97 protein-coding genes, 5 pseudogenes and 1 riboswitch (1 of these 103 cut by a window edge) are annotated in these 114,115 nt (G+C 72.8%); of the genes and pseudogenes, 59 read left to right on the top strand and 43 right to left on the bottom strand.

All coding sequences use genetic code 11. The features are described from left to right. From HCJ93_RS11185 to sucD, 4 genes are all read left to right on the top strand, one after another. Positions 1-875, top strand: the 3' portion of a protein-coding gene (locus HCJ93_RS11185) for a vWA domain-containing protein (RefSeq protein WP_167993697.1). Its footprint begins 292 nt before the window's first position; 875 of the gene's 1,167 nt are visible here — the last part of the coding sequence; the start codon falls outside the window, past its left edge; it ends in the stop codon at positions 873-875. Between the two features lie 132 nt (positions 876-1,007). Then, a complete protein-coding gene (locus tag HCJ93_RS11180; protein ID WP_167993695.1) occupies positions 1,008-2,165 on the top strand; it encodes a hypothetical protein in 1,158 nt (385 codons plus the stop codon). Positions 2,166-2,913: 748 nt separating this feature from the next. Further along, the gene (gene sucC, locus HCJ93_RS11175) at positions 2,914-4,095 is read left to right on the top strand and encodes an ADP-forming succinate--CoA ligase subunit beta (protein ID WP_167993693.1); all 1,182 of its coding nucleotides are present in this window, start codon (positions 2,914-2,916) and stop codon (positions 4,093-4,095) included. A 21-nt stretch (positions 4,096-4,116) separates the two neighbouring features. Continuing rightward, complete coding sequence (gene sucD, locus HCJ93_RS11170; protein WP_167993691.1) at positions 4,117-5,001, top strand: succinate--CoA ligase subunit alpha; 885 nt, start codon at positions 4,117-4,119, stop codon at positions 4,999-5,001. 157 nt (positions 5,002-5,158) lie between these two features. Here sucD and HCJ93_RS11165 read toward each other — a convergent pair whose 3' ends face one another. After that, on the bottom strand, positions 5,159-6,328 hold the full coding sequence (locus HCJ93_RS11165) for a helix-turn-helix domain-containing protein (RefSeq protein ID WP_167993689.1): 1,170 nt from the start codon (positions 6,326-6,328) through the stop codon (positions 5,159-5,161). 105 nt (positions 6,329-6,433) lie between these two features. Here HCJ93_RS11165 and HCJ93_RS11160 point away from each other — a divergent pair, with 105 nt between their 5' ends. Continuing rightward, the gene (locus HCJ93_RS11160) at positions 6,434-8,380 is read left to right on the top strand and encodes a cell division protein PerM (RefSeq protein ID WP_167993687.1); all 1,947 of its coding nucleotides are present in this window, start codon (positions 6,434-6,436) and stop codon (positions 8,378-8,380) included. A gap of 34 nt (positions 8,381-8,414) precedes the next feature. Here HCJ93_RS11160 and HCJ93_RS11155 read toward each other — a convergent pair whose 3' ends face one another. Then, positions 8,415-9,185: a hypothetical protein gene (locus HCJ93_RS11155; protein ID WP_167993685.1), complete on the bottom strand. Its 771-nt coding sequence runs from the start codon at positions 9,183-9,185 to the stop codon at positions 8,415-8,417. A gap of 324 nt (positions 9,186-9,509) precedes the next feature. On the opposite strand from HCJ93_RS11155, the gene purN reads away from it, so the two are divergent. Further along, positions 9,510-10,124 (top strand): phosphoribosylglycinamide formyltransferase, encoded by a 615-nt coding sequence (purN, locus tag HCJ93_RS11150; RefSeq protein ID WP_167993683.1) that lies wholly within the window; start codon positions 9,510-9,512, stop codon positions 10,122-10,124. Beyond that, positions 10,121-11,683: a bifunctional phosphoribosylaminoimidazolecarboxamide formyltransferase/IMP cyclohydrolase gene (gene purH, locus HCJ93_RS11145; protein WP_167993681.1), complete on the top strand. Its 1,563-nt coding sequence runs from the start codon at positions 10,121-10,123 to the stop codon at positions 11,681-11,683. The genes purN and purH overlap by 4 nt, the downstream gene beginning before the upstream one ends. Positions 11,684-11,736: 53 nt before the next feature. Here the strand turns inward: purH and HCJ93_RS11140 are convergent. The 5 genes and pseudogenes from HCJ93_RS11140 to HCJ93_RS11120 all read right to left on the bottom strand — a co-directional run. Further along, positions 11,737-12,045 (bottom strand): annotated as a pseudogene (locus tag HCJ93_RS11140) (lysozyme family protein); the annotation flags it as partial. 373 nt (positions 12,046-12,418) lie between these two features. Then, complete coding sequence (locus HCJ93_RS11135) at positions 12,419-13,408, bottom strand: malate dehydrogenase (RefSeq protein ID WP_167993679.1); 990 nt, start codon at positions 13,406-13,408, stop codon at positions 12,419-12,421. Positions 13,409-13,769: 361 nt separating this feature from the next. Then, on the bottom strand, positions 13,770-14,801 hold the full coding sequence (locus tag HCJ93_RS11130) for a helix-turn-helix domain-containing protein (protein ID WP_444875654.1): 1,032 nt from the start codon (positions 14,799-14,801) through the stop codon (positions 13,770-13,772). A 615-nt stretch (positions 14,802-15,416) separates the two neighbouring features. Next, a complete protein-coding gene (locus HCJ93_RS11125; protein WP_167993842.1) occupies positions 15,417-15,857 on the bottom strand; it encodes a DUF3017 domain-containing protein in 441 nt (146 codons plus the stop codon). Positions 15,858-16,224: 367 nt separating this feature from the next. Further along, on the bottom strand, positions 16,225-17,079 hold the full coding sequence (locus HCJ93_RS11120; protein WP_167993675.1) for a bifunctional methylenetetrahydrofolate dehydrogenase/methenyltetrahydrofolate cyclohydrolase: 855 nt from the start codon (positions 17,077-17,079) through the stop codon (positions 16,225-16,227). Positions 17,080-17,369: 290 nt separating this feature from the next. Here HCJ93_RS11120 and HCJ93_RS11115 point away from each other — a divergent pair, with 290 nt between their 5' ends. From HCJ93_RS11115 to HCJ93_RS11075, 9 genes are all read left to right on the top strand, one after another. Continuing rightward, positions 17,370-17,936, top strand: coding sequence for a hypothetical protein (locus HCJ93_RS11115; RefSeq protein ID WP_167993673.1), 567 nt, complete (start codon positions 17,370-17,372; stop codon positions 17,934-17,936). A gap of 294 nt (positions 17,937-18,230) precedes the next feature. After that, positions 18,231-20,051 carry an AbeC-like domain-containing protein gene (locus tag HCJ93_RS11110; protein WP_167993671.1) on the top strand — a complete coding sequence of 607 codons (1,821 nt, stop codon included), beginning with the start codon at positions 18,231-18,233 and terminating at the stop codon, positions 20,049-20,051. Continuing rightward, a complete protein-coding gene (locus tag HCJ93_RS11105) occupies positions 20,041-20,406 on the top strand; it encodes a hypothetical protein (RefSeq protein ID WP_167993669.1) in 366 nt (121 codons plus the stop codon). Before HCJ93_RS11110 ends, HCJ93_RS11105 begins: the two co-directional genes overlap by 11 nt. A gap of 44 nt (positions 20,407-20,450) precedes the next feature. Further along, positions 20,451-21,770, top strand: a complete 1,320-nt coding sequence (locus HCJ93_RS29405; RefSeq protein WP_167993667.1) for a serine/threonine kinase C-terminal domain-containing protein — start codon at positions 20,451-20,453, stop codon at positions 21,768-21,770. A gap of 222 nt (positions 21,771-21,992) precedes the next feature. Next, positions 21,993-23,513 (top strand): aldehyde dehydrogenase family protein, encoded by a 1,521-nt coding sequence (locus HCJ93_RS11095; RefSeq protein ID WP_167993666.1) that lies wholly within the window; start codon positions 21,993-21,995, stop codon positions 23,511-23,513. Between the two features lie 571 nt (positions 23,514-24,084). Then, a complete protein-coding gene (locus tag HCJ93_RS11090; protein ID WP_167993664.1) occupies positions 24,085-25,614 on the top strand; it encodes a GMC family oxidoreductase in 1,530 nt (509 codons plus the stop codon). Next, positions 25,614-26,777: a quaternary amine ABC transporter ATP-binding protein gene (locus HCJ93_RS11085; protein WP_240967548.1), complete on the top strand. Its 1,164-nt coding sequence runs from the start codon at positions 25,614-25,616 to the stop codon at positions 26,775-26,777. Before HCJ93_RS11090 ends, HCJ93_RS11085 begins: the two co-directional genes overlap by 1 nt. Next, on the top strand, positions 26,777-28,726 hold the full coding sequence (locus HCJ93_RS11080; RefSeq protein WP_167993662.1) for an ABC transporter permease: 1,950 nt from the start codon (positions 26,777-26,779) through the stop codon (positions 28,724-28,726). The genes HCJ93_RS11085 and HCJ93_RS11080 overlap by 1 nt, the downstream gene beginning before the upstream one ends. Before the next feature lie 172 nt (positions 28,727-28,898). Beyond that, complete coding sequence (locus HCJ93_RS11075) at positions 28,899-29,780, top strand: ABC transporter substrate-binding protein (protein WP_240967555.1); 882 nt, start codon at positions 28,899-28,901, stop codon at positions 29,778-29,780. A gap of 19 nt (positions 29,781-29,799) precedes the next feature. Here HCJ93_RS11075 and HCJ93_RS11070 read toward each other — a convergent pair whose 3' ends face one another. The 3 genes from HCJ93_RS11070 to HCJ93_RS11060 are packed head-to-tail and all read right to left on the bottom strand — an operon-like array spanning position 29,800 to position 31,597. Continuing rightward, positions 29,800-30,552 carry an isocitrate lyase/PEP mutase family protein gene (locus HCJ93_RS11070; protein WP_167993660.1) on the bottom strand — a complete coding sequence of 251 codons (753 nt, stop codon included), beginning with the start codon at positions 30,550-30,552 and terminating at the stop codon, positions 29,800-29,802. A 20-nt stretch (positions 30,553-30,572) separates the two neighbouring features. Then, a complete protein-coding gene (locus tag HCJ93_RS11065) occupies positions 30,573-31,085 on the bottom strand; it encodes a carboxymuconolactone decarboxylase family protein (RefSeq protein ID WP_167993658.1) in 513 nt (170 codons plus the stop codon). Then, entirely contained in the window at positions 31,082-31,597 is a 516-nt protein-coding gene (locus HCJ93_RS11060; RefSeq protein ID WP_167993656.1) for a carboxymuconolactone decarboxylase family protein, read from the bottom strand. Before HCJ93_RS11060 ends, HCJ93_RS11065 begins: the two co-directional genes overlap by 4 nt. Positions 31,598-31,644: 47 nt before the next feature. On the opposite strand from HCJ93_RS11060, the gene pdxR reads away from it, so the two are divergent. Next, a complete protein-coding gene (gene pdxR / locus HCJ93_RS11055; protein WP_167993654.1) occupies positions 31,645-33,030 on the top strand; it encodes a MocR-like pyridoxine biosynthesis transcription factor PdxR in 1,386 nt (461 codons plus the stop codon). Positions 33,031-33,172: 142 nt separating this feature from the next. Here pdxR and HCJ93_RS11050 read toward each other — a convergent pair whose 3' ends face one another. After that, positions 33,173-34,027 (bottom strand): DMT family transporter, encoded by an 855-nt coding sequence (locus tag HCJ93_RS11050; RefSeq protein ID WP_167993652.1) that lies wholly within the window; start codon positions 34,025-34,027, stop codon positions 33,173-33,175. A gap of 142 nt (positions 34,028-34,169) precedes the next feature. Here HCJ93_RS11050 and HCJ93_RS11045 point away from each other — a divergent pair, with 142 nt between their 5' ends. From HCJ93_RS11045 to HCJ93_RS11035, 3 genes are all read left to right on the top strand, one after another. Next, the gene (locus HCJ93_RS11045; RefSeq protein ID WP_167993650.1) at positions 34,170-34,520 is read left to right on the top strand and encodes a hypothetical protein; all 351 of its coding nucleotides are present in this window, start codon (positions 34,170-34,172) and stop codon (positions 34,518-34,520) included. Positions 34,521-34,580: 60 nt separating this feature from the next. Then, entirely contained in the window at positions 34,581-35,765 is a 1,185-nt protein-coding gene (locus HCJ93_RS11040) for a glutathionylspermidine synthase family protein (protein WP_167993648.1), read from the top strand. Positions 35,766-35,880: 115 nt separating this feature from the next. Then, positions 35,881-35,970: riboswitch (ZMP/ZTP riboswitch) on the top strand. A 32-nt stretch (positions 35,971-36,002) separates the two neighbouring features. Continuing rightward, positions 36,003-37,457 (top strand): glycine hydroxymethyltransferase, encoded by a 1,455-nt coding sequence (locus HCJ93_RS11035; protein WP_167993646.1) that lies wholly within the window; start codon positions 36,003-36,005, stop codon positions 37,455-37,457. 61 nt (positions 37,458-37,518) lie between these two features. On the opposite strand, the gene HCJ93_RS11030 is transcribed toward HCJ93_RS11035, so the two are convergent. The 3 genes from HCJ93_RS11030 to HCJ93_RS11020 form a co-directional block, all read right to left on the bottom strand. Beyond that, entirely contained in the window at positions 37,519-38,262 is a 744-nt protein-coding gene (locus tag HCJ93_RS11030) for a hypothetical protein (RefSeq protein ID WP_309141375.1), read from the bottom strand. Between the two features lie 216 nt (positions 38,263-38,478). Beyond that, entirely contained in the window at positions 38,479-39,399 is a 921-nt protein-coding gene (locus HCJ93_RS11025) for a hypothetical protein (RefSeq protein ID WP_167993644.1), read from the bottom strand. Further along, positions 39,392-39,964, bottom strand: coding sequence for an RNA polymerase sigma factor (locus HCJ93_RS11020; protein WP_167993642.1), 573 nt, complete (start codon positions 39,962-39,964; stop codon positions 39,392-39,394). The genes HCJ93_RS11025 and HCJ93_RS11020 overlap by 8 nt, the downstream gene beginning before the upstream one ends. Positions 39,965-40,160: 196 nt before the next feature. On the opposite strand from HCJ93_RS11020, the gene trpS reads away from it, so the two are divergent. Continuing rightward, a complete protein-coding gene (gene trpS, locus HCJ93_RS11015) occupies positions 40,161-41,171 on the top strand; it encodes a tryptophan--tRNA ligase (protein WP_167993640.1) in 1,011 nt (336 codons plus the stop codon). 104 nt (positions 41,172-41,275) lie between these two features. Further along, positions 41,276-41,854 carry a 2'-5' RNA ligase family protein gene (locus tag HCJ93_RS11010; protein ID WP_167993638.1) on the top strand — a complete coding sequence of 193 codons (579 nt, stop codon included), beginning with the start codon at positions 41,276-41,278 and terminating at the stop codon, positions 41,852-41,854. 45 nt (positions 41,855-41,899) lie between these two features. On the opposite strand, the gene dprE2 is transcribed toward HCJ93_RS11010, so the two are convergent. Continuing rightward, positions 41,900-42,655, bottom strand: a complete 756-nt coding sequence (gene dprE2 / locus HCJ93_RS11005; protein WP_167993636.1) for a decaprenylphospho-beta-D-erythro-pentofuranosid-2-ulose 2-reductase — start codon at positions 42,653-42,655, stop codon at positions 41,900-41,902. 23 nt (positions 42,656-42,678) lie between these two features. Continuing rightward, positions 42,679-44,028, bottom strand: coding sequence for a decaprenylphosphoryl-beta-D-ribose oxidase (gene dprE1, locus HCJ93_RS11000; RefSeq protein ID WP_167993627.1), 1,350 nt, complete (start codon positions 44,026-44,028; stop codon positions 42,679-42,681). Between the two features lie 133 nt (positions 44,029-44,161). On the opposite strand from dprE1, the gene HCJ93_RS10995 reads away from it, so the two are divergent. From HCJ93_RS10995 to HCJ93_RS10985, 3 genes and pseudogenes are all read left to right on the top strand, one after another. After that, the gene (locus HCJ93_RS10995) at positions 44,162-44,698 is read left to right on the top strand and encodes a phosphatase PAP2 family protein (RefSeq protein WP_167993625.1); all 537 of its coding nucleotides are present in this window, start codon (positions 44,162-44,164) and stop codon (positions 44,696-44,698) included. Between the two features lie 10 nt (positions 44,699-44,708). Next, positions 44,709-45,637, top strand: a pseudogene (locus HCJ93_RS10990) (decaprenyl-phosphate phosphoribosyltransferase); the annotation flags it as partial. A gap of 178 nt (positions 45,638-45,815) precedes the next feature. Next, on the top strand, positions 45,816-46,793 hold the full coding sequence (locus HCJ93_RS10985) for a YihY/virulence factor BrkB family protein (protein ID WP_167993615.1): 978 nt from the start codon (positions 45,816-45,818) through the stop codon (positions 46,791-46,793). Here HCJ93_RS10985 and HCJ93_RS10980 read toward each other — a convergent pair. Beyond that, complete coding sequence (locus HCJ93_RS10980) at positions 46,741-48,012, bottom strand: D-alanyl-D-alanine carboxypeptidase family protein (RefSeq protein ID WP_309141374.1); 1,272 nt, start codon at positions 48,010-48,012, stop codon at positions 46,741-46,743. The genes HCJ93_RS10985 and HCJ93_RS10980 overlap by 53 nt on opposite strands. Positions 48,013-48,184: 172 nt before the next feature. Here HCJ93_RS10980 and HCJ93_RS29400 point away from each other — a divergent pair, with 172 nt between their 5' ends. Both HCJ93_RS29400 and HCJ93_RS10975 read left to right on the top strand, forming a co-directional pair. Then, on the top strand, positions 48,185-48,433 hold the full coding sequence (locus HCJ93_RS29400) for an SCO4848 family membrane protein (protein WP_309141373.1): 249 nt from the start codon (positions 48,185-48,187) through the stop codon (positions 48,431-48,433). Between the two features lie 24 nt (positions 48,434-48,457). Further along, complete coding sequence (locus tag HCJ93_RS10975) at positions 48,458-49,774, top strand: metallophosphoesterase (RefSeq protein ID WP_167993613.1); 1,317 nt, start codon at positions 48,458-48,460, stop codon at positions 49,772-49,774. 171 nt (positions 49,775-49,945) lie between these two features. On the opposite strand, the gene HCJ93_RS10970 is transcribed toward HCJ93_RS10975, so the two are convergent. The 5 genes from HCJ93_RS10970 to HCJ93_RS10950 form a co-directional block, all read right to left on the bottom strand. After that, complete coding sequence (locus tag HCJ93_RS10970; RefSeq protein WP_167993611.1) at positions 49,946-50,722, bottom strand: succinate dehydrogenase iron-sulfur subunit; 777 nt, start codon at positions 50,720-50,722, stop codon at positions 49,946-49,948. After that, the gene (gene sdhA / locus HCJ93_RS10965; RefSeq protein WP_167993609.1) at positions 50,722-52,476 is read right to left on the bottom strand and encodes a succinate dehydrogenase flavoprotein subunit; all 1,755 of its coding nucleotides are present in this window, start codon (positions 52,474-52,476) and stop codon (positions 50,722-50,724) included. Before sdhA ends, HCJ93_RS10970 begins: the two co-directional genes overlap by 1 nt. A gap of 19 nt (positions 52,477-52,495) precedes the next feature. Next, entirely contained in the window at positions 52,496-52,978 is a 483-nt protein-coding gene (locus tag HCJ93_RS10960) for a succinate dehydrogenase hydrophobic membrane anchor subunit (protein ID WP_167993607.1), read from the bottom strand. 5 nt (positions 52,979-52,983) lie between these two features. Beyond that, positions 52,984-53,364, bottom strand: coding sequence for a succinate dehydrogenase, cytochrome b556 subunit (gene sdhC / locus HCJ93_RS10955; RefSeq protein ID WP_167993605.1), 381 nt, complete (start codon positions 53,362-53,364; stop codon positions 52,984-52,986). 210 nt (positions 53,365-53,574) lie between these two features. Further along, positions 53,575-54,078, bottom strand: a complete 504-nt coding sequence (locus HCJ93_RS10950; protein WP_309141378.1) for a 2-oxo-4-hydroxy-4-carboxy-5-ureidoimidazoline decarboxylase — start codon at positions 54,076-54,078, stop codon at positions 53,575-53,577. 196 nt (positions 54,079-54,274) lie between these two features. Here HCJ93_RS10950 and HCJ93_RS10945 point away from each other — a divergent pair, with 196 nt between their 5' ends. The 8 genes and pseudogenes from HCJ93_RS10945 (at position 54,275) to HCJ93_RS10910 (ending at position 61,979) form a co-directional block, all read left to right on the top strand. Further along, complete coding sequence (locus HCJ93_RS10945; protein WP_167993603.1) at positions 54,275-55,987, top strand: beta-N-acetylhexosaminidase; 1,713 nt, start codon at positions 54,275-54,277, stop codon at positions 55,985-55,987. A gap of 140 nt (positions 55,988-56,127) precedes the next feature. Then, a pseudogene (locus HCJ93_RS10940) lies at positions 56,128-56,634 on the top strand (hypothetical protein). Positions 56,635-56,740: 106 nt separating this feature from the next. Next, positions 56,741-57,301: a hypothetical protein gene (locus HCJ93_RS10935; RefSeq protein WP_167993601.1), complete on the top strand. Its 561-nt coding sequence runs from the start codon at positions 56,741-56,743 to the stop codon at positions 57,299-57,301. A gap of 156 nt (positions 57,302-57,457) precedes the next feature. Beyond that, positions 57,458-57,874, top strand: coding sequence for a hypothetical protein (locus HCJ93_RS10930; protein WP_167993599.1), 417 nt, complete (start codon positions 57,458-57,460; stop codon positions 57,872-57,874). A 242-nt stretch (positions 57,875-58,116) separates the two neighbouring features. Further along, entirely contained in the window at positions 58,117-58,734 is a 618-nt protein-coding gene (locus tag HCJ93_RS10925) for an RNA polymerase sigma factor (RefSeq protein ID WP_167993597.1), read from the top strand. A 144-nt stretch (positions 58,735-58,878) separates the two neighbouring features. Beyond that, positions 58,879-59,775 (top strand): hypothetical protein, encoded by an 897-nt coding sequence (locus HCJ93_RS10920; protein WP_167993595.1) that lies wholly within the window; start codon positions 58,879-58,881, stop codon positions 59,773-59,775. 417 nt (positions 59,776-60,192) lie between these two features. Further along, complete coding sequence (locus tag HCJ93_RS10915) at positions 60,193-60,867, top strand: RNA polymerase sigma factor (protein ID WP_167993593.1); 675 nt, start codon at positions 60,193-60,195, stop codon at positions 60,865-60,867. Then, positions 60,867-61,979 carry a hypothetical protein gene (locus HCJ93_RS10910; RefSeq protein WP_167993591.1) on the top strand — a complete coding sequence of 371 codons (1,113 nt, stop codon included), beginning with the start codon at positions 60,867-60,869 and terminating at the stop codon, positions 61,977-61,979. The genes HCJ93_RS10915 and HCJ93_RS10910 overlap by 1 nt, the downstream gene beginning before the upstream one ends. A 465-nt stretch (positions 61,980-62,444) precedes the next feature. Here HCJ93_RS10910 and HCJ93_RS10905 read toward each other — a convergent pair whose 3' ends face one another. Further along, positions 62,445-63,359, bottom strand: coding sequence for a L,D-transpeptidase family protein (locus HCJ93_RS10905; protein ID WP_167993589.1), 915 nt, complete (start codon positions 63,357-63,359; stop codon positions 62,445-62,447). Between the two features lie 169 nt (positions 63,360-63,528). Between HCJ93_RS10905 and HCJ93_RS10900 the strand changes: the two genes are divergently transcribed. Further along, complete coding sequence (locus tag HCJ93_RS10900; RefSeq protein ID WP_167993588.1) at positions 63,529-65,109, top strand: acyl-CoA mutase large subunit family protein; 1,581 nt, start codon at positions 63,529-63,531, stop codon at positions 65,107-65,109. Positions 65,110-65,255: 146 nt separating this feature from the next. Next, on the top strand, positions 65,256-65,912 hold the full coding sequence (gene leuE / locus HCJ93_RS10895; protein ID WP_167993586.1) for a leucine efflux protein LeuE: 657 nt from the start codon (positions 65,256-65,258) through the stop codon (positions 65,910-65,912). A gap of 89 nt (positions 65,913-66,001) precedes the next feature. On the opposite strand, the gene HCJ93_RS10890 is transcribed toward leuE, so the two are convergent. Then, complete coding sequence (locus HCJ93_RS10890) at positions 66,002-67,447, bottom strand: FAD-dependent monooxygenase (RefSeq protein ID WP_167993584.1); 1,446 nt, start codon at positions 67,445-67,447, stop codon at positions 66,002-66,004. Between the two features lie 72 nt (positions 67,448-67,519). On the opposite strand from HCJ93_RS10890, the gene HCJ93_RS10885 reads away from it, so the two are divergent. Continuing rightward, entirely contained in the window at positions 67,520-68,176 is a 657-nt protein-coding gene (locus HCJ93_RS10885) for a TetR/AcrR family transcriptional regulator C-terminal domain-containing protein (RefSeq protein ID WP_167993582.1), read from the top strand. A gap of 45 nt (positions 68,177-68,221) precedes the next feature. On the opposite strand, the gene HCJ93_RS10880 is transcribed toward HCJ93_RS10885, so the two are convergent. Further along, the gene (locus tag HCJ93_RS10880; protein WP_240967545.1) at positions 68,222-69,655 is read right to left on the bottom strand and encodes a polysialyltransferase family glycosyltransferase; all 1,434 of its coding nucleotides are present in this window, start codon (positions 69,653-69,655) and stop codon (positions 68,222-68,224) included. Further along, positions 69,652-70,632 carry a glycosyltransferase family 2 protein gene (locus tag HCJ93_RS10875; protein ID WP_167993580.1) on the bottom strand — a complete coding sequence of 327 codons (981 nt, stop codon included), beginning with the start codon at positions 70,630-70,632 and terminating at the stop codon, positions 69,652-69,654. Before HCJ93_RS10875 ends, HCJ93_RS10880 begins: the two co-directional genes overlap by 4 nt. Before the next feature lie 220 nt (positions 70,633-70,852). Between HCJ93_RS10875 and HCJ93_RS10870 the strand changes: the two genes are divergently transcribed. From HCJ93_RS10870 to HCJ93_RS10860, 4 genes are all read left to right on the top strand, one after another. Continuing rightward, the gene (locus HCJ93_RS10870; protein ID WP_167993578.1) at positions 70,853-72,172 is read left to right on the top strand and encodes a DUF6716 putative glycosyltransferase; all 1,320 of its coding nucleotides are present in this window, start codon (positions 70,853-70,855) and stop codon (positions 72,170-72,172) included. A 146-nt stretch (positions 72,173-72,318) separates the two neighbouring features. Beyond that, a complete protein-coding gene (locus HCJ93_RS29155; RefSeq protein ID WP_206317234.1) occupies positions 72,319-73,620 on the top strand; it encodes an acylneuraminate cytidylyltransferase in 1,302 nt (433 codons plus the stop codon). Positions 73,621-73,719: 99 nt separating this feature from the next. After that, positions 73,720-74,655 (top strand): N-acetylneuraminate synthase family protein, encoded by a 936-nt coding sequence (locus HCJ93_RS29150; protein WP_206317233.1) that lies wholly within the window; start codon positions 73,720-73,722, stop codon positions 74,653-74,655. An 8-nt stretch (positions 74,656-74,663) separates the two neighbouring features. Continuing rightward, the gene (locus HCJ93_RS10860; RefSeq protein WP_309141372.1) at positions 74,664-75,803 is read left to right on the top strand and encodes a hypothetical protein; all 1,140 of its coding nucleotides are present in this window, start codon (positions 74,664-74,666) and stop codon (positions 75,801-75,803) included. Here HCJ93_RS10860 and HCJ93_RS10855 read toward each other — a convergent pair. Beyond that, a pseudogene (locus HCJ93_RS10855) lies at positions 75,742-76,404 on the bottom strand (class I SAM-dependent methyltransferase); the annotation flags it as partial. The gene HCJ93_RS10860 and the pseudogene HCJ93_RS10855 overlap by 62 nt on opposite strands. 330 nt (positions 76,405-76,734) lie before the next feature. On the opposite strand from HCJ93_RS10855, the gene HCJ93_RS10850 reads away from it, so the two are divergent. From HCJ93_RS10850 to HCJ93_RS10820, 8 genes are all read left to right on the top strand, one after another. Further along, the gene (locus HCJ93_RS10850) at positions 76,735-77,964 is read left to right on the top strand and encodes a M20 family metallopeptidase (RefSeq protein WP_167993830.1); all 1,230 of its coding nucleotides are present in this window, start codon (positions 76,735-76,737) and stop codon (positions 77,962-77,964) included. Between the two features lie 296 nt (positions 77,965-78,260). Further along, positions 78,261-79,313, top strand: a complete 1,053-nt coding sequence (locus HCJ93_RS10845; RefSeq protein WP_167993574.1) for a BMP family lipoprotein — start codon at positions 78,261-78,263, stop codon at positions 79,311-79,313. A gap of 759 nt (positions 79,314-80,072) precedes the next feature. Continuing rightward, positions 80,073-81,119 carry a BMP family lipoprotein gene (locus tag HCJ93_RS10840; protein WP_167993565.1) on the top strand — a complete coding sequence of 349 codons (1,047 nt, stop codon included), beginning with the start codon at positions 80,073-80,075 and terminating at the stop codon, positions 81,117-81,119. Positions 81,120-81,314: 195 nt separating this feature from the next. Beyond that, entirely contained in the window at positions 81,315-82,892 is a 1,578-nt protein-coding gene (locus HCJ93_RS10835; RefSeq protein WP_167993563.1) for an ABC transporter ATP-binding protein, read from the top strand. Further along, positions 82,892-84,016: an ABC transporter permease gene (locus HCJ93_RS10830; RefSeq protein WP_167993561.1), complete on the top strand. Its 1,125-nt coding sequence runs from the start codon at positions 82,892-82,894 to the stop codon at positions 84,014-84,016. Before HCJ93_RS10835 ends, HCJ93_RS10830 begins: the two co-directional genes overlap by 1 nt. Then, positions 84,013-85,287: an ABC transporter permease gene (locus HCJ93_RS29395; protein ID WP_240967544.1), complete on the top strand. Its 1,275-nt coding sequence runs from the start codon at positions 84,013-84,015 to the stop codon at positions 85,285-85,287. The genes HCJ93_RS10830 and HCJ93_RS29395 overlap by 4 nt, the downstream gene beginning before the upstream one ends. Beyond that, complete coding sequence (locus HCJ93_RS29390; RefSeq protein ID WP_309141371.1) at positions 85,284-85,694, top strand: cytidine deaminase; 411 nt, start codon at positions 85,284-85,286, stop codon at positions 85,692-85,694. Before HCJ93_RS29395 ends, HCJ93_RS29390 begins: the two co-directional genes overlap by 4 nt. A gap of 79 nt (positions 85,695-85,773) precedes the next feature. Further along, positions 85,774-87,051, top strand: a complete 1,278-nt coding sequence (locus HCJ93_RS10820) for a thymidine phosphorylase (protein WP_206317248.1) — start codon at positions 85,774-85,776, stop codon at positions 87,049-87,051. A gap of 1,206 nt (positions 87,052-88,257) precedes the next feature. On the opposite strand, the gene HCJ93_RS10815 is transcribed toward HCJ93_RS10820, so the two are convergent. Then, positions 88,258-89,178 carry an AEC family transporter gene (locus tag HCJ93_RS10815; protein ID WP_167993557.1) on the bottom strand — a complete coding sequence of 307 codons (921 nt, stop codon included), beginning with the start codon at positions 89,176-89,178 and terminating at the stop codon, positions 88,258-88,260. Between the two features lie 202 nt (positions 89,179-89,380). On the opposite strand from HCJ93_RS10815, the gene HCJ93_RS10810 reads away from it, so the two are divergent. Further along, positions 89,381-89,767 carry an STAS domain-containing protein gene (locus HCJ93_RS10810; protein ID WP_167993555.1) on the top strand — a complete coding sequence of 129 codons (387 nt, stop codon included), beginning with the start codon at positions 89,381-89,383 and terminating at the stop codon, positions 89,765-89,767. On the opposite strand, the gene HCJ93_RS10805 is transcribed toward HCJ93_RS10810, so the two are convergent. Further along, on the bottom strand, positions 89,651-90,664 hold the full coding sequence (locus tag HCJ93_RS10805) for a sigma-70 family RNA polymerase sigma factor (protein ID WP_167993553.1): 1,014 nt from the start codon (positions 90,662-90,664) through the stop codon (positions 89,651-89,653). The genes HCJ93_RS10810 and HCJ93_RS10805 overlap by 117 nt on opposite strands. A 261-nt stretch (positions 90,665-90,925) precedes the next feature. After that, the gene (locus tag HCJ93_RS10800) at positions 90,926-92,269 is read right to left on the bottom strand and encodes an MFS transporter (RefSeq protein ID WP_167993551.1); all 1,344 of its coding nucleotides are present in this window, start codon (positions 92,267-92,269) and stop codon (positions 90,926-90,928) included. 63 nt (positions 92,270-92,332) lie between these two features. On the opposite strand from HCJ93_RS10800, the gene HCJ93_RS10795 reads away from it, so the two are divergent. After that, positions 92,333-93,301: a LysR family transcriptional regulator gene (locus HCJ93_RS10795; RefSeq protein ID WP_167993549.1), complete on the top strand. Its 969-nt coding sequence runs from the start codon at positions 92,333-92,335 to the stop codon at positions 93,299-93,301. 36 nt (positions 93,302-93,337) lie between these two features. Here the strand turns inward: HCJ93_RS10795 and HCJ93_RS10790 are convergent, their stop codons facing one another. Continuing rightward, positions 93,338-94,093: an alpha/beta hydrolase gene (locus HCJ93_RS10790; protein WP_167993539.1), complete on the bottom strand. Its 756-nt coding sequence runs from the start codon at positions 94,091-94,093 to the stop codon at positions 93,338-93,340. 154 nt (positions 94,094-94,247) lie between these two features. On the opposite strand from HCJ93_RS10790, the gene HCJ93_RS10785 reads away from it, so the two are divergent. Together HCJ93_RS10785 and HCJ93_RS10780 are read left to right on the top strand one after the other, a co-directional pair. Next, complete coding sequence (locus tag HCJ93_RS10785) at positions 94,248-95,405, top strand: adenosine deaminase (RefSeq protein ID WP_167993537.1); 1,158 nt, start codon at positions 94,248-94,250, stop codon at positions 95,403-95,405. A gap of 138 nt (positions 95,406-95,543) precedes the next feature. Continuing rightward, complete coding sequence (locus tag HCJ93_RS10780; RefSeq protein WP_167993535.1) at positions 95,544-95,897, top strand: ATP-binding protein; 354 nt, start codon at positions 95,544-95,546, stop codon at positions 95,895-95,897. Between the two features lie 137 nt (positions 95,898-96,034). Here HCJ93_RS10780 and HCJ93_RS10775 read toward each other — a convergent pair whose 3' ends face one another. From HCJ93_RS10775 to afsQ1, 5 genes and pseudogenes are all read right to left on the bottom strand, one after another. Continuing rightward, positions 96,035-96,241: a PspC domain-containing protein gene (locus HCJ93_RS10775; protein ID WP_167993533.1), complete on the bottom strand. Its 207-nt coding sequence runs from the start codon at positions 96,239-96,241 to the stop codon at positions 96,035-96,037. Positions 96,242-96,301: 60 nt separating this feature from the next. After that, positions 96,302-96,883 carry a VanZ family protein gene (locus tag HCJ93_RS10770; protein WP_167993531.1) on the bottom strand — a complete coding sequence of 194 codons (582 nt, stop codon included), beginning with the start codon at positions 96,881-96,883 and terminating at the stop codon, positions 96,302-96,304. A gap of 148 nt (positions 96,884-97,031) precedes the next feature. Next, the gene (locus HCJ93_RS10765; protein WP_240967543.1) at positions 97,032-97,682 is read right to left on the bottom strand and encodes a hypothetical protein; all 651 of its coding nucleotides are present in this window, start codon (positions 97,680-97,682) and stop codon (positions 97,032-97,034) included. A gap of 373 nt (positions 97,683-98,055) precedes the next feature. Further along, positions 98,056-99,709, bottom strand: a pseudogene (locus HCJ93_RS10760) (sensor histidine kinase); the annotation flags it as partial. Next, a complete protein-coding gene (gene afsQ1 / locus HCJ93_RS10755) occupies positions 99,706-100,383 on the bottom strand; it encodes a two-component system response regulator AfsQ1 (protein ID WP_309141370.1) in 678 nt (225 codons plus the stop codon). The gene afsQ1 and the pseudogene HCJ93_RS10760, both read right to left, overlap by 4 nt. Before the next feature lie 242 nt (positions 100,384-100,625). Between afsQ1 and HCJ93_RS10750 the strand changes: the two genes are divergently transcribed. Beyond that, positions 100,626-101,363 carry a SigE family RNA polymerase sigma factor gene (locus HCJ93_RS10750; protein ID WP_167993527.1) on the top strand — a complete coding sequence of 246 codons (738 nt, stop codon included), beginning with the start codon at positions 100,626-100,628 and terminating at the stop codon, positions 101,361-101,363. A 399-nt stretch (positions 101,364-101,762) separates the two neighbouring features. Here the strand turns inward: HCJ93_RS10750 and HCJ93_RS10745 are convergent, their stop codons facing one another. After that, on the bottom strand, positions 101,763-102,410 hold the full coding sequence (locus HCJ93_RS10745) for a uridine kinase family protein (protein ID WP_309141369.1): 648 nt from the start codon (positions 102,408-102,410) through the stop codon (positions 101,763-101,765). Positions 102,411-102,538: 128 nt separating this feature from the next. Between HCJ93_RS10745 and HCJ93_RS10740 the strand changes: the two genes are divergently transcribed. Then, entirely contained in the window at positions 102,539-102,946 is a 408-nt protein-coding gene (locus tag HCJ93_RS10740) for a hypothetical protein (RefSeq protein WP_167993523.1), read from the top strand. Positions 102,947-103,030: 84 nt separating this feature from the next. Here the strand turns inward: HCJ93_RS10740 and HCJ93_RS10735 are convergent, their stop codons facing one another. The 3 genes from HCJ93_RS10735 to deoC are packed head-to-tail and all read right to left on the bottom strand — an operon-like array spanning position 103,031 to position 106,333. Continuing rightward, a complete protein-coding gene (locus tag HCJ93_RS10735) occupies positions 103,031-103,924 on the bottom strand; it encodes an aldehyde dehydrogenase family protein (RefSeq protein WP_167993521.1) in 894 nt (297 codons plus the stop codon). Continuing rightward, positions 103,917-105,377 (bottom strand): aldehyde dehydrogenase family protein, encoded by a 1,461-nt coding sequence (locus HCJ93_RS10730; RefSeq protein ID WP_167993519.1) that lies wholly within the window; start codon positions 105,375-105,377, stop codon positions 103,917-103,919. Before HCJ93_RS10730 ends, HCJ93_RS10735 begins: the two co-directional genes overlap by 8 nt. A 5-nt stretch (positions 105,378-105,382) precedes the next feature. Beyond that, on the bottom strand, positions 105,383-106,333 hold the full coding sequence (gene deoC / locus HCJ93_RS10725; protein WP_167993517.1) for a deoxyribose-phosphate aldolase: 951 nt from the start codon (positions 106,331-106,333) through the stop codon (positions 105,383-105,385). A gap of 104 nt (positions 106,334-106,437) precedes the next feature. Here deoC and HCJ93_RS10720 point away from each other — a divergent pair, with 104 nt between their 5' ends. After that, a complete protein-coding gene (locus HCJ93_RS10720) occupies positions 106,438-107,202 on the top strand; it encodes a PH domain-containing protein (protein ID WP_167993515.1) in 765 nt (254 codons plus the stop codon). Between the two features lie 134 nt (positions 107,203-107,336). On the opposite strand, the gene HCJ93_RS10715 is transcribed toward HCJ93_RS10720, so the two are convergent. The 3 genes from HCJ93_RS10715 to HCJ93_RS10705 form a co-directional block, all read right to left on the bottom strand. After that, the gene (locus HCJ93_RS10715) at positions 107,337-108,968 is read right to left on the bottom strand and encodes a phospho-sugar mutase (RefSeq protein ID WP_167993513.1); all 1,632 of its coding nucleotides are present in this window, start codon (positions 108,966-108,968) and stop codon (positions 107,337-107,339) included. Positions 108,969-109,560: 592 nt separating this feature from the next. Further along, entirely contained in the window at positions 109,561-110,385 is an 825-nt protein-coding gene (locus HCJ93_RS10710) for a purine-nucleoside phosphorylase (RefSeq protein ID WP_167993512.1), read from the bottom strand. Between the two features lie 103 nt (positions 110,386-110,488). After that, the gene (locus HCJ93_RS10705) at positions 110,489-110,926 is read right to left on the bottom strand and encodes a gamma-glutamylcyclotransferase family protein (protein WP_167993510.1); all 438 of its coding nucleotides are present in this window, start codon (positions 110,924-110,926) and stop codon (positions 110,489-110,491) included. A gap of 99 nt (positions 110,927-111,025) precedes the next feature. Here HCJ93_RS10705 and HCJ93_RS10700 point away from each other — a divergent pair, with 99 nt between their 5' ends. After that, entirely contained in the window at positions 111,026-112,474 is a 1,449-nt protein-coding gene (locus HCJ93_RS10700; protein ID WP_167993508.1) for an NAD(P)H-quinone dehydrogenase, read from the top strand. A 101-nt stretch (positions 112,475-112,575) separates the two neighbouring features. Next, positions 112,576-113,523 (top strand): DeoR/GlpR family DNA-binding transcription regulator, encoded by a 948-nt coding sequence (locus HCJ93_RS10695; protein ID WP_167993506.1) that lies wholly within the window; start codon positions 112,576-112,578, stop codon positions 113,521-113,523. The last annotated feature ends 592 nt before the right edge of the window (positions 113,524-114,115 follow it).

Below are 114,115 nucleotides of genomic sequence, written 5' to 3'. Positions count from 1 at the left end.
TCGGGCTCGACACCCTGCTGCTGGAGCCGGAGATGCTGGAGGCGGTGGAGGCCGACGTCCACCTCGTGGGCACCCTGCTGTCGCTCCACAAGGCCATGCCGGAGACGACGAAGGAGACCGCACGGGCGGTGGTGCGCAAGGTCGTCGAGGAGCTGGAGCAGCGGCTGGCCACCCGCACCCGGGCCACGCTCACCGGCGCCCTGGACCGCAGCGCCCGCGTCAGCCGGCCCCGCCATCACGACATCGACTGGAACCGCACCATCGCCGCCAACCTCAAGCACTACCTGCCCGAGTACGGGACGGTCGTGCCGGAGCGGCTGGTCGGCTACGGGCGGGCCTCCCGTTCGGTGAGGAAGGAGGTGGTGCTCTGCATCGACCAGTCGGGGTCGATGGCGGCATCGGTCGTCTACGCCTCGGTGTTCGGGGCGGTGCTCGCGTCCATGCGGTCGATCAGCACGCGGCTCGTCGTGTTCGACACGGCGGTCGTCGATCTCACCGACCAGCTCGACGACCCGGTGGACGTGCTGTTCGGCACCCAGCTCGGCGGTGGCACGGACATCAACCGGGCCCTGGCGTACTGCCAGTCGCAGATCAGCCGCCCGGCGGAGACCGTGGTCGTGCTGATCAGCGACCTCTACGAGGGCGGCATACGGGACGAGATGCTCAAGCGGGTGGCGGCGATGAAGGCGTCGGGGGTGCAGTTCGTGACGCTGCTCGCGCTGTCCGACGAGGGCGCGCCCGCCTACGACCGCGACCACGCGGCGGCGCTGGCCGCGCTGGGTTCCCCGGCCTTCGCCTGCACACCGGACCATTTCCCCGAGGTGATGGCGGCGGCGATCGAGAAGCGCCCGCTGCCGGTACCGGACACGGCGTGACCCCGGCACGAACCGGGCCCGGTCAAAGGGGACATGACCAGCCATCGGGAACAGGGGGCTTGCGCGGCCTCCCGGCCCGCATGCGAGGATCGGCGCCGTTCGAACGGAAATCGGACGCGTGAGGTGTCCCCCTTGACCTGGCCGGCCGTGGTGCGCGGGGCCGCGATGCGCGCGACGCGCGTGGCGGCACGGTCGCGTGCGCCGCACTGGGCCTGGCGGGTCGTGCTGCTGGCGGGCACGGTGTTCGTCCTGGGCGTGCTGTGCGGGGAGCGTGCGCGCGCCGCCGAGCCCGTGCCCGTGCCGGAGAACTCACGTGCGGCCGGGGTCGTCTCCGACGCCGGGTCGGTTCTCACGGGGCCGAGCGGCACGGAGGGTGTGCGAGCGGACTCCCGCGATCAGAGTGCGGGACCGGTGCGGGCCGTGGTCGAGCGGACCGTCGAGCCGGTCGCGGAGCCGGTGCGGGACGCCGTCGGCCCGGTACGGGGTGCCGTAGGCGGTGTGACGCGGACGGTCGTCGGTGCGGCTGAGCACGCGGCAGCCGGGCGGGCGGCCGGCCACAGGGGCGGCGCGTCCGTCGGTGACCTTGCCGGCAAGGCAGTCGGCGGACTGACGGGGAAGTCCACGGGCAAGGCATCCGGCGCCGGCCGGAACGTGCCCGCGCTGCCGGAGGTGCAGCCGCTGCCCGGGCTGCCGAAGCTGCCGGGACTTCCGTCGCTTCCGGTGCTGTCCGGCCTGACCGGCCCCGCACCGCTGCCCGAGATCCCGGGCACCCTGGAGGCTGCGCAGCGCACTCTTCCCGCACCGCTCGCCCCCGGGACCGGACATGAGCCTGCGCCCGAGTCGGGGCGGGACCCGGAGCCGGGCAGTGGCTCCGCAGGTGCGGCCGCCGGAGACCGGTCCACCCCAGGTGACCGGACCGGGAAGCAGGCGGCGGTCATGTCCGCCGCCGCCGTCCACGGCCCGAGGCCTGCCCTCGCCGACCCCACCGCCGGGCGCGGAAGCGGCTCCGGCTCCGCCCTCGTGCCGGCTGACGGCAGCGAGGCCGTCATGACGGACGGCACGGGTGACGTCGCCCCGGCGCCGTTCCCGGGCCTGCCCGGTGACCGGCCGGACGGATCGCAGGGTGGCCGTTCGGCCGCCGACCACGGCCCGTCGCGTTCCGGCGACCTGTATGCGGTCGCCGCCCACCTCTGCAGACCCCAGCCCGTCCTCGCGCCCGGTGCCAGGGCGGACACCGGGGCGTCCGAGACGCGCGACCGGTACGAGGACGTTCCCGTCCCGCCCGCGTAGTTCCCGCGGGCGGCAGCTCTCCCCTGCCGGGGAACCGGCGGTGACCGAGGGGGCCGACGGAAACCGGCGGAGTCCGCCGGCCCGCCGGAGCCCGCAGGGAACCCACCGGAACCCACCGGCATCCGCGGAGGTGGGCCTGCCGCCCGAGGAAGCCGGGCGGGTCCTGCGCCGCCTCGCCGAGCCGGTCCGGTACGGCCCGGTGACGGCCGGCTCCGACGTCTGATGCCTGCCTCCTGACTCCTGGCTGCTGACTCCGGGGCCGGAAGGAGCCGCCGCCCCCTGCACATCGACCTGACTCACGGGTAAGAAGATCTTCCACGGGGCATGAGACCTCGGACGGCCGAAAGCCATCGGCGCGTCCGGTCGTCATCCCCGTGGACCCGGGGGCCGGTCCCCATTGGGGTGGGGACCGGGCTCCCGCACCCCGGAGAACAGGGCCCGCGTGCCCGCTCCGGGTGCTCCACGGGCCTCACCGGGTCAACCCCAGCCCGGTGAGGCCCCTGCCCTCCCCCCTAACCTTGAAGGCACGGCGTGTCGGTGATTGCGGCATCATGTGACAGGTATCACCGCTCACGTGTGACCCGCGATTTAGAGGTGCCCGCCGAGCGGGGATAACCTGCGAGACGGACATGCCGCGCGCTCGGACACCGTGTGCGCCTCCCTTGTGACAGAGCGGACGTCACGTTGCCCTTCGCGGCACGCCCACGCATCCAACGAACCGCGAGATCACTGATAGGGACGGAAGCGCGTGGACCTGTTCGAGTACCAGGCGAGGGACCTCTTCGCCAAGCACGATGTACCGGTGCTGGCCGGTGAAGTCATCGACACGCCTGAGGCGGCCCGCGCAGCCACTGAGCGCCTGGGTGGCAAGTCCGTCGTCAAGGCCCAGGTGAAGGTCGGCGGCCGTGGCAAGGCCGGCGGTGTGAAGCTCGCCGCCACCCCCGACGAGGCGGTCGAGCACGCCACCAACATCCTCGGCATGGACATCAAGGGCCACACGGTCCACAAGGTGATGATCGCCGAGACGGCACCCGAGATCGTCGAGGAGTACTACGTCTCCTTCCTCCTCGACCGTGCGAACCGCACCTTCCTCTCCATCGCCTCCGTCGAGGGCGGCATGGAGATCGAGGAGGTGGCCGCCTCCCGCCCGGAGGCCGTCGCCAAGATCGCGATCGACGCCATCGACGGTGTGGACCGCGCCAAGGCCCAGGAGATCGTCGCCGCGGCGAAGTTCCCGGCCGACGTGGCCGACAAGGTGGCTGACGTCCTCGTCAAGCTGTGGGACGTCTTCATCAAGGAGGACGCCCTCCTCGTCGAGGTCAACCCGCTGGCCAAGGTCGCCTCCGGCGATGTGATCGCCCTGGACGGCAAGGTCTCCCTGGACGACAACGCCGAGTTCCGCCACCCCGAGTTCGAGGAGCTCCGGGACAAGGCTGCGGCCAACCCGCTCGAGGCCGCAGCCAAGGAGAAGAACCTCAACTACGTCAAGCTGGACGGCGAGGTCGGCATCATCGGCAACGGCGCGGGGCTCGTGATGAGCACCCTGGACGTCGTCGCCTACGCCGGTGAGGCCCACAACGGCGTCAAGCCGGCCAACTTCCTCGACATCGGTGGCGGTGCCTCCGCGGAGGTCATGGCGAACGGCCTGGAGATCATCCTGGGCGACCCGGACGTCAAGTCCGTCTTCGTCAACGTCTTCGGCGGCATCACCGCCTGCGACGCCGTCGCCAACGGCATCGTGCAGGCCCTGGAGCTCCTCGAGAGCAGGGGCGAAGAGGTCACCAAGCCGCTGGTCGTGCGCCTCGACGGCAACAACGCCGAGCTTGGCCGGAAGATCCTCGACGACCGCAACCACCCGCTGGTTCAGCGCGTGGACACCATGGACGGCGCGGCCGACAAGGCCGCCGAGCTGGCTGCTGCCGCGAAGTAAGGGACGAGGTCACAGAACACCATGGCTATCTTCCTCACCAAGGAATCCAAGGTCATCGTCCAGGGCATGACCGGCTCCGAGGGCCAGAAGCACACCAAGCGCATGCTGGCGTCCGGCACCAACATCGTCGGCGGCGTCAACCCGCGCAAGGCGGGCACCTCGGTCGACTTCGACGGCACCGAGATCCCGGTCTTCGGGTCCGTCAAGGAGGCCATCGAGAAGACCGGTGCCGACGTCACGGTCATCTTCGTCCCGGAGAAGTTCACCAAGGACGCGGTCGTCGAGGCCATCGACGCCGAGATCCCGCTCGCGGTCGTCATCACCGAGGGCATCGCGGTGCACGACACCGCCGCCTTCTGGGCCTACGCCGGCAAGAAGGGCAACAAGACCCGCATCATCGGCCCGAACTGCCCCGGTCTGATCACCCCCGGTCAGTCGAACGCCGGCATCATCCCGGCCGACATCACCAAGCCGGGCCGCATCGGCCTGGTGTCGAAGTCCGGCACGCTGACGTACCAGATGATGTACGAGCTGCGTGACATCGGCTTCTCCACCTGCGTCGGCATCGGCGGTGACCCGATCATCGGCACCACCCACATCGACGCGCTGAAGGCCTTCCAGGACGACCCCGACACCGACCTGATCGTCATGATCGGTGAGATCGGCGGCGACGCCGAGGAGCGGGCCGCGGCCTTCATCAAGGAGAACGTGACCAAGCCGGTCGTCGGCTACGTCGCGGGCTTCACCGCGCCCGAGGGCAAGACCATGGGCCACGCCGGCGCCATCGTCTCCGGCTCCTCCGGCACCGCCCAGGCGAAGAAGGAGGCCCTCGAGGCCGCCGGCGTCAAGGTCGGCAAGACGCCGACCGAGACCGCCAAGCTGGCGCGCGAGATCCTCGCCGGCTGAGCCAGGCCGACCCTTCGTCGGACAGACGGCAGGGCCCGCCCCTCCCGGGGCGGGCCCTCCGCTTTTGCGGCCCCCTGCCTTACGGCCCCCTGCCTTACGGTCCCCTGCGCAGGGACCTACGACTCGAGCAGCCCTTCTGCTCGCACGGGCCCGGCGTTCACTCGGCTCGCGGCGCCAGCCGCTCCGGCCCGTGCAGCAGCTCCTTGCGCAGCTTGGCGCGGAGTTTGCGCTCCTTCTCCGACAGCGGCCCCGGGGCCACCCGCGGCGGCACGCCGCGGACCTTCTCGCCGGACGGCACCGGCGGCTCGTAGTGCGTGGGTGCGGTGTGCAGGGTGAGAGCCGTGGTGCCGATCAGGGCGACCGTGAACGCGATGGCGGACCGGGTCCAGAAGCGGGCGCGGCGCTCGCTGCCCGCGCGTACCTCGTCCGGCTTGGCGGCCCGCAGCCGCTCGGCCGAGGCCACCTCGGCGAGCCGTTCGTGCAGCAGTCCGGGATCGGACAGCTCCGGCAGCCGGGCGGCGACGGCCGCGCGCGCGTGCATCAGCCGGTGCGCCGCGGCGGGCGTGCTCGCCTCCGTCTCCGCGGCCGTCTCGGGCAGGTCGAGACCGACGCCGTCGTAGAGCAGCAGGGTGCGCCGCTGGGGCGGGGGCAGGCGCAGCACGGTGTCCAGCAGGATGCGGTCGGACTCGTTCGCGGGCGGGGGTTCGGGCTTGCGGTAACGGGGGCGGAAGCGGTGCCAGGGCGACAGCGCCCACTCGTGGGCCGCCGCCCGCACCCAGCCGGACGGTTCCGGGTCGCGGGCCACTTCGGGCCAGCGGTCCCAGGCCAGTTGGAAGGCCCGCTCCACCGACTCCCGGGCCAGTTCGCGACGTCCCGTCAGCAGATAGGTCTGCCGGACGAGTGCGGGCGCGCAGAAGGCGTAGAGCGCATCGAAGGCCTGAGCGGCAGTCAGATAGGGGCGGTCCGCGGCGCCGGGAGGCGTGGGCGGGGCCTGGGTGAACCCGGCGGGTTCGGGGGAGACCGTTCCCCGCCTCGTTCCGGCGTCGTGCGCCCCCGCGCCCAGACGCACCGTCACCGGTGCTGCCTGCTCGGCCTGCAGAGGCCCCTTCAGGGGGTCGCCGTCCTGCTGCTTCAGCGAGGCCAGGAGCTTCGCGTACGCCTCCCGCTTCCGGCCGCGCGGTGCCTTGCGGCCGGACTCCCAGGCGCGCATCGTCTCCTCGCGGACGCCCAGCCGGCCGGCGAGCTGAGCCTGGGTCAGCGAGGCCGCCTCGCGCAGGCGTCGGCGTTCCTTCGGTCCGGGGAGGGGGGTGTCCGGGCTCCGCTTCACCGGCCTCACCGGGTGCCCCTACGCGCGAAAATGTACATAAACGTATATTGAGCGACACTACGGCGCTTCCGCTGTTACGACGGAAAAGCGCGTGTCGTTGGGAGCATGGCGGGCGTGATCCATGCGACCGCTCGCCGCTCGACGCGTACCGCCCTGCGTGCCCGGTCGGCCGGGCACGGCTCCGACCTGCTCACCCGGCTGCGCGACCGCCGCCCCGGACTGGCCGCCGGCCTGCTCGGCGGCGCCCTCGCCGCGGTGCTGGGACTGGCCGCCCTCGCCGTACCGGTGATGCTGCTGTGGATCAGCTCGCCCTACCCCGACAGCGGTCCCGACGGCGCCCTGCACATCGCGGCCGCACTGTGGCTGCTCGCGCACGGCGCGGACCTCGTGCGCACCGACACCCTCGTCGGCCCGCCCGCTCCGATGGGCGTCCCGCCGCTGCTGCTGCTCGCCCTGCCGGCGTGGCTGCTGCACCGTGCGGCCCGCGACGCCACCGAGGGCGGAGCGGGTGCCGCCGAGGACGCGCCGCTGGTCCCCGGACGCATCGCGGGCGCCGGCGTCGTCCTCGGCTATCTGGCCGTCGCCGCCCCGGCCGCGCTGTTCGCGGCGGACGGCATGCTCCGGCCGGACTGGGTGTCCACCGCGGTGTGCGTGCCGCTGGTCGCCGTGGCGGCCACGGGCGCGGGCGTGTGGACGGCGTACGGCCGGCCGAGCGGGCCGCTGGAGCAGGCGGTGGCGCTGGTGCTGCCGAGGGACGTACGGCATCTGGTGCTGAGCGCCGAGGGGCGGCCTGGCGTGTCCGCACGGGCCGCCGCGACCGCTGCCGCACTGCTGCTGTGCGGCGGGGGGCTGCTGCTCGTGGGCTCGCTGATCTGGCACGGCGGGCAGACCCAGGGGGCTCTGCTGGGGCTGACGGAGGGCTGGTCGGGGCGGTTCGCGGTGCTGCTGCTGGCCGTGGCGCTGCTGCCGAACGCCCTGGTGTGGGCGGCGGCCTACGCCCTCGGGCCCGGCTTCCTCCTCGGCACCGGGGCACAGGTGACCCCGCTGTCCGCCGCGCCGGCGCCGCTGCTGCCGCCGTTCCCGCTGCTGGCGGCGGTCCCGGAGGCGGGGGCCGGGTCGCCGTTGACCTGGGCGGTGGCGGCGGTGCCGCTGGTGGCCGGGGTGGCGGCCGGGCGGATCGTGGGGCGGGCGGCGGTGGAGGCCGCCCTGGACTGGCCGGGACTGCCCGCCGCGATGGCCGCCTGGACGCGCGGCCGGACCACCGGTGCCGCCGCGCTGGCGGCACTGCTGTGCGCGTCCGTGCTGGCCGGGCTCGCCGCGCTGGCAGGCGGCCCACTGGGGCCGGGGGCGCTGTCCGGCTTCGGCCCGGTGTGGTGGCAGGCGGGCACGGCGGCGCTGGCCTGGATCGGCCTGACCTCCACCGCGACGGCCCACCTGGTGCGCAGGCGGGGCATCCGCGCCCTGGACGCCGAGCGGACGCGGGTCAGGAGGGCGAGGGCCGAGGCACAGGGACGCACACCGCGGACCACGGCATCGCGGATCGGTGCACCCCGCGAGGAGGCACCCCGGTCCACGGAGCCGGGGACGGGCGAGAACAGCGGTCCCGCGGAGGACGGAAGCGGTCCCCGGCGCCGCTGGTTCTCCCGGAAGCGGGACAGGGCCGCGGGTGACCGCGCCGGCCGGAGCGACGAGGCGTCGTACGCCTCCCGGATCTTCCGCCCGGACGGGGCGGGCGACCTCTACCTGCCGCTCGGGCAGGCCGCCGGTCCCGCCGCACCGTTCGACCCGGCGGCCGACGCCGCCTCACCGTCCGACCGGGCCGGCCTCCCCGCGGTGCCCGCGGAGCGTGCCCCGGCCGACGACAGCGACGGCCATGACGACCACGGCGACCGCTACGACGCCCTGCGCTCCACCGCCGCCGAGACACTGGTACCGGCGCCGCCCGCCGAGGAACCCGCCCCCGCCGACTCCGTTCCGGGGCCGGAGTCCGGGAGTCCACCGGGCACTCCCTCGGCGCATCCCCGGGACGACGACCCGTGGAGCAGCCCCTAGAGCACCCCTGCCGGGCCGGTGCCCTGGTGTTCCCTCAGCCGTTCTCCCCGAGCACCCCGCGCAGTTCCTCCGGCAGCAGGTCCCGGCAGGACTCCTTGGCCGACTGGGTCAGCGCATCGTTGGTGCAGGTGTAGTAGTCGCTGTAGATCAGCTGGGCCGCGAAGGTCGTGGCCACCAGGGCGAGCGCGAGGGACCCGGTGACCAGGCCGCTCACCGCCGCCGTGGTCTGCGGGCGCCCGGTCTGCTCGGGGGCCTGGCTGTCCGGGCCGGTGCGCGGCTTGGCGCGCAGCGAGCTGATGCCCCAGTACAGGGCGAACGCGCCCAGCAGCAGCGCGATGTACGGCCAGCTGAACAGGGCGAAGAAGAAGCCCCACATGCCGGCCAGCAGGGCGAAGCGGGCCCGGCGCTGGGCCGGGTCCGTCGGGTCCCAGCGCGGGCCCGGCCGCTGCGGGCCGCCCTCCGGGCGGGGACGCTCGCCGAAGCCGCCGGGGGAGCGGCCGGGCTGCCGGTCGCTCCAGTTGCGGCCCCAGGGGGAACGGCCCCCGTCGCCGCGTGAGCCCTCGTCCTGGCCGGACGGATGGCGCGGCTGCCACGGGCGGTCGGGCGTGCCCTCCGGGGGCGGAGCGAACGGGTTGTCCTCCTGGCTGCCGCTGCTCTGTCCCGCGCCGCTTCCGCGGTCCGGGGAGGCGTCGGGCGCGTCGGGCGGCGAGGTGGGGCGCTCCCGCAGCAGCACGAGGCTGCGCTCTCCTCCTCGCACCGACTGCTGAGGGAGCGTGAGCAGTCGCAGGCTGCGGTCCGGCTTCAAGTGAGCGTCTTCCCCTTGGTGAATCGTCGGTGGATCGATCGGCGGCACGTGACGTGCGGGTACGACTGGTGAACGAGCGGCTCACGAGCGGCGTTCCCGGACCCCTCGCCGGTCCGTTCCCCGGTCCGGTGCCCCTCCGCCGTCAGCCGGTTCCCGGCCGTCCCGCTCTGACGCTACCTGGCGGTGATGCCCCCGTCCCGTGGGGGATGCCCGGTGTGCCGGTATCGTTGCTGACGGTCGGCCGCTTCGTAGGCTTCCCCGTATCCGAGGGTCCGAAGCATTCGTACGACCCTACAAAGACGCTTTCCGAGAAAGGGCTCCACCGTGGCCAAGCGCCTCGTCGTGCTGGTCTCCGGCTCCGGCACCAACCTCCAGGCGCTCCTCGACGAGATCGCCGCCACTGGCGCCGAGACGTACGGGGCCAGGATCGTGGCCGTCGGCGCGGACCGCGAGGGCATCGAAGGGCTGGCCCGTGCCGAGCGGGCCGGGCTGCCGACCTTCGTGTGCAAGGTGAAGGACTATCCGTCCCGCGAGGAGTGGGACGCCGCGCTCACCGAGGCTGTCGCCGCGTACGAGCCCGACCTGGTGGTCTCCGCCGGGTTCATGAAGATCGTGGGCAAGGAGTTCCTGGCACGCTTCGGCGGGCGGTTCATCAACACCCACCCCGCCCTCCTGCCCAGTTTTCCCGGCGCCCACGGTGTCCGCGACGCGCTCGCGTACGGCGCCAAGGTCACCGGCTGCACCGTCCACTTCGTCGACGACGGCGTCGACACCGGGCCGATCATCGCGCAGGGCGTGGTGGAGGTCAGGGACGAGGACGACGAGAGCGCTCTGCACGAGCGCATCAAGGAAGTCGAGCGCAGGCTGCTCGTCGAGGTCGTGGGGCGGCTCGCCCGCAACGGCTATCGCATTGAGGGACGAAAGGTAGTTATCCAGTGACCGCCGAGAGCAACAAGCGGGCCATCCGACGGGCGCTCGTCAGCGTCTACGACAAGACGGGCCTGGAGGACCTCGCCCGCGGCCTGCACGAGGCCGGCGTCGAGCTGGTCTCCACCGGCTCCACGGCCGCGAAGATCGCCGCCGCCGGTGTCCCGGTCACCAAGGTCGAGGAGCTGACCGGCTTCCCCGAGTGCCTGGACGGCCGCGTCAAGACGCTGCACCCCAAGGTCCACGCGGGCATCCTCGCCGACCTGCGCCTCGCCGACCACCAGCAGCAGCTGAAGGACCTCGGTGTCGAGCCGTTCGACCTGGTCGTCGTCAACCTCTACCCGTTCCGGGAGACCGTCGCCTCCGGCGCCACGCCCGACGAGTGCGTGGAGCAGATCGACATCGGCGGCCCCTCGATGGTGCGCGCCGCCGCCAAGAACCATCCCTCGGTCGCCGTCGTCACCAGCCCCGCCCGCTACGCCGACGTGCTCACCGCGGTCCGCGAGGGCGGCTTCGACCTGGCCACCCGCAAGCGGCTCGCCGCCGAGGCCTTCCAGCACACCGCCGCCTACGACGTGGCCGTCGCGAGCTGGTTCGCCTCCGACTACGCCCCGGCCGACGACTCGCGGTTCCCCGACTTCCTCGGCGCCACCTGGGAGCGCAAGAACACCCTGCGCTACGGCGAGAACCCGCACCAGCCCGCCGCACTGTACGTCTCCGGCAGCGGCGGCCTCGCCGAGGCGGAGCAGCTGCACGGCAAGGAGATGTCCTACAACAACTACACGGACACCGACGCCGCGCTGCGCGCCGCCTACGACCACGCCGAACCGGCCGTCGCCATCATCAAGCACGCCAACCCGTGCGGCATCGCCATCGGCGCGGACGTCGCCGAGGCGCATCGCAAGGCGCACGCCTGCGACCCGCTGTCCGCGTTCGGCGGGGTGATCGCGGTCAACCGCCCGGTGACCAAGGAGATGGCCGAGCAGGTCGCGGAGATCTTCACCGAGGTCATCGCCGCCCCCGGCTACGAGGACGGCGCCCTGGAGGCGCTCACCAAGAAGAAGAACATCCGCGTGCTGCGCATCGCCGGCGCCCCCTCCTCCCCGGTCGAGCTGAAGCTGATCGACGGCGGCGCGCTGCTCCAGGTCACCGACCGGCTCCAGGCCGAGGGCGACGACCCGGCCAACTGGACGCTGGCGACCGGCGAGGCGCTGAACGAGGCGGAGCTGGCCGAGCTGGCCTTCGCCTGGAAGGCCTGCCGTGCGGTGAAGTCCAACGCCATCCTGCTCGCCAAGGACGGCGCCTCGGTCGGCGTCGGAATGGGCCAGGTCAACCGCGTCGACTCCGCGAGGCTGGCGGTGGAGCGGGCCGGCGCCGAGCGCGCCCGGGGCTCCTACGCCGCGTCCGACGCGTTCTTCCCCTTCCCGGACGGCCTGGAGATCCTCACCGCGGCCGGTGTGAAGGCCGTGGTCCAGCCCGGCGGTTCGGTGCGCGACGAGCTGGTGGTCGAGGCCGCGAAGAAGGCGGGCGTGACCATGTACTTCACCGGCACCCGCCACTTCTTCCACTGAGCCGGTCCGCCGGCCGGTGCCACCGTTCCGGTGCCCCGGCCGGTGACCGGGCCTCAGGAACGCCCCGGCGGTGTGTACTCCTTCAGGTAGTACGCGATGCGCTCGGCGTAGTCGCGGTACTTGGGCGGCACACCGCCGGCCTCGTTCACCTTGCGGTAGGAGGTGCGGTAGGCGGCGGCCAGCAGCACCCGCTTGTCGCCGGGCAGGCCGGTGTCCAGCCGGGGCGCGATCCAGCACAGGTAGCGGCCCATCGCCGGAATGGACTCGGCGGGCGGGAACGGCGGTTCGGGGACGGTCGCACCGGGCGTGCCGTCCGCGTTCATCCACCAGCGCAGCACCCTCGGCGTCCAGCGGGCGATGCCGGAACCTCCCAGACGCCGATCCGGTACCCCTTGGGCACCGGCACGGCGAAGGTCTCCGTCACTCTGCGTCCCCCGCGGTCGGCGGGGCCACGACGACGATGCAGAACAAGGTGCGTCTCCCCGTTCCTGACGACTACCCGGATCCAGATTAGGGCGAGGCACCGGGGCCGGGCCCGCCACGAGAGGGTGAGACACCGGCTCGTGACCGGATTGGCGAGAAACGCTCACGTTCCGGCGGGCCGTGGGGAGTTTGCTGCCGGACGGCGACGCGTCGCGGCGCACGACACGCGACGGGCCCCGTACCGGCCAAGCCGGTACGGGGCCCGTTCCGCAAGCGCGGAGTGCGCGGAGTGCGCGTGGGATCAGATCCGGATCAGATGAGGCCCAGGCTGCGGACCGCCTCGCGCTCCTCCTCGAGCTCCTTGACGGAGGCGTCGATGCGGGCGCGCGAGAAGTCGTTGATCTCCAGGCCCTGGACGATCTCGTACTTGCCGTCCTTGCAGGTGACCGGGAAGGAGGAGATCAGGCCCTCCGGGACGCCGTAGGAGCCGTCCGACGGGATGCCCATGGACACCCAGTCACCCTCGGGCGTGCCGTTGACCCAGGAGTAGATGTGGTCGATGGCGGCGTTGGCCGCGGAGGCGGCGGAGGACGCGCCCCGGGCCTCGATGATCGCGGCGCCGCGCTTGGCGACGGTCGGGATGAAGTCCTCGGCCAGCCACTTCTCGTCGTTGACGACCTCGGCGGCGTTCTTGCCGGCGACCGTGGCGTGGAAGATGTCCGGGTACTGGGTGGCGGAGTGGTTGCCCCAGATCGTCAGCTTCTTGATCTCGGAGACCGGGACGCCGGTCTTCTTCGACAGCTGGGTCAGGGCGCGGTTGTGGTCGAGGCGGGTCATCGCGGTGAACCGCTCGGCCGGTACGTCCGGCGCGGCGGCCTGGGCGATCAGGGCGTTGGTGTTGGCCGGGTTGCCGACCACCAGGACGCGGACGTCGTCCGCGGCGTGGTCGTTGATGGCCTTGCCCTGCGGCTTGAAGATGCCGCCGTTGGCCTCGAGGAGGTCGCCGCGCTCCATGCCCTTGGTGCGCGGGCGGGCGCCGACCAGCAGGGCCACGTTGGCACCGTCGAAGGCGACGTTCGGGTCGTCGGTGATGTCGATGCCCTGGAGCAGCGGGAACGCGCAGTCGTCCAGCTCCATGGCCGTGCCCTCGGCCGCCTTCAGGGCCGGGGTGATCTCCAGCAGACGCAGCTTGACCGGCACGTCCGCGCCGAGCAGCTGGCCGGAGGCGATGCGGAAGAGCAGGGCGTAACCGATCTGGCCGGCCGCGCCGGTGACGGTGACGTTCACGGGAGTGCGGGTCATGGCGTTCTCCGTATGACAGCTGGCGGTGGGGCGTCCCTGCCCCGCTACGTTTGATCGATCTCTTGGTATCAAGAGATCCATCCAGCGGTCAGGCTATCGCGCATCCGGGACGGCGGATGTCCGGGCTCCCTGTGGCCCGCCCCACAGAGTGACGCGGCGCTACCCGGCCGGGCGCACGAAGAGGCGGCCGCCCGTCCGGGAGAGGGGGACAGTGGCGGTCGCCGTCGGGGACCGACCGAGCCGGACTCCCGTGGGGGTACTGTTCGCGTGCCCGTCCTGCGGACGGCCATTCCTGTCCTCACCGATTCCGTACGGATCCGCCGGCACGTGTTCCGCCGGTACGCGTTCCGGCCGGCGGCCCTCACTGCCCGTCCGTGCAGCCCTCCTCGCCGGAGGCGAGCACCGCGCACGCCTTGGCCTCGGCCTCGCTCTTCACCGCCACCATCGGGGTGTACGTCACCGTGTCACCGGCCTCGGTGATGGTGTCGCTCTGCTTGGTCCCGCCCGCGGTGATCTCGACCGTGTCGCCGGTCGTGGCCTGGGTGATGCGGCCCCAGGCGGCGCCGCAGGTCTCGCTGTAGCGGACCTCGACCGTGGTGGTGCCGACGGTCGCCGTCTGCGCGGTGGTCACCAGGTCGCCGCTGCAGCCCATGGCCTCGGCGTCCTTGCCGGCGCAGCTGTCGCCGCTGCACTTCACGCCGGCCGGCAGGTTGGCCTCGGTGGTGGCGGTGGGCGACGGGGTCGGGTCGCCGCCGGCGTTCTTCTCCTCGCCGGTCTCGGTCACGTAGAAGGCGGCGGCGATCACCACGAGGACGCCCACGGCGCCGGCCAGGAAGGTCCCGGTGCGCCGCTTGCCCTGGCCGCCGGAGCGGCTCTGCCCGCCCGAGCGGGGCGGCACGGCGGGCCCGCGGCCGTCGGGCCGCTGCGGGCCGCCGGCGCCCGGGTGACCGCCGGAGACGCCCCAGGCGTTGCCGGCGTCCGTGGTGCCGGGCTGCGCCACGCCGGCCGGTCCTGCGACGCCCGCACGGGAACCGGAGTCCTTGCGCGACTTGCCCCCGCTCGGCGGCGGGGCCAGCTCGCTGAGCGCGGCACGCGCCTGCGAGATCCGGATCGCCTCCATGGTCATGTCGTGGCGCATCTCCGAGCGGCTCCAGGCGCGCTCGGCGAGTTCCCACATGGTCGTCAGATGCACCGGGTTCGTCCCGGTGACCTCGGCCAGAGCCACGATCGCGCCCTTCGGTGCGAGCAGCCGTCCGTTGAGATACCGCTCCCAGGACGTCTTGCTGTAGCCCGTGCGGTCCGACACGGACGCGATGCTCAGGCCGCTGCGGTCCACCACCCGCCTGAGCTGGCTCGTGAACTCTCTGATCTGCGGATCGAGATCATCCGGCAAGGCCTTCCAACGAGGCATTGCTTCCCCCCTCTTCCCCCCGGTTCGTGCTGTTTCGTTCCTCGCGCATGGTGCCCTTGGCCGAGTCCTCGTTCTGGTCACCCACAGGGATGCCGCCCGTAAGGATCTCAGTTCCCGGGGTGGGGGCGCACGGGAGCGTCAGGGCTGCGGGCGCGCACCGTCGCGCGTCCTCTCGCGTGGACACCAGTGTCCCACCGCTCTCCCCTTCCGCCGAACGCTGCCCGGCGCATCTGCGTGGGACGTCCCGGACCATCCCGAATGTCCACGCTAGCTCCGCCGTCGGACGGCTTCGGGGCAAATTCGCGAACTTGTCAATACATCGACACACGGCAACCACATGTACGAACACGTAAGAACACGGTCGTCCCACTCATCCCGCGTGACGAAGATCTTGGGTCTGTCCGCGGATTCCGGGGGACGTACCGGAACGGTCACTTCCGTGCCACAGCCGCCGGACAGCCGTTGAACAGGCACTTCGCCGCGCGGGAGGGTTGTTGTCGGCGGCGGCCCGTCCTTTCACGGGGGTGAGGACGGGTCGCCGTCCCGTCCGCCGGCGGTCCGGTCCCGTCGACGGGACCGGACGGCCCGGGGGCCGGGTCAGTTGCTGACCGTGAAGTGCAGCATGTCCTTCAGGAACGGCAGCTCCAGCCGCGGGTTCGGCTGCATCATCAGGGCGAGCAGCACGATCGCCGTCCCCAGCACGCCGTACGTGAGGATGTCGGTGAAGCGGGAGCGCACGGCGAGCATCCCCACGTCCGGCACCAGCCAGCGCAGCACCGCACCGGCCACCAGGGCGGCGCCGACCAGCAGCGTGCCCCAGCGGAACGCGTCCAGCGCGGTCAGCAGCAGGCCGAGCCCCACCGTGAGCAGCACCGCGAGGATCGGCCACTGCCGGGCGGGCGCCGGCGCGTCACCGGGCGCCGCACGGCCGCCGCCCTCGGGGCGGGCGGTGTCCCGGGTGAACAGCGGGAAACGGCGCGTGGTGCGCCGCGGCGTGACCTCGGCGTCGGGCGCACTCACGGGGTCGCGGACGGTGATGTCGTCCTCCTCGGGACGCGTCTCGTCCTCGGGACCCTTTCCGCCGGGGCCCTCGGGTCGGTTTCCGCCGGGACCCTCGGGTCCCTTTCCGCCGGCTCCGGTGCGGGGCTCGTCCCCGGACGACGGCCCGTCGCCCCCGGTGCGGCCCCCGTCCCCGGACCGCTCGCCGTCGGCGACGCGGCCCCGGTCACCCTCGGCCCGGGACGCGCTGTCGGTCCGGGGCTCGCCCCCGGTGCGGGCCTCGTCCGCGGGCCGCGTCACGCCGCCATGGGTGCGGGCCTCGTCCCCGCGCCGCCTCTCGCCGCCCTCGGCACGGGGGGCGTCCTCGGTGCGTGTGGGGGTCTCCCCGGTGCGCGGGGTCTCCTGCTCAGCCGGCACTGCGCTCCGCCGCCTCGACCACGTTGACGAGCAGCTGGGCCCGGGTCATCGGGCCGACACCGCCCGGGTTGGGGGAGATCCAGCCGGCCACCTCGGCCACGTCGGGGTGGACGTCGCCGACGATCTTGCCGTCGGCGCTGCGCGAGACGCCGACATCCAGCACGGCCGCGCCGGGCTTGACGTCCTCGGGGCGGATCAGGTGGGCGCTGCCCGCGGCCGCGATGATGATGTCCGCGCGCCTCAGGTGGGCGGACAGATCGCGGGTGCCGGTGTGGCACTGGGTCACGGTGGCGTTCTCGCTGCGCCGGGTCAGCAGCAGCGGCATCGGGCGGCCGATGGTCACCCCGCGGCCGACGACCACGACCTCGGCGCCCTTGATCTCGATGCCGTAGCGGCGCAGCAGGGTCAGCACGCCGTTCGGGGTGCAGGGCAGGGGGGCGGGCTCGTTGAGCACCAGCCGGCCCAGGTTCATGGGGTGCAGCCCGTCGGCGTCCTTGTCCGGGTCCATCAGCTCCAGGATCCGGTTCTCGTCGATGCCCCTGGGCAGCGGCAGCTGGACGATGTAACCGGTGCAGGCGGGGTCCTCGTTGAGCTCCCGCACGACCGCCTCGATCTCCTCCTGCGTGGCCGTGGCGGGCAGCTCGCGCTGGATGGAGGCGATGCCGACCTGGGCGCAGTCGCGGTGCTTTCCGGCGACGTACTTCTGGCTGCCGGGGTCGTCGCCGACGAGGATCGTGCCGAGGCCGGGCGTGACGCCCTTCTCCTTCAGCGCCGCCACGCGGGCGGTCAGATCGGACTTGATCGCGGCTGCGGTGGCCTTGCCATCGAGAATCTGGGCGGTCATGGCCCCATCCTCGCGGATGACCGGTGCCCGGTTCCAATCAGCCCGCGTCAGGAGGGGCCGTGATGTCCGCGACTGCGGCGGCGATCACGTTCCGCCCGTATCCGACCAAGATCAGTGATGTTGCACTTGCACAACACATGCGGAATGCGACTGGACAAGCGAGAGACCGGTCAAGAACGATGATGCGCGCAGTGCCGCGGGCAGCACGGGGGGACGTACCGCATCTGTAGCTTCCTCCGAGCCGTGGCTCGCGCCGTCCCCGCACCTAGCGCAACGGAGGAACATCCGCCATGAGTTTCGGCGACCCGAACAACCCCTACGGGCAGCCGCCGCAGCAGCCCGGTCAGCCCGTACAGCCCGGCCAGCCCGGTTACGGCTACCCCGCCGCTCCGCCGGTGCAGCAGCCGTACGGCGGGGGGTACGTCCCCACGCAGATGCCGGGCATCACGCGCGCCGCGCGGATCATGCTCGCGATCGTGGCCGCGGCCCACCTCCTCATCGCGGTGCTCTACGGCTACCAGCTGTCCAAGTGGGACGAGACGATGGCCGAGGCCGGCATATCGGGCGACTCCGACCTGCAGCAGTTCGCCGACGTCGGCAAGGGCGTCGTGGTGTTCCTGACGGGTCTGGCGGCGGTCTTCGCGGTGCTCGGCCTGGTGCTGCTCCTGCAGTACGCCAAGGGTGGCAACGGCGTCCGCGTCTGCTCGATCGTCTACGGCTCGTTCGCGATCGTCACCGGCATCTTCACCCTGGCCGCCTTCGGTCTCGGGCTGATCATCTTGGTGGTGGCGATCCTGCTGATCGTCTTCGCCTCGAAGCGCGCGAGCGCCGAGTGGTTCAGGCGGCCGCGCTACTGAGCCGCCGCGCCGAAGCGCAGTTCTGAAGGGGCCCCGCAGCCGCACCAGCCGGCCGGGGCCCCTTCAGTCGCTCCCGGTCGTTCTCCCAGTGCTTCTTCTCCCAGTGCTTCTTCTCCGGTCGTTCCGCGTAGGCGGGCGGCAGCCGGTGCCGCACGACCTATGGCCAAAGATTGACGCACCTCACATAGGTGAAGCCTTGACATTATGCGTCCCGGCGCTCTCACGGCTCCTCTATGCTGATGCCCCTTCAGACCGTCCGTCGCCTACGACACTTGCGCATCGGGGGACTCGGAGTTGAGCACCGGATTCGTTCCGCAGCAACCGCACCATGCCGACAGCCCCCACTCCGCGGGCGCCCCGCAGCCTTCCGAACTGCCGCCCGACCCACCGCACGCCAGCGAGGCGACCCGGCTGCTGTGCGCGGGGACGTATCTCGACCCCGCCTACCGCGACCGGGTGATCGACGAGCTGTATGTGAACCAGCAGCGCTTCGTGGCGCCCTCGCTGGGCTTCGATGCCGCCCGTGTCCTGGCGCACGCCCTGCGCGCCCGCCACCTCGAGCTGCTGTGGGCCGCCGCGATCCTCGGGTTATGGGTGGTCGGCCTGCCGCTGAGCGGCTGGCTGCTGGTCGGTCTGCTCTGGCCCAGCCTGCTCATCGCCCTGGTGCCCTGGATCCGCGACCGCGGCCCCGGCCCGCAGGTGTTCCGGACGGCCTGCGCGTTCCTCGCCCGCTGGTGCGGCCGCCTGCTGTTCGCCTTCGGCCTGTACCTCATCGCGAACGTGGCCGCCGGGCAGGACCTCCAGAGCGACTCCGACGACCCGGCCGACTCGGGCGAGCCCGGCTCGCCGTACGCCTCGTACGACCCGTACGCCTCTTCCGGCTCCGGGGAGTCCGACGACTCCGGGCTCTCCGGCGCGGGAGACGCCCTGGGCTCGTTCGCCGGGCTGGGCGGCGACGAGGTGGAGACCTGGCACGGCTGGCTCGCCCTCGCCGTCTTCGCGCTCATCGCGCTCTGCGAGGCGGCACGGCGCGGCCAGTTCGCCCGGGTCCTCTCCGCTGAACTCTCCCCGCAGCGGTTCCCCGACGTGGCGAACGACCCCGCCGAGCACGGCGAAGGCGCGCGCTTCCGGCGGCTGCGGGACCTCATCCGGCGGGAGCAGCACGCCCCGCTGATCATGTACGACGAGGCCGCTCCGTTCCGTGGGGCGGGGGAGCCGTACGACACCTGGGTGCTCACGGTCGAACTCCGGCCGGACGCGGCGAAGAAACAGCAGCCGATCAACAACCGGGCGATCCTGGAGCGGATCCGGCCCATGCTCGAACAGCTGCGCGTCCCCGCTCCGCACGCGGGCACGTCCGTGCGCGACCGGCTGCGGCGGCTGGAGATCGACGAGTGCGTCTTCCTGCCGGTCGAGGGACTGACCTCGCGCGACCAGGCGCCCTACGACCCCGGCAGTTTCGAGCAGCACCGGCAGCGGTCGGTGGAGGAGGGCGGCGAGAAGCGGCGCCACTTCCTGCGGGTGCGGGTCGGCGGCTGGGAGGAGGAGCTGGTCGTCACCGTCCACGTCCGCATCCACACCCAGGGACGGATGCTGGTCCTCGAGGTCGCCCCGCACGTCCTGACGCCGGTGGACCCGGAGTTCAAGAACGCGGACCGGATCGCGCACCGGTTCCGCACCAGCAGCGGTCTCGGCAAGGCCGTCGCCGCGCTGCTGCTGGTGCCCGGGTCGGCCGGGCGGGCACTGGTCACGCTCGCCCGGGGCGCCGGTCACGCCTGGCGGCTGCTGATGGGCGATCAGGCCCGGGCGCTGCCGGAGGGTCCCGCCCTCTCCGTGCGGGAGGTGGCCGCGGTCCAGACGGGGTCCACGTTCCAGGAGATGGACGTGGCCCGGTATCTGCGCGGTGTGCAGGAGCGCATCGGGCGAGGGGTGCGGCTCGCCCTGGCCGAGGCCGGCTACGAGACCGGCGAGTTCGTGCAGAAGATCGTCAATGTCAGCAACGGCGCCGTGCACATCGACCGGGTCGAGGGGTCCACCTTCGCCATCGGCGAGCACGCCAGCGCCACCAGTGGCGGCCCCGGGCCGCAGAAGGGAACCGTGAGCCATGGCACATGAGGAGCCGGCCGTCCGGATCGGGGACGTCTCGGGCAGCACCTTCGCCATCGGCAGCCACGCCCGCGCGGTCAGCCACCAGCAGGGCGGCGGGGCGGCACCGCGCGACGAGGCCGCCGAGGAACTGCTGCGGGCGGTGCGCGAACTGCGGGCGGATCTGGCCGGCGGCCGGATGCTGCAGACCGATCAGACCGCGGAACTCGACGCGGCGCTCGCCGAGACGGAGGATGAGATCAACCGCACGGGGTCGGCCGGGCCGAGCCGGCTGCAGAGACTCCGGGACCTCCTCGCGGACGCCCAGGCCCTCACCGCGCTGCTCGCCTCCGCGGGAACCGTGGCGGGCCTGCTCGGCATGTGAGGTGGGGGAGACCACCGTGAGGTGAGCGAGGCAAGGGGGGACGCATGGGCACGGGCACCGGACCGCTCTACTGGAACGAGGAGAACCAGCGCTGGGAGGACGCCGGGGGCGCAACGGCCGGGACCGGCGCGGACACCGGTGCGGAGGGCCCGACGCCCCAGGACCCGGCACCGGCTGCCGAGGACCGTTCCGCGGGCGCCGGTGCCGCCGGTCCGGTGCAGTGGCCCCCGGCCGCGGGGGAACCGGCGTCGGCGGACGACGGCGGTGGCACGGCCGGCGCCGGTGAGGGCGGAGACCCGGCCGCATCCGGAGCCGAAGCCGAATCCGGTTCCGGTTCCGGTGGTGACCCGGCAGGCTCCGGCGGCGTGGGCTCGGCGAGGTCACGGGACGAGCAGCCGTCCGCGGGCACCGCTCCCGCGCCTTCGGCGCCCCCCGGCCCCGCCCCGGCCGGGCTCCCCGACCCCGCGCACTACGCGCCCACGCTCACCGGGATCCAGAGACCGGGTGCCGCCGCGGCACCGCCTCCGCCCCCGGCTCCCACGCCGCCGCCCTGGCAGGTATCCGGGGTGTCCCTCGGGACCGGTCAGGTACCCGGCGTGCCCGAGCCGGTGCGCCCCGGGCGGAACACCGGGCGGATCTGGGGGGTCGTGGGAGGTGCCGCAGCGGTCGGGGTGATCGTGGGGCTGGTCGTCACGCTGGTCGTGAAGAACGGCGACGGGACCAAGGACGGTGCCGGCGGCGGCCACGCCTCGGTCGCCGCGACCGCTTCCCGGACGCCGGGCGCGGCCGGTGAGGGCGGGCAGCAGGACTCCGGCGGGGAGCAGCCGCCCCCCGGTTCGCCGTCCGCGTCGTCCTCCGTCCTGGACAGCGGGGAGCGTGACAGGGAGCTTCCCACCGGATACGAGTCCTACGCCGATCCCGAGGGCTTCACCATCGCCCGCCCCACGGGCTGGACCCGCACCACGGTGCCCTCCAAGCACGGCTTCGACGTGGTGAACTACCGCAGCCCGGGCGGCGACCGCCGCATCCAGGTCTTCGAGGTGCTGGAGCCGTCGCCGCAGTCCTCGCACGAGGAGTTCCTCTCCGCACGGGTGGCCAAGGCGCCCGGGTTCACCGAGCTGTCCCGGGAGGATCTGAACGACGGGGACGTCACCGGATCGCGCCTCGAGTACCTGGCCGACTCGTTCAAGGGCGAGCCGGACGTCGGCACCTGGCACGTCGTCGACCAGCGCTTCGAGGCCGCCGACGGGAAGGTGTACGCCGTCGCGGTCTACGGTGCCGACGCCGACGGCCGGGAGGACGAGCGGGAGCTGCTGCGGACGGCGCTGAGCGCGTTCTGCCCGCCGTACACCACCTGCGGCTGAGCCGGACGGAAGGCAGGGCAGAGGGATCGCCGCACGCTTCGTCACCGCCCGCTTACAGCGCGGGTGTTTGAGTGGGCGATGTCCGAATCGTCCGTGACGCTGCGCACGTTCGGCGCCGATGACGCATGCATTGCGGGCCGGGGGGCAGAAGCACCCGGTCCCGTAGGCGAACACCGGTGTGTTCCGCGGGCGCTGAACAGGAACGGAAGGCAGTAACCGATCATGGCGGACAGTACCCAACTCCAGGCGCGCGACACCATCCACGCGGGGGGCGAGTGGCGAGCGGCCGTCTCGGGGGCCACCCGCGAGATCCTCGACCCCGCGGACGCGCAGCCGTTCGCCGTGGTCGCGGAGGGCGACGAGAAGGACACCGATGTGGCGGTGGCCGCCGCGCGGCGCGCCTTCGACGAGGGGCCGTGGCCGCACACGCCCGCCGCCGAACGGGCCGCGCTGCTGCGCCGCGTCGCGGATCTCCTGGTGCGGGACCGGGAGGAGCTGGGCCTGCTGGAGAGCAGGGACGCCGGCAAGACCGTCGAAGAAGGGCGCATCGACATCGACTGTGTCGCCGAAGCCTTCCGCTACTTCGCCGACCTGATCGCGGCGGAGGCGCCCGGCCGGGTCGTCGACGCGGGGTCGGACGACATCCACAGCGTCGTCGTCCACGAGCCGGTCGGCGTCTGCGCGATGATCACGCCCTGGAACTACCCGCTGCTCCAGGCCAGCTGGAAGATCGCTCCGGCGCTCGCCGCGGGCAACACCTTCGTCATCAAGCCCAGTGAGATCACCCCGCTGACCACCGTCGCGCTCATCGGCCTGCTGGTCGAGGCCGGACTGCCGGCCGGGGTGGCCAACATCGTCACCGGGCCCGGCCACACCGTCGGCGCGCGGCTCGCCGAGCACCCCGACGTCGACCTGGTCTCCTTCACCGGCGGGCTGGTCAGCGGCGTCAAGGTCGCCCAGGCCGCCGCGCCGACCGTGAAGAAGGTCGCCCTCGAACTGGGCGGCAAGAACCCCAACGTCGTGTTCGCCGACGCCTGCGCCACCGAGGAGGGCTTCGACACCGCCGTCGACCAGGCCCTCAACGCCGCGTTCATCCACAGCGGCCAGGTGTGCTCGGCGGGCTCGCGGCTGATCGTCGAGGAGTCGGTGCGCGAGCGGTTCGTCGCCGAACTCGCCCGCCGGGCCGAGCGGATCAGGCTCGGCCGCGGCACCGAGGAGGGTGTCGAGTGCGGGCCGCTGGTCTCCGAGCAGCAGCGCGCGAAGGTGGAGGACTACGTGGCCTCGGCGCTCGCCGAGGGCGCGGTGCTGCGCACCGGCGGCAGGCGCCCCGAGCCGTCCGCCGAACGGCCCGCGAGCGGGTACTTCTACGAGCCGACCGTGCTCGACCGCTGCCACCGTGAGATGCGGGTGGTGCGGGAGGAGGTCTTCGGGCCGGTCCTCACCGTCGAGACCTTCCGCACCGAGGACGAGGCGGTCGCGCTCGCCAACGACACCGAGTACGGGCTGGCCGGCGCGGTGTGGACCAGCGACCCGGGCCGCGCCCGGCGGGTGGCCGCACGGCTGCGGCACGGCACGGTCTGGATCAACGACTTCCACCCCTACCTCCCGCAGGCGGAGTGGGGCGGCTTCGGCAAGAGCGGCGTGGGCCGCGAGCTGGGCCCGGCCGGGCTCGCCGAGTACCGCGAGACCAAGCATGTGTACCAGAACCTGGCTCCCAAGCCGGTGCGCTGGTTCGCGGGCTGAGCGGCGAGGGCCGGGGCAGGGAGCGCCGGGAGAGTGCCGGACGTGCGGTGCCCGGAACGCGCGGCGCGGGACCACGCGTCCCGTCCCGCCGGCGAAGTGATCTCGTGTCAGGAGTGCCCGAGTCCGGCGAGCGCGCGTCTGGTGCCGGTGAGTCCGCGGCGGACGCCGGCCGATCCGGGCCGGCGCCGCCCCCGGCGCGGACGGCGCGCGGAGACCGCCCCCCGCCGGGACGGCCCCGGGCGGCGGGCCCTTTCCGCGGCGGGCGCCGTGCCGCGGTACCGCGTCGCGGACCGGTGGCCGTGACGAACGCCGCGCCGCGCCATCCTTCGCCTCGCGAGCCGGCGCAGACAGGACGTGCGTCCGGTGAGACCCCGGCCGCGGGCCGGCCGTCGAAGGATTGCCGGCGCCGTTCCGCCGCGGCAGCACATGCGCCGCCGGTGCCGGTCGCCGCGCCGCCCGCCCTCCTCCCGCGCGTCACTCGCGCGACACAGCCCCGAGAACGCCCGAACAGCCAGCCCCGTCAGATTCATCCATCCATCCGGATTTCCACATCCCCGAAGGAGAACCGTTCATGCCCGAGCACACGCGGGAGTTCGACTACGTCGTCGTCGGCGGCGGCACCGCAGGTTCGGTGATCGCCTCCCGGCTCACCGAGAACCCGGACGTCACGGTCGCCGTCATCGAGGGCGGGCCCAGCGACGTCGGCCGGGACGACGTGCTGACGCTGCGCCGGTGGATGGGCCTGCTCGGTGGCGAGCTGGACTACGACTACCCGACCACCGAGCAGCCGCGCGGCAACTCGCACATCCGGCACAGCCGCGCCCGCGTCCTCGGCGGCTGCTCCTCGCACAACACGCTCATCGCGTTCAAGCCGCTGCCGTCCGACTGGGACGAGTGGGAGCAGGCCGGTGCGCAGGGCTGGGGCGCGGTGCAGATGGAGGCCTACTACGCCCGCCTGAAGAACAACATCGTCCCGGTCGACGAGAAGGACCGGAACGCCATCGCCCGTGACTTCGTGGACGCCGCGCAGGCCGCGCTCGGCGTGCCGCGCATCGAGGGCTTCAACAAGAAGCCGTTCAACGAGGGCGTCGGCTTCTTCGACCTGGCCTACCACCCGGAGAACAACAAGCGTTCCTCGGCCTCGGTGGCGTATCTGCACCCGGTCATGGACGAGCGGGCCAACCTCACGATCATGCTGGAGACCTGGGCGTACAAGCTCCAGCTGAACGGCACCCGCGCCGAGGGCGTCCATGTGCGCACCAAGGACGGCGAGGAGATCCTGGTGCGCGCCCGCAACGAGGTCGTGGTGTGCGCCGGCGCCGTCGACTCGCCCCGGCTGCTGCTGCACTCGGGCATCGGGCCCCGCAAGGACCTGGAGGAGCTCGGCATCCCCGTGGTGCACGACCTGCCCGGCGTCGGTGAGAACCTGCTCGACCACCCCGAGTCGGTGATCGTCTGGGAGACGCACGGGCCCATTCCGGAGAACTCCGCGATGGACTCCGACGCCGGTCTGTTCGTGCGCCGCGACCCCGAGCACGCGGGCCCGGACCTGATGTTCCACTTCTACCAGATCCCGTTCACCGACAACCCGGAGCGACTGGGCTACCAGCGGCCCGAGTTCGGCGTCTCCATGACCCCGAACATCCCCAAGCCGAAGAGCCGCGGCCGTCTCTACCTGACCAGCGCCGACCCCGAGGTCAAGCCGGCCCTGGACTTCCGGTACTTCACCGACGAGGACGACTACGACGGCCGCACCCTGGTCGACGGCATCCGCATCGCCCGGGAGATCGCCAAGACCGAGCCGCTGGCCGGCTGGCTGAAGCGCGAGGTGGCGCCCGGCCCGCACATCACCGGTGACGAGGAGCTCAGCGAGTACGCCCGCAAGGTCGCCCACACCGTCTACCACCCGGCGGGCACCTGCAAGATGGGCGCCGCCACCGACGAACTCGCCGTCGTCGATCCCGAGCTGCGCATCCGCGGCCTCGAGGGCATCCGCATCGCCGACGCCTCCGTCTTCCCGACCATGACCGCCGTGAACCCGATGATCGGCGTGCTGATGGTCGGCGAGCGCGCCGCCGATCTGATCGGCGGTGACGCCTGATGGGTACCGCCGCACCGACCGCGGACAACGGTCCGAAGAACGCCGGCACCGACACCGGGAACGCGGACGGCACGGGCGGCGCCGGGGCCGCCGTCCCCGTGTTCTCCGTCGAAGGGCTGTGGAAGGTCTTCGGGCCGAAGGCCGACCGGATACCCGGCGACGCCGAGCTGACCGCGCTCGACCAGGCCGAGCTGCGCCGGCGCACCGGCTGCACGGCCGCCGTCCGGGACGTCTCCTTCGACGTCCGCAAGGGCGAGGTCTTCGTCGTCATGGGCCTGTCCGGCTCCGGCAAGTCCACCCTGGTCCGCTGCCTGACCCGGCTCATCGAGCCGACCGCGGGGACCATCGCCATCGACGGCGAGGACGTACGCGCCATGGACGGGGCCCGGCTGCGCGAGCTGCGCCGGCACCGCGCCGCCATGGTCTTCCAGCACTTCGGGCTGCTGCCGCACCGCACCGTTCTGGACAACGTGGCCTACGGCCTGGAGATCCAGGGCGTCGGGAAGACCGAGCGGCGCGCCAGAGCCGCCGAGGTCGTCGCCAAGGTCGGCCTGGAAGGCATGGAGCAGCGCAGACCCGCCCAGCTGTCCGGCGGCCAGCGCCAGCGCGTCGGCCTGGCCCGCGCCCTCGCCGTCGACCCCGAGGTCCTGCTGTTCGACGAGCCGTTCAGCGCGCTGGACCCGCTGATCCGGCGGGACATGCAGGAGGAGGTGATCCGGCTGCACCGCGACGAGGGCCGCACCATGGTCTTCATCACCCACGACCTCCAGGAGGCCCTGAAGCTGGGCGACCGCATCGCCCTGATGCGGGACGGCCGGGTCGTGCAGCTCGGCACGCCCGAGGAGATCGTGGCCTCGCCCGCCGACGACTACGTCCGCGAGTTCGTCCGCGACGTCCCGCGCGAGCAGGTCATCACCGTCCGCACCGCCATGCGCCCCGCCGGGTCGGCCGAGGAGGCGGCGAACGGGCCGGCGGTGCGCCCGGACGCCACCGTGGCCGAGGCCATCGAGGCCGTGGCCCGTGCGGGCGGGCCGGCCCGGGTGATGGACCAGGGCCGCTGCCTGGGCGTGGTCGACGCGCCCGCGCTGCTGGCCGTGGTGGCCGGTACGGCGGGCGCGGCGGACGGCCCCGCCGCCGGTGCCGTGAACGAGGAGCCGGTGTGATGGCGACGATCACCGCGACCGCACAGAAGAGCTCCCCGCCGGGCATCCTGGCCGGCGCCGCCGTGCGCAAGCTGCTCGTGCTGGCCCTCCTCGCCGCCGTCCTGGTGCCGTTCGCGGTGACCCGCTGGTCGAGCGGCGCCTGGCCGGAGGCGCTCACCGTGGACGTCTCCGGACCGCTCGCCGACGTCAGCGACTGGATCATCGACAACCGGGACTCCCACCCCCTCTTCCTCTACTTCCTCGGCCACGTCAGCAACGTCGTCGTCATCGCCGTACGCGCCGTCTACCTCGCCCTCCTCGCCGTCGGCTGGGCGGGGGTGACGGCGGTGGCCGCACTGGTCGCCTGGCGGGTCGCCGGCGTCCGGCTGGCCCTGGGCACGGCGGTGGCGTTCCTCGTCTGCGGCCTGCTCGGCATGTGGGTGCCGACGATGCAGACGCTCGCGCTGATGGTCGTCGCGGTGGCCGCGTCGGTCCTGGTCGGCGCGCTGCTCGGCCTGGCCGCGGGGCTGTCCGACCGGATGGAGCGGCTGCTGCGCCCGGTCCTGGACACCATGCAGGTGCTGCCGGCCTTCGCCTATCTGCTCCCCGTGGTGCTGGTCTTCGGCATCGGCGTCCCGGCCGCCGTCCTCGCCACCGTCATCTACGCCGCGCCGCCCATGGCCCGGCTGACCTCGCTCGGGCTGCGCGGCGCCGACAAGGAGGTGCTGGAGGCGGTCGAGTCGCTCGGCTCCACCGCACGCCAGCGCCTGCTGACCGCCCGCATCCCGCTCGCCCGCAAGGAACTCCTGCTCGGGATCAATCAGACGATCATGATGGCCCTCTCGATGGCCGTGATCGCCTCCGTCATCGGCGCCGGCGGCCTCGGCGACCGCGTCTACCAGGCGCTCGCCTCGGTCGACGTGGGCGCCGCGCTCGCGGCCGGAGTGCCGATCGTGCTGCTCGCCGTGGTCCTCGACCGGGTGACCGGCGCGGCCGGCGCACGCCTCGGGCAGGCGCCCGCCCCCAACTCCCGCGCGCTGTGGTCGGCGGCGCTGGCCGCCGCGGCCGTGGTCGCCGTCGCCGGACGGCTCGCGGGCCGGCTGGAGTGGCCCGTGAACTGGGTCGTCGGCATCGCCGATCCGGTCAACCGGGCGGTCGACTGGATGACCGCCCACCTGTACACGGGCGTGCCCGTGGTCGGCGGCACCGCCGACTGGGCGGGCCGCTTCACCACCTGGGTGCTGGATCCGCTGCGCGACGGACTGCAGTGGCTGCCGTGGTGGTCGGTGCTGCTCACCGTCGCGGCGCTGGCCTGGCTCATCGGCACCTGGCGCACCGCGCTGACCGCCGTGCTCGCCATGGCCGCCATCGGGGTGCTCGGCGTGTGGGACCAGTCCCTCGACACGCTCTCCCAGGTCCTCGCCGCCGTCGCCGTCACGCTGGTGATCGGCTTCGCCACCGGCATCGCCGCGGCCCGCAGCGACCGCGTCGAGCGGCTGCTGCGTCCGGTCCTGGACGTGTTCCAGACGATGCCGCAGTTCGTGTACTTGATCCCGGTCGTCGCCCTCTTCGGGGTGGGGCGCGCCCCTGCGGTCGCCGCCGCCATCGTCTACGCGCTGCCCGCCGTGGTGCGCATCACCGCCCAGGGGCTGCGCCGGGTCGACCCGGCCGCCCTGGAGTCGGCCCGCTCGCTCGGTGCGACCAGCGCCCAGCAACTGCGTCAGGTCCAGCTGCCGCTGGCCCGCCGGGCGCTGCTGCTCGCCGTGAACCAGGGCGTGGTGCTGGTCCTCGCCGTCGTCATCATCGGCGGCCTGGTGGGCGGCGGAGCGCTCGGCTACGACGTCGTCTTCGGGCTCGCCCAGGGCGACCTGGCGACCGGCCTGGTGGCCGGGGCCGCGATCGTCTGCCTGGGCCTGATGCTCGACCGGGTGACCCAGCCCACCGAACGCCGCGCCAAGAAGGGAGCGTGACATGCGGATGTCCCGTGTCTCCCGGGTGTCCCGGATGCTCCGGGCCGGTACCACCGGCCCGCACCGGACACGCCCGCCCCGTACCCGCACGGGCCGGACGCGTCCGAAGCGCGCGGCGGCCGGTGCCGGTGCGCTGCTCCTTCTGACGCTGACCGGCTGCGGCGCCGCCGACATGACCAAGCAGGCGTCGCCGTTCGCCAACGCCCAGGGCGCCCGGACGGTCACCCTGTCCGTGCAGTCCTGGGTCGGCGCGCAGGCCAATGTCGCCGTCGCCCAGTACCTGCTGGAGCACGAACTCGGCTACCGCGTCGACACCGTGCAGGTCGACGAGGTGCCCGCCTGGGACGCGCTCAGCCAGGGCCGGGTCGACGCCATCCTGGAGGACTGGGGCCACCCCGACCAGGAGCAGCGCTACGTCGAGGACAAGAAGACCATCGCCCGCGGCGGCGACCTCGGCGTCACCGGGCACATCGGCTGGTTCGTCCCCACGTACTTCGCCGAGCAGCACCCGGACGTCACCGACTGGAAGAACCTCAACAAGTACGCCGACCAGTTCCGCACCCCGGAGAGCGGCGGCAAGGGCCAGCTCCTGGACGGCTCACCGTCCTATGTCACCAACGACAAGGCGCTGGTGAAGAACCTGAAGCTGGACTACAAGGTGGTCTTCGCCGGCTCCGAGGCGGCGCAGATCACCCAGATCAAGCAGTTCGCCAAGCAGAAGAAGCCCTTCCTGACCTACTGGTACACCCCCCAGTGGCTCACCGAGCAGGTGCCCATGACGGAGGTGAAGCTGCCGCCGTACAAGGAGGGCTGCGACGCCGACCCGGCCAAGGTCGCCTGCGCCTATCCGCACACCCCGCTGCAGAAGTACCTGAACGCGGACTTCGCCGAGAAGGGCGGGAAGGCGGCGGACTTCCTGAAGAAGTTCAAGTGGACGACCGAGGACCAGAACGAGGTCGCCCTGATGATCGCCGACCAGAAGCTGACCCCGCGTCAGGCGGCGAAGAAGTGGGTGGACAGCCACGAGTCCACCTGGCGCTCCTGGCTGCCCTGACCCCTGGGGCGTCCGGGCTTCAGGCGCTCGGGGCCTTCAGCTGAGCGGCGATGCCGCGCAGAGCCTCGGCGGCACGCCGCTGCAGGCCCGGCCCGAAGGTGACGCGCGTGGCCCCGAGTTCACCGAGTTCGGTGGGCGAGGGGCCCGCGCCCACCAGGGCGTGCACATTCAGCGGCCCATGGATGCCGGACCGCAGCAGCGGCAGCACGGAGACGGGGGCGCCGATCGGATAGACACAGTCGGCGCCCGCCGCCCCGTACAACGCCGCCCGCTCGATGGCCTGTTCGGACAGCTGCTCGACGGGAGTCCCGGCGTCGCCGGTGCCGTGCAGGAAGATGTCGATGCGGGCGTAGACGAACAGCGCCTCGCCCGCCGCGGCCCGCACCTCGGCCAGCCAGTCGGCGTGCGCCTGCGGGTCCTTGAGCACCCCGTGCTCGGAGTCCTCCAGGTTGCAGCCCACCGCGCCCGCTTCCAGCAGCCGCTCCACCAGCTCCTTCGGCTCCAGCCCGTACCCGCCCTCGACATCCGCCGACACGGGGACGTCCACGGCCCGCGCGATCCGCGCCACCGCGGCGAACATCTCCTCCGCCGGGGTCTGCCCGTCCCGGTAGCCGAGCGAGGCGGCCACGCCCGCGCTGGGCGTGGCGAGCGCCGGGAACCCCGCCTCGGCGAACACCCGGGCGGCGGCCGCGTCCCAGGGGCCGGGCAGCACCAGCGGGTCGCCGGGCGCCCGGTGGTGATGCAGCGCCCGGAAGGCACGGGCTCTGCTCATGACCTCGTTCCCCACCGCGCTCACCACCGGGTGCTCCCCGGCGGGATCCGGCGGCTGACCATCAGCCGGTTCCAGCTGTTGATCACGGTGATCAGGGCGACGAGGTGGGCCAGTTGCGCGGCGTCGAAGTGCCGGGCGGCGCGCTGGTGGACCTCGTCGGGCACGAAGCCGTCGGTGAGGACGGTGACCGCCTCGGTCAGCGCCAGTGCCGCCCGCTCCCGCTCGTCGAAGACGCCGTCACCGGCCTCCTCCCAGGCGTCCAGCAGATCCAGCTGCCGCTCGCTCACGCCGTGTTCGCGGGCGATGCCGAGGTGCATGTCCAGGCAGAACGCGCAGCGGTTGAGCTGGGAGGCGCGCAGCTGGACGAGCTCGGCGAGGGCCGGATCACCGAGGCCCTTCTTGGCGGCGGCACCGAGCGCTCGCATGGCGGCGCGGACGTCGTCGTCCAGCAGGGTCGTCCGCGCAGGGGCGGGTGCCGGCCCGGGTGCGGTCGTGCTCGCAGGCGGGTGTGCGGTCGTGGTGCTCGAGGTCATGCGTGCTGCCCCGGCTGGTAGTGGCCCGGCGTGCGGCGGCAGGTCACCCCGAAGCGGTTCCAGGCGTTGATCACCGTGATCGCGGCGATCAGCTGCGCCAGCTCGGCCTCCTCGAAGTGCTTCGCGGTGCGCTCGTAGACCTCGTCCGGGACGAAGCCGTCGGTGAGGACGGTGACCGCCTCGGTCAGCTCCAGGGCCGCCAGCTCCCGCTCCGTGTAGAAGTGCGGGGACTCCCGCCAGGCGCTCAGCTGGATGATCCGTTCCACGCTCTCGCCGGCCGCCAGGGCGTCCTTGCTGTGCATGTCCAGGCAGATGGCGCACTGGTTGATCTGCGAGGCGCGGATCTTCACCAGCTCCAGCAGCCGCGGGTCGAGGCCCTTGCGGGCCGCCGCGTCCAGCCGGACCATCGCCTTGAAGACGTCGGGGGCGAGGGCGGCCCAGTCGAGACGCGGGGGCTGCTCGGGGGCGTAGCCGTCGGTGGTGTTCGTTTCCGTGGTGGTCGTGGTCGTCATGGCATCGACCCTAGGAGCGAAGCAGCCCAGGAGTATGGTCCATTTCCATGGCAGATTCCTGGGCCACTTCCGGTATCGACCTGCATCTGGAGCCCACCGGGCCAGGGCTGCGCCGGGGCCTGACCGACGCGCTGCGCGAGGCCATCCGCACCGGCCGGCTCGCTCCCGGCACCCGGCTGCCCTCCTCCCGCGCCCTCGCCGCCGACCTGGGCATCGCCCGGAACACCGTCGCCGACGCCTACGCCGACCTGGTCGCCGAGGGCCGGCTCACCGCACGGCAGGGCTCCGGCACCCGGGTCGCCGAACACCCGGTGCCGCAGCCGCCCGCCCGTCCGGCCGCGCCCCGGCGCTCCCCCGGCCGGCTGCCGTACGACCTCATGCCGGGCAGCCCCGACCTGGCGTCCTTCCCGCGCACCGAATGGCTCAAGGCCACCCGCCGCGCCCTGACCGCCGCCCCCAGCGAAACCCTCGGCTACGGCGATCCGCGCGGCAGGCCGGAGCTGCGCGCCGCCCTCACGGAGTACCTGGCCCGCGTCCGGGGCGTGCGCGCGGACCCCGAACGCCTGGTCGTCTGCTCCGGATTCGCCGAGGGCCTGCGACTGATCGCCGAGGCGCTGCACGCCCGCGGCGGCCGCACCCTCGCCGTGGAGCCCTACGGCCTGGACGTCCACTGGGACCTGGTGGAACGCACCGGCCTGCGCACCACCCCGCTCTCCTACGACGACCTGGGCACCCGCACCGACACCCTCGGGGACGAGGACGCCGTCCTGCTCAACCCCGCCCACCAGTTCCCGCTCGGCGGGGCCCTGCGGCCCGAGCGCCGGGCCGCGGTGATCGACTGGGCCGGCCGCACCGGCGGTTTCGTCCTGGAGGACGACTACGACGGGGAGTTCCGCTACGACCGCCAGCCGGTCGGCGCGCTCCAGGACCTCGACCCCGACCGCGTGGTCTACCTGGGCACCGCCAGCAAGGCCCTGGCGCCCGGCCTGCGCCTGGGCTGGATGGTGGTCCCGCCCGCTCTGCTGCCGGACGTCCTCGACCACGGCGGGGCACGCTCGGTGAGTGTGGTGGAGCAGCTCACCCTGGCGGAGTTCCTCACCTCCGGCGCCTACGACCGGCACGTCCGCTCCGCCCGCCTGCGCTACCGGCGCCGCCGCGACGCCCTGGTGGAGGCGCTCGCCGTCCGCGCCCCCGACGTCCGGGTCACCGGCATCGCGGCCGGCCTGCACGCGGTGCTCCGGTTGCCGCCCGGCACCGAGCAGTCCGTGGTGCAGGCGGCGACCTGGCAGGGCCTGACCGTGCACGGCCTCAGCCGCTACCGGCACCCCGCCGCCGAGGTCACCTCCCCGGACGCCCTGGTCGTCGGCTACGCCACCCCACCCGACCACGCGTGGTCGGCCACGCTGGAGGCGTTGTGCAAGGCGTTGCCCTGACATGGGAGGCGTGCATCCGCGGGGTGTGCCCTCGTCTGCGGGCGTGCCCCTCATCCGCGGGCCGTGCCCACGTCTGCGGGGGCGGGCCCTCATCCGCGGGCCGTGCCCGGAGAACGGCACCGCGCAGTCCCCTGACGCCCGCTCAGTCCGCGCTGTGGGCTGCCTCGGTGGCATCCGGCGTACTCGGGGCCTCGCCGAAGCGGCTCAGGGCGAGGGCGCCCGCCACCGCCACCGCGAAGCCGAGGAAGGCCAGCCAGGTCAGGCCGGGACGGGTGCGGTCCCCGAGCCAGACGACACCGGCGAGAGCGGGGCCGATCGTCTCGCCGAGGACCAGGCCCGCCGTGGCCGCGGTGACCGAGCCGCGCTGCAGAGCCGAGGTGAGCAGGAGGAACGCGGCGCCGCCGCCGAGCAGCAGGGCGTAGACCGCCGGGTCGGTGAGCAGGGCCGCCGGGGAGGAGAACTCGTCGACCAGGCGGACCGACACCTCCACCACGCCGAAACCGAAACCGGCGCCCAGACCGAGGGTGCCGGCCCGTGCCCGCTCCGGCAGCCGCCCGCCCACCGCGCTCAGCAGCAGCACCGCGCCCGCCGTGCCGAGCATCAGCCAGTCCAGCCAGCCGGGGTCCGGCTCCGTGCCCTCCGCCCCCGACGCCAGGCCCAGCATCGCCAGACCGGCGCACACCACCGCCACCGCCGTCCACTCCACCCGGCTCAGCCGGATGCCCAGCAGCCACGCCGCGACCACCGCCGTCACCGCGAGGCTCGCCGCCAGCGCCGCGCCCACCGCGTAGATCGGGACCAGCTCCAGCGCGACGATCTGCAGTCCGAAGCCCAGACCGTCCAGCGCCAGCCCGAGCAGATAGCGCCAGTGACGCAGCGCCCGCAGCAGCAGCACCACATCACCGCTCGGACGGGTGGCCGCCGCCGCGCGGGCGGCCATCGCCTGGAGCACCGTCGCCGTGCCGTAGCAGAGCGCCGAACCAAGCGCGCACACCATGCCAAAGATCACATAAGGACAGTAGAACGAGGGGCCGGTCAGGGGGCCTCTCGCCACCCCGTCGGGCCCATCTCTACGCTGTCCGGGGCGAGTCGGCGTACGGACGGCCGACCGCTCTGCAGTACACGGGGGAGTGAAGAACATGGCAGACACACCGAGGCGGCTGCGCTCCAGCACGGTGGTGCTGGGCGGCATGGGTGTCCTCGCGGCGGCCCTGTCCGCCTGCGGCTCGGACCCGGACCGCCGCTGCGTGGACCGCGACAGCTACGACTTCATCAACGGCTACAAGATCGTCGCCGACAGGCACTGCAAGTCCACCGGCTCGTCCTCCTACGGCAAGAGCCGCAAGTCCGGCGGCAAACGCATGGACGCCGACTGGTACTACGACGCCGACGTCAGCAACGGCTACGCCGACAACGGCACCTTCAGCCGCAGCGAGGCCGTCGACCGCGGCGGCTTCGGCTGCTCCGGCTCCGGCAGCGGCGGCGGCTGAGCGACGGCCGGCCCGCCGGCCCGCCGCCCCCTGCCCGCCGACGCCGACCGAAGGCCACCCATGGAACGCCGCACCATCGACCCCCGCCCCGGTTGGCAGCAGACCGTCGAGGAACAGGGGCTGATCTACCCGCTCACCCGCTACCCGGACGGCTCCCTGCGCCCCTACTGGGACGAGAGCGCCTACTACGTCTTCAGCCTCGAGGAGGTGGAGGCGCTGGAGGAGACGGTCGAGGAACTGCACCGCATGTGCCTCGCCGCCGCCGAGCACATCGTCACCGCGGGACGCTTCGCCGACCTCGGCATCACCGACCCGAGGGTGGCCGCCGCGGTCGCCGAGTCCTGGCGGCGGCGCGCCGAACTGCCCTCCGTATACGGCCGCTTCGACCTGCGCTACGACGGCACCGGACCGGCCAAGCTGCTCGAGTACAACGCCGACACGCCCACCTCGCTGGTGGAGGCGGCGTCCCCGCAGTGGTTCTGGATGGAGGAGCGCTTCCCCGGCGCCGACCAGTGGAACTCCCTGCACGAACGCCTCGTCGGCGCCTGGAAGAAGCAGTCCGCCCTGCTCCCGCCGGGCAGCGTGCTGTACTTCGCCAACTCCGAGGCCGACGAGCTGGGCGAGGACCTGATGACGGTCGCCTACTTGAAGGAGACCGCGGAGCAGGCGGGGCTCGACACGCAGTGGATCTCCATGGAGGAGATCGGCTGGGACCGGCTCTCCGGACGTTTCGTGGACACCCGGCTGCGCTTCATCCGCAGCATCTTCAAGCTCTACCCCTGGGAATGGCTCACCACCGACCGCTTCGCCGCTCATGTCCTGGACACCCTGGACAACGGCGGCGGCACCGGCAGCACCCTGTGGATAGAACCGGCCTGGAAGATGCTGCTCAGCAACAAGGCCCTGCTCGCCGTCCTCTGGGAGCTCTACCCCGGCCACCCCAACCTCCTCCCGGCCTACCTCGACGGCCCGCGCGACCTGGCCCGCACCGCCGGCTATGTCGCCAAGCCGCTCCTCGGCCGGGAGGGCGCCGGCGTCACCGTCCACGAGCCCGGCGCCGACCCGGTGATCCGCGACGAACCCTGCTGCTACCAGCAGCTGGCGCCGCTGCCCGCCTTCGACGGCAACCATGTGGTGCTGGGCGCCTGGGTGGTGGAGAACGAGGCCGCCGGACTCGGCATCCGCGAGTCCTCGGGTCTGGTGACCGACGAATACGCCCGCTTCCTGCCCCACGTGATCCTCTGAGCCCTCGGCCGGGCTCGGTCCGCTCGGCCCGCGGGCCCGCCCGTGCCGTGCACGGGGACAGCCCGCCCGCATGGCGGACGCTCTCCTTGGGGCGCGGCGTGCACCCGGTAGGCTGACCGAGGGCCGTGACTGGCGCGCTGGGATGGGACCGACCATCGGGGAGCGGCCCGTACGGGAATGTGTGCCGTGCGCCTGGGCCGAACCGTGTACGCCGAACGCCCACGTCCGGAGGTCCTGATGTCCGACCCGTCCGCGCCCCTGTCCCGCGAGTCCGCCGCCTACCGCGCGGCCCTCGACGTCATCCGCGCCGTGGAGCCGCGCGTCGCCGACGCCATCGGCCAGGAGGTCGCCGACCAGCGCGAGATGCTCAAGCTGATCGCCTCCGAGAACTACGCCTCCCCGGCCACCCTGCTGGCGATGGGCAACTGGTTCAGCGACAAGTACGCCGAGGGCACCATCGGCCGCCGCTTCTACGCCGGCTGCCGCAACGTGGACACCGTGGAGGCGCTGGCCGCCGAGCACGCCCGTGAGCTGTTCGGCGCCCGCCACGCCTACGTGCAGCCGCACTCCGGCATCGACGCCAACCTCGTCGCCTTCTGGGCCGTCCTCGCCGACCGCGTCGAGGCGCCGTTCCTGGAGAAGGCCGGCGTCCGCCAGATCAACGACCTCTCCGAGGCCGACTGGGCCGAGCTGCGCCAGGCCTTCGGCAACCAGCGGATGCTCGGCATGTCCCTGGACGCCGGCGGCCACCTCACCCACGGCTTCCGCCCGAACATCTCCGGCAAGATGTTCGACCAGCGCTCCTACGGCACCGACCCGGCCACCGGCCTGATCGACTACGAGGCGCTGCGCGCCCAGGCCCGTGAGTTCAAGCCGCTGATCATCGTCGCCGGCTACTCCGCCTACCCCCGCCTGGTGAACTTCCGGATCATGCGGGAGATCGCCGACGAGGTCGGCGCCACGCTCATGGTCGACATGGCCCACTTCGCGGGCCTGGTCGCGGGCAAGGTCCTCACCGGCGACTTCGACCCGGTACCGCACGCCCAGATCGTCACCACCACCACTCACAAGTCCCTGCGCGGCCCGCGCGGCGGCATGGTGCTGTGCGACGACTCCCTGAAGGACCAGGTCGACCGCGGCTGCCCGATGGTCCTCGGCGGCCCGCTCCCGCACGTCATGGCGGCCAAGGCGGTCGCCCTCGCCGAGGCGCGGCAGCCCTCCTTCCAGGACTACGCCCAGCGCATCGTCGACAACTCGCGCGCCCTCGCCGAGGGCCTGATGCGCCGCGGCGCCACCCTGGTCACCGGCGGTACCGACAACCACCTCAACCTGATCGACGTCGCCACCTCCTACGGCCTCACCGGCCGCCAGGCGGAGGCCGCCCTGCTCGACTCGGGCATCGTCACCAACCGCAATGCCATCCCCGCCGACCCCAACGGCGCCTGGTACACCTCCGGCATCCGCATCGGCACCCCCGCGCTGACCACGCGTGGCCTGGGCACCGCCGAGATGGACGAGGTGGCCGGACTCATCGACCGCGTGCTCACCGCCACCGAGCCCGGCACCACCAAGTCCGGCGCCCCGTCCAAGGCCTCCCACATCCTCGACCCGAAGATCGCCGACGAGGTCTCCCGCCGCGCCACCGACCTGGTGGCAGGCTTCCCGCTGTACCCGGAGATCGACCTCGGCTGACGCCGCCGCGGCTCGCCGTGCGGCGGTCCGGCCCCGTGCCCGGCCGACGCGCGGCGACGCCTCACAGATCCAGCAGCTCCTGCCGCGGCTCCGGCGGCTCCCGGCGTCGGCGGAGCAACGGCAGCCGGCTGACCTGGGGCCGCAGCACCAGGCCGAGGGCCACCCCGGCCACCGTGCCCGGTATCGCCCACCACCAGCCGGTGTCACCCGGGGGCCGGGTGGCGGTGACCGCCGCCTTCTCCCGGTCCTGATCCGGAGCCTCCTGCGCGGGGGCGGACGCCGCCTCCCTCTCCCAGGGCGCCGGGTAGACCGCGGCCCCGGACCCTGCGCTCGACTTCTCGCCCATCAGGCGCAGGCTCTTCAGCAGTCCCCGCAGCTCGGACGGCTCCTCGGCGCGATGCCAGGCCCCGGTGGGCGCCCCCGTGAGCCTTCCCGCGGTGTGGACCCACACGGCCTTGCCCTCGGCCATCAGATAGACCCGGTCGATCCGCCAGGGGTCCACGTCGTGCACCATCCAGCTGACATTGATCAGCCGCGAGGACACCAGGTCCGCCTCCGGCGGCTTGTCGCGCGTGCCCCGGCCGAGCGGGCCCAGCAGCCGCTCCAGCGCGGCGTACTCCTTGTCGCTGTGGTACAGCGAGGCGGTCTGCCCGCTCTCGGGGGAGACCAGCAGCACGCTCGTCGGCCCGCCGGCCGCGGCGGGCGCCGCTCCCCACACCATCAGGGCCACCGCGGCGAGCAGCGCCGCCGCGCCCGCCGCCAGCCGTCGTACCCTGTCCTTCCACCAGCGCATCCGAACCCCCACTCGGCCGGTCGCTCCTCGTGCGGCACGCTCCGCGGGCCGCCTGTCACTTCTGGTACACCGCCCGCCACGCCGAGGTTCCACTCCCGGGGCGACTTCTTTGCGACGGGGCGGCTTCTTCTCGACAGGGCGGCTTCTTCCGACGGGGCACTTCCCGACGGGCAACCTCCTCCGCCGTACCTCCTCCGCCGTGCCTCCGGCGACGGCCCGGCGGCCGGCTCACCGCCCCGCCGACTCCACCGACCTCGCGATCTCCAGCGCCCGCCCCTGCGAGGCCACGCCCTCCAACCGCAGCGTCACGGCCTCGGGACCGGCGGCGCCGGGGGCGAACGCCCCGCCCGCGTGGGTCCACAGCAGGGTCGGGCCCGCCGTGCGCTCCTCGCGGGTGAAGCGGCGGCCCTCCCGGTCCACCAGCCAGAACTCCAGCGCGTGCGGCCGCGCGAACCACAGTGCGGGGCGGAACTCACCGTCGTCGCCGTCGTCCGGGCCGTCCCCGTCCAGCGACAGCCACACCGGCTGCTCGCGCACCGTCTTGGCGAAGGTGAGGTCCAGCTGCGCCGGGAACTCGTCCAGCCGGACCGTGCGCCCCCGCTCGCTCCAGCACAGGCTCACCAGGAACCGCCCGTGGGGCAGCCGGCTCACCGTGACCCCGTCCGGGGAGCCCAGCTCCTCGGGCACCAGGGGCTCGAATCCGGCGCGTCGCCGCGCCTCCCCGAGCGAGACCGCGGGCGAACCGCACCCGGGCACCGGGGCCTGCGAGGGCGGCGCCGCCGACGGGTCGTGGCGCACCTCGACCCCGCCGAAGCCGAACCAGTCCGCCACCGCCGCCCGCACCGGGGGTGTCAGCGCGAGCACCGTCAGCAGCCCGCACAGCGCGGCGACCAGCCGCCGCCGGTGCAGCCGGGACCAGCGGCGCACGGCACGCAGCCGGTCTCGCGCCCGCTCCCGGCCGCTCGGCTCCCCGGCGATCTGCAGGTTCTCGGCCAGTATCCGGCCCAGCACCTGCTCGACCATCGTCTCGGCCCCGGCAGCCGGATCGGGGCCGTCCAGCGACCGTCCGAGGGCCCGCAGCTCCTCCCGCAGCCGGGCCGCCTCCGCCCGCCGCCGCTCCTCCGAGCCGCCGTCGTGAGGCTCAGTCACGCTCCTCACCCCCCTCCCGTGCGTGCTCCCGGGGACGGAAGTCCGGTAGCAGGCGCTCCAGCTTGCGCAGGGCACGGTTCAGCCGGGACTTCACCGTGCCCCGGGCCCAGCCGAGGGCCTGGGCGGTCTCCTTCTCGTCCATCTCCAGCAGATAGCGGTAGGTGACCACCAGCCGGTGCTCCTCGCTCAGCTTCTCCAGGGCGGCCACCAGCGCGCGGCGCCGCTCCGTCTCGAGCGTCGCCACCGCCGGATCCGCCGACTCCGGTATCGCCGGCCCGGCCGCCGCGAACGCCGCCTCACGGTCGGCGAGCGTGTGTCTGCGCGCGGCCGCGCGCACCGTGTTCCTGGTCTCGTTGGCCACGATCGACAGCAGCCACGGCCGGAACGCCATGCCGTCCCGGAACCGGCCCAGCGCGCAGTACGCCTTGACGAACGCCTGCTGCACCACGTCCTCCGCGTCCGCGCCCGCTCCCAGCGCGGCGGCCGCCCTGAGCGCGATGCCCGTGTGCGCGCGCACCAGCTCCGCGTACGCCTCCGGCTCCCCGGCGCGTACGCGAGCGATCACCGCGGCCTCATCGACGATGCGGCCCCCCTCCCGCGTCCTCACGCTCTTGTTACACCGCCGGGCCCGGATCGGTTCCCACTCGGAGCAGAGCTGTTTCCGGTCGGTTCCGGAGCGCTGTGCGGGACCTGCGAGAATGGGGGGCATGGCCTCTGATCGCCCGCCCGTCTCCCACAACCCCCAGGGGAATGGCTCCGCCATGCAGCAACGTCCTCGCGTGCTCTCCGGAATCCAGCCCACCGCAGGCTCGTTCCACCTCGGCAACTACCTCGGCGCCGTCCGCCAGTGGGTGGCGCTGCAGGAGACCCACGACGCGTTCTACATGGTCGTCGACCTGCACGCGATCACCCTGCCGCAGGACCCCGGGGAACTGCGCGCCAACACCCGCCTGGCCGCCGCCCAGCTGCTGGCCGCGGGACTCGACCCCGAGCGCTGCACGCTGTTCGTCCAGAGCCACGTCCCCGAGCACGCCCAGCTCGCCTGGGTCATGAACTGCCTCACCGGCTTCGGCGAGGCCTCCCGCATGACCCAGTTCAAGGACAAGTCCGCCAAGCAGGGCGCCGACCGGGCCAGCGTCGGCCTGTTCACCTACCCGATCCTGCAGGTCGCCGACATCCTGCTGTACCAGGCGAACGAGGTGCCGGTCGGCGAGGACCAGCGCCAGCACATCGAGCTCACCCGTGACCTCGCCGAGCGGTTCAACGGGCGCTTCGGCCAGACCTTCACGGTCCCGAAGCCGTACATCCTCAAGGAGACGGCGAAGATCTACGACCTGCAGGACCCGACGATCAAGATGAGCAAGTCGGCGTCCACGCCGAAGGGCCTCATCAACCTGCTGGACGAGCCGAAGACCACCGCGAAGAAGATCAGGAGCGCGGTCACCGACACCGACACGGTGATCCGCTACGACACCGAGAACAAGCCCGGTGTGAGCAATCTCCTCACCATCTATTCGACCCTCACGGGTACGGGTATCGCGGAACTGGAGGAGAAGTACGCCGGCAAGGGCTACGGTGCGCTCAAGACGGACCTCGCCGAGGTCATGGTCGAGTTCGTGACCCCGTTCAAGGAGCGCACCCAGCAGTACCTCGACGACCCCGAGACGCTCGACTCGATCCTGGCCAAGGGCGCGGAGAAGGCCCGTGCCGTCGCCGCGGAGACCCTCGCCCAGGCGTACGACCGGGTGGGATTCCTGCCCGCCAAGCACTGAGCGGGCGCTCACGAGCCGCATATCACGTCGGCTGCGCCTGCCCGCGCAGCCGGCGTGGCCGTACAGTCGATAACCGGGTGTCCGACAAAACGACAGGAGACGACGTGGGGACCGTAACGATCGGTGTGTCGATCGCGGTCCCGGAGCCTCACGGCAGCCAGCTCCAGCAGCTGCGCGCGGGCTTCGGCGACGCCGCGGCTCACGGCATCCCCACGCATGTCACGCTGCTCCCGCCGACGGGAGTGGAGACCGAGGACCTGCCCGCCATCGAGGCGCATCTGAGCGAGGTCGCCGCGAACGGCCGCCCGTTCCCCATGCGGCTGCGCGGCACCGGCACCTTCCGCCCCCTGTCGCCCGTGGTGTTCGTGCAGGTCGTCGAGGGCGCCGAGGCGTGCACCTGGCTGCAGAAGCAGGTCCGGGACGCCTCCGGCCCCGTCGCCCGCGAGCTGCCCTTCCCGTACCACCCGCATGTCACGGTGGCGCACGGCATCGAGGAGGCGGCGATGGACCGCGCCTTCGAGGAGCTCGCCGACTACGAGGCCGAGTGGCCCTGCACCGGCTTCGCGCTCTACGAGCAGGGTGCGGACGGGGTGTGGCGGAAGCTGCGCGAGTTCACCTTCGGGTCGCCGGTCGTCCCGCCGCAGTGCGGCCCCGCCGACCGCGGCTCGGTCTCCGCGCGCTGAGGTCCGCCTCCCCCGGGCGTTCCCCGGGTCCGCGCGCCGCCGGGGCTACACCGGCAGCCGTCGGAACACCCCCCGCGGCAGATGCCGCAGCACCGTCATCACCGCGCGCAGCGCCCCGGGCACCCATACGGTCTCCGAGCGGCGGCGCAGGCCCAGTTCGATGGCCGTGGCGACCGCCTCCGGGGTGGTCGCCAGCGGTGCCTCCGGCAGCCGCGCGGTCGTCCGGGTACGGACGAAGCCGGGCCGTACGACCATCACATGGACGCCCGTGCCGTACAGGGCGTCGCCGAGCCCCTGGGTGAAGGTGTCCAGACCGGCCTTGCTGGAGCCGTAGATGAAGTTGGCGCGCCGGGCGCGTTCGGCGGCGACGGAGGAGAGCACCACCAGCGAGCCGTGGCCCTGGTTCTGCAGGGCGGCGGCGCACACCAGGCCCGCCGAGACCGCACCGGTGTAGTTGGTCTGCGCCACCCGCACCGCGGCCTGCGGATCGCGCTCGTCGGTGGCCTGGTCGCCGAGGGTGCCGAAGGCCAGCAGCACCATGTCGATGTCGCCCTCCGCGAAGACCTTGCCCAGTGTCTCCTCGTGCGAGGCGGGGTCCAGCGCGTCGAAGGGGACCGTGTGCACCTGCGCGCCCAGACCGCGCAGATGGCCGGCGGCCCGGTCGAGCGCGGGGGAGGGGCGGCCCGCCAGCCAGACGGTGCGGGTGCGGCGGGCGATCAGCCGGCGGGCGGTGGCCAGGGCGATCTCCGAGGTACCGCCGAGGACGAGCAGGGACTGGGGGAGGCCGAAGGCGTCCTTCACGTGCAGCTCCAGGGGTCGCTTCTCTACAGGTCGAGGCGGCGGGCCAGGTCGGACATGAACACCCCGCGCGGGTCCAGCTCCGCGCGCAGGGCACGGAAGTCGTCGAGCCGCGGATACATGGCCGCGAGCAGGTCGGGCCGCAGCCGGGCGTCCTTGGCGAGGCAGACGCGGCCCCCGGCGGCGGCTACCTCTTCGTCCAGCTCGTCCAGGAAGGGGCCGAGACCCGGCAGCGACGCCGGGATGTCCACGGCCAGCGTCCAGCCGGGCGCGGGGAAGGACAGCCAGCCGGGATCGGCGGGACCGAAGCGCTTGAGGACGGCCAGGAAGGACGGGCAGCGGCGGTCGGAGAGCCGCCGCACGATCCGGCGCAGCGTCTCCTCCCGGCCCTCGCCCACCACGAACTGGTACCGCACGAAGCCGCCGCGGCCGTAGACGCGGTTCCAGTGCGGCACCCCGTCCAGGGGGTGGAAGAACGCGGTCAGGTGCTGGAGCCGGATGCTGCGGGTGCGGGATGCCCTGCGGTACCAGAGCTCGTTGAACAGGCCCACGGTGGTGCGGCCGATCAGCCCTTCGGGCAGGAAGGCGGGGGCGGCCGGCAGGCGGGAGGTGCGCAGGGCCAGGGGCGCCCGGCGGGCGCGGCCGGGCAGCGCGTCCAGCGGGGCGTGGTCGCCCCGGGTGAGGACCGCGCGGCCGGTGGCGGCGCCCCTGGCCAGCAGGTCGATCCAGGCGACGGAGTAGCGGTAGTGGTGGTCCGTCGCGGTCAGGCGGGCCATCAGGTCGTCGAGGTCGGCCGCTCGCTCGGTGGCGACCCGCATCAGGGCCGTCTCGACCGGCTGCAGGCGCAGCGTCGCGGTCAGCACGATGCCGGTCAGGCCCATCCCGCCGGTGGTCGCGTCGAACAGCGGCGTGCCCGGCGCGACCGTTCGGACCGTGCCGTCGGCGGTGAGCAGTTCGAAGGACAGCACATGGCGGGAGAAGGCCCCGGCGACAGGGTGGTTCCTGCCGTGGATGTCGGCGCCGATCGCGCCGCCGACGGTCACCTGGCGGGTGCCGGGCGTCACCGGCACGAACCAGCCCAGCGGCAGCAGCACCTCCATCAGCCGGTGCAGCGACACGCCCGCGTCGCACAGCACCGTGCCGCCGGAGGCGTCGATCGCGTGGATGCGGTTCAGGCCGGTCATGTCCAGCACGGCACCGCCCGCGTTCTGCGCCGCGTCCCCGTAGGCCCGTCCCAGGCCCCGGGCGATGCCCCCGCGGGGCCCGCAGCTCCGGACGGCCGTCGCGGCCTCCTCGTACGTCCGCGGTCGGATCAGCCGGGCGGCGGTGGGCGCGGTGCGGCCCCACCCCTGCACGGAAACGGTCTCGGCGAGCATGGCGGTGACCGTATCGCCCTTGTTTGAGCGATTGTGCGTGAAACGTCAGTCACCTCGTCGAAATGGGTGATTAATGGGATGTCGTTCAAGAGGGACGGTGCCCGGGCGGGAGCGGTGTGGACAGTGAGTCCCCATGGACGACCACCACGACCCGAGGCTCCCGCCCGGCCCCCGCTCCCTCGACCACCGGATCGTCACCGCCCTGCGGGCGCGCGGCGCCGACCCGCGCGTGGCCGGTGCCGTGCGCGCCCTCTCCCGGGCGGGGGAGCACGGAGCGCTCTGGTTCGCGGCGGGGCTCACCGCCGCCGCCGTGGACCGCCGACGGCGCCGCGCCTGGCTGCGCGGCACCGCGCTCACCGCGGGCGCCCACGCCGCCAGTTCGGGTCTGAAACGGGTCGTGCGCCGCCCGCGCCCCAGCCACGTCGAACCGCTCGTCGGCACCCGGTGCCGGCACTCCTTCCCCAGCTCGCACGCCGCCTCCTCGGCCGCCGCCGCGCTCGCCTTCGGGGCGCTGGGCGCCCGCGTCGCGGTCCCGGTGGCCGCGGCCGTCTGTCTGTCCCGGGTGGTGGCCGGCGTCCACTATCCGTCCGACGTGGCGGGGGGCGCCGCCATCGGCGCGCTCACCGCGGGGCTCGGCCTCCGCTGGATCAGGGAGGGCGCCCAGGACTGACACCGTCGTCCTGCGCCGGGGCGAGCGGCGCGAGCGCCCCCCGCGGGGCACCCGCGAGCTGCTCGCCGGGCTGCTGATCACCGCACGCCCCACGCAGTGGGTCAAGAACGTCCTGGTGATCGCCGCCCCGGCCGCCGGGCAGCTCGCCACCTGGCAGGTGCTGACCGAACTCGCCCTGGTCCACGCCCTGGTCACGGCCGCCCCCGCCGCCGTCCGCCTGCTCAACGACGCCCGCGACGCCGAGGCCGACCGCGCCCATCACGTCAGGGCCCATCCCGTCAAGCGCCACCGCCCGGTCGCCGCCGGTCGGGTGCCCGTTGCGGCCGCCTGCGCCACGGGCGCCGCCCTCGCCGTGCCCGCCCCGTTCACCGCCGCCCGGCTGAGCACCCCGCAGGTGACCGCGCCGCCGGCCGCGTACCTCTGCATGCGTCTGGGTACTGCTACAGCCTCAAGCACCTCCTGGTCGTGGACCTCGTCGTGGTCACCACCGGGTTCCTGATGCGGGGGCGAGCGGCGGACTGGCCCTCGGGCATCCCGCTGTCGCGCTGGTTCCTGATCACCTCCGGCTTCGGCGCGCTGTTCCTGGTGGCCGCCAAGCGCTGCTCCGAGGCCGTGCAGCCGGGCGGCGGGTCCGGCGCCCCCCGCGCGCTGCCCAGCGAGTACTCCACCGGCTGCCTCCGCTTCGTCGGGCAGCTCGCCGCCGGGGTCGCCGTGCTCGGCCACTGCCTGGGGGCCCTCGAGGTGGGCGGGGTGCCGCACACCGGCGTGCTGCCCTGGCGTCAGCTCTCCGTGGTGCCGTTCGTCCTCGCGGTGCTGCGCTACGCGGTCTTCGCCGACCGGGGCACCGCCGGCGAACCGGAGGACGTGGTGCTGCGCGACCCGGCGCTCGCCCTGATCGGTGCGGTGCGGGCGGGGAGGTACGCGGCGGCGGTGGCCGACGGGTGGCCGGCCCGCGGACCTTGGGCGGGCGACGGCGAGTTCGGTGCGGCCGGGCGGCGGGAAGGCCGGTGCGGCCGACACGCCGGGACCGGGGCCGCCCTCACGCGATGACGGGGCATCAGAACATGTTTCGTGCACCGAGCACATCGCACCGCCACCGCACGGGCAAGGACGGATCATGGACTGGCTGAAGAGACTTCCGGTCGTCGGGCCGTGGTTCGCCCGGCTGATGCTCACCCACGCGTGGCGGACCTACGAGCGGCTGGACCGCGTGCACTGGACGCGGCTGGCCGCCGCGATGACCTTCACCAGCTTCGTGGCGCTCTTCCCGCTGCTCACCGTGGCCGCCGCGATCGCCGCCGCCACGCTCAGCCAGAAGCAGCAGGACACCCTCCAGGACAGGATCGCCGACCAGATCCCCGGCATCGCCGACCGGCTGAACATCGAGGGTCTGGTGGAGAACGCCGGCACGGTCGGTCTGATCGCCGGTGTGCTGCTGCTGTTCACCGGCGTCAGCTGGGCCGGGTCCACCCGGGAGTGCCTGCGCGCGGTGTGGGAGCTGCCCGACGAGGAGGAGAACCCGCTGCTGCGCAAGGTCAAGGACCTGGGCATCCTGCTGGGGCTCGGCGGCGCGGTGCTGATCACCCTGGCGGCCTCCACCGTCGCCACCGCGCTGGTCGGCCGGATCAGCGACGCCATCGGGCTGGAGGAGGGCGGCTGGGGCGGTGTGCTGCTGCGGATCGCCGCCCTCGCGGTCGCCGTGGGCGCCGACTTCCTGCTGCTGCTCTACGTGCTGACCCTGCTGCCCGGTGTGGAGCCGTCCCGGCGCCGCCTGGTGGTGGCGGCGCTGACCGGAGCGGTCGGCTTCGAGCTGCTGAAGCTGCTGCTCAGCGGCTATCTGCAGGGCGTGGCGGCGAAGAGCATGTACGGCGCGTTCGGCGTCCCGGTGGCTCTGCTGCTGTGGATCAACCTCACCTCGAAACTGGTGCTGTTCTGCGCCGCCTGGACGGCGACCCCGAGCAAGGAGGCCGGGGCCGCCGCCGCGGCGGACGAGGGCCCGGCCCCGCACCAGGAGGGCGCCGTCCCGCGCACGGACCGCCCGGTCAGTCGCGAGGGCGGCGGCGCACCAGGTCGGGCAGCGGCCAGCGACGGTTGACCAGGTAGGCCGCCCCCGCCAGCAGCGCCAGCACACCACCGGTGAGGGACAGCGCCACGCCGATCCCGCTGGAGCCGCCCGCAGGGGCGCTCGCCACCGGCTTCTCGCCGCCGCCCGCACCCTGCGCCGAGCCGCCCGCCTGACCGGGGGAGGCACTGGGCCCGCCGGCCTGGGCGCCCTTCGGCGGCACCAGTTCACCCACCGGCTCGACCTTCCCGGCCGCCTCGAACCCCCAGTCGAACAGCTTCGCGGTCTCCTTGTAGACCTCGTTGTGGCCGTCCTTCTCCGGGTTCATCACGGTGACCAGCAGCACCCGGCCGTCGCGCTCGGCGACCCCGGTGAAGGTGGCGCCGGCGTTGGTGGTGTTGCCGTTCTTCACCCCGGCGATGCCCTTGTAGACCGGCAGGCCGGCGTCTCCGGTCAGCAGCCGGTTGGTGTTCTGGATCTCGAAGGACTCCCGGACCTTCTTGCCCTTCTTGTTCTTCTTCGTCTCGCCCGGGAACTTCGCGCGGACCGTGGAGGCGTACTCGCGGAAGTCCTTCTTCTGCATCCCGGAACGGGCGATCAGGGTCAGGTCGTACGCGGAGGACACCTGCTTGGGCGCGTCGTAGCCGTCCGGGCTGACCACATGCGTGTCGAGGGCCTGCAGTTCCTCGGCATGCTTGTTCATCTCGGCGACCGTCGGCTCCACGCCGCCGTTCATGGCGGACAGCACGTGCACGGCGTCGTTGCCGGAGCGCAGGAACACGCCCAGCCACAGGTCGTGGACGGTGTAGGTCTCGTCCTCCTTGATGCCGACCATGCTGGAACCTGGGCCCACCCCGGCCAGGTCGGAGAGCTTCACCTTGTGCTTGGCGGTCTTCGGCCACTTCGGCAGCAGGGTGTCCGCGAACAGCATCTTCAGGGTGCTCGCCGGGGCCAGCCGCCAGTGCGCGTTGTGCGCGGCGAGCACCTCGCCCGACTCGGCGTCGGCGACGATCCAGGACCGCGCCGATATCCCCTTCGGCAGCACCGGCACACCCGGGGCCGGATTGACCTGGGTGCCGGGCTCGGCGAGCCGGGCACCGCCCACGGCCGACATCTTCGCCGGGGGCTTCGCCGACGGGCTGGTGCCGGGGCTCGGACTGGCAGCGGCGGCGGGCGCGGTCAGCGCGGCGGACACGAGAAGGGCGGAGGCGACCACCAGCGATCGCCGCAAGGTTGTCTTGGGTGCGGGCACGACCGGAAACGTACCTGCCGCCCCCGCCGCCGTCCCCACCCGGGCCCCACCCCGGGCGAGGAACCCGGCCCGCCCCGGCGATACTGGACGCATGCTGTGCACATCCGGGGGACACCCTCCGGACCCCCGGGCGACCGAGGGTGCCCGGCGCTGTGACGAAAGGTCTTCTCTGGTGAAACTCAGCCGCCCCGTGTCCTGGTTCCTGCTCGCCTTCGGGGTGTGGAGCTGGGTCATCTGGATCACTTTCGTCAGAAACCTGGTCAAGGACAGCAGCGGTCTGGCCTTCGACGGCGGCGAGCCCACGGCGTACTTCTGGGTGCACCTGCTGCTGGCCGTCGTCTCCTTCGTATTGGGGACGGTGATCGGGGTCATCGGGTTGCGCGGACTGCGCGCACTGAGCCGGACGTCACCGACGTCCTGACCGGAAACAGGGGAACTGGACGCCATGGCCGTCGTGTTCGTGCTCATCGTGCTGCTCGTGCTGGCCGTCCTGGTGACGGGCAACTGGTACGTGTGGCGCCGCCTGTTCCGGGACACCACCAGCGGTCCGGGTGCGGTGCGCCGCGCGGGCGCGGTGGCGATCGCCGGCGGCTGGGCCCTGACCGTCGGCGCGCTGGTCGCCGAGCGGGCCGGGGCCCCGTTCCGGCTCCAGCAGACCCTGGCCTGGCCCGGCTTCCTGTGGCTGGCCCTCTCCCTGTACCTGCTCCTCGCCGTCCTGGCGGGCGAACTCGTACGGCCCGTGCTGCGCAGGGTGCTGGAGCGCCGGGCGCGTCGGCGGGCGGCCGTACCGGCGCCCGCGCCGGAGCCCGCCTCGATACCGGCAGGCACCGCCCCGGCCCCCGCGGGGGAGGCCGACGACCCGGACGCCCCGGACAGCGCGGCCGGCTCCGGCGACTCCGCCGAAGCGGGCACCGCGGCCTCCGGCACCCCCGCCGGCCCGTCCCGCCGCCTGTTCGTCTCCCGGGTCGTCGGCGGGGCCGCCGCTGCCGCCGCCGTGGCCACCGTCGGCTACGGCACGTACGGCGTTCTGCGCGGCCCGAAGGTGAAGCGGATCACCGTGCCGCTCGCCAAACTGCCCCGCGCCGCCCACGGTTACCGGATCGCTGTGGTCAGCGACATCCATCTGGGACCGCTGCTCGGGCGCGGCTTCGCGCAGAAGGTCGTCGACACCATCAACGCCACCCAGCCCGACCTGATCGCCGTCGTCGGTGACCTGGTGGACGGCAGCGTGAAGGACCTCGGCCCGGCCGCCGCACCCCTCGCCCGGCTCAGGGCACGCCACGGCGCCTTCTTCGTCACCGGCAACCACGAGTACTTCTCCGGCGCCGAGCAGTGGGTCGAGGAGGTCCGCAGGCTCGGCCTGCGCCCGCTGGAGAACGCCCGCACGGAACTGCCGCACTTCGACCTCGCAGGCGTCAACGACGTGGCCGGCGAGGACGAGGGCCAGGGCCCCGACTTCGCCCGCGCCCTCGGCGACCGGGACCGCGGGCGTGCCTGCGTGCTGCTCGCCCATCAGCCGGTGCAGATCCACGAGGCCGTCGACCACGGCGTCGACCTCCAGCTCTCCGGCCACACCCACGGCGGCCAGCTGTGGCCCGGCAACCTCGTCGCCTCCGGCGCCAACCCCACCCTGGCCGGACTGGAGCGCTACGGCGACACCCAGCTGTACGTCACCCGGGGCGCCGGTGCCTGGGGGCCGCCCACCCGCGTGGGCGCCCCCTCCGACATCACGGTCGTCGAACTGGCCTCCCGCCGGGCCTGACAGCACGGGGGAAGCAACGGCAGGCACACGGACTCGCGGCGGTCCGAGCGGCAGCGGCCCGGCCGTCGCCGGTACCGGTTCCGCTCGGTCCCGGCCCTCGGTGCGCCTGTGCGAAAGGGCCCCGTCTCCCGAAGAAGGACGGGGCCCTTTCGGAGCCATGGTGCCGTCGGCTCAGTAGCGGCGGGTGATCAGGGCTCGCTTGACCTCGGCGATGGCCTTGGTGACCTCGATACCGCGCGGGCAGGCGTCCGTGCAGTTGAAGGTCGTGCGGCAGCGCCACACGCCGTCGCGGTCGTTGAGGATCTCCAGGCGCTGCTCGCCCGCCTCGTCACGCGAGTCGAAGATGAAGCGGTGCGCGTTGACGATGGCGGCCGGGCCGAAGTACTGGCCGTCGTTCCAGAACACCGGGCAGGAGGTGGTGCAGGCCGCGCACAGGATGCACTTGGTCGTGTCGTCGAAGCGCTCGCGGTCCTCGGCGGACTGCAGACGCTCGCGCGTCGGCTCGTTGGTGTCCTTCGTGATCAGGAAGGGCATCACGTCCCGGTACGCCTGGAAGAACGGTTCCATGTCCACGACCAGGTCCTTCAGGACCGTCAGGCCCTTGATGGGCTCGATCGTGATCGGCTTCTCCGGGTTGATGTCCTTGATCAGCGTCTTGCACGCCAGACGGTTCTTGCCGTTGATCCGCATGGCGTCGGAGCCGCAGATGCCGTGGGCGCAGGAGCGGCGGAAGGTCAGCGTGCCGTCCAGATCCCACTTGATCTTGTGCAGACCGTCGAGGACCCGCTCCTTGGGGTCGATCTCGAACTGGAAGTCCTCCCAGGTCGCCTCCGCCGAGACCTCCGGGTTGAACCGGCGGACCCGGAAGGTGACCGTGATGTACGGGGACTCGGCGGAAGAGGGCCCGGGCGCGCCGGCCGCGTCCTTGTCCAGAACAGGGGTAGCCATCAGTACTTACGCTCCATCGGCTGGTAGCGGGTCTGGACGACCGGCTTGTAGTCCAGACGGACGGTCTCGGTGCCGTCGGCGCCGACCTCGCGGTACGCCATGGTGTGGCGCATGAAGTTGACGTCGTCGCGGTTCGGGTAGTCCTCGCGGTAGTGACCGCCGCGCGACTCCTTGCGGGCGAGGGCGGACACCGCCATGACCTCGGCGAGGTCCAGCAGGTTGCCCAGCTCGATCGCTTCCAGCAGGTCCGTGTTGAACCGCTTGCCCTTGTCCTGGATGGCGACGTTCTTGTAGCGCTCGCGCAGCTCGGCGATCTTCTCGACCGCCGTCTTGATGGTCTGCTCGGTGCGGAACACCATCACATTGGCGTCCATGGTCTCCTGCAGCTCCCGGCGGAGCTGGGCGACCCGCTCGTTGCCGGTGGAGGTGCGCAGCCGCTCGATCTGCTCGGCGACGAAGGACTCCGGGTTCTCCGGCAGCTCCACGAAGTCGGCGCTCTGCGCGTACTCGGCCGCCGCGATACCGGCCCGCTTGCCGAACACGTTGATGTCCAGCAGCGAGTTGGTGCCCAGGCGGTTGGCGCCGTGCACGGAGACGCAGGCGACCTCACCGGCCGCGTACAGGCCGGGGACGACGGTGGTGTTGTCCGCCAGCACCTCGCCCTGGACGTTGGTCGGGATGCCGCCCATGGCGTAGTGCGCGGTCGGCTGGATCGGGATCGGGTCCGTGTAGGGCTCGATGCCGAGGTAGGTGCGCGCGAACTCGGTGATGTCCGGCAGCTTGGCGTCCAGCTGCTCCGGCGGCAGGTGGGTGAGGTCCAGGTAGACGTGGTCGCCCTCGGGACCGCAGCCGCGGCCCTCGCGGATCTCCGTGTAGATGGAGCGGGAGACGACGTCGCGGGAGGCGAGGTCCTTCATGACCGGCGCGTACTTCTCCATGAAGCGCTCGCCGTCCTTGTTGCGGAGGATGCCGCCCTCACCGCGGGCGCCCTCCGTGAGCAGGATGCCCATGCGCCAGATGCCGGTCGGGTGGAACTGGAAGAACTCCATGTCCTCCAGCGGGATGCCCCGCCGGTACACGGCCGCCTGGCCGTCACCGGTCAGGGTGTGCGCGTTGGAGGTCACCTTGAAGAACTTGCCGCAGCCGCCGGAGGCGTAGATCACGGACTTCGCCTGGAAGATGTGGATCTCGCCGGTGGCCAGCTCGTAGGCCACCACGCCGGCGGACCGCTTGATGCCGTCCGTCTCGGTGATCAGCTGGTCCAGGACGTAGAACTCGTTGAAGAACTCCACGCCCTCCTTGACGCAGTTCTGGTACAGCGTCTGGAGGATCATGTGGCCGGTGCGGTCGGCCGCGTAGCAGGAGCGGCGGACCGGGGCCTCGCCGTGGTTGCGGCTGTGACCGCCGAAGCGACGCTGGTCGATGGTGCCGTTCGGGGTGCGGTTGAACGGCAGGCCCATCTTCTCCAGGTCGAGGACGGAGTCGATGGCCTCCTTCGCCAGGATCTCGGCGGCGTCCTGGTCGACCAGGTAGTCACCGCCCTTGACCGTGTCGAAGGTGTGCCACTCCCAGTTGTCCTCCTCCACGTTGGCCAGCGCGGCGGCCATGCCGCCCTGCGCGGCGCCGGTGTGGGAGCGGGTGGGGTAGAGCTTGGTCAGGACAGCGGTGCGGCTGCGCTTGGTCGCCTCGATGGCGGCACGCATACCGGCGCCACCGGCGCCGACGATGACGGTGTCGTACTTGTGGATCTTCATGATTCTCGCAGCCCCGTGCCTAGCGGATGTTCGGGTCGAAGGTGAAGATCACCAGCGTGCCCAGCAGGATGGTGAACACCGTGGCGGTGTAGAGCAGGCCCTTGAGCCACAGCCGGGTGTTCGGCCGCTCGGCGTAGTCGTTGATGACCGTGCGCAGGCCGTTGGCGCCGTGCAGCATCGCGAGCCACAGCATCAGCAGGTCCCAGACCTGCCAGAACGGCGAGGCCCAGCGGCCCGCCACGAAGGCGAAGCCGATCTTGGACACGCCGCCGTCCAGCACCAGCTGGATCAGCAGGTGGCCGATGACCAGGACGACCAGCACCACACCGGACAGGCGCATGAAGAGCCAGGCGGCCATCTCGAAGTTGCCGCGGGTGGTCTTCGGGGTCTTCTTCGTCCGCTTGCGCGGGGGCTCGATGACCGGCGCCGGGTTGTCGACGGAGTAGAGGGACTCGCCCTCGACGGGGCCGATGCCGGAGGCGGAGGTTTCAGTCGTGGACATTGGCGTCAGCTCCCGAACAGTTCACGAGCGGCGTGGCCGAGGACGGGGTAGATCGCCCCCAGCATCAGCACGACCCACACGGCGACGACGGTCCAGAGCATCTGCTTCTGGTACCGGGCCCCCTTGATCCAGAAGTCGACGGCGATCACACGCAGGCCGTTGAGCGCGTGGAAGAGGATGGCGGCGACGAGGCCGTACTCCAGCAGCGCGACGATCGGCGTCTTGTACGTGGCCACGACCTTGTCGTAGGCCTCCGGGGACACCCGCACGAGAGCGGTGTCCAGCACGTGAACGAACAGGAAGAAGAAAATGAGGACGCCGGTGACTCGGTGAGCCACCCAGGACCACATTCCTTCCCGGCCGCGGTACAGCGTTCCAGCCGGCACGGAAGTTTCCTCCGGGAGCGGGGATTGGGGCCGCGCCGGCTTGTCTGTCGGTCGGGCCCGGCCGGGTACGGTCCACCGGCCCCCAGCATCGTAGCCATCCGTCGGCGCGGCGCTCAGCGGGGGTCGGCGGGTGTGATCAAAGTGGCACGCTTCTGGGCTAGGGGAGCGGCTTGCGGGACGGTATGGACGGATTTGCGCCGGGCGTGGGCGTCAGCGGCTGGTCGCGCAGTCCCCGGCGCCCTTGAGGCAGCGGCGCAGACGGCCCCGGGCCAGGCGGCGTAGCTGCTCCGCGGCCACCAGGCGCTCCTCCTCGGGATCGTTGGCCAATCGTGACCGGATGTCGGCGAGGACCCGGTCCAGGCGCTCCTCGGCGGGTACCTCGTCCAGACAGATGACGAACGCATGTCCGAATCGTGCCTCGTAGGCCGCCTGTGCGGCGTTCAGGGCCGTGTGGGCGGCCGAGTAGGTGTCCTCCGGGAGGTCCGGCAGGGACTCGGCGGCCAGTGCCTCGGCGAGGTCGGCCGCGCCCAGGTCGTAGGCGGCCTCGTCGGCGGCGGCCAGCAGGGCGTCCGCGTCCGGGTAGGGGCGGTGGCCGGCGACGAGGCGGGCCCAGGTGCGGCTGTGCAGGCAGGCCAGAAGGGTGCGTTCCGCGATCTCGGGCGGGGCCGTGTTGAACAGGGTCAGCGGCGACGCGCCGCGGGACTGACCGGGTATGGCGACACGGCCGGGGAGGTCTGGGAGACGGTGCGCAGGCAGCGTGAGTCCTCGTGGGTGTCGCGTGTGGATCCGGTGGATGGTGTGAGGGTTGTGACATCACGTTATCGAGTGAGTCCACGAGGTGTCCGACCGATGCCCGAAATTCACTCGCACGGGAGAGTTTCAGAACAGCTCGGCGACGCCTGTCACCCGGATGGGCCTTAGGTTGGGCGGTGTGAGTCAGCACAGGCAGCAGGGGCAGCACCGGCGACGGACCACCGTGCAGCGGATCAAGCAGCGACGGGTGGCGGTGGTGGCGCTGACCGCCGCCGCGCTGGTCGCCGGTACCGGCGTCGGCCTCGGACTGTGGGCCTCCTCCGGTGACGACGGCGCCGCCGAGGGACCGGCCTCCGCCTCCGCCGGCGAGCGCCCCGAGGACTCCGGCGAGGCCGCGGGGACCACGCCCGGCGACCGCCCCAGCCCGAGCCCCACCCGCTCCTACCCGCTGTCCAAGGCGCCCCGCACCATACCCGCGGTCCGCGAGCACACCGCCGAACGCGGCCCCGGCTGGCGCCCGGCGCGCGGACACCGGGTGGTCGTGGACGACCCGGCCCTCGCCGACGAGGGCCGGCTGATAGCCGGCGAGCTGGGCCTGACCTACGCGGGGGAGAAGGACGACGAGAAGACCGGCGACGTGCGCCTGGTGCTCAACCGCGACGCCGGGGCGAACCCCGAGTCCTACACCATGACCGTGCGCGGCGGCCGGGTGACGGTCAGCGGCCCCGGCGAGGCCGGCGTCTTCTACGGCACCCGCACCCTCAAGCAGGCCGTCAAGGGCGCCGGCACCGCCCCCGAGGGCGTCGTGCGCGACGCACCCGCCAAGCCGCGGCGCGGGCTGTCGCTGGACATCGCCCGCAAGCACTACACCGCCGACTGGATCGAGGACCGGATACGCGAGCTCGGCGACCTGAAGTTCAACGAGCTGGGGCTGCACTTCTCCGACGACCAGGGCTTCCGCATCGAGTCCGACTCGCACCCCGAGGTGGTGTCCCGGGAGCACCTCACCAAGGCGCAGGTGAAGCGGATCGTCGACCTCGCCAGGAGCCGGCACATCACCGTGGTGCCCGAGATCGACTCGCCCGGACACCTGGGCGCGGTCATCGCGGCCCACCCGGACCTGCAGCTGCGCAACGCCGGCGGCGGTGCCGTGCGCGGGGCCATCGACATCTCGAAGGAGAAGTCCGCACGGATCGTCGACGAGCTGCTCGAGGAGTACGCCGGGCTGTTCCCCGGCAGCCAGTGGCACCTCGGCGGCGACGAGTACCAGGCCCTGGTGGTCTCCGACCCCGAGGCGTCCTTCCCGGGCCTGGCCGCCGCCGCGCGCGAGCGGTACGGCCCCGGCGCCACCGTCGAGGACCTGACCACCGGCTGGCTCAACGACCGCGCCGCCACCGTCCGCGCCAAGGGCCGCACCCCGCGCGCCTGGAACGACGGCTTCTTCCGCGGCGGCTCGGTGAAGGCCGCCAAGGACATCCAGGTCGCCTACTGGACCGGCAAGGAGATCGGCGCCCGGCAGCCCGTGGAGTACCTCGCCGAGGGCCGCAAGGTCGTCAACTACAACGACGAGTTCCTCTACTACGTCCTCGGCGAGCCGCTGACCTTCACCTACCCGACCGGGCAGCGCATCTACGAGCAGTGGACGCCGCGGGTGCTGCGCGGCACCACCGCCGTCCCCGAGCGCTACGACGCCCAGATACTCGGCGGCTCCTTCGCCATCTGGGGCGACCTGCCCCGCGCCCAGACCCAGGAGCAGGTCGCGGCCGGCATCCGGCTGCCGCTGCGGGCCACCGTCCAGAAGCTGTGGGACCCCGGCCGGCCGGAGCTGTCCTGGAACGAGTTCCGCGAGCTGGCCGGCCAGGTCGGCTGACCCCCGGGGTCCGCGGGCCCGCCGGTCCCGCACCCCCGCACCCCGTACGGGCGGATTGCCGCATCCGCCTGCGAACTGCCGTACGACTGTGGTGGTGTTCTGCTGAGCCGGAACCGAAACACCAGGGGGAACACCGACACATGGGCTTTTGGGGGTATTTCGTCGTGGGCCGCGCGGAGCGGCCGCTCGCCGGACTGGACGCGCTGTCCGGTGCCGCCCAGGGCATGACCCTGCGCACCTCGGCACCGGGCGGCTGGCAGGTGTGGGAGTACCCGAGCTCCGGAGCCGACATCGGGAACATGAACGACCTCGCCCGGGAGACCGGCGCGCCCGCGCTGTTCGGCTACGTCATGGACAGCGACTGCGTGGTGGTGGAGGCCGCCGCCCCCTAGAGCGGCGCCTGGACCACCTGCCTCGCCCGCTCCGCCATGGCCCGCCGCATCGCCGGCGGCGAGGAGGAACTCACCGTCGACGACTACTTCCTGGAACCCCGCGACGCCGCGGCGCGGGCCGTCGACTGGGCCGCCGAGGCGGGCCACACGGTGTCCGCCGACGACCTGGTGGAAGTGCTGTCCGCCGACCCCGACCCGGTGGCCGAAAACCTCTTCTTCCGGCTGCTCGACCGGCTCGGCGTGGTGCCCGAGTGACACTACTGGGCCGTCGCACGCAGTAAGGGGAAATGCGGGCTCCGTGAGGAAGACGGCCCGCCGGGGCCTCGCCAGGGGTCCGGGAAACCCGCTGAGGGAGGCGTGGATGAGCCTGGTGGAACGGATCGCACAGGCCGACGAGCTCGGGCTGGCCGTGAGTGGGTTGGCTTGTTTGGATCGGTGCGTACCCCTGCTGGGCGGTGACGACGAGGTGCTGCGCCCGCTCTGGGCGGGCCTCTCCGTGGACGCCGACCCGGGTGACTGGCCGGAGCAGCTGGCCAGGGTGCGCGACACGTTCGACCAGTGCGGCGGCGACGAGGCCGTCACCCTCGCCCACCGCATGCTGGAGGCCGCCCCGGCCGAGCGCTCGGCCGGGGACCTGCGGCCCTGGGCCGACGCAAGCTCCGTCGCCGCCCTGCGCATCCACCGCCTCCTCGACGGCGCCGACCCCGCCGAGGACCCCGCCGACGCCGTCGACGCGCCCCGCGAGGGCCGCACCGACGGCATGTCGCCGCTCGTCGCCGCCGAACTGCGCCGCCAGGTCACCGTCCTGGAGGTCCTCTCCGTGCACGGCCCGGCCGGGCTGCGCCGCGCCCTGGAGGTCACCACCGAGGGTCGCCGCGTCCTGCGCGCCGCCCTCTCCCGCCGCAGCCGCCGCGACGGTTAGACGCCTTGCTTCCGGAGCCGTGCGAACGTCCCTCCCGCGGCCGTCTGTGACAGCCGTGCGGCGAAGCTGGGGCGGACCTGCGCCGATCCGGCGCCGGTTGCGGGAACACGCCCGAAAACCGGTGACGGAACACGCTGCCGCCGCGCTCTTGCTCATGTGACGACTGCGACGAACACGACGACCCAGCAGCACACCGCCCGGCCCGGCGCCGCCGCCAGACCCGTCCGGTGGGCGGCCGACGCGGTGGCCGCGATGCGCGAGGGAGCACGGCTGCGGCTCGACTACTCGGCCCGCAGCCTGTGGAGCGTCGACCGGATGATCGAGGGCATACGCCGCGAGTCCGCCCCGTACGCCGCCGTGGAGACGGTGCTGCGCGGCTTCGGGGCCTACGCCGGTGAGGTGATCGTCCGTCAGACCGGCGGCGAGTGGTGGGCCTCGGGTGGCGACCACTGGGTGCGCACCCCGGACGGCCGCCTGTGGGACCCCATCGATGAGGCCCGCCGCTGCTACACCGGCGACGGCTCCCTGCGCCTGCTCTGCCGCGACGCCACCCGCGGGGCCCCGAGGCGCTGAGCGCGGCGCGCACCTCGGGCGGCATGGCCCCCGAGACCTCCGGAATCTCCGGAACCTTCGGAGGCTACGGAACCTCCGGAACTTCCGGAGCCTCGCGGCCGGGACCGCCCGCCCGGCCCCGTCACGGCTCCGCTGTGACACTTGCCGGCGGCCCGGCGCTGTTGACCGTGGAGGACGCACGCGAGAACGACCGTGCCGAACGGTGCGGAGTCGCTACGAACCGGTACGGACGAGGACAGTTCTTGGGCCAGGCAGGCGAACCCCGCCGCGTGCAGGCGCACGACGGGGAACTGGGCGCGGCCGTCGCGCGGGCCCAGGAGGGTGACGAGGCCGCCTTCGCGGTCGCCTACCGCCTCGTACAGCCGGGACTCCTCGGCTACCTGCGCGGACTGGTCGGCGAGGACGCCGAGGACGTCGCCTCCGACGCCTGGCTGGAGATAGCCCGGGACCTCGGCCGCTTCCGGGGCGACGGGGCCGGCTTCCGCGGCTGGACGGCGACCATCGCCCGGCACCGTGCCCTCGACCACCTGCGGCGGCAGCGCGTACGGCCCCAGGGCACCGCGCTGGACCAGGACCTGCTGGACCTGCCCGGCCCGCACAGCACCCACGACCAGGTGCTGGAGTCGCTGTCCACCGAGCACGCCCTGCGGCTGATCCGCTCCCTGCCCCGCGACCAGGCCGAGGCGGTGCTGCTGCGGGTCGTCGTCGGCCTCGACGGCAACGCCGCGGCCCGCGTCCTCGGCAAGCGGCCCGGCGCGGTGCGCACCGCCGCCCACCGGGGCCTGAAGCGCCTGGCGAAGGAACTCGGCGCGACGGGTGTGGCGGAGGACGGGCGCCGCACGCTGGGGGAGTCGAAGTGAGAGGGCCCGGTCCCGGCGCCGCCGGGACGGCGCGGCGGATGAGACGGCCGGGACCGAGGAGCCGTACGTACGGGCGCGGACCCGCGGCCGGGACACAGGACACGTCGGACCGGTCGCGCAACCGGACGGGAACGGACAGCGGACATGGGTGAACGGCACAGCGGCCAGACGTTTTCGGGCCGTCGGCACGCCGACGGCCGCACCGGCGTCTTCGACGAGGCCGCCCCCGAGTGCGACGAGGCCGCCCTCGAGCAGCACCTGGCCGCCGCCGTCCGCCGGTCCGCCCCGTCGGACCCCGCCGAGGCCGAGCAGCGCGCCCTCGCCGCCTTCCGCGCCGCCCGCGACAGCGGAGCACACCGGGCGCGCACCCGGCGCCGCGACGACTGGCGCCCACGCCGGCGGCGGCTCGGCGGCCACTCGGTGAAGGCCCTGCTCGGCGTTGTGCTCGGCGGCCTCACTCTCAGCGGTGTCGCCGTCGCGGGCATAGGCGCCCCCGGATCCGGTCAGGACGCCCCGGCCGGCCGCGACCGGGCCACCATCCCCTCCTCGCCCCGCTCGTCCGCCCCGCCCACCGGCCGCCCGGCACCCGGAGCCGCGGCCGGCGGGACGTCCGACACCTCCCGCCCCGCCCCCGCCCGGGACACCGAGGCCCACTGCCGCGCCCACGAGAGGATCCGGGACCGGGGCGAGGTACTGAAGTCCCCCGCCTGGCAGCGCCTGTTGACCGCGACGCACGGCACGGACAACGCCGACGCCCCCTGCGCCGGGCTGACCGGGAAGCGGGCCGCCGGGCCCTCCGGGGACGCGAAGTCCTCCGAGAGCGCGGGATCCTCCGAGGGCGCCGGAGGCGCGGACATCCCGGACGCCGCGGGTCCCGCGGAAGAGGTGAGCACTCCGCAGATCCCGGAGAAGCGGCCCACACGTCCCGCCGGGGACGCGACCGGCACCGGGAACCTGCCCGCCCCCGGCCGGGGCGGCGGAAGCGAGGACGAGAGCGACGACCGGGGCGGTCCCGTCCGGCAGGCCGGTGGGACCCCGTAACCTACACACCCGTAACCTGAGCGGGTCACCAGGCGGAACGGCCGTGCGGCGCCGGGCGTGTCCGTGTGGCGGCGGTGTGCCATGGCCAGTGCAACGGCCGGGGCCGCCACCCCCCACAGGAGAGGCCCCGGCCGTCGCGCGGCACGGACCGCGCGGCGGCCCGTACTTCCTACAGCGCCGGGGGTGCGTTTTCTGTCACACCCCGCTGTGTCACGGGTCAGTTGCATCCTGGACAGACATGGACGGCGAGTGGTTTCAGGTCGTAACGTGCCTTTCGCGCCATCGTGGCGGGTGCAGGACCACCGCGACCACCTGCGGTTCTGACGCCGCGACGACCGCACGACCAGATGAGGAAAGACAACGGCGAGCGACCCGGTCCGCGTAAGCGGCGCCGGTTGGGGCGCAGAAGGGCCTGCGGTGCTGGGGGACGACGCGGAGCTGACCGCCGCGGTGCGTGCGGCACAGGACGGGGACGAGACCGCGTTCCGGACTGTGTACCGCGCCGTGCATCCGCGGCTGCTGGGATACGTGAGGACCCTCGTCGGCGAACCCGACGCCGAGGACGTGACCTCCGAGGCCTGGCTGCAGATAGCCCGCGACCTGGACCGGTTCAGCGGTGACGCGGACCGCTTCCGCGGCTGGGCCGCCCGGATCGCCCGCAACCGCGCCCTCGACCACATACGCATGCGCGGCCGGCGCCCCGCCATCGGCGGCGACGAGACCGAGCTGGCCGGGCGGGCCGCCGAGTCGGACACCGCGGGCGAGGCCATCGAGGCCCTGGCCACCGACGGGACCTTCTCCCTGATCTCCCGGCTGCCGCAGGACCAGGCCGAGGCGGTGGTGCTGCGCGTGGTCGTGGGCCTCGACGCGAAGACCGCCGCAGAGACGCTCGGCAAGCGGCCCGGCGCCGTCCGCACCGCCGCCCACCGGGGCCTGAAACGGCTGGCGGACATGATCGGCGACGACCCGGAGACGCATCCGGAATCCGCCGGGGTGCTCGACGCCCTGCCGCCGCAGCGAGAACCGCAGCGGCGTGCGGTGACGTCCGCGAGTGTGACGCATATGCGAGCGCGGACGCAGAAGGACATGTGATGGCCGACGAGCAGCACAGGTGGCTGGACCGCGACACGGCGGAGCGCTTGCTGAGCGGTCTGCCGCCCGAAGCCGCCGATCCGGCTGCCCGGGAGCAGGCCGAACGGCTCGCCCGGACCCTCGGTGCGCTCGCTCCGCCCCCGCTGACCTGCGAAGAACTTCCCGGCGAGGCCGCGGCCCTGGCCGCCTTCCGCAAGGCGCGCGAGGAGCGGGAGGCCCGGTTCGAGACGGCCGGCGCCGGACGCGCCGCCGGCACCCGCACCCTGGAGGCGGGGCTGGTCCGGCTCGGCGGTTCGCGCCCCGATGCAACCGCAACCGTTCGCCGGCCGCGCTGGACCCGCCCGGTGCGCCTGGCGCTGGCCGCCGCGATGGCCACAGGCATGGTCGGCGGGGCCGCGGCCCTGGCCGGAACCGGAGCCTTCCCCGGCCCGGTGGGCGACCCCGGCTCCGATCCGGCCGCCTCCGTGACGGCAAGCGCCACCCCGGGTGAACGCCCGTTGGTGACGCCCCCGCCGGAGAAGGGCACGGGCGGCGGAGCCACCCTGGACGAGGACCGCGGGAAGCCCTCCGCCGGAGCCGGCCCGGCACGCCCCGGCGGACCCGCCGCCTCCGACGACAAGCACCCGCACAAGGGTGCCCCACCGGCGCCCGGCCAGGGTCCGAAGGGCCCGGGGTCGCATGCGGGCCGGGGCTGGAAGGAGATCGTCGCCGCCTGCCGCGCGCTGCGCGACGACCGTCCCCTCGGCGGCGAGCGGCGCCGCCTGCTGGAGAACGCGGCCGGTGACTCGGCCCGTGTCAGCCCTTACTGCAAGGGTGTGCTGGCCGCGGCGGGTTATGCCGCCAAGCTCCGCGACGGCGACCAGGACTCCCGCGAGCACGCGGACTCCCGCGACCGCACGGACGACGGCGGCGACCCGGACAAGGAGGGCGACAAGCGCGGCAGCCACGCCGGACCCGGCGACGAGAAGCACCGGCACGTCGGCAAGCAGCGCCCCGACCGTCACACCCGCGTCGGCGACGCAGCGTCCGGCATTCGCCGCACCGCCCGCACCGGCCTCACCGTCCAGGCCGCCGGCACCGGAGTGACGGGCACGGTCTCACTGACCGTTTGACCCGCGGCACTGCCCGATCAGCCGCGGGCACGGCCGGGTTCCGCGTCCGGCCCGGCCCGGGAGCTTGCCCGCCCCCGACCTCCCGCCCGGCCCGGGAGCCTGCCCGCCCCGACCTCCCGCCCGGCCCGCCCGGTGCCCGCCCGCCCCGGCGCCGGCCGGCCCCGGTGTCACCCGGTTCCTCGCTCCGCCCTCCGGTCCGCCGCCCCTCTGACCTGGGATTTTGTCAACGGCCAAAATTTTTTCGTTGAGGGTGTGACGTTTCTGGAGGCCGCGGCGCAGTAATGAGTGAGCCGACTGGTCATCGGCCGTCGCACAGAGCCGGGGTTCCCCCCGTACCTGCGGCTCGTGCATCGGCGCGGGCGGGACACGTTCCCCCGGTCCCGCCCGCGCCCCGAATCCCTCTCCGTCTTCCCGGACGCTTTTCCGGTCGTCCTCCCGGACGCCGCTCCGCCGCCGTGCCCGGTCTCACCGGTGCACGACGACCTTGTCACCCTTGCGCACCTGCCCGAACAGCCGGGCGATGGCCGCCTCGTCCCGTACGTTGACGCAGCCGTGCGAGGCACCGGCGTAGCCGCGGGCGGCGAAGTCGGCCGAGTAGTGCACCGCCTGGCCGCCGCTGAAGAACATCGCGTACGGCATCGGTGAGTCGTAGATCGTGGAGACGTGGTGCCGGGACTTCCAGTAGACGCGGAAGACTCCCTCGCGGGTCGGGGTGCCCCGGGAGCCGAAGCGCACCGGGAGGGTCATGAGGGTGCGCCCGTCGATCATCCAGCGCAGTGTCCGGCTCGACTTGCTGATGCACAGCACCCGCCCGGTCCGGCAGCGCGGGTCGGGCGCGTCGGCCGGCTGTCCGCCCATCAGATACAGCTCCCACTTGCCCGGCTCACGCGTCATCCGCTCCAGCCGCTGCCAGGTCGCCGTGTCGACGGACCCGGTGCGGGGCAGCCCTCGCTTGCCCTGGAAGCCCCGTACGGCCTTCTCCGTCGGCGCGTCGTAGCGGCCGGTCGGCCCGTGGAACAGCCAGGCCGCCTGGCGCAGCCGGGCCTGGAGCTCACGGACGTCGCGCCCGGTGTCACCGCGGGACCACAGCACCGTCGAGCGCGCGGCCCGCGGGGGCGCGGGCTTGTCCGGCGGGGATTTCTCCGGCGCGGACCGCGGCGGTGCGTGCCGGGGCGCCGCGGGCCGCTGCGACGGGCTCGCCCGTCCGCCGGCCGGCTTCTCCGTCCGGGGCTGCCCGGCCGCGGACGGCGTCCGGCTCGGCCAGTAGATCCGGATGGGGGCCTGCCCGCCTTCCTCGCCGGGCTGCACCGTGCACCCGACCGCCGCACAGAGCGACACCGCCGCAAGCGCCGAGACGGTGGCGCTCGTTCTCTTCCTCATGCCCGTCCTACGCACCGAAGCCCCTCGCCGTCTCACCGGGACATCACCTGGCCCTCGTCTGACAGATGTCTCCCCTGGCGTGAAGGGTTCCGAACAACGGGGCATGGTGGTGAGTGACCGAACGACATCCTTGCACCCATCAGCCACCGACCGGCGGGAGGCTCACACCATGGCGCGCGAGTCGGAGTCCGGACTGCCCATCGAGCCGGTGTACGGGCCGGGGGCGCTGGAGGGCTGGGATCCGGGGGAGAAGCTGGGTGAGCCGGGGTCGTACCCGTTCACCCGTGGGGTGTACCCGACGATGTACACCGCTCGGCCGTGGACGATGCGGCAGTACGCGGGGTTCGGCACGGCGGCGGAGTCGAACGCCCGGTACCGGGAGCTGATCGCGCACGGCACCACCGGGTTGTCGGTGGCGTTCGATCTGCCCACCCAGATGGGCCATGACTCGGATGCGCCGATCGCGCACGGCGAGGTCGGCAAGGTGGGGGTGGCGATCGACTCGGTCGAGGACATGCGGGTGCTGTTCTCCGGCATCCCGCTGGAGCGGGTCTCGACATCGATGACGATCAATGCGCCGGCCGCTGTCCTGCTGCTGCTGTATCAGCTGGTGGCCGAGGAGCAGGGGGCCGCTGCGGACCGGCTGACCGGCACCATTCAGAACGATGTGCTCAAGGAGTACATCGCGCGGGGGACGTACATCTTCCCGCCGAAGCCGTCGCTGCGGCTGACGGCGGACATCTTCCAGTACTGCCGGGCGGAGATGCCGCGCTGGAACACGATCTCGATCTCGGGCTATCACATGGCCGAGGCGGGGGCGTCGCCGGCGCAGGAGATCGCGTTCACGCTGGCGGACGGGATCGAGTATGTGCGTACGGCGGTGGCGGCGGGGATGGCGGTGGACGATTTCGCGCCGCGGCTGTCGTTCTTCTTCGTGGCGCGCACCACGCTGCTGGAGGAGGTGGCGAAGTTCCGTGCGGCGCGCCGGATCTGGGCGCGGGTGATGCGTGAGGAGTTCGGGGCGAGCGATCCGAAGTCGATGATGCTGCGGTTCCACACGCAGACGGCGGGGGTGCAGCTGACGGCGCAGCAGCCGGAGGTGAACCTGGTGCGGGTCGCGGTCCAGGGGCTGGCGGCGGTGCTGGGGGGCACGCAGTCGCTGCACACCAACGCGTTCGACGAGGCGATCGCGCTGCCGACGGAGAAGTCCGCGCGGCTGGCGCTGCGTACCCAGCAGGTGCTGGCGTACGAGACGGATGTGACCGCGACGGTCGATCCGTTCGCTGGCTCGTACGTGGTGGAGTCGATGACGGACGAGCTGGAGGCGGCGATCGTGGAGCTGATGGGGAAGGTGGAGGAGCTCGGCGGTGCCGTGAACGCGATCGAGCGCGGTTTCCAGAAGGGTGAGATCGAGCGCAACGCCTACCGGATCGCGCAGCAGACCGACAGCGGGGAGCGGGTCGTGGTCGGCGTCAACCGCTTCCAGCTCGACGAGGAGGAACCCTACGAGCCCCTGCGCGTAGACCCCGCCATCGAGGCCCGGCAAGCCGAACGCCTCGCCCGGCTGCGCGCCGAACGCGACCAGCGGGCGGTGGACGGCGCCCTGACCGCGCTGCAGAAGGCGGCGGAGGGCGAGGACAACGTGCTGTACCCGATGAAGGAGGCCCTCGCCGCCCGCGCCACCGTCGGCGAGGTGTGCAACGCCCTGCGCGAGATCTGGGGCACGTACGAGCCGAGCGACGTCTTCTGAGCCGGCCGTGGGCCCGTCGGCCTGAACACGGCCGGTCCGTCGGCCCGAGGCGGCTGCCGGTCCGTCGGCCCGGGGGCTCACACGGGGTGTCTCACCTGGCGAAAAGCCCGGGGTGACAGTCGTGTCTCCGTGCGACACTCCTGTCCATGTTCGGTGTGCACGATCTTCCCACCTACCTCGCAGGTCTCGTCCTGATCGTCCTGCTCCCCGGCCCCAACTCGCTGTACGTGCTCTCCGTGGCCGCCCGCAGGGGCGTGCGCACCGGCTATGCGGCGGCGGCCGGGGTCTTCACCGGGGACGCGGTCCTGATGACGCTGGCGGCCCTCGGCGCCGCCTCCGTGCTCAGTACGACCCCGCTGCTCTTCCTGGTGGTGAAGTACGCCGGTGCCGCCTACCTCGCCTGGATGGCGTACGGGATGCTGCGCTCGGCGTGGGCCATGTGGAAGGAGCGGGGCACCCCCGCCCAGCCGGCGGAGTCCCCCGCCGCCACGCCCGCCACCGACGAGCACCCCTACCGGCGCGCCCTGATCGTGTCGCTGCTCAACCCGAAGGCGATCCTCTTCCTGATCTCCTTCTTCGTGCAGTTCGTCGACCCCGGCTACCCCTACCCCGTGCTCTCCTTCGTGGTGCTCGGCGCGCTGCTCCAGACGGCGAGCTTCCTCTACCTCTCGCTGCTGATCTTCAGCGGCACCCGGCTGGCCGAGGCGTTCCGCCGCAGGCGGCGGCTGGCGGCGGGGGCCACCTCGGCCGCGGGCGCGCTGTTCCTCGGATTCGCGGCGAAGCTCTCCCTGGCGAGCGCGTAGCCGCTGCCGCTGAGAGGCGGTCAGCGGCGCGAGCTCCCCTCGGTGCTGCTTGCCGGTGCGGTGCCGGCAGCCGCTTCGGTGACGTCCGGTCAGCTCCGCGTCCGGGCCATGGGAGCCCGGAGCCCGATGGCCGCGAAGTACGCGTCCAGTCCGTCGGCCGTGTCCCCGGCCCAGCCGACATAGCCGTCCGGGCGGACCAGGAAGACGCCGGGGCCGTACGCCTCCGGGGCCGCGGGCAGGGTGCGCACCCACTCCGGTGCGCCGTCCGCCGGGCCGGCGCCCAGCAGCGTCCAGTGCGGCCCGCGGAACGCGTCGAAGAGGCGGACGCCGTCCACCGTGCCGTCGGGTGCGCGGTCTCCGGCGCGCACCGGGCCGGCGGTCGTGCGGGTCTCCCGGCTGAGCGACGAGTCCCGGTAGCCGAGCGCCAGTTGCCGGGTGGCCGCGCCCCGGCGCACCTCGCCGCGGTGGACGCCGGTGGTCAGGCGCAGCATGTCCGCCGCGATCCGGCGCCGCTCCTCCTCGTAGGTGTCGAGGAGGGCGGGGTCCGCCTCGCCCCGCAGCACGGCGCCGAGCTTCCAGCCCAGGTTGTAGGCGTCCTGGACGCTGGTGTTGAGGCCCTGCCCGCCGGCGGGGGAGTGCACATGGGCCGCGTCACCGGCGAGGAACACCCCGCCCGCGCGGAAGCGGTCGGCGAGCGCGGCGCGCGGACGGAAGTCGGACGCCCAGCGGACCTCGGTGACGTCCGAGGGGGAGAGGTGGGTGCGCTCGGCGACCACCCGCCGCACCCCCTCCGGTGAGAGGTCGACCAGGGTCCCCTCGGGGAAGCGGGCGACCAGCTGGAAGTCCTCCCCGGGCAGCGGGCACAGGGTGAGGAAGTCGCCGCTGTCCCCGTGCGGGGGGAAGATGTGCCAGTTGTCCCGGTCCAGGCCGGTCAGCCGCACGTCGGCGACCAGCATCGGGCTCGGCTCGATCTCCTCCCCGGTCATGCCGATGCCGAGTGCGCGGCGCACCGTCGACTGGCCCCCGTCGGCGGCGACCACGTACCGCGCGTGCACCTCCTCGCCGGAGGCGAAGCGCACCGTCACCCCGGACTCCGCGGCACCGCCGTCGCCGTCGCCGTCCAGCCGTACGCCCGTGACCTCACGCCCGAAGGCGACCCTGCCGCCCAGCTCCTCCAGGCGGGCCAGCAGGATCTCCTGCGTCCGCCACTGCGGCAGCATGCAGGGCTCCAGGTAGGGCGAGTCGCTCTCGCCGTCCTCCACCGGGTCGAACATGCGGTGCTCGCCCAGCCGCTCGCCGTCCCGCCAGATCATCCCGACGGGGTAGCCGCTGCCGGCCGCGCGGATCGCCTCCACGACCCCGAGGTCGTCGAAGACCTCCATGGTGCGCGGCTGGAAGCCCTTGCCGCGCGAGCCCGGGAACAGCCCCTGCCCCCGCTCCACCACCAGTGCGTCCACCCCGCGCCTGGCCAGGTCGATGCCGAGGGTGAGCCCGGTGGGGCCCGCACCCACGATCAGGACATCGGTGTCGTTCATGATCCCGCCTCCTTAACGGCGTTAAGTGACCTCCCCGCCGAGGATTGCCTTAACGGTGTTAAATTGTCAAGCGTGAGCACCGAACGACGCGCGCCCCTCGACCGCCGCAAGGTCGCCGACACGGCACTGAAACTGCTGAACGAGGTCGGCCTGAACGGCCTGACCCTGCGCGCCATCGCCAAGGAACTGGACGTCAAGGCACCGGCGCTGTACTGGCACTTCAAGGACAAGCAGGCCCTGCTGGACGAGATGGCCACGGAGATGTACCGCCGGATGATGGCCGGGGCCTCACTGGCCCCCGGCGACACCTGGCAGGAGCGGCTGCTCAAGGCCAACCGCGGACTGCGCGCCGCGCTGCTCGGCTACCGCGACGGCGCCAAGGTCTTCAGCGGCTCACGCTTCACCGCCCTGGTCCACGCCGAGGCGCAGGAGGACAATCTGCGCCTGCTCACCGGCGCCGGACTCACCCTCGCCCAGGCGGTCCGCGCGCTCACCACGACCTTCGTCTACACGCTGGGTTTCGTCACCGAGGAGCAGGGCGTCCAGCCACTGCCCGGCGAGCGCCGGGAGGGCTACGACCTGGAGGAACGCGCCCGCATGATGGCTGACTTCCCGCTGGCGGCCCAGGCCGGCGCGGAGCTGTTCGCCGACTTCGACCGGCACTTCGAGGAGGGGCTGGCACTGATCCTCGCGGGCATCGAGGCCAGCTACCGCCCGAAGCCCGCCTGACCCGCCACGCCGGCAGCAGCGTCGACGCGACCGCCGGCGCGAACGTCACCTTCGACGGCAGACACAGCCCCCGGTGCGGGGCGCCGGGTGATCAGGCTGGTCATGTACGGCTCCCCGCGGCCGTGAGCGGGCAGCCGCGCCCCGCCGGCGCCGCACCCTCCGCCGCAGCCGGCGCAGTCGTCGTGCCGCCCGCCGCACCGCAGGGCTGCGGCCCAGGAAGGCGAGCCGGGCCGGCACCCCGCCGGGCAGGCCCAGGGAGGCCAGCCGCTTCCGTCCGAAGTAGCGCCGCGTGCGGTCGTCGAGCCGTGTCGACAGATACCGCTCGGCGTCCTGCCGGAGCTGCGGCAGGATCCTCGGCTGCATGGCGAAGCCGACCGCCCGCACCAGCTGGCCGAGGTCCTCGGTGTCCAGGCCCCGGCGGCCCTCGGTCACCGCGGCACGGTCCGACAGCTCGGGCAGCAGGGCGTCGACGATGGTGACCGGCACCCGGTTTGAGTTCTCGAACGGCGTCAGCCGGTCCAGGAGCAGCTCGGTCCCGGCCCGCGCCACCGGCAGCCCGTACAGCTCGGAGGCGGTGATCAGGGCCGTGGAGAAGCAGCCGGTGACCAGTGCCGGACGCATCCGCTGGTACAGCACCTCGGCGAGCACGGGGGCGTCCAGCACCGTCAGTTCCGCGCCCAGCCGCTCCGCCTCCTCCTCGAGGAGCCGGCTGAACCGGGCCGGTGCGGTGGGATGCGGCTTGAACACCACCCGGCGGTGACCGAGCCGGACCACGCCCCTCAGCATCTCCGCGTGCAGCCGCTCCTCCTCCTCGGCGGAGAGGATGCCGAGCGCCGACAGGTACTGGCCGAGCAGCAGCGCGGGCCGCTCGGCCTCCGGCAACCGCACGTCGGTGCCGGCCAGTTCGGCCAGCACCTTGGTGAAGGCGGGCGCCGGCACCAGCTGCGCCGGGACGCCGAACTCGGTCAGCAGCAGCGGGCGCAGCCCCGGTACCAGGTCCAGATGCAGCAGCCGTTCCACCCGCGTGCCGACGAGCGGGTCCAGCTTGTTGCGGGTCGGCCCGTAGCTCATCAGGCCGTCCGCGTAGACCGTCAGGGGCGCGTCGGTGAAGATCCGCGCCAGTCCCAGCGCCGGGTTGACCTGGATCGACTCGACGGCCAGCGACACCTCGTCGTCGCCGAGGTCCCACGCCAGGCGCAGGAAGCGTTCCCACAGCGGGGCGTCCTCCGGGCGCGGCGACCAGCCGCCGGGATGGAACGGGAAGATCGTCCCGTTCCACGACACCACCTCGTCGAAGCGGCCGCGCAGCCGCTCGAACCCGGGCAGCTCGTCCACCGCCGGTGCCGTCTCCGGGACCGCCGCGTTGCTGGACACCAGCAGCAGCCGCCGTCCGGCCGGGGCGAAGCACCCGGCGTCCAGGGCGGCCGCCAGCGTGGCCGCGCCGTACAGCGTCGACGCCAGGAAGATCTGCGTGGTCATGCCGCCGCCCTCCCCGCCAGGGCCGGGCGACGCCGCAGCCGGCGCAGCCGGGCCGCCCGCTCCCGGTCCATCGACGCCAGCGCCTCGTCGAGCACGTCCTGCGGCATGCGGCGCAGCGCCGCCGCGCTCATCGCCTTCAGCTTCCGGGCCACGGGCGTCTCGAACTTCCCGATGGAAGCCAGATGATGGGCGATGATCGCGCAATAGGTGCGCACGGCCTTCGGCAGCAGCGCCGCCGCCTCCGCGTCCGCCGCGGTCTCGGCGATCACCTGGTCGAAGGCGCGGATGAAGTCCAGCTGCCGGGCGTCGCCGATCTGCGTCAGCGAGGAGGACACCCCGCGCCGGTAGAACACCCCGAGCAGGCCGGTCACCGCGAACGACTCCGCCTCGCGGTGCAGCCGCCAGATCCACGGCCGGTCCTCGGCGGTGCGCAGCCCGTCGGTGAAGTGCAGCAGCCCCCGGTCGGCCAGACGGCGGTGGTAGATGCCCGCCCAGGCGTAGGCGTAGTCCACCGAGGTGCTGCGGTGCGTGGGCAGGATGGCCGCGCGCGGCGAGAGCACCGCATTGCGGCGACCGTGCGGCACCCGCTGCACCGAGCGGGCCCGCGCCGTGCACCGCACATGGTCGGTGCGAACGAAGTCGCAGCCCAGCCTCTCGATCGCGGCGAGCAGCCGCGCGTAATAGCCGGGCGCCAGCCAGTCGTCGCCGTCCAGGAACGTCAGATACTCCCCGCGCGCCCGGTCGATTCCGGTATTCCGGGCCGCCGCGAGACCGCCGTTTCTCTCGTGCCGGACCAGTACCGCGCCCGGCAGTTCGCGTTCGCCGCGCGCGAGAAGGTCCGTGGTCCCGTCCGTGGAACAGTCGTCGACCAGAATGAATTCGAAGTCCTCGCGCGCGTTCCGGCGAAGACTGTGCAGGGCATCGGGGACGTATGGCCGCACGTTGTAGAACGGCACGATGACAGAGAGCTTCGGCACCCCGCAGACGTTAAGCGGCACTCCGGCATCCGTCCTGACCTGCACCTTGAACCGGGGTGAACGACGCATGGCGAAGTGGTGAACCGGTCGCTTCCGCGGCGGTGAGAATCCCCCGGCGGCTTTCCGGGCCGGGCGGATTCGCCATTCGGCGGCGCGCTGTTCACCCTTTGTTGGATTCCGGTTGGGCGGCTCCTCGGAATCCGCTCCTAGCGTCGCCGACGTGCCAGCAAGAGCAACCAGAGCCCTGCGGGTCGCGGTCCTCGCGGATTCCGACACCCGATGGAAATGGGGCGCCCTCACCGCGCAACGCCTCGCGCAGGGCGGCGGCGACCGGCCGGCCCCGCGCCTCGACGGATTCCTGCTGCGCGGCCGGGCCACCCCGACCGCCCGTCAGCTGACCGAGGCCGGCGTCCGTGCCGACTCGGTCGGCGAGGTGACCGCGCCCGAGTTCCTGCGCATCATGCGCGACACCGATCACGACGTCCTGGTGCTCGCCCTGGTCGGCGGCGGCGTCCAGGCCCTGCTGCACGGCCTGCGGCACCTCTGGCGGGACCGGCCGCACCGGCCCGTGGTCGTCACCGGATACGTCGGGATCGTCTACGAGAAGCTCGCCGACGGCCTGCTGCTGCGGCACGGCGCCGACCTGGTCCTCGCCAACTCCCGCCAGGACGCGGAACGTTTCCGCGCGGTCTACGAGGGCGTGGGCGCCGACGCCGGCGCGGTCACCGAGGTCGCGCTGCCGTTCCTCGGCGGGGCGCCCTACGCCGGCCCCCGCGAGCCGTACACGGTGGTGTTCGCCGCCCAGCCGTCCGTCCCGGAGAGCCGCAAGGACCGTACGTACGTGCTGGAACGGCTGATACGGCACGCCCGCACCCACCCCGAGCGCGAGGTGCTGCTCAAGCTCCGCTCCCGGCCCGGCGAACACACCACCCACATCGAGGAACTCCCGTACCAGAAGCTGGCTCAGCGGCTCGACCCGCCACCCAATCTGCGCCTGGTGTACGGGCACATGGGCGAGGTGCTCGACCGCGCCGACCTGCTGGTCACGGTCAGCTCCACGGCCGCCCTCGAGTCCCTGCACCGGCGCATCCCCACGGCGATCCTCACCGACCTGGGCGTGCGCGAGTCCCTCGGCAACCACCACTTCATCGGCTCCGGCTGCCTCGCCTCCTTCGACCAGCTCGACGCCGGCCACCGGCCGGAGCCGAACCCGGAGTGGACCGCCCGTCAGGGCGTGGCCGCGGACGGAACGTACGAGCCGGCCTTCGACGCGGCCCGCGAGCGCCTGCTCGAGCTGCTCTCCGCACCCGGACTGCCGCCACTGACCCCCTACTACACACCGGACACCGCGCCCGGCTACCTCCCCGGCATCCTCGCCCGCCACCACCTCGCGCCCGACGGCAGCCCCCTGCCCGGAGCGCCGGCGGCCCACCGGCGGCCCGGCCCGCTGCGCCGGATCGTGCGGCGGGCCGCCCGCGGCGCCTACCGCCACGGGGTGCAGCGCGTGGCGCCCGTCGTCCGGCGGATGGGAGAGCTGTGAACGCCGTCCGGCGGACGGGGGGAGCTGCGCACTCCCCCGCCCGCGCCGGCGATGCGCCGCCCACCGGACCGGCGAACGAGGACCCCGCCCCGCCGGTGAACCGCCCCTCCGCCTCACCCGCCCCCTCGCCCCCAGGAGTGCACGCCATGCCCGAATCGCCGGCCGCCACCGCGCGGTCCACCGCACCACGGCGCCGGGTGCTCGCCGTCATCCCCGCGCGCGGCGGCTCCAAGGGCGTGCCCGCGAAGAACCTCGCCCCGGTCGGCGGCGTCCCGCTGGTGGTCCGTGCGGTGCGCGAGTGCCGGGGCGCCCGGCGGGTCACCGACGTGGTGGTGTCCACCGACGACCAGGCGATCGCCGCCGCCGCACGCCAGGCCGGCGCCGAGGTGGTGACCCGGCCCGCCGCCCTCGCCGGGGACACCGCCACCTCCGAGACCGCCGTCCTGCACGCCCTGGACGCCCACGAGGCGCTGCACGACGTTCGCGTGGACGCCGTGCTGCTGGTCCAGTGCACCAGCCCGTTCCTGCTCGCCGAGGACCTCGACCGGGCCGCCGCCGCGGTCACCGAGCGGGGCGCCGACACGGCGGTGACCGTGGCCCCGTTCCACGGCTTCCTGTGGCGCGAGGGCGGCGACGCCTCCGGCGGCACGGACGGCTCGGCGGGCACGGGCGGGACGAGCGGAGGGGGTGAGACGGCCGCACCCGCCGGAGCCCACGGCGTCAACCACGACAAGACCTTCCGCCCCCGCCGCCAGGACCGTCCCGAGGACCTGCTGGAGACCGGTGCCGCCTATGCCATGGACGCGCACGGCTTCCGCACCCACCGGCACCGCTTCTTCGGCCGCACCGCCCTGGTGCGCACCGACCCCGCCCGGGTCCTGGAGATCGACGACCCGCACGACCTCGCCCGCGCCCGGGCCCTCGCACCGCTCCTGGACGCGCACCGGCCCGGCGCCCTGCCGACCGCCGCCGACATCGACGCGGTCGTCCTCGACTTCGACGGCACCCAGACCGACGACCGGGTGCTGATCGACGCCGACGGGCGGGAGCTGGTCGCCGTGCACCGCGGCGACGGTCTGGGCGTCGCCGCGCTGCGCCGCAGCGGACTGCGGCTGCTGATCCTCTCCACGGAGCAGAACCCGGTCGTCGCCGCCCGCGCCCGCAAGCTGCGCGTCCCCGTGCTGCACGGCGTCGACCGCAAGGACCTCGCACTCAAGCAGTGGTGCGAGGAGCAGGGCATCGCGCCGAAGCGCGTGCTCTACGTCGGCAACGACGTCAACGACCTGCCGTGCTTCGCCCTGGCCGGCTGGCCCGTGGCCGTCGCCAGTGCCCATGACGCGGTGCGCGGCGCCGCCCGCGCGGTCACCACCGCGCCCGGCGGTGCGGGCGCCGTCAGGGAGATCGCCGGCTGGCTCCTCGGCCCGTCCCTCGACTCCCTGCCCGGCTGACCCCCTGGCCACAGATCCCCGGGTCACCCCCGAACCACGGCAACCCGGGTCACCCCGACCCCGAGCCATCCGAGCAACTTCAGTGAGGAAGTCCCACCCATGAGCAACTCCCGTATCCGCACCCTCGGTTCCCGCGAGGTCGGCCCGGGCCGGCCCGTCTACATCACCGGCGAGATCGGCATCAACCACAACGGCGACCTCGGCAACGCACTCCGGCTGATCGACGCCGCCGCCGACGCCGGCTGCGACGCGGTCAAGTTCCAGAAGCGCACCCCCGAGATCTGCACCCCACGCGACCAGTGGGACCTCGAACGCGACACCCCCTGGGGCCGGATGACCTACATCGACTACCGGCACCGGGTGGAGTTCGGCGAGGACGAGTACCGGCAGATCGACGCGTACTGCAGGCAGAAGGGGATCGCCTGGTTCGCCTCCCCGTGGGACATCGAGTCCGTCGCCTTCCTGGAGAAGTTCGACGTGCCCGCCCACAAGGTCGCCTCGGCCTCGCTCACCGACGACGAGCTGCTGCGCACCCTGCGCTCCACCGGCCGCACGATCATCCTGTCCACGGGCATGTCCACCCCGAAGCAGATCCGCCACGCCGTGGAGGTCCTCGGCAGCGACAACATCGTCCTCTGCCACGCCACGTCCACCTACCCGGCGAAGGCCGAGGAGCTGAACCTCCGCGTCATCGACACCCTGCGCCAGGAGTACCCGAACGTGCCGATCGGCTACTCCGGCCATGAGACCGGACTGCAGACCACCCTCGCCGCGGTCGCCCTCGGCGCGTGCTTCGTCGAGCGTCACATCACCCTCGACCGCGCCATGTGGGGCTCCGACCAGGCCGCCTCGGTCGAACCGCAGGGCCTGCAGCGGCTGGTCCGCGACATCCGCACCATCGAGGCCTCCCTCGGCGACGGCGTGAAGAAGGTCTACGAGTCGGAGCTCGCCCCGATGCGCAAACTGCGCCGCGTGCCCGGCGTGATCGCCGAGGCGGAGATCGCCGCCGCCGCGGGCGAGCCGCTGACCGTCTGAGCGGGCCGGTGATCCCCCGCGCCGGGAAGGCCGGCCCCCACACCCTCGCCTTCGTCGAGAGCCCGGTACAGCTGCTGAACGTGCTGGAGTGGGCGCACCTGCACGCCCCCGGCGCGGGGATCACCCTGGTGGTGCCGGCCCCCGTCGACCCGATGACCCGCGGCCAGCTGCGCCGCATGGCCGGACTGGCCCGCGAGGAGGGCCACACCGTCCGCTGGGAGGAGGCGCGCCGCGGCCCCACCGCCCCGCTGCGGACCGCGGGCGGCCTGGCCGGCCTGCTGCGCCGCGCCCACCGGGTCGTCCTCGGCGACCCGTTCTCCCGCTACGTCCAGCTGCTGCTGACCATCACGCGTGCCCGCGAGGTGGTGGTCGTCGACGACGGCACGGCCACCATGGAGTTCGTCGGCCAGCTCGCCCGCGGCGAGCGGCTGGTCCGCTGGCACCGCACGGGCGGCAGGGCCGGCCCCCGCGATCTCCTCCTCGCCCCCGTCTCCGCCGCCGCCCGGCGCCGCCTCACCCCGCACGGCGAGCGCCGCGTCGAGGTCTTCTCCTCCATGCCGGTGGCCGGCAGCCCGCCCGGCGTCACGGTCACCGCCAACGCCTTCGCCTGGACCCGCGCCCGCTTCGGCCCGCCCCGCATCACCGAGGGCACCGATCTGGTGGGGACCTCCCTGGTGGAGACCGGCGTGGTCGACGACGCCGCCTACCTGGAGGCCGTCCGCGCCCTGGCCGCCGCGCACGGCGCGACCCGCTACTTCGCCCACCGCAGGGAGAGCGCGGACAAGCTCCACCGGCTCGCCGTGCGGACCGGCCTGCAGATCGTCCGCCCGGAACTCCCGCTGGAGCTCATAGCCCGCCGGGGCCCGATCGGCTGCACCGTCCTCAGCTTCCCGTCCACGGTCGTCCACACCCTGCCCCTGGCGCTCGCCGGCACCGGCGTCCGCGTGGCGGTCTGCGACATCGACCCCGCCTGGCTCACCGGCCACGCCTCCCCCCGCGCCCACGGCTTCCTCACCACCGTGACCGCCACGGCCCGCGACGCCCACCGCCTGGCCGCGGCGGCCTGCCCGTGCCCTGGTCCTCATCGGGCCGGCGGGCCAGGAGCAGGGCGCGGGGGCGCTTCTCCTCGCCCTCCGGCTCCCGCATGACCTGCGCCGTGAGCTCCAGGCCGCCCTTGCGGAGGTGGCCGGTCACGGTCGCCGGGGTGCGCCAGTAGTAGTCGAGGGACACGGCGCGCCCGAAGCGTTCGTCCCTGTGCAGGGTGCCGTCCTCCTCGCCGGACTGGAAGGCGAGCAGCACCGGGGCGCCCGGCAGCAGCACCCGCCGGAACTCGGCGAACAGCGACGGCAGATGCGCGTCGGGCACATGGATCACCGAGTACAGCGCCACGATCCCGCCGAGCGTCGCGGACGGCAGGTCCAGGTCGGTCATCGACCCCACGTGGAAGCGCAGCCCGGGATGCGCCTCGCGGGCCAGCGCCACCATGCGGGGCGAGAGATCCACGCCGAACACCGGCAGCCCCGACCGGTGCAGCCGGGCGGTGACGTGACCGGACCCGCAGCCCAGGTCCGCGACCGGGGCGGGTGCGCCGTTCTCGCTGCGGCCCGCCAGTTCCGCGAAGGCGGCCAGCAGCGCGCGTTCCAGGGGCTGATCGCTCAGGCCGTCCGCGTAGCGGTCGGTGTACTCCGCGGCGAAGGCGTCGTACGCGGCGCGGGTGCGGTGCAGGAACTCCGGCTCGGGTGCGCGCATGGGCCCGAACCTAGCCAGCACACCCGGCCGGTGTCCGCCAGTTGAACCGGTCGGCGTGGAAGGCGCCAGGCGTGGTAACCGTGTGGTGAACGGGCGCGCGCCGCCGCCGAGGCGGAAGATGTGAGGGAAGTCACTCTCGGCAGGTCGGGCGGCCGGCCCGACGCGGGCCCAACGGCCCGCACCTCAATGAAAAGAGCGAGAAGCTTACCCATCTTGATGGGCAGCCATGCGTAGGGCGGCAAGATTTTCTTCCCCTAAGGGGTTGAATTTTCTTGATCAGGGGTCGGCCGGCGGCCTCCGCGCCCTACTCTTCAAAGGGTGAAGCCACTGATGTCACTGGAGTCCGAGATCGATCTCCCCGGGGGAGCGGTGCTTCCCGGTGCGCTCCCCGAGGCCCTGCGGGCCGAACTCGTGGCGTTCCGGCGCGATCTGCACATGCACCCCGAGCTCGGCAACCAGGAGTTCCGCACCACCGCCGCGATCAAGGAACGGCTCGTACGCGCCGGACTCGAGCCGCGCGTCCTCTCCGGCGGAACCGGACTCGTCTGTGACATCGGCGTACCGCAGGACCGGACCGCCGGCCCGGCGATGCTCGCCATGCGCGCCGACATCGACGGTCTGCCCATTCCCGACATGAAGGCCGACTGCCCGTACCGGTCCGTCGTGCCCGACCGCGCGCACGCCTGCGGTCACGACGTGCACACCACGGTCGTCCTCGGCGCCGGCCTCGTCCTGGCCGAACTGCACCGCCAGGGCCTGCTGCCCCGCCCGGTGCGGCTGATCTTCCAGCCCGCCGAGGAGGTGCTGCCCGGCGGCGCCGCCGACACCATCGAGGACGGCGTGCTCACCGGTGTCGGCCGGATCATCGCCGTGCACTGCGACCCGCGCGTCGACGCCGGCAGGATCGGGCTGCGCGAAGGCGCCATCACCTCGGCCTGCGACCGGCTGGAGATCGCCCTCGACGGGCCCGGCGGCCACACCGCCCGCCCGCACCTGACCACCGACCTGGTCACCGCCGCGGCCCGGGTCGTCACCGACGTCCCCGCGCTGGTCGCCCGGCGGGTCGACAGCCGCAGCGGACTCGCCGTCACCTGGGGCCGGATCGAGTCCGGCCACGCCCCCAATGTCGTCCCGCAGCACGCGGAGCTCTCCGGCACGGTGCGCTGCCTCGACCTCGACACCTGGCGCCAGGCGCCGGACATCGTGGTCGCCGCCATCGACGAGGTGGCCAACCTGCACCGGGCCAAGTCCGAGATCAACTACGTGCGGGGCGTGCCGCCGGTCGTCAACGAGCCCGGCGTCACCGAGCTGCTGCGCGACGCGATGATCGCCCGGCGGGGCGTGGAGTCGGTGGAGGGCACCGAGCAGAGCCTCGGCGGCGAGGACTTCTCCTGGTACCTGGAGCACGTTCCGGGCGCGATGGCGCGGCTCGGGGTGCGGACGCCGGGGGAGCGGATCGTCCGGGACCTGCACCAGGGCGACTTCGACGTGGACGAGCATGCGATCACCGTCGGGGTGGAGCTGTTCACGGCGGCGGCGCTGCTGGACGCGTTGCGCTGAATCGCGTCGGGTCTCGTCCCGGTTGTTCCGTTCCCGGTTGTTCTCTCGTCCCGGTCGTTCCGGGGCCGTCGCTCCAGCCTCGATGACCCCGTCTGCCCCTCTCCGCTTGCGGGCGCGGCGAGGGAGGGGCAGCGTGGTGCCTGCCGCACAGGTACATGCGCTCAGCACCGATGCACCGGCCATCGGCACGAATGGATAACGGCCCCGCGGTACCCCGTTCCCAGGAGTGTCTACGCGCGTTAATGTGCGCCGAACCGAGCACCCGCTGCGGGGCTTTGGAGAATGGGGAACTTCAGATGCGTCGGATATCCAAACTGACCCGCGTCGCGGTGGGGGTCGCGTCGCTCGCACTCGCCGCCACTGCCTGCGGCGGCACCAGTTCTGACAACGGAGACAGCGGCGGGTCCTCCAAGCAGGACCGCGGGCTCGCCATCGCGTACGACATCGGCGGCAAGGGTGACCAGTCCTTCAACGACGCCGCCTTCTCCGGCCTGCAGAAGGCGAAGAAGGAGTTCGGCTACAAGACCGCCGACGTCGAGCCGACCGAGGGCGAGACCGATGCGGACAAGGAGCAGCGGCTGGCGTCCCTCGCCCGGCAGGGCTACAACCCGGTCATCGGCGTCGGATTCGCCTACGGGCCGGCGATGAAGGCGGTGGCCTCCAAGTACCCGGACACCACCTTCGGCATCGTCGACTCCGTGGTCGAGGGCGACAATGTCGCTTCGCTGGTCTTCGCGGAGGAGCAGGCGTCCTACCTGGCCGGCGTGGCGGCGGCCAAGGCGACCAAGACGAAGACGGTCGGCTTCGTGGGCGGTGTGGACATTCCGCTGATCCACAAGTTCGAGGCCGGTTACAAGCAGGGTGTGCAGGACACCGACCCCAAGGTCAAGGTGATCTCGCAGTACCTGACGCAGACCGCCGAGGAGGGTGGCTTCTCCAGCCCCGACAAGGGCAAGGCGGCGGCCGAGGGTCAGATCGAGAAGAACGCCGACGTCATCTACCAGGCGGCGGGTCTCTCCGGTCAGGGTGTCATCGAGGCGGCGGCCAAGGCGAAGGTCTGGGCGATCGGTGTCGACTCGGACCAGTACAAGCAGGAGGCGCTGGCCAACTACAAGGACTTCATCCTCACGTCCGCGCTGAAGGACGTCGGTGGTGCGGTCTACGCGCTGGCCAAGTCGGTGCATGACGACAAGCCGCTGACCGGGACGCAGGTGTTCGACCTGAAGGTCGACGGTGTGGGCCTGTCCGAGAGCAACCCGAAGATGAACGAGGTCGAGGGTCTGCAGGAGGCGGTCGCCGAGGCCAAGGAAGGCATCATCGACGGCTCCATCAAGGTCAAGACGGAGTAACTGACTCCTTCCCCTCTCTCGTCCACCTCCCAGCGGGCGGCGACCCTCCGGTCGCCGCCCGCTGCGTCTGCGGCTGCGGCATGGGTGCGGTGCGCTTCGTTCCGCCTGCGGGTGGGTGGGGGTGCACGTTTGATGACCCGGCTGCGGCCCGGTGGGGTGCGCGTCTCGGCTGGGCCTGCGGCTCGGTGAGGTCCGCGTTCGGTTGTGCTTGCGGGTGGGTGGGGGGCGCTTCGTTCTCGCCTGTGGGTGGGTGGGGGTGGGCGAGGAGATGGCTGCGGCTGCGGCTCCGGTGGGGGTGCGTGTAGCGCCTGCGGGGGTGGGTGCGTCGGGGCCGGGGTGGTGGTGTGTGTCCTCGGTCTGGCGCGGAATCGGTCGCTTCAAGGGTTCTGCGGACGCGCCGGCCGCTGCGGGCGGACACCACCACCCCGTCACCTCCCCGCCGCGCGCGACTGCGGCACGCCCAAGACCGACGGGCTGCGCGCCGTGCGCGGGTGCGGGCAGTCGTGCCGCTGGGGTGATGAGGGGTCCCCGTCCCTGCGAGGGAGCTGGCGCAAACTCACCAGTGCCCGAGACAGGCGTGGGGGCCGGAGAATTGCGACTGAACGTAACCGGCCGGCTGCCCTGAGCCCCCTTCAGCACGGGCGGATAACAAGGTGGACAGAAGGGGTTTTCAGGCAGGTCTACGCGCGTTACTCTGCGGCGAAGCCAGCGCCGAAGCTGAAAACGTCCCGGCGCTTTGTACGACTAGGAGCACCACACATGCGCCGGATTTCCCGGATCACGGTCGCAGGCGCAGCGACCGCCTCCCTGGCCCTCGCCCTCACCGCCTGCGGCGGCACCTCCACGTCGGCCAACGCCGAGAGCAAGGAGGACAAGGGCCTCGCCATCGCCTACGACGTCGGCGGCAAGGGCGACCAGTCCTTCAACGACGCCGCCTACGCCGGTCTGGAGAAGGCGAAGAAGGAGTTCGGCTACAAGACCGCCGACGTGGAGCCCACCGAGGGCGAGACGGACGCGGACAAGGAGCAGCGCCTCGTCTCCCTGGCCAAGCAGGGCTACAACCCGGTGATCGGTGTCGGCTACGCCTACGCCTCCGCCGTCAAGGGCGCCGCCGAGAAGTTCCCGGACACCACCTTCGGCATCGTCGACGACGCCACCATCGAGGCGGACAACGTCGCCGACCTGGTGTTCTCCGAGGAGCAGGCCTCGTACCTCGCCGGCGTCGCCGCCGCCAAGGCCACCAAGACCAAGACCGTCGGCTTCATCGGCGGCGTGGACATCCCGCTGATCCACAAGTTCCAGGCCGGGTTCGAGCAGGGCGTCAAGGACACCGACCCCAAGGTCAAGGTGATCTCGCAGTACCTGACGCAGACCGCGGAGGAGGGCGGCTTCTCCAGCCCGGACAAGGGCAAGGCCGCCGCCGGGGGCCAGATCGAGAAGAAGGCCGACGTGGTGTACGCCGCGGCCGGTCTGTCCGGTCAGGGCGTCATCGAGGCCGCCGCCGCCAACAAGGTGTGGGCGATCGGTGTGGACTCCGACCAGTACAAGCAGGAGGCCCTGGCCAAGTACAAGGACTCCATCCTGACCTCGGCGATGAAGGATGTCGCCAAGGCGGTGTACAACCTGGCGAAGTCGGTCGAGGAGGGCAAGCCCGAGACCGGTATCGTCAGGGGCGATCTGAAGACGGGTGAGGTGAGCCTGTCGAACTCCAACCCGAAGTTCGCGGAGAACGCCGAGATCCAGGAAGCCATCGCGAACGCGAAGGAGAAGATCGTCAACGGCGAGATCAAGGTCAAGTCGAGCTGAGCCAGCAAGACCCCCGCGGGGTCGCGCGCGCTCGGCGGGGTGCGGGAGGTCGGACTCCCGCACCCCGCCGAAGCAGTGCGCCACCCCTCCGTATGCCGTAGGGGCGCTACGCGTGTAGACGACCCCCGTCCCCATGGAGAGTGCGCCATCAACGCGTCCAGCAGCCCTCCGGCCGGATCGGCGGCGGGCGGTCAGGTGACCGCCGTCGAGCTTGCCGGGATCACGAAGCGTTTCCCCGGCGTCGTGGCCAACCACGACATCCACCTCACCGTCCGCAAGGGCACCGTTCACGCCCTCGTCGGCGAGAACGGCGCCGGCAAGTCGACGCTGATGAAGATCCTCTACGGCATGCAGAAGCCGGACGAGGGCACCATCGCCGTCGACGGCGAGAAGGTCCACTTCAACTCGCCCGCCGACGCCATCGCCCGCGGCATCGGCATGGTCCACCAGCACTTCATGCTGGCCGACAACCTCACCGTCCTGGAGAACGTCGTCCTCGGCAGCGAGAAGCTGTACGGCATCGGCGCCCGGGCCCGCCGCAAGATCAAGGAGATCTCCGAGCGCTACGGCCTCGACGTCCGCCCCGACGCCCTCGTCGAGGAACTCGGCGTCGCCGCCCGCCAGCGCGTGGAGATCCTCAAGGTCCTCTACCGCGGCGCCCGCACCCTGATCCTGGACGAGCCGACCGCCGTGCTCGTCCCGCAGGAGGTCGACGCCCTCTTCGAGAACCTGCGCGAGCTGAAGTCCGAGGGCCTGTCGGTCATCTTCATCTCCCACAAGCTCGGTGAGGTGCTCTCCGTCGCCGACGAGATCACCGTCATCCGGCGCGGCACCACGGTCGGCACGGCCGTCCCCGCCGAGACCACGCCCCGCCAGCTCGCCGAGATGATGGTCGGCAGCGAGCTGCCCACCCCCGAGACCGCCGAGTCCACGGTCACCGACCGGCCGGTCATCGAGGTGGACAAGCTGCGTCTCGCCGCACCCGGCGGCAAGGCGCTGCTCGACGACATCAGCTTCACCATCCACGAAGGCGAGGTCCTGGGCATCGCCGGTGTCGAGGGCAACGGCCAGACCGAGCTGGTCGACGCCCTCATCGGGCTGCGCCCCGCGGACTCCGGAGTGATCCGGCTGGCCGGCGAGGAGATCACCGCCTGGCCCACCCGCAAGCGCCGCGAGCAGGGCATCGGCTACATCCCCGAGGACCGCCACCGCCACGGCCTGCTCCTCGAGGCCCCCCTCTGGGAGAACCGCATCCTCGGCCATGTCACCGAGAAGCCCAACGCCAAGGGCTTCTGGCTGGACCCGAAGGCGGCCCAGGAGGACACCCGCCGCATCGTCGCCACCTACGACGTGCGCACCCCCGGCATCGACGTCACCGCCGCCTCCCTGTCCGGCGGCAACCAGCAGAAGCTGATCGTCGGCCGCGAGATGAGCCACAAGCCGCGCTTCCTGATCGCCGCCCACCCCACCCGTGGTGTGGACGTCGGCGCGCAGGCCGCGATCTGGGACCACATCCGTGAGGCGCGCCGCGAGGGCCTCGCCGTCCTGCTGATCTCCGCGGACCTGGACGAGCTGATCGGCCTGTCCGACACCCTGCGCGTGATCTATGACGGCAAGCTGGTCGCGGACGCCGACCCGTCCACCATCACCCCGGAGGAGCTCGGCTCCGCCATGACCGGCGCCGCCTCCGGCCACCTCGAGCACGACGAGACCCCCGAGACCACGGCCGAGGTGTCCAAGGCCCCCGAGTCTCCGGAAGACGAGGCCCGCTGATGAAGAAGTTCGACAAGGAGCGCGTGCTCCTCGCGGTGGCCGGACCGGTCATCGCGCTCGCCGTGGCCTTCGTGCTGAGCGCGATCGTGCTGGTCGCCTCCGGCAAGAACCCCGTCGAGCCGTTCGCCCTGATGTTCGAGCAGGCGACGTTCTCCGATGTCCAGGTCCTGATCATCAACCAGGCCTCGATGTACTACATCGCCGCGCTCGCGGTGGCCATCGGCTTCCGGATGAACCTGTTCAACATCGGCGTCGACGGCCAGTACCAGCTCGGCGCCATGCTGGCCGCCATCGTCGGCGCGCACATGAACCTCCCGGCCGTGCTGCAGATCCCGCTGCTGCTGCTCACCGCGGTCCTCACCGGCGCCTTCTGGTCCGGCGTCGCCGGCGTGCTGAAGGTGACCCGCGGCGTGAGCGAGGTCGTCGCCACGATCATGCTCAACGCGATCGCGACCTCCGTCATCGGCTACCTGTGGCTGCCCACCGTCTTCGGCGTCAAGGTCGGCAACAACAACACCACCGGCGAGATGCACGAGTCCGGCTGGGTCCCCGGCATCGACATGGGCGCCGCCGGCGAGATCTACGGCCTGGTGATCCTGGCCGTGCTGCTCGGCATCGGCTACTGGGTCGTGCTCAACCGCACCCGCTTCGGCTTCGACCTGCGCGCCTCCGGCGCCTCCGAGACCGCCGCCGCGGCCAGTGGCGTCGATCCCAAGCGCATGGTGCTCACCGCCATGCTGCTCTCCGGCGCCGTCGCGGGACTCGCCGGCCTGCCGATCCTGCTCGGCGGCTCGCACACCTACAACCTCAGCTTCCCCACCGGCATCGGCTTCCTGGGCATCGGCATCGCCCTGCTCGGCCGCAACAGCCCGGTCGGCATCGCCTTCGCCGCGCTGCTGTGGGCCTGGCTCGACAAGGCCTCGCCCGAGCTGGACTTCCACGGCTACGACAAGGAGATCGCGGTCATCATGCAGGGCCTGATCGTCCTCTCGGTCGTCGTCTCCTACGAGGCCGTCCGTGAGTGGGGCCTGCGCCGCCAGCAGCGCCGGGTCGGCGCGGAGCTCGCCGCGGGCCACTTCATCGGCGCCGAGAACAACGTCAAGAAGGAGGTGGCTGGCCGATGACCGCTCCGACCTCCGCCGTCGACGTCAACCAGCCCACGCTGCAGCCCGCGGCGCCGACCGGCCGCCGCCTGTCGCTGCCGGTGCTGATGCTGGTCATCGCCGGAGCCCTGGCGCTGGCCTCGATCGTCCGGCTCATCACGGGCGCCAACGGCATCACCAACGTCAGCCAGATGTCCACCGCGCTGGAGCTCGCCGTCCCGATCGGCCTGGCCGGCCTCGGCGGTCTGTGGGCCGAGCGCTCCGGCGTCATCAACATCGGCCTCGAGGGCATGATGATCCTCGGCACCTGGTTCGGTGCCTGGGCCGGCTTCCAGTGGGGCCCGTGGACCGGTGTGCTCGTCGGCCTCGCCGGCGGCGCCATCGGCGGCCTGCTGCACGCCATCGTCACCGTCACCTTCAAGGTCAACCACATCGTCTCCGGTGTGGCGATCAACATCCTCGCCCTCGGCGCCACCCGCTACCTCGCCCCGCTCGCCTTCGTCGGGCACAAGGGCGGCTCCGCCAAGCAGTCCCCGGCGGTCGAGTCCCTCGGCGAGTTCACCGTGCCCGGACTCTCCGACTGGCTGCGGGACCTCAACGCCCAGGGCTGGTTCTTCATCTCCGACATCGCCGGTCTGCTCGGCGGCCTGGTCACCAACGTCTCCTGGCTGACCCTGATCGCCGTCGCGCTGGTCCCCGCCACCTGGTGGGTGCTGTGGCGCACCGCCTTCGGCCTGCGGCTGCGCTCCTGCGGCGAGAACCCGATCGCCGCCGAGTCCCTCGGCGTCAACGTCTACAAGTACAAGTACATCGCGGTCGTCATCTCCGGCGCCCTGGCCGGCCTCGGCGGCGTGTTCCTGTCCATCGTGGCCAACCCCTTCTACCTGGAGGGGCAGGTCAGCGGCCGCGGCTTCATCGGCCTCGCCGCGATGATCTTCGGCAACTGGATGCCGGGCGGCCTCGCCATCGGCGCGGGACTGTTCGGCTACACCGACAGCCTCAACCTGCGCGGCGGCTCCGCCAACGTGCACGCCCTGCTGCTGCTCGGTGCGCTGCTGCTGGTCATCGGCGCCATCTGGCTGGCGGTCCGCAAGAAGTACACCGGCGCGGGCATCACCCTCGTCGTCGGCGCGCTGATGTTCACCTGGTACTCCGTCACCAACGAGGTGCCCAACCAGGTCGTCGCCGCCACCCCGTACGTCGTCACCCTCGTCGTCCTGGCCCTGTCCGCGCAGCGGCTGCGGATGCCGAAGGCGAACGGGCTGCCCTACCGGAAGGGGCAGGGCAAGTGACCGGCCCCCGGGCCGTCGACGACATCGACTGGGAGGCGCTGCGCGCCGTCGCCCGGGACGCCATGGCCCACGCCTACGCCCCCTACTCGGGCTACCCGGTCGGTGTCGCCGCCCTGGTCGACGACGGGCGCACCGTCTCCGGCTGCAACGTGGAGAACGCCTCCTACGGGCTCAGCCTGTGCGCCGAGTGCGGCCTGGTCTCCGAGCTGCAGCGCACCGGCGGCGGCCGGCTGACGCACTTCACCTGCGTCGACGGCGACGGCCAGATCCTCGTCCCGTGCGGCCGCTGCCGGCAGCTGCTCTACGAGTTCGGCGGCCCCGGACTGCTGCTCGAGACCCCCAAGGGCATCGTGTCCCTGGCGGAGATGCTGCCGCAGGCCTTCACCCCGAAGCACCTCGACAAGTAACCCCCCTCCGGCCCCTGGGACCCGTGTGGTTCCGGGGGCCGCCCCCTTCGCACTCCCGGAAGGAACGCCAGCCATGGCCATGGACGCCATCTCCGTCATCCGCACCAAGCGGGACCGCGGTGAACTCAGCGACGAGCAGATCGACTGGGTCATCGACGCGTACACCCGCGGGGAGGTGGCCGACGAGCAGATGTCGGCCCTCGCCATGGCCATCCTGCTCAACGGGATGAACCGCCGGGAGATCGCCCGCTGGACCGCCGCGATGATCGCCAGCGGCGAGCGCATGGACTTCTCCTCCCTGTCCCGGCCCACCGCCGACAAGCACAGCACCGGAGGGGTCGGTGACAAGATCACCCTCCCGCTCGCCCCGCTGGTCGCCGCCTGCGGCGCCGCCGTCCCCCAGCTCTCCGGCCGCGGCCTCGGCCACACCGGAGGCACGCTCGACAAGCTGGAGTCCATCCCCGGCTGGCGCGCACTGCTCTCCAACGAGGAGATGCTGCGCGTCCTCGACGAGGTCGGCGCCGTCATCTGCGCCGCCGGCGACGGCCTGGCCCCCGCCGACAAGAAGCTCTACGCCCTCCGCGACGTCACCGGCACCGTGGAGGCGATCCCGCTGATCGCCTCCTCCATCATGTCCAAGAAGATCGCCGAGGGCACCGGCTCGCTGGTCCTGGACGTCAAGGTCGGCAGCGGCGCCTTCATGAAGACCCTCGAGGACGCTCGCGAACTGGCCTCCACCATGGTCGGTCTGGGCACCGACCACGGCGTCAGGACCGTCGCCCTGCTCACCGACATGTCCACCCCCCTCGGCCTGACCGCGGGCAACGCCCTCGAGGTCCGCGAGTCCCTCGAGGTCCTGGCCGGCGGCGGGCCCAAGGACGTCGTCGACCTCACCCTCGCCCTGGCCCGCGAGATGCTCGACGCGGCCGGCCTGACGGACGCCGACCCGGCCAAGGCCCTCGCCGACGGCTCCGCCATGGACGTCTGGCGCCGCATGATCTCCGCCCAGGGCGGCGACCCCGACGCCCCTCTGCCCACCTCCCGCGAGCAGCACGTCGTCAAGGCGCCCGCCTCCGGCACCCTCACCCGCCTCGACGCCTACGACGTCGGTGTCGCCGCCTGGCGCCTCGGCGCGGGCCGCGCCCGCAAGGAGGACCCGGTCCAGGCCGCCGCCGGCATCGAACTCCACGCCAAGCCCGGCGACCAGGTCACCGAGGGCCAGCCTCTCCTCACCCTCCACACCGACACCCCCGACCGCTTCCCCTATGCCCTCCAGGCCCTCGAGGGCTCCTACGACATCACCGCCGATGCGGCCGCCTTCTCCCCGTCCCCGGTGGTACTGGAACGGATCGCCTGAGCGGGGCTCGCCCGCATCTCCCCGATCTCCGGGATCCCCGCGATCCCGGAGATCGTCTTCATTTAGCGAAGCAATTTCTGCACGGGTCTCCCCTGAATCGCCCAACTGCATCAAACTAGTGAACACTTGACGGTCCAACAGTTGAGTGCACGAGGAGGGTGAGACCATGACCGCGAGGCAGGCTTGGGCGGTTGGCGGCTCGGTCATACTGGCGGGAGCGGTGAACGTGGCCACCGGAATGCTGACGGAGAACTGATCCGTCGCCTGGGGCGCCGGAGCGGCGGTGCTCCTGCTGCTCTCCGCGGCCGTCGCCGTCTGGCGAGCGCGCACGGAGGGAGCACCAGCTCGGCTGAGTTCACCACCTGAACGCAGCCAGGAAGTCCCGCGTGGGAAGAGCGGCGGCTCCGTGCGGCTGTCCCTCACCATCGAGCGAAAGAACTAGGCGCGTCGGCAGGGTGAGAGCCCGAGTCGTGAGCGACGGAACACCGGTGTCGTGCACCCGGCCCTGTCTCTCAGGGCCGGGTGGCGGCGGGGGAGCGGGAGCTGTGGCGCCCTCCCCGGGCAGCCGGATCGCGGGCCCTACCCCCAGGCCTCCCGGCACAGACCCACGGCCTCGGTCGACGCCACGCCGTCCGCCCGGCGGCACAACTCGCGCATCTCCTCGGGCCGGGCGTCCGGCCGAGGCCGCCCCCGGGGCGGCACCTCGGACCCGGACCGCCGTTCCTTCGGCCGGCGCCGCTCGGGCCGTGCGGAAGCGGGTGGACGCGGACGGGCCGTGGTCCGTTCCTGCGGCACTGCGGTCCGGGGCCGCTGGACAGCCGACGGAGTGTCAGGCCGGGCCGTACGACCGCTCTCGGGCGCGGGCCGCTGCGGGCCGGGCGCGGTTCGGACCAGTGCGGAGCGCGGCGGGGGAGGGGCAGCCTGCCGGGTGGGTGACGGGGACGCCGCCGGTTCCGGAGCGGCCGAGCCGTGCCGGTCGTGCGGGTGGCGGTCGGAGGAGGCCGGCACCGTGGCGCAGCCCGTCGTGGTCAGCAGGGCGAGGAGCAGCGGCAGGAACGTCGGCGGGCGATGGGGCACCTGCCCACTGTGCGGGACGGACGGGCTCCGGCGGGCGGACATCGCCCTGCCGATCACCTCAAGGAGGTACGCGTCGCGGGAGGCTGCCGATCTCACCTGACCGACCGCCCGTCGCTGCGGGGCCGCAGCTCATCCGAGGAGCGCCGCCACCACGACCAGTACCGGGACGGAGAGTGCCGTGGAGATGAGGATGGCGTCCCGGGCCAGGCGTTCGCCCACGCCGTAGGTGGCGGCGTAGGTGTAGAGGTTCTGGGCGGCCGGGAGGGCCGAGGTGACCACCACGTCGAGGAGTGGGGGGCCGGTGAGTCCGAAGAGGCCCGCCGCCAGGGCCCAGGCGGCGAGCGGCTGGCCGGCCGACTTCAGGGCAACGGCGAGCAGGACCGTGCCGCGTTCGCCGTCGCGGAGCGGCAGGGTGCTGCCGCGCAGGGAGATGCCGAAGGCGAGAAGGACGGCGGGGACGGCCATGTTGCCGATCAGGGTGACGGGGTCCATGACCGGGCCGGGGACGGTGATCCCGGAGGCCGACGCCGCGACACCGGCCAGGGAGCCCAGGGCGATGGGGTTGCGCAGGGGGGTGAGCAGGCGTCGCCAGAGAGGGAGTTTCCCGCCCGTGGTCGACAGATCGAGGATCGTCAGGGCTACGGGGGTGACGCCGATGAGCTGGAAGAGGAGCACCGGGGCGACGAGGGAGGCGTCGCCGAGGACGTACACCGCGATCGGAATGCCGAGGTTCCCGGCGTTGACGTAGCCGGCGCACAGGGCGCCGATGGTGGTGCGGGCCACTCCCCAGCGGCGTACGACACCGACCGCGATGAAGATGCCGGCCACCGCGGCTGTGCTCAGGGCGGTGACCAGGAGGCGTTCGGAGAAGACGACGGACAGGTCCGCCCGCGCGAGGGTGGTGAACAGCAGAGCCGGTGAGGCCACGTGGAAGGCCAGCTTGGTCAGCACCGCGCTGCCCTGGGTGCCCAGGAACCCCCGCCGTCCGATGACATAGCCGACGCCGATGACGACCGCGATCACCGCGAACCCGCTCAGCACCCCCTGCACGCCGGCCCCTCGGACGGGAAGGACGGGAACGATCTATGGCACATACAGCCAACCCTCGGCGCAGGCCCGCCCCGGGGTCAATGTGACCGCTCGCACCCGCGGTGAGCCACGGGCCCCGCACCCGCGGTGAGTCACGGGCCCCCGCACCCGCGGTGAGTTACGGCTCCCGCACGCGCGGTGAGTTACGGCTCCCGCGCCCCCGATGAGTTACGGCTTCCCGCCCGGTCTACCGATCGTGGACGCCAAGACACCGCCTGTGCTCGTGCTGCGCGGCCCCCTCCTCGCCCGGGGCGAGGTGCGGGGGCCGTGCGAGGCGGTGCGGGCCCTGCTGGACGGCCCCGGCACGGTGGTGGTGTGCGACGTCGGCGGCCTGGGGCCACCCGGTCTCGCCGCCGTGAACCTCCTCGCCCGGCTCCAGCTGACCGCACGCCGGGCGGGCGGGCGGATACGGCTGCGTGATCCGGACCCGGCCCTATGCTCCTTGCTCGACCTGGTCGGTCTCCGCTTCGAGGTGGAGCGGCAGCCCGAACAGCGGGAACCAGCGCTTGGTGTCGAGGAAGCAGTGGAACCCGGTGATCCGGCCGTCTGAGATCTCCAGCGCCTGCACGGCCCACGGGGTGAAGCCCCCGCTCTCCGGGTCGGGCTTGTACTGGGCGAACCCGGGCAGCCCGTTGACCTGCACGGGCACCAGCTTCGAGCCGGCGCACGGCGCGCCCAGCGTCGTCATGAAGCCGGTGATGTCCTCCGGGCCGGTCAGCCACAGGTCGAACGGCGGCATCGTCATGATGGCGTCCTCGTGCAGCAGCTGCGTCAGCGCCGACATGTCGTACCCCTCGAACGCGGCGACATAGCGCTCCAGCAGCTTCTGCTGCTCCTCGTCCAGCGGGTCGGAGACCGCTGCCTCCTCGCCCGGCTGCCGCCGCTCGGCGAGGGTGGCCCGGGCCCGCTGCAGCGCGCTGTTGACCGAGGCGACGGAGGTGCCGAGCAGCTCGGCGACCTCGCTCGCCTTCCAGGCCAGCACCTCGCGCAGGATCAGCACCGCGCGCTGCTTGGGCGGCAGCTGCTGCAGCGCGGCCATGAAGGCGAGCCGCACGGACTCCTTGGCGACGGCCGCCTCCGCCGGGTCCTCGGTGGTGGGCAGCACTCTCGAGTCCGGCATGGGCTCCAGCCAGGTGTTGTCCGGGCGCGGCGACAGGGCGGCCTGCGCCAGCGGCGTGGACTCGGTCAGGTCCATCGGGCGGGCGCGTCTGTTGCCGGCCGTCAGCATGTCCAGGCAGACGTTGGTCGCGATCCGGTACAGCCAGGACCGCAGGCTGGAACGCCCTTCGAACTTGTCGTAGCTGCGCCAGGCGCGGACCATCGTGTCCTGCACCGCGTCCTCCGCCTCGAAGGAGGAGCCGAGCATCCGGTAGCAGTACCCGGTCAGCTCGACGCGGTACGCCTCCAGCTTGTCGTCCAGGTCGGTCGTCGCCGTGCCGTTCGTCATCGCCCACCCACCCCTGTGGCTTCCGTGGCGGCGCCTCTTCGCGCCCACACTCCGGAAGCTACAGCAGCCCACTGACAATGGCGCCCCGAGTCGGAAAAGCCGCCCGGGTACCCACTTCGGACTTGCGGGACGGCTCAGGTCCGGTTTCCCCGGCAGCCCGGGGCGCGTCCTGGACCGGCAGTCGTGACGGCCCGCGCACCGGGCCGCGGTGCGCCTTCGACCGGCAGCCGCGACCGGCCGGCTGCCGGGCCCCGGCCCCGCTCAGCAGCTCGCCGAGCGCACCCTCACCGGCGTACCGGACCGCATCGCCGCCAGCGACCCGATCACCGTGATCGCCACGACGCCCGCCACCGCCAGCAGGCCGACGCCGACCGTCCCGGCCCAGCCGCCCGCGTGGAAGGCCACCGCCCCCACCGTGCTGCCCGCGCTGGAGCCGACGTAGTACGCCGACTGGTACAGCGCCGCGGCCTGCGCCCGCCCCCGCGTCGCGGTCTTCCCGACCGCCGACGAGGCGACCGCGTGCCCCGCGAAGAAGCCCGCCGTGATCAGCACCAGGCCCAGCAGCACCGGCACCAGCGCGTCGGCCAGGGACAGCAGCAGACCCGCCGCCGTCGTACCCCCGGCCGCGTACAGCGCGCCCCGGCGGCCGAGGCGCCCCACCAGGCGGCCGGCCGCCGACGCGGAGACCGTGCCGACCAGGTAGACCAGGAAGACCGAGCCGACGATGCCCTGCGGCAGCGAGAACGGGGCCTCGGTCAGCCGGTACCCGATCACCGTGTAGACGCCGCCGAACACCGTCATGAACAGCGCACCGATCGCGTACAGCCGGCGCAGCAGCGGATCGGCGAGGTGGCCGCGCACGGTACGCGCCAGGACACCCGGGCGCAGCGAACCGGCACGGAAGTGCCGGGGTGCCGGCAGCAGCAGCCGGAAGGCCACCGCGCAGCCCACCGCGATCACCCCGATCAGTGCGACGGCGACCCGCCAGCCCCATTCCTGGGCGGCCCAGCCGGTGATGACCCGGCCGCTCATGCCGCCGACGCTGTTCCCGGCCACGAACAGACCGATCGCGGTGACCAGCGCCTTCGGCCGGACCTCCTCCGCGAGGTACGCGGTCGCCGAGGCGGGCAGTCCGGCCAGCGCCGCACCCTGCACGGCCCGCAGGGCGACCAGCCACCCCAGCGACGGCGCGAACGGGACCAGCAGCCCCACCGTCACCGCGACCGCCAGCGACGCCGTCATGACCGTGCGCCGCCCGAACCGCTCCGACAGCGCGCTCATCGGCAGCACGAACACCGCGAGCCCGCCCGTGGCCGCCGCCACCGTCCAGCTCGCGTCGCTCGCGCTGACCTGGAAGTCGCCGGAGATCAGCGGCAGCAGCGCCTGCGTGGAGTACAGCAGGGCGAACGTGGCCACACCCGCGAGGAAGAGAGCGAAGCTCATCCGCCGGTAGCCCGGTCCACCAGGAGCCATACGCGCGTCCACAGCAGAGGAGGAGGCGGAGGAAGAAACAGGAGCCGGAGAGGCGGCAGGAGCAGGAGAGGCGGCGGAGGGAACGGAGCCGGCGCCCGCGGTGGCGGACGCCCCGGTACTGGCGGGAGTCATGCCTCGACGGTATGTACGCCCGGACTCATCCGTCCAATGCATGGATTCGCCATAATTGTTCCCATGGTGCATCAGCAGAGTTCAGGGACCCGCCTGTCACAGTCCGGTGACACAGAAGACATTCCCGAGCGGGAGATGTCGCTGCTCCTGGCCCCCCGCCTCGCCCACTTCGCCGGTGTCGCCCGCACCGAGCACGTGACCCGCGCCGCCCAGCAGATGCAGGTGCCGCAGTCGACGCTGTCGCGGGCCATGGCCCGCCTCGAACAGGACCTCGGCGTCGATCTGTTCGCCCGCCACGGACGCACCGTCTCCCTCACCCCGGCGGGCCGCACCTTCCTCACCTCGGTCGAGCGGGCGCTCGCCGAGATCGAACGCGCCGTGGAGGAGGTGCGCGCGGACGCCGACCCGGCCACCGGCAAGGTCGCCTTCGGCTTTCTGCACACCATGGGCGCCGAGACCGTCCCCGGCCTGCTGCAGGCCTTCCGCGCCGGCCACCCGCGCGTCCGCTTCAGCCTGGTCCAGAACTACGGCGAGGCCATGCTGGAGCGGCTGCGGGCCGGCGAACTCGACCTGTGCCTGACCTCGCCGGTGCCCGACGCCCCCGACCTCGTCGCCCGGCGCCTGGACGAGCAGAAGCTGCGCCTGGTCGTCCCCGCGGACCACCGGCTCGCCTCCCGCCGCCGCATCCGCCTGGCCGAGGCGGCCGACGAAACCTTCGTCACCCTGGAGCCCGGCTACGGTCTGCGGCGGATCACGGACAACCTGTGCGCCGAGGCGGGTTTCCGGCCGAAGGTCGCCTTCGAGGGCGAGGAGGCGGAGACCCTGCGGGGCCTGGTGGCGGCGGGCCTGGGCGTGGCGCTGCTGCCGCCGCCGACCGTGCCCCGGCCGGGGGTGGTGGAGCTGACGGTCACCGCGCCGCGGGCGGTGCGCGAGATCGGCGTCGCCTGGCTGGCCGGGCACCCGGACACGCCCCCGGTGGCCGCCTTCAAGAAGTTCCTGCTCTCCCGCCGCGGCAACCTGCTGCCGACGTGAGGCCCGCGCCGCCTGCGAAGGGAGCAACACGTGCCGCTACCGCCACCGCCCGAATCCGGAGGCCAGCGGCATCCGCAGACCCAGCGGCGGCGGTGCCGCCAGCGCGTCCCGCACCGGGCGCGCGAAGTTCCTGCCGAAGAGCACACCCATCACGAAGTCCTCGGCGAGGGCGAGCACTTCGTCCCGGTACTGGTGCAACCCGTGGCCGTCGGCGTGGACTTCGAACCGGCACACGTCCCGGTTGGCCTTCTTCGCCCGCGCGGCGAGGCGGAAGGACAGCTCCGGGTCGGTGCGTGCGTCGTTGGTGCCGTGCACGATGAGCACCTGACGTCCCACCAGTTGCTTCACCGGTTCGGGTGAGTCCGCGCCCTCCTCACGGGGCAGCCAGGGGGCCAGCGCCACCACGGAGGTGACGGCCTCGTGCCCGCCCGCCCGCAGCGCGGCCCGGGCGCCCATCCCGGTCCCGGCCAGACACACCGGCACGTCCCCGTACCGGCGTACGACCTCGTCGGCGGCCCACTCCGCGTCGCTCGCCAGATGAGCCCACTCCCCGTTCCAGCCCCGGTAGCGGTAGTGGACGACATGGACCGCCAGCCCCTCCTCCCGCCCGGCGCGGCCCAGGCGGCGGCCGAGCGCACGGACGGAGGCGGCGGCCAGCAGCGGGGACGGTCTGCGGTGGGAGGTCTCCTCCCCGTCGGGGAGCAGCAGCACCACTCCGCTCACCGCTGTCGGCTCGGAGCCGAACGTCCTCCCCAGCCGGGCCCTGCGGACCGGCGACGCTTGCTGTGCCATGGCAGAACATTGTCAGAAGGGCGGGCGCACGCCACCCGTCCGTGCGGTCACCGTTGCGTATCGGCGACCACCGGGCAGCACCGGGCACCTGACCCGGGAATTCCCCCCGCCCGGCATCTACGCGCGTAGGACGACAAGGGGTTATGGTGCGGAAATGACGAGCCAGACCATTGCGAACACCCCGACACCGGACCAGATCCGCCGGGCGCCCAAGGTTCTGCTGCACGACCACCTCGACGGCGGCCTGCGCCCCGGCACCGTCGTGGACCTGGCCCGGGAGACCGGCTACTCCCAGCTCCCCGAGACCGACCCGGACAAGCTCGCCCTGTGGTTCCGGGAGGCCGCCGACTCCGGTTCCCTGGAGCGCTATCTGGAGACGTTCTCGCACACCGTCGGCGTGATGCAGACCCGCGAGGCGCTGGTCCGGGTCGCCGCCGAGTGCGCGGAGGACCTCGCCGAGGACGGCGTCGTCTACGCCGAGGTGCGCTACGCCCCCGAGCAGCACCTGGAAGGCGGCCTCACGCTCGAAGAAGTCGTCGAGGCGGTCAACGAGGGCTTCCGGCTGGGGGAGCGGCGCGCCAGGGAGAACGGGCACCGCATCCGGATCGGTGCCCTGCTGACCGCGATGCGGCACGCCGCCCGCGCCCTGGAGATCGCCGAACTCGCCAACCGCTACCGGGACCTGGGCGTCGTCGGCTTCGACATCGCGGGCGCCGAGGCCGGTTACCCGCCCACCCGGCACCTGGACGCCTTCGAGTATCTGAAGCGGGAGAACAACCACTTCACCATCCACGCCGGTGAGGCCTTCGGGCTGCCGTCCATCTGGCAGGCGCTGCAGTGGTGCGGCGCCGACCGGCTCGGCCACGGGGTGCGCATCATCGACGACATCACCGTCCGCGACGACGGCACCGTGCAGCTCGGCCGGCTCGCCTCCTACGTCCGCGACAAGCGCATCCCGCTGGAGATGTGCCCCAGCTCCAACCTCCAGACGGGGGCGGCCTCCTCCTACGCCGAGCACCCGATCGGGCTGCTGCGCCGGCTGCACTTCCGCACCACGGTGAACACCGACAACCGGCTGATGTCCCACACCAGCATGAGCCGGGAATTCGAGCAGCTGGTCGAGGCATTCGGCTACACGCTCGACGACATGCAGTGGTTCACCGTCAATGCGATGAAATCAGCGTTCATTCCTTTCGACGAACGACTGGCCATGATCAATGACGTGATCAAGCCGGGCTATGCGGAACTGAAATCCGAATGGCTGTTCCGGCAGACGCCCTCCACCAGCGGTTTTTCCGCCGAGAAGGGCTGAGCGGCAGGCGCTGTCGCACACCGGCCACGATGCGCGTTCACAATCCGTCCGCATTTCGATGTTTGCGGGCGGCGGCGGGGCGTGTTTACGGTCACAGCACCGCTCACATCCCCGTATCCCACTCGAGGACGCAATTTCATGAAGCAGTCTGCTGCCAAGACCCTCGGTGTCGCCGCTCTCGGTGCCGCCTTCGCCGCCGTCGGTGCGGGCACCGCCGCCGCTGCCCCGGCCGTCCCGGAGGCAGCTCCCGCCCTGGGCACCGCCGCCCAGACCCTCCCGGTGCAGAACGCCGGCGTGGTGCCGGCCGCCGCGCAGACCCTGGACGCGGGGCGGGACGTCGCCACCATGGGGCTGACGGCCGCGGAGCCGGCCGCGCAGGACGTCGTCACCAAGGACCCGACGGCCCCGGCCAAGGGACTGCTCGGCGGTCTGCCGCTGGACCAGCTGCCCACCAAGGGTCTCAACGTGAACGGCATCCCGCTCGGCGGCTGACCGCCCGCACGGCGAGCACAGCGATGGGGCGCCCCGCCACTCGGGGCGCCCCATCGGCGTTGTGCGACCCGCATGCGCGCGGTGCAGGTGTGCTCAGGGCACTCGGGGAGACGGCCGGCGGATCGGCGCCGCCGGACTCACCAGGCCGATCCGGCCCGGGCCTTGTCCTCCGAGGGGAACAGGATCCACAGCGCGATGTAGAGCAGGAACTGCGGGCCGGGCAGCAGGCACGACAGCAGGAAGATCACCCGCATCGTGGTCGCGGAGGTACCGAAGCGCCGGGCCAGCGCGGCGCAGACTCCGCCGATCATGCGGCCGTGGGTCGGGCGGGCGAGGCGAGACATTGCGGCTCCTTCGTGAGCGGTGCGAGGCCTCCCGTCCGGACGCCTCATCTGCCGTCCACGTTACGGAGACGAAGGGGGCAAAGCATCGCTCCACGGGGCGATCCCGACCCTGGGAATCGTCGGGGTCCTACCCTGAGCCGGCCCCTCCTGGGGGGCGGCCGTCCCGGCCAGGCGCACCGCCCGCCGGCGCAGCCAGGAACGGCCCGCCGGCACCACCGCGGCGTGCGCCAGGCCCGCGCCCAGCGTGTTCAGCAGCAGCGAGTCGATGTCGACGACCTGACCGGGCACCGCCGTCTGCAGCATCTCGATGCCCAGTGACAGCAGGGCGGCCGCGGCCATGGTGCGGATCAGGGAACCCAGGGGCGAGACCACCAGCCGGCCGCCCGCCATCGGCAGCAGCACGCCCAGCGGGGCCAGCAGTGCCAGCCCCTCACCGATGCGCCGGGCCCCCTCCACCCAGCCGAGCGCGAAGTCGGCCCTGATGCCGTCCAGGGGGCGCAGATTGGCGGGCATCACCCATGGGACGTCGAGGGGGCGCAGCGTGAACCAGGCGATGAACGCCAGATATGCGGCCAGGAGAAGACCACCCAGCACACGGATGCGGATCGCGGCGGTGCCGCCGATGGAGCCTTGACGCTGCACGCCCCCCAAGACGCGGCCTTCGGCACGATCGGTTCCGGGATGTCACCCGTTCCGCCGATGAGGCATACGCCACAACGCACGGGTCCTGGGCCATAGGTGTGGAACGACGGCGGGCGGCCCTGCGGGAGCCGCCCGCGATCCTGGTCGTTCACTCGCCCTTGAGCTGCGAGGCGGGCGGGCGTTCGCCGGCCGGGCGGGCGCGCACCTGGTCCGTGCACTCGTAGCGCAGCGGCGCGGCGGAACCGGGCCCGCCGAGGATGACCCAGCCGCCGTCCGTCGCCGCGGAGTCGGAGAAGGTGCACACGATCTGCGCCAGCGCGGTGGAGCCGAGGTCGGCGGGAGCCACGCTCAGCCGCAGCGTGTCCTCCGGATCGCCGGGGCGCGGCCCGCTCACGGTGAGCCCGTCCCGCACCAGGGTGGTGTACCCGGCCTCCTTCTCCTCGGCCGGGACCGGCGCGGACAGCTCGTCCAGCAGCTCCTGCGCGATCAGCGTGCGCCGTCCGTGGTCGGCCGCCCCGTCGGGCACCCGCACCGTGCGGTCCACGGCCACCAGCGACGCCCCGCACAGCAGGAACACCTGCACGGGCAGGCCGCGGTCGGCCCGCGAGGAGACCCCCGGCTCGCCCAGCGAACAGCGCACCCGCGAGGGTGCGGGACCGAAGTCGGTCGGCACCTCGGTGGCGCGGATGCCGCACCCGGTGAGCAGGGCGCCGAGCGTGGTGACGGCGAGCAGACCGGCGATCCGGCCCCGGACCGCCCGTCGCCGGGCCGGCCGCCGCCCGTTCGTCAGGCCGTACATCAGGCGTCCCCCTTAGCGCCTTCACCCTTGCTTTCGGTTCCGCCGCCGGAGCCGTCCGCCGTGGCGCCGGCGCCGTCCGCGGCGTCGGAGACATCTCCGGCGTCGGTGGAGCTCGGGGACCCGTCGGAGCCGCCGGAGCCGCCGGAGCCGCCGGAGTCGCCGGACCCGCCGGAGTCGCTGGTCCCGCCGGCCGCGTCCTCGTCGGGGCCGCCCTCATGGCGCCCGTCGTCCTGCCCTCCGTGGCCCTGGCCCTCGCCGGTCTTGCCGTTCCCGGTGCCCTCGGCGGCCTTCGCGGTCTTCGCCGCCTTCCCTTCCTCGCCGCTGTTCCGGCCGCTCTTGCCGGAGGCGGTGTCCCGCTTGTCCTCCGTCAGGGCGGAGGCGTCCTGCGGCAGGCGCAGCGTGAACACCGCGCCGCCCTCGGGGGAGTTGGCCGCGGTGATCTCACCACCGTGGATATGGGCGTTCTCCTGGGCGATGGACAGCCCCAGACCGCTGCCCTCGGAGCGCGGCCGGGACGCGCTGGCCTTGTAGAAGCGGTCGAAGACATGCGGCAGCACGTCCTCGGGGATGCCGGGCCCGTTGTCCCGCACCTCGATGACCACCACTCCGCCGTGCGACGCCCGGTCGGCCCGGTCGGCCCGCTCGACCCGGTCGTCCCGGTCCGTGCGGTCGCCACGCTCCGCACGCTCCGCCCGTTGCCCGGCCTCCTGGCCGGTCCCGGCATCCGCGCCGCCGCCGGCCCCGCCGGGCTCCTCCCGCACCGACACCCGCACCGGCGAACCGCCGTGCTTGAGCGCGTTGCCGATGAGGTTGGCCAGGATGACGTCCAGGCGGCGCGGGTCGATCCGGGCGTGGATGCCGCGCTCGGCGTCCAGCTCGACCGCGTCCAGCCAGGCGCGCGCGTCGATGCAGGCGGTGATCTGGTCGGCGATGTCCACGTCGTCGAGCACCAGACGGGCGGTGCCCGCGTCGAAGCGGGTCACCTCCATCAGGTTCTCCACCAGGTCGTTCAGCCGCCGGGTCTCGCTGATCACCAGCCGCACCGCCGGCTGGATCATCGGGTCGATGCCGCCGCCCTCGAACTCCAGCTCCTCCTCGAGGACTTCGGTGACCGCGGTGATCGCGGTGAGCGGGGTGCGCAGCTCATGGCTCATGTCGGCCACGAACCGGCGCGAGGCCTCGTCCCGCGCCGCCATGTCCGCGACGCGCTTCTCCAGCGCCTCCGCGGCCTTGTTGAACGTCCGGGACAAGTCGGCCAGCTCGTCCGTCCCCGACACCCTCAGCCGGGTGTCGAGACGTCCCTCGCCGAGCCGTCGCGCAGCCGTGCCGAGCCGCTGCACCGGCTTCAGCACGGTCGTCGCGGCGGCCTGCGCGAGCAGTGCCGAGCCGATCAGCGCGAGAGCGGTGGCGATCCCCAGCGACCAGGCCAGCGAGTTGAGGTCCTTCGCCTCCGGCTCCAGCGACTTCAGCATGTAGCCGGTCGGACCGCCGTCGATCATCCGCGTCCCCGCCACCAGGTACGGGGTGCCGTCCTCGACGATCCGCTGCCAGTACAGGTGATAGGGGTACGTGTTGGTCGAGGTGACCTTCTGCCGCTCGGTCACCGCCTGGCGCAGCGAGGCCGGCACGTCCTGCAGCGAGAAGCCGTTCAGCCCGCCGGAACTTCCGTAGACCGTACGGCCCTCCGGGTCCTCGGCGACCAGCAGCACGGTGAAGCGCTGGCTGCTGTTCGCCATCTGCCCGGCGGTGTGCTGCAGTTCGTCCTGCGTCGGGTGCGCGGGCAGCGCGCCCGCGCGGTTCTGCATCTCCTGCTTGAAGTCGCGCAGCACCGCGTCCTGGGTGCGGGTGAGCACCGCCTCGCGGTTCAGCCAGTACGCGATCCCGGACGCCGACACCGCCGCGGTCAGCGCGACCAGCCCGAACACCACGACAAGACGCAGCCGCAGGCTGGTGAAGCGCAGCCGTGACCAGATTCCCTTGCGCGCCGCGGACCAGCCGCGGGACTCCCCCTGGTGCTCCTGTGTCACTGAGGCGGATCCAGCCGGTAGCCGACACCACGCACGGTACGGATCAGGGTCGGGGACGACGGCACGTCCTCGACCTTGGCACGCAGCCGCTGGACGCAGGCGTCCACCAGGCGCGAGTCACCCAGGTAGTCGTGCTCCCACACCAGCCGCAGCAGCTGCTGCCGGGACAGCGCCTGACCGGGGCGGCGGCTCAGCTCGAGCAGCAGCCGCAGCTCGGTCGGCGTCAGCTGCAGATCCTCGCCGTTCTTCGTCACCGTCATCGCCGCACGGTCGATGACCAGGTTGCCGAAGGTGGCGGAGTCGCTCGACTCGCGCTCGCCGCGCCGCAGCACCGCACGGATCCGGGCGTCCAGCACCCGGCCCTGCACGGGTTTGACCACATAGTCGTCGGCGCCGGACTCCAGGCCGACCACGACGTCGATGTCATCACTGCGCGCCGTGAGCAGAATGATCGGCAACTGGTCCGTGCGCCGGATGCGGCGGCACACCTCGAACCCGTCGATGCCGGGCAGCATCACGTCCAGCACGATGAGGTCCGGCCGCTGCTCGCGCAGCAGCTTCAGACCGTCCTCACCGCTGGCAGCGGTCGCCACCCGGTGCCCCTGGCGCGTCAGGGAGAGCTCCAGGGCCGTGCGGATGGCGTCGTCGTCCTCGATCAGCAACAGGGAAGGCACCCGCTCATTCTGGCCCATGGAGGGGTCCCTGTTCGACCCGTGGGTCCAGATGCCCGGCTGGCCCCCATTGGGGCGGCTACGTGCGCGGACGCCTGTGAACATTTCGTGTCCGGGGCGTGGCGGACCCCTGTGACAGCTCTGTGACAGTCGGCGGACACTGCCATGAAGTGGCAGGGGCAGGATTTTCGGCACAAGCAAGCCAGCACCGAATCCAGCCGGAAGTCCACGACGGGGGGCGCGAGATGAACACGCTGCACAGCACCAGCACCAGCGCAGTGATCACGCGTCTGCATGACGTGCACCGGGGGGGAGAGAAGTCCGGTGCTGTGAGCGGGCGGGGGTGCGCTCGCAGCACCGGGCGTCAGCACGCCGCGTTCATGACGGTGGTTGACGCGCCTACGGGGGAGACGCACGGGGGAGCAGCGTACGGGGAGGACTCGGGGGAGCGGGGTTCCGGGTCGGAGGCGGAGTTCACCGCCTACGTGCAGGAGCGCCGCGCCTCCCTGTACGCCACCGCCTACCACCTGACCGGTGACCGCTTCGAGGCCGAGGACCTGCTGCAGAGCGCGCTGTTCTCGACCTACCGGGCGTGGGACCGGATCAGCGACAAGGCGGCCGTCGGCGGATACCTCCGCCGCACCATGACCAACCTGCACATCAGCGCGTGGCGCCGCCGCAAGCTGAACGAGTACCCGACCGAGGAGCTGCCGGAGACGCCCGGCGACACGGACGCGATGCGCGGCACCGAGCTGCGGGCGGTCCTGTGGCAGGCGCTGGCCCGGCTGCCCGAGCTCCAGCGCACCATGCTGGTCCTGCGCTACTACGAGGGCCGCACGGACCCGGAGATCGCGGACATTCTCGACATCAGCGTCGGCACGGTGAAGTCCAGCATCTGGCGGTCGCTCCGCCGGCTGCGCGAGGACGAGGCCCTGAGCTTCGGCCGTGACCAGGAGGACGCCTTCGGCGAACTGGTCGCCTGAAGGCCCGGGGGGACCTGGGGGGACCTGGGGGGATCACGGGGGATCCGGGGGAGGAAAAGCGGGGGGCCGCGGGGCGTCGGGGGACGTTGGGGAGACGTCGGGGGGCGTCACCGCGGAGCACCACCGGGGGGAACACGGGGGAATCAACCGGGGTGAGTACGGGGGAACTCGGGGGACACGGGGGACACGGGGGTTCCACGGGGGAGGCAAGGAGCGGGACTGGAGGGCCGGGGGGTCCGTCCAGTCCCGCTTTCGCTTGCCCGGCTGTCCGTCCCTGCCTGCCCGCAGCCGCCCCGGCCGGCGGACCGGACCAGCCCGCAGCCGGCCGTACCGCCGAGGGGAGCGCGCGGGAGAGCGCGCCGGACCCCGTGAGACGCCCGCCGTCACCGTCGACCGGGTTCAGGCGACCGCACTCGCGCTGGGGTCCGTGGCCGGGCGGCCGCGCACCGCCGCCGTCGCCATCCGGCCCAGCGCCTCGTCCCGGTCGCAGGCGTAGGCGCCGAGGGCCGTCTGACGGGCGATGATCGAACGCTCCAGGCGCATCAGCCGCCACCCGCGCCGCAGCAGGAACGGCACCGACTTGCGGCCCTCGCGCAGATCCCGCACGAAGCGGCGGCGGAAGGTGCGCACCGGGCCGCGGTTCAGGCAGAGCGCGTCCGCCAGCAGGCCGAGTTCGCGGCAGCGGGCGACGATCTCCGCGGCGAAGATGCCCTCGGCCACGAAGAGGGGAGCGGCGCCGATGTCGACGGCGCCCTCTCCGGTGCGGGCGCTGAGGGAGAGGTCGTAGACCGGGACGGGCGTACGCCCGGTGCGACACAGCCGTTCGATCGCGGCGACCGCGGCGTCCGCGTCCCAGGAGCCGGGGTGATCCCAGTCGACGGCCGAACCGTCGGGCAGCAGCGGCAGCGTCGGGTCGTCGCCCTCCTTGTAGAAGTCGTCGAGGCGCAGCACCGGCAGGCCGGAGCGGGCCGCGATCAGGGACTTGCCGGAGCCGGAGGGGCCGCAGAGCAGCACGACTCGCGCGGATATGGGCGACTGGGAACTCACGGGACACCAGTGTGAGGCATCGGTCGGGCGCCGTACGACCCCGCGGGTCCGCTTTGATACGTGCGTCACATCTCAACTACGCTTCGCGTCGACCTGATTACCCAGTGAGATCAGAAGGTGGCACACAGATGGCCCGACAGGACTCCCCCAAGACGTCGACCGTGCGTCGTGCCCTCGCCGTCCTGGCGACCGCGTCGGTGGCGCTTGGCGCTGCCGCGACGACGGCGGCAGCGGCGGACTCCGAGTCGCTGCTGGGCGAGGGCGGCAGCCGCTCCGGCGCACTCGGCGAACTCGACCCGCAGTCCGGCCTGGACGCGACCACCAGCGCGGTGGGCCACGCCACCGCCCCGGTGACCGAACTCAAGCCCAACGCGCTCGACGGCACCGGCTTCGACGTGCTCAACAACGGCGTCGGCACCCAGGTCGCCGACTTCCAGCCGGTGAACACCCGCGCGGTGACCGACCCGGTGGCCAAGGCCGACTCGGTCGGCGACATCGGGCCGGTCGCCCAGACGACGGAACTGCTGCGCGGCTGACCCGCCAGGCGCAGCCGGACGGCGAAGAGCAGCGCCCCTCCTGGACGGAGGCGGGGCGCGGCTCTCCGGTGTGGGGGGTGGCGGTCAGTAGGAGGAGCCGGAGCCGCCCAGCGAGCCCGTGGGGTGCCAGACGGTCTTGGTCTCCAGGAACGCCGTCATGCGGTCCAGGCCGGGCGTCGCCGTCCAGTCGTCCACAGGCTGTGGACGAAGGACGCGCTTGAGGTTGTCGGCCGCGGCGATCTCCAGCTCCTTGGCCAGGTCCTCGTCGGCGCCGGCCAGGTCGATCGCGTTGACGTCCATGTGCGCGGCGAGCGGGGCGGCGATCTCCGCCGTACGGCCCGACAGCACGTTCACCACGCCGCCCGGCAGGTCCGAGGTGGCCAGCACCTCGCCCAGGGAGAGGGCGGGCAGCGGGTGCTTCTCGGAGGCCACCACCACCGCCGTGTTGCCGGTCGCGATCACCGGGGCCACCACCGAGACCAGGCCCAGGAACGACGACTCCTGCGGCGCCAGCACGGCGACCACCCCGGTCGGCTCCGGCGAGGAGAGGTTGAAGAACGGGCCCGCGACCGGGTTGCCGCCGCCCACCACCTGGGCGATCTTGTCGGTCCAGCCCGCGTACCAGACCCAGCGGTCGATCGCCGCGTCGACCTGCGCGGACGCCTTGGACTTCGACAGGCGCTCGGCCTCGGCCACCTCGCGCACATACTGCTCGCGGCGGCCCTCCAGCATCTCCGCGATCCGGTAGAGGATCTGGCCGCGGTTGTACGCCGTCGCCCCCGACCAGGCGCCGAACGCCTTGCGGGCGGCGACCACCGCGTCACGGGCGTCCTTGCGGCTCGCCCGCGGAGCGTTGGCCAGCCACTTGCCCTTGGAGTCGGTCACTTCGTACACCCGGCCGCTCTCGGAGCGGGGGAACTTCCCCCCGACGTACAGCTTGTAGGTCTTGAAGACGGAGAGTCGGGTCGCATCAGACATCGAGGTACGCCTCCAGGCCGTGGCGGCCGCCCTCGCGGCCGAAGCCCGACTCCTTGTAACCGCCGAACGGCGAGGTCGGGTCGAACTTGTTGAACGTGTTGGACCAGATCACGCCCGCGCGCAGCTTGCTCGCGACGGCCAGGATGCGGGAGCCCTTCTCCGTCCAGATGCCGGCCGACAGGCCGTACGGGGTGTTGTTGGCCTTGGCGACGGCCTCGTCCGGGGTGCGGAAGGTCAGCACCGACAGCACCGGGCCGAAGATCTCGTCGCGGGCGATGGTGTGCGCCTGGGTGACGTTCGTGAACAGCGTCGGCGCGAACCAGTAGCCGTTCGACGGCAGTTCGCAGGCCGGCGACCAGCGCTCGGCGCCCTCCGCCTCGCCCTGCTCCACCAGCGAGGTGATGCGGCTGAGCTGCTCCTCGGAGTTGATCGCGCCGATGTCGGTGTTCTTGTCCAGCGGGTCGCCGAGGCGCAGCGTCGACAGGCGGCGCTTGAGGGAGTCCAGCAGCTCCTCGTGGATCGACTCCTGCACCAGCAGGCGCGAGCCCGCGCAGCAGACCTGGCCCTGGTTGAAGAAGATGCCGTTGACGATGCCCTCGACGGCCTGGTCGACGGGCGCGTCGTCGAAGACGATGTTGGCGCCCTTGCCGCCCAGCTCCAGGGTGAGCTTCTTGCGGGTGCCGGCGACCGTCCGGGCGATCTCCTTGCCGACCGCGGTGGAGCCGGTGAAGGCGACCTTGTCCACGTCCGGGTGCGCCACGAGGGCCGCCCCGGCGTCTCCGTAGCCCGGGAGGATGTTGACGACGCCCTTGGGCAGACCCGCCTGGCGGCAGATGTCCGCGAAGAACAGCGCCGACAGCGGGGTGGTCTCGGCCGGCTTGAGCACGACCGTGTTGCCGGTGGCAAGGGCCGGGGCGATCTTCCACGCCAGCATCAGCAGCGGGAAGTTCCACGGGATGACCTGGCCGGCCACACCGAGCGGGCGCGGGTTCGCGCCGAACCCGGCGTGCTCCAGCTTGTCGGCCCAGCCCGCGTAGTAGAAGAAGTGCGCGGCGACCAGCGGCAGGTCGGCGTCGCGGGTCTCCCGGATCGGCTTGCCGTTGTCCAGGGTCTCCAGGACGGCCAGCTCTCGGGAGCGCTCCTGGATGATCCGGGCGATGCGGAACAGGTACTTGGCGCGCTCGGAGCCGGGCAGCGCCGACCACTTCTCGAAGGCCTTGCGGGCGGCCCTGACGGCGCGGTCCACGTCCGCCTCGCCCGCCTGGGCCACCTCGGAGAGCACCTCCTCGGTGGACGGCGACACGGACTTGAAGACCCTGCCCTCGGCCGCCTCGGTGAACTCGCCGTCGATGAACAGGCCGTAGGACGGGGCGATGTCGACGATCGAGCGGGACTCGGGCGCCGGCGCGTACTCGAAAGCGGACGACCGCTTGTCCGTGGTCTTTTCGGTCATGGTGATCAGTCCACCGTCACGTAATCGGGGCCGGAGTAGCGGCCCGTGGCCAGCTTCTGCCGCTGCATCAGAAGATCGTTCAGCAGCGATGAGGCGCCGAAGCGGAACCAGTGGTTGTCCAGCCAGTCCGCGCCCACCGTCTCGTTGACCAGCACCAGGAACTTGATCGCGTCCTTGCTGGTCCGGATGCCGCCGGCCGGCTTCACGCCCACCTGGACGCCGGTCTGCGCACGGAAGTCGCGCACCGCCTCCAGCATGAGCAGGGTGTTCGCGGGGGTCGCGTTGACGCCGACCTTGCCGGTCGAGGTCTTGATGAAGTCGGCGCCGGCGAGCATGCCGAGCCAGGAGGCCCGGCGGATGTTGTCGTACGTGGACAGCTCACCGGTCTCGAAGATGACCTTCAGCCGCGCGGAGCCGCAGGCCTCCTTCACGGCCACGATCTCCTCGTACACCTTCATGTAGCGGCCGGCGAGGAAGGCGCCGCGGTCGATGACCATGTCGATCTCGTCCGCGCCTGCCGCCACGGCCTCCTTCACGTCCGCCAGCTTGACGGAGAGCGGGGCGCGGCCGGCCGGGAAGGCGGTGGCGACCGAGGCGACCTTCACGGAGGAGCCGGCGACGGCCTCCTTCGCGGTGGCCACCATGTCGGGGTAGACGCAGACCGCGGCCGTGGCCGGGGCGGTCCGGTCGGTCGGGTCGGGCAGGACCGCCTTCGCGCCGAGCGCCCGGACCTTGCCCGGGGTGTCCGCGCCTTCCAGCGTCGTCAGGTCGACCATCGAGATGGCGAGGTCGATCGCGTACGCCTTGGCGGTCGTCTTGATCGAACGGGTGCCGAGGGAAGCGGCGCGCGCCTCCAGGCCGACGGCGTCGACGCCGGGCAGCCCGTGGAGGAAGCGGCGCAGCGTGCTGTCGGACGCGGTGACGTCGCCGAGGGGGCTGGGTGCAGTGGTGGGCATGCTCACAAGCCGAGCATATCTACGCGCGTAGCGGCTGTACAGCCCCCGGTGGCATCCGATCCCGGCCGGCAGGAGCGAGCGAGCCGTCGGGCAGAATCGGGGGCATGACCTCGTCTGACTCCCAGCCCGACCCGAAGCCGTCCGGTGCGAGCAGCGACGCCGGGGACGCCGTGGGCGGTGCGGGCCGGCCGGACCGTGTGCACCGGTCGCCCGCGGGCATCGCCGGCGGAGCGCTGCTGCTGGCCGTCATGGCGTGGCTCGGCGGCGACGCGGTGGCCCGCGGCGAGGGCCGCGCCCCTTGGCTGGCGCTCGCGGCGCTGCTGTTCCTGGTGCCGCTGGTGGTGGCTTTCACACTCCGGCCCGCCGTGTATGTCGGGCCGGACCGCCTGCGCGTGCGCAATCCGTTCCGGGTGATCGTGCTGCCCTGGGGGCGCGTCGCCGGCCTGCGCTCCGGCTACACGAACGAGGTGCTGGCCGAGGACGGGACCAAGTACCAGCTCTGGGCGCTTCCGGTCTCCCTGCGGGCGCGCAAGCGGGCGGCCCGCCAGGAGATGCGGGCGCAGGCGGAGCGCGGCCAGGGCGTCGACGTGCGGTCGGCGGGGCGCGGGCCCGGTGTCGGCGACGCGTTCCGGGCCGGGGGGCGCAGCGCGGCGCGCACGAGCCCGTCCGGTGCGGGGACCGGTGCCGGTGGCTCGGGGCCGGTGCGAGCGGCGACCGACCAGGTCATGGATGAGCTGCGGGAGCTGCACGAGGAGCGGCGGGAGGCGGCCTCGGCGCAGGGGGAGGTCAGCGTGCGCTGGGCCTACGAGGTGCTGGGGCCCGCGGTGGCGGGGGCGGTGCTGCTCGGGGTGCTGCTGGGGATGGGGTGAGCTGCCTCTCCCGGCAGGTACGGAGCCCGCAGCCCCCGGTGGGCGCTGAGCGTGTGTGGTGAGCGGCGCGCCCCTCCGGTGGGGGCGCCCCGCTCTTTCGGTGTCCCGGTGGGTGGTGACCCGGTGGAAGTGGCTCAGATGCCTGCCGCTCGGGAGAAGTCCTGCTTGAGCCGGCTCAGGAGAGCCGTGGCCTCGGCACGGGCGGCGGGGAGGCCGGGGCGGCCGGAGACCGGGACGACCACCTCCAGGTAGCACTTCAGCTTGGGCTCCGTGCCGCTCGGGCGGACGATCACCCGGGCGCCCTCGAGGGTGTAGCGCAGGCCGTCGGTGGGCGGGAGGGTGTCCGTGCCCCGATTGAGGTCCTCCGCCTTGGTGATGCGCAGCCCGGCGAGTTCCGTCGGGGGGTGCTCGCGCAGGCGGCGCATCGCCTCGGTGATCAGGCTGAGGTCCTGCACGCGGACCGAGAGCTGGTCGGTGGCGTGCAGGCCGTGCTCGACGGCGAGGTCGTCGAGGAGGTCGAGGAGGGTGCGGCCCTCCTCCTTCAGGACCGAGGCCAGCTCGGTGAGGAGCAGGGCCGCGGTGATGCCGTCCTTGTCGCGGACGCCGTCAGGGTCGACGCAGTAGCCGAGGGCCTCCTCGTAGCCGTAGCGCAGGCCCTCGGCGCGGGCGATCCACTTGAAGCCGGTGAGGGTCTCGACGTGGCGCAGGCCCGCCTTCTCGGCGATGCGGCCGAGGAGGGAGGAGGAGACGATCGACTCGGCGAAGGTGCCGGTCGCTCCGCGGCGGACCAGGTGGGCTGCGAGAAGCGCGCCGACCTCGTCGCCGCGGAGCATGCGCCAGTCGTCGCCGTCCCTGACGGCGGCGGCGCAGCGGTCGGCGTCCGGGTCGTTGGCGATGACCAGGTCGGGACCGGTCTCACGGGCCTTGGCGAAGGCGAGGTCCATCGCGCCGGGCTCCTCCGGGTTGGGGAACGCGACGGTGGGGAACTCCGGGTCGGGGTCGGCCTGCTCGGTGACGAGGACGGGGGCGGGGAAACCGGCGCGGGCGAAGGCGGCGAGGAGGACGTCCTTGCCGACGCCGTGCATCGCCGTGTAGACGGTGCGCGCGGTCCGGGGGGAGCCGGGGGCGAGCACGGCGTCCGTGCGGGCGAGGTAGGCGTCGAGAAGGGCGTCGTCGAGGGTCTCCCAGCCGTCGGTGGGGCGGGGGACGGTGCCGAGGGACGTGACCGCCTGGATCTCGGCGGCGATCTCGGTGTCGGCCGGGGGGACGATCTGGGAGCCGTCGCCGAGGTAGACCTTGTAGCCGTTGTCGCGGGGCGGGTTGTGGCTGGCCGTGACCTCCACGCCGGCCACGGCGCCGAGGTGGCGGATGGCGAAGGCGAGGACCGGGGTGGGCAGCGGGCGGGGGAGGACCGCGGCGCGCAGGCCGGCGCCGGTCATGACGGCGGCGGTGTCGAGGGCGAAGTCGCGGGACTTGTGGCGGGCGTCGTAGCCGATGACGACGAGGCCGTCGGTGTGGCCGTGCTTGGTGAGGTACGCGGCGAGGCCGGCGGCGGCGCGGATGACCACGGAGCGGTTCATGCGCATGGGGCCGGCGCCGAGCTCGCCGCGGAGGCCGGCGGTGCCGAACTGGAGCGTGCCGGTGAAGCGGGCGGCGAGTTCGGTGCGGTCGCCGGACTCGATGAGGCGGGCGAGTTCGGCGCGGGTGTCCGGGTCGGGGTCCTCGGCGAGCCATGCCTGGGCCTGTGCGAGGAGATCGTCTTGCACGTCGGTCAGCCTCTCGTGGGTGTGTGCGGGTTCGGTGGTGACCTGCGGGCCGGTGGGGGTGCGCTTCGGTCTCGCCTGCGGGTGGGTGGGGGTGCGCGGTCTCCGGTGCCTGCGGGTGACCCGTGCGGTGCCCGTCCGGTTGTGCCTGCGGCCCGGTGGGGGTGCGGGTTCCGGCTGTGCCTGCGGCCCACGGCCCGGTGGGGGGTGCGCGTCCGGTTGTGTCTGCGGCCCGGTGGGGGTTGCTGCCCGATGCCTGCGGCTGCGGCTCCGGTGGGGGGCGCGTAGCGCCTGCGGGGGTGGGTGCGTCGGGGCCGGGGTGGTGGTGTGTGTCCTCGGTCTGGCGCGGAATCGGTCGCTTCAAGGGTTCTGCGGCTGACGCGCCGGCCGCTGCGGGCGGACACCACCACCCCGTCCCCTCCCCGCCGCGCGCGACTGCGGCACGCCAGGACCGGTGGCCGGTCGAGCGCCGCTTGCGGCTGTCCCGCCTCGCTGCCGGGCATCCGTGCCGTCTGCGGCGGCTCTGCGCGGGCACCGAGGGGCACGCGGCCGGGGGTGAAGTCACCACGTACACGTACCCCCGCCGCAGAGGAGGTCAGAGGCGGCCGAGGACCTGGGTCAGGAGGGAGCCCATCCTCGCCGCGCTGTCGCGGCCCGCCTGGAGGACCTCCTCGTGGTTGAGCGGCTCCCCGGTCATTCCGGCCGCGAGGTTGGTGACGAGGGAGATGCCGAGCACCTCCGCCCCCGCCTCACGCGCCGCGATGGCCTCCAGCACCGTCGACATGCCCACCAGGTCCGCCCCGATGACGCGGGCCATCCGGATCTCCGCCGGCGTCTCGTAGTGCGGGCCGGGGAACTGTGCGTAGACGCCCTCCTCCAGCGTGGGGTCCACCTCCTTGCACAGTGCCCGCAGCCGCGGCGAGTACAGGTCGGTCAGGTCGACGAAGTTGGCGCCGACGATCGGTGAGGTCGCGGTCAGGTTGATGTGGTCGCTGATCAGCACCGGCTGACCGGGCCGCATGCCCTCCCGCAGACCACCGCAGCCGTTGGTCAGCACGACCGTCTTGGCCCCGGCGGCCACGGCCGTGCGGACGCCGTGCGCGACGGCGGCCACGCCCCGGCCCTCGTAGTAGTGCGTGCGGCCCAGGAAGACCAGCGCACGCTTTGCACCGATGCGGTACGAGCGCACCTTGCCGCCGTGGCCCTCGACCGCGGGCGGCGGGAAGCCGGGCAGCTCGGTGACCTGGAGCTCGGCCTCGGGCGTGCCCAGCGCGTCGACCGCCGGTGCCCAGCCGGAGCCCATCACGAGAGCGACGTCGTGGGTCTCGGCGCCCGTGAGTTCACGCAGGCGCGCGGCGGCGGCGTCCGCGGCGGCGTACGGGTCGTCCTGGAGGTCGTCCGGAAGAAGAGAAGCGTTCACGCGAATGAGAGTAACCCGTCTTCGCCTACGCGCGTAGATGTCGAAGGTGACGGGTTGGCTTTCGTTGTCTTGTCGTTTTCGACGAATCTCCCGCCGAAGAGGGTCAGCAGGGGCGCTTGCGCAGCTCCATCACGTAGTCGTGCGGGGCGCCCGCGGACTCCGCCGCGTCGGCGATCTCGCCCAGGTAGCGGGCCGAGGGCAGGCCGCCCTCGTAGGAGTTCAGGACGTACGTCCAGGCCATGTCCTCGCCGTCCAGGGTGTGCACCCGGACCTTGGTGCGGCGGTAGATGCCGAGCCCCACGCCCTCCCAGCGGTCCAGGGACTCCTCGTCCATCGGGGCGATGTCGTAGAGCGCGACGAAGACCTGGGCCAGCGGGTCCTCCACGAGCGTCGCCAGGGCGCCCTCCCAGCCCAGGTGCTCGCCCCCGAAGGTCAGCCGCCACCCGTTCAGCCACCCGGTGGCACGCAGCGGCGAGTGCGGTGCGCGGCGGGACATCAGCCGCGCGTCGAGGTTGCCGGCGTAGGCGGCATAGAGGGACATGGGGGAAGGGTACGGCAGCCGCCACGCGGGTCACTCCGGTAACAGGGGAGCCACGGCCCGGCCCCCCCGGGGCGGTCGCCCGGTGCAGTGTGCGGGACAATGGAGTACGTGACTCGGATCGTGATCATCGGTGGCGGACCCGGCGGATACGAAGCGGCGCTGGTCGCCGCGCAGCTCGGCGCGGAGGTGACCGTCGTCGACGCCGACGGTCTGGGTGGTGCGTCGGTGCTGACCGACTGCGTGCCGTCCAAGACTCTGATCGCCACGGCCGAGGTGATGACCACCTTCGACTCCTCCTACGAGGAGCTGGGCATCATCGTCGCCGACGACACCCCGCCGATCGAGCAGGCCGCCCGGGTGGTCGGCGTGGACCTCGGCAAGGTCAACCGGCGAGTGAAGCGCCTGGCGCTGGCCCAGTCGCACGACATCACCGCCTCCGTGACGCGGGCCGGCGCCCGGGTCATGCGCGGGCGCGGCCGTCTGGAGGGCATGCAGGCCCTCGACGGCTCCCGCAAGGTCGTGGTGACCGCCGCCGACGGCAGCGAGGAGACGCTGGTCGCCGACGCCGTGCTGATCGCCACCGGCGGGCACCCGCGGGAGCTGCCGGACGCCAAGCCCGACGGCGAGCGCATCCTCAACTGGACCCAGGTCTACGACCTGACCGAGCTGCCCGAGGAACTCATCGTCGTCGGTTCCGGTGTGACCGGTGCCGAGTTCGCCGGCGCCTACCAGGCGCTCGGCTCCAGGGTGACCCTGGTGTCCTCCCGCGACCGCGTGCTGCCCGGCGAGGACCCGGACGCCGCCGCCGTCCTCGAGGACGTCTTCCGCCGGCGCGGCATGAACGTCATGGCCCGCTCCCGCGCCCAGTCCGCCAAGCGGGTCGGCGACCGGGTCGAGGTGACCCTCGCCGACGGGCGGGTCATCACCGGCACGCACTGCCTGATGGCCGTCGGCGCCGTCCCCAACTCGGCGGGCCTGGGCCTGGAGGAGGCGGGCGTCAAGCTGCGCGAGTCCGGCCACATCTGGACCGACCGGGTCTCCCGCACCACCGCCCCCGGCGTCTACGCGGCCGGCGACGTCACCGGCGTCTTCGCGCTCGCCTCCGTGGCGGCCATGCAGGGACGTATCGCCATGTACCACTTCCTCGGCGACGCGGTGGCCCCGCTCAACCTCAAGACGGTCTCCTCGAACGTCTTCACCGACCCGGAGATCGCCACCGTCGGCTACACCCAGGCCGACGTCGACACCGGCAAGATCGACGCGCGCATGGTGAAGCTGCCGCTGCTGCGCAACCCGCGCGCCAAGATGCAGGGCATCCGGGACGGATTCGTCAAGATCTTCTGCCGGCCCGGCACGGGCATCGTGGTCGGCGGCGTGGTCGTGGCGCCGCGCGCCTCGGAACTGATCCACCCCATCTCGATCGCGGTCGACAACAATCTGACGGTGGAGCAGATCGCGAACGCGTTCACCGTGTACCCGTCGTTGTCCGGCTCGATCGCCGAGGTGGCACGGCAGCTGCACAACCGCAAGACGGGCGCGGAGGGCTAAACCCGGGCCTTATACCACTTGGTCCCGTCCGGTGCGAACAGCTTCTGCTATTCAGCGCAAACTGCTGAAAGCAGACGGTCGCTGGCATTACTGTCAGTTTCGTGTTCGCTGCAGAACGTCGCCAATTGATCCTCGAAATGGTGCGGGCGAACGGGGCCGTGTCGCTCCGTGAGCTCGCCCGCGTCGTCCAGACCTCCGAAGTGACCGTACGGCGGGACGTGCGCGCGCTGGAGGCAGAAGGACTCCTCGACCGCCGGCACGGCGGTGCGGTACTGCCGGGCGGGTTCACCCGGGAGTCTGGCTTCCCGCAGAAGTCTCATCTCGCGACCGCCGAGAAGACCGCCATCGCCGATCTCGCCGCGAACTTCGTGGAGGAGGGCGAGGCCATCGTGGTCGGCGCGGGCACGACCACCCAGGAGCTGGCCCGCCGGCTGGCCCGGGTGCCCGGGCTCACGGTCGTCACCAACTCCCTCCTCGTGGCCCAGGCGCTGGCCCACGCCAACCGGGTGGAGGTCGTGATGACCGGCGGTACGCTCCGCGGGTCCAACTACGCGCTGGTGGGCAGCGGGGCGGAGCAGTCGCTGCAGGGGCTTCGGGTGTCCCGGGCCTTCCTCTCGGGCAGCGGTCTGACCGCGGAGCGGGGGCTCTCGACCTCCAACATGCTGTCGGCGAGTGTGGACCGGGCATTGGTGCAGGCCGCAGCGGAGGTGGTGGTGCTGGCGGACCACACCAAGCTGGGGACGGACACCATGTTCCAGACGGTGCCGACCGATCTGATCACTCGCTTGGTCACGGACGAGCCGCCGGCTCATGACGACCGGGCCGCCACCGAGCTGCAGGCTCTGGCCGACCAGGGCGTCCAGGTCGCCGTCGCCCCGGGAAACGGCTCCAACCCGGCAAGTGACTCTTCCTCTTCCTCCTCCCGCCAGCAACGCCGGGACGTCCCCCTCCCGGGCCCCCGCCGCCAGGGCCCCCTCAGGTCAGCGGTCGCCCTGACGGAACCCCAGCCCAACGAGCGCGCCCGCGTCGCAGACCTGCGCAGGCGCTGACAGGCGGCCTCTCGCTGCTTGAACCGCGCCCCGGGGGGCGCCAGACCTCATCGCCCCACCGCCCGCAGTCGCGCAGGTCGCTCGGCGGGCCACCGGACTGCTGCGCGGTCGGTACGACGGCCCGCAGTCGCGCAGGTCGCTCGGCGGGCCACCGGACTGCTGCGCGGTCGGTACGACGGCCCGCAGTCGCGCACGTTGCTCGGCGGGCCACCGGACTGCTGCGCGGTCGGTACGACCGCCCGCAGTCGCGCAGGCTGCTCGGCGGGCCACCGGTCTTGGGCGTGCCGCAGTCGCGCGCGGCGGGGAGGGGTTGGGGTGGTGGTGTCCGCCCGCAGCGGCTGGCGCGTCCGCGCCCGTACTCGACAGGAAACCGATTCCGCGCCAGACCGAGGACGGACACCACCACCCCGGCCCCGACTCACCCACCCCCCGTAGGCGCTACGCGCACCCCCACCGGAGCCGCAGCTGCGCCGCAGGCATGGCCACCTCAGCCACCCACGCGCCCGCAGGCACAGTCGAGAGCCGCACTCCCACCGGGCTGTGGGCGGCAGGCACAGTCGAGAGCCGCATTCCCACCGGGCTGTGGGCGGCA

It is taken from the genome of Streptomyces composti, assembly GCF_012034205.1.
GTDB lineage: Bacteria > Actinomycetota > Actinomycetes > Streptomycetales > Streptomycetaceae > Streptomyces > Streptomyces composti.
Note: the sequence above shows the minus strand (reverse complement) of the source record. Positions and strands in the feature narration are given on the sequence as shown.

Bases quoted from the DNA above. Each gene is read 5' to 3' on its own strand.
- HCJ93_RS10775 (WP_167993533.1), bottom strand. From the start codon at position 96,241: ATGTCTCGCCTCGCCCGCCCGACCCACGGCCGCATGATCGGCGGAGTC.
- HCJ93_RS10970 (WP_167993611.1), bottom strand. From the start codon at position 50,722: ATGGCTACCCCTGTTCTGGACAAGGACGCGGCCGGCGCGCCCGGGCCC.
- HCJ93_RS10900 (WP_167993588.1), top strand. From the start codon at position 63,529: ATGGCGCGCGAGTCGGAGTCCGGACTGCCCATCGAGCCGGTGTACGGG.
- HCJ93_RS10785 (WP_167993537.1), top strand. From the start codon at position 94,248: ATGACGAGCCAGACCATTGCGAACACCCCGACACCGGACCAGATCCGC.
- HCJ93_RS10795 (WP_167993549.1), top strand. From the start codon at position 92,333: ATGGTGCATCAGCAGAGTTCAGGGACCCGCCTGTCACAGTCCGGTGAC.
- HCJ93_RS10890 (WP_167993584.1), bottom strand. From the start codon at position 67,447: ATGAACGACACCGATGTCCTGATCGTGGGTGCGGGCCCCACCGGGCTC.
- HCJ93_RS10830 (WP_167993561.1), top strand. From the start codon at position 82,892: ATGAAGAAGTTCGACAAGGAGCGCGTGCTCCTCGCGGTGGCCGGACCG.
- HCJ93_RS10735 (WP_167993521.1), bottom strand. From the start codon at position 103,924: ATGTCTGATGCGACCCGACTCTCCGTCTTCAAGACCTACAAGCTGTAC.
- HCJ93_RS29155 (WP_206317234.1), top strand. From the start codon at position 72,319: ATGCCCGAATCGCCGGCCGCCACCGCGCGGTCCACCGCACCACGGCGC.
- HCJ93_RS10765 (WP_240967543.1), bottom strand. From the start codon at position 97,682: ATGTACGGCCTGACGAACGGGCGGCGGCCGGCCCGGCGACGGGCGGTC.
- HCJ93_RS11080 (WP_167993662.1), top strand. From the start codon at position 26,777: ATGGCGACGATCACCGCGACCGCACAGAAGAGCTCCCCGCCGGGCATC.
- HCJ93_RS10985 (WP_167993615.1), top strand. From the start codon at position 45,816: ATGGACTGGCTGAAGAGACTTCCGGTCGTCGGGCCGTGGTTCGCCCGG.
- HCJ93_RS10790 (WP_167993539.1), bottom strand. From the start codon at position 94,093: ATGGCACAGCAAGCGTCGCCGGTCCGCAGGGCCCGGCTGGGGAGGACG.
- HCJ93_RS11050 (WP_167993652.1), bottom strand. From the start codon at position 34,027: ATGGTGTGCGCGCTTGGTTCGGCGCTCTGCTACGGCACGGCGACGGTG.
- deoC (WP_167993517.1), bottom strand. From the start codon at position 106,333: ATGCCCACCACTGCACCCAGCCCCCTCGGCGACGTCACCGCGTCCGAC.
- HCJ93_RS10720 (WP_167993515.1), top strand. From the start codon at position 106,438: ATGACCTCGTCTGACTCCCAGCCCGACCCGAAGCCGTCCGGTGCGAGC.
- HCJ93_RS10880 (WP_240967545.1), bottom strand. From the start codon at position 69,655: ATGACCACGCAGATCTTCCTGGCGTCGACGCTGTACGGCGCGGCCACG.
- HCJ93_RS11065 (WP_167993658.1), bottom strand. From the start codon at position 31,085: ATGACCTCGAGCACCACGACCGCACACCCGCCTGCGAGCACGACCGCA.
- HCJ93_RS11160 (WP_167993687.1), top strand. From the start codon at position 6,434: ATGGCGGGCGTGATCCATGCGACCGCTCGCCGCTCGACGCGTACCGCC.
- HCJ93_RS29150 (WP_206317233.1), top strand. From the start codon at position 73,720: ATGAGCAACTCCCGTATCCGCACCCTCGGTTCCCGCGAGGTCGGCCCG.
- HCJ93_RS10800 (WP_167993551.1), bottom strand. From the start codon at position 92,269: ATGACTCCCGCCAGTACCGGGGCGTCCGCCACCGCGGGCGCCGGCTCC.
- HCJ93_RS11115 (WP_167993673.1), top strand. From the start codon at position 17,370: ATGAGTTTCGGCGACCCGAACAACCCCTACGGGCAGCCGCCGCAGCAG.
- leuE (WP_167993586.1), top strand. From the start codon at position 65,256: ATGTTCGGTGTGCACGATCTTCCCACCTACCTCGCAGGTCTCGTCCTG.
- HCJ93_RS10740 (WP_167993523.1), top strand. From the start codon at position 102,539: ATGGCCCGACAGGACTCCCCCAAGACGTCGACCGTGCGTCGTGCCCTC.
- HCJ93_RS10750 (WP_167993527.1), top strand. From the start codon at position 100,626: ATGAACACGCTGCACAGCACCAGCACCAGCGCAGTGATCACGCGTCTG.
- HCJ93_RS10730 (WP_167993519.1), bottom strand. From the start codon at position 105,377: ATGACCGAAAAGACCACGGACAAGCGGTCGTCCGCTTTCGAGTACGCG.
- HCJ93_RS10945 (WP_167993603.1), top strand. From the start codon at position 54,275: ATGGGCCTTAGGTTGGGCGGTGTGAGTCAGCACAGGCAGCAGGGGCAG.
- HCJ93_RS11035 (WP_167993646.1), top strand. From the start codon at position 36,003: ATGTCCGACCCGTCCGCGCCCCTGTCCCGCGAGTCCGCCGCCTACCGC.
- HCJ93_RS11090 (WP_167993664.1), top strand. From the start codon at position 24,085: ATGCCCGAGCACACGCGGGAGTTCGACTACGTCGTCGTCGGCGGCGGC.
- HCJ93_RS10700 (WP_167993508.1), top strand. From the start codon at position 111,026: ATGGAGTACGTGACTCGGATCGTGATCATCGGTGGCGGACCCGGCGGA.
- sucD (WP_167993691.1), top strand. From the start codon at position 4,117: ATGGCTATCTTCCTCACCAAGGAATCCAAGGTCATCGTCCAGGGCATG.
- HCJ93_RS11070 (WP_167993660.1), bottom strand. From the start codon at position 30,552: ATGAGCAGAGCCCGTGCCTTCCGGGCGCTGCATCACCACCGGGCGCCC.
- HCJ93_RS10910 (WP_167993591.1), top strand. From the start codon at position 60,867: ATGGCCGACGAGCAGCACAGGTGGCTGGACCGCGACACGGCGGAGCGC.
- HCJ93_RS10705 (WP_167993510.1), bottom strand. From the start codon at position 110,926: ATGTCCCTCTATGCCGCCTACGCCGGCAACCTCGACGCGCGGCTGATG.
- HCJ93_RS10810 (WP_167993555.1), top strand. From the start codon at position 89,381: ATGAGTTACGGCTTCCCGCCCGGTCTACCGATCGTGGACGCCAAGACA.
- trpS (WP_167993640.1), top strand. From the start codon at position 40,161: ATGCAGCAACGTCCTCGCGTGCTCTCCGGAATCCAGCCCACCGCAGGC.
- HCJ93_RS10780 (WP_167993535.1), top strand. From the start codon at position 95,544: ATGAAGCAGTCTGCTGCCAAGACCCTCGGTGTCGCCGCTCTCGGTGCC.
- HCJ93_RS10850 (WP_167993830.1), top strand. From the start codon at position 76,735: ATGTCACTGGAGTCCGAGATCGATCTCCCCGGGGGAGCGGTGCTTCCC.
- dprE1 (WP_167993627.1), bottom strand. From the start codon at position 44,028: ATGCTCGCCGAGACCGTTTCCGTGCAGGGGTGGGGCCGCACCGCGCCC.
- HCJ93_RS10845 (WP_167993574.1), top strand. From the start codon at position 78,261: ATGCGTCGGATATCCAAACTGACCCGCGTCGCGGTGGGGGTCGCGTCG.
- HCJ93_RS10840 (WP_167993565.1), top strand. From the start codon at position 80,073: ATGCGCCGGATTTCCCGGATCACGGTCGCAGGCGCAGCGACCGCCTCC.
- HCJ93_RS10905 (WP_167993589.1), bottom strand. From the start codon at position 63,359: ATGAGGAAGAGAACGAGCGCCACCGTCTCGGCGCTTGCGGCGGTGTCG.
- HCJ93_RS11135 (WP_167993679.1), bottom strand. From the start codon at position 13,408: ATGACCCGCACTCCCGTGAACGTCACCGTCACCGGCGCGGCCGGCCAG.
- HCJ93_RS11105 (WP_167993669.1), top strand. From the start codon at position 20,041: ATGGCACATGAGGAGCCGGCCGTCCGGATCGGGGACGTCTCGGGCAGC.
- HCJ93_RS11045 (WP_167993650.1), top strand. From the start codon at position 34,170: ATGGCAGACACACCGAGGCGGCTGCGCTCCAGCACGGTGGTGCTGGGC.
- HCJ93_RS11095 (WP_167993666.1), top strand. From the start codon at position 21,993: ATGGCGGACAGTACCCAACTCCAGGCGCGCGACACCATCCACGCGGGG.
- HCJ93_RS11060 (WP_167993656.1), bottom strand. From the start codon at position 31,597: ATGACGACCACGACCACCACGGAAACGAACACCACCGACGGCTACGCC.
- HCJ93_RS10960 (WP_167993607.1), bottom strand. From the start codon at position 52,978: ATGTCCACGACTGAAACCTCCGCCTCCGGCATCGGCCCCGTCGAGGGC.
- HCJ93_RS10975 (WP_167993613.1), top strand. From the start codon at position 48,458: ATGGCCGTCGTGTTCGTGCTCATCGTGCTGCTCGTGCTGGCCGTCCTG.
- HCJ93_RS29395 (WP_240967544.1), top strand. From the start codon at position 84,013: ATGACCGCTCCGACCTCCGCCGTCGACGTCAACCAGCCCACGCTGCAG.
- pdxR (WP_167993654.1), top strand. From the start codon at position 31,645: ATGGCAGATTCCTGGGCCACTTCCGGTATCGACCTGCATCTGGAGCCC.
- HCJ93_RS10805 (WP_167993553.1), bottom strand. From the start codon at position 90,664: ATGACGAACGGCACGGCGACGACCGACCTGGACGACAAGCTGGAGGCG.
- HCJ93_RS11075 (WP_240967555.1), top strand. From the start codon at position 28,899: ATGACCAAGCAGGCGTCGCCGTTCGCCAACGCCCAGGGCGCCCGGACG.
- HCJ93_RS11085 (WP_240967548.1), top strand. From the start codon at position 25,614: ATGGGTACCGCCGCACCGACCGCGGACAACGGTCCGAAGAACGCCGGC.
- HCJ93_RS11040 (WP_167993648.1), top strand. From the start codon at position 34,581: ATGGAACGCCGCACCATCGACCCCCGCCCCGGTTGGCAGCAGACCGTC.
- HCJ93_RS10935 (WP_167993601.1), top strand. From the start codon at position 56,741: ATGAGCCTGGTGGAACGGATCGCACAGGCCGACGAGCTCGGGCTGGCC.
- HCJ93_RS11120 (WP_167993675.1), bottom strand. From the start codon at position 17,079: ATGACCGCCCAGATTCTCGATGGCAAGGCCACCGCAGCCGCGATCAAG.
- HCJ93_RS10995 (WP_167993625.1), top strand. From the start codon at position 44,162: ATGGACGACCACCACGACCCGAGGCTCCCGCCCGGCCCCCGCTCCCTC.
- HCJ93_RS10920 (WP_167993595.1), top strand. From the start codon at position 58,879: ATGGGTGAACGGCACAGCGGCCAGACGTTTTCGGGCCGTCGGCACGCC.
- sdhA (WP_167993609.1), bottom strand. From the start codon at position 52,476: ATGAAGATCCACAAGTACGACACCGTCATCGTCGGCGCCGGTGGCGCC.
- HCJ93_RS29405 (WP_167993667.1), top strand. From the start codon at position 20,451: ATGGGCACGGGCACCGGACCGCTCTACTGGAACGAGGAGAACCAGCGC.
- HCJ93_RS10820 (WP_206317248.1), top strand. From the start codon at position 85,774: ATGGACGCCATCTCCGTCATCCGCACCAAGCGGGACCGCGGTGAACTC.